The following is a 115343-nucleotide window of genomic DNA, read 5'->3' on the forward strand; positions in this document are numbered from 1 at the left end:
TGCGTCTGGCACGCACGCTCGCTGCGTTGTCGGGTTCGCCCCGATACACCCAGTATCGGGGCGACCCTCCGCCTTGCGATCGCACGCGCCAGACGCCGCGGGGCCGCCCTTCGGGCGAACGACGGGAGTTTGACGACAGGTCCTAGCGCGGGAACAGGCCGGGGGACCGGCCCCGGCAGCCGGCTTCCCGTCAGGTGTCGCAGTCCAGCAGCGTCCTGCACAGTCCGCAGCGCGCCTGGAGCCGGCCGCGGACCGGTACCCGGACGCGCTGGTGGCAGGCGGGGCAGGGGAACGACACCCGCAGCGGCGACGGGCCCTCGAAGGCGTAGCCCTCACCGGAGGCGGGCGGCCGGTCCGTGCGCCGCGGGGCCTGCGCCGCCCGGCGGTCCTTGGCGTAGCGCAGCCGGGCGGCCCACCCGGCCCCGGCCAGCGGCGGCCGGCGCAGGTCCTGGCGGGCCCGCGCGGCGCCCGCCGTGTACGCGTCGTACGCCTGCGGGCTGGTGAACCACGGCGCCGGGTCCTCCCCGAAGAACCGGGCCCGCTTGGCGAGGACATAGCCGAACTCCTCCGGCGTCAGATAGCCCAGCTTCTGCGAGAACGGGCCGTGCTCCCGGTAGGCGTCCAGCAGCAGCCAGCCCGCGCCGAGATAGGCGGCGGCCGTGTCGGTGAGGATCTCGTTGTCGCGGGTGCCGGGGAACGCCAGGTCCAGACGGTGCAGCGCGACATGCGTCACCTCGTGGGCCAGCGCGGCGCCGATGTCCTTGCGGTGCCCGCGGAAGCGGTCGTTGAGCTCGATGAAGTACTCCGGGCCCGCGGTGAGTTCGACGTTCGCGGCGTGCTCCATCTCGCGGAAGGAGATCACCGCCCGCGCGTCCGGCAGGTGCAGATGCCGGATGAGGGCGCCCGCCACCCGCTGGGCGCCCAGATGCAGGTCCTCGGTCTCGTCGAAGGCCACGTCGACCGGCGGCACGCTGGTGCCGAAGGTGCTCACCGTGTCGTACGAGAGGCGCTTGAACAGGGCGTGGACGGCCGCACGCACCGTGTCGAGGTGGGGGTAGCCGTGCTCGACGGCCCGGTCGCCGGTGGTCACCCGGCCACTGTAGGGGAGGCCGGGAAAGTCCGGTATGAGCTGTACGGGCGTGGCGCGTACGGGAGTTGGCCGGATGCGCACCCTTGTCACCCTGATCGCGCAGTCCACATAATCACAGAGCGCTGTACGGACTCATCCCCCACTGGGTCCGGACGCCTCACGGTGTGCTGTCGTTTCGCGTGCGGTCTGCGACGGTCACGTCCGGGCTCCGGTGTTGGCATGGGCTCGTCATCGACGTGCAACCCCCCACGAAAGGAAGCCCGTTGCGCAGCTACCGGAAGCACCTCAAGAGAGCCACTGCCCTCGGCGCGGTCGCCCTGGCCGCCTTCAGCCTCCAGCCCGGCTCGGCCTCGGCCGCCCCCTCCTCCGAACCATCCACCAAGGTCGTCGGCGGCACCAAGGCCGACCAGGGTGAATTCCCCTTCATGGTCCGGCTGTCGATGGGCTGCGGCGGCGCCCTCTACGCCAAGGACATCGTGCTCACCGCGGCGCACTGCGTCGACGGCAGCGGCGACAACACCTCCATCACCGCCACCGCCGGCGTGGTCGACCTGGAGGACTCCGCCGCCGTCAAGGTCAAGTCCACCAAGGTCCTGCAGGCCCCCGGCTACAACGGCAAGGGCAAGGACTGGGCGCTGGTCAAGCTCGCCAAGCCGATGGACCAGCCCACCCTGAAGATCGCCGAGGACGACAAGCTCAACAAAGGCGACTTCACCATCGCCGGCTGGGGCGCCGACAAGGAAGGCGGCGACCAGCAGCGCTACCTCCTCAAGGCGACCGTGCCGTTCATCGACGACGCCGCCTGCCAGAAGGCCTACGGCGACCAGCTGACCCCCGGTGACGAGATCTGCGCCGGCAAGCTCGACACCGGCGGCGTCGACACCTGCCAGGGCGACTCCGGTGGCCCGATGTTCCGCAAGGACGACGCCGGCCAGTGGCTCCAGGTCGGCATCGTCTCCTGGGGCGAAGGCTGCGCCCGCCCCGGCAAGCCCGGTGTCTACAGCGAGGTGAGCACCTTCGCCAAGGACATCAAGAAGGCCGCGGGCGAACTGGGCTGACCGCCCACCCGCACACCGAGGGCCCGGGGAGCGCTCCCCGGGCCCTTCGCCGCCCCGGAGGCCCGGGCCCTTGGTCCCATCGCGGCAGGGACCTCGGTCCGTCCACCCCGGGACCAAACGCCCGCTCCCGGCCGGGTCTTGTGCCGCCACCGATGACCCAACGGCCCCTGGGCGGCCCCGCACGGGCTGCCTAGCGTGAACGGCATGACCCCCGAGCCCCGCCGCCGTCCCCCGGCGCCCGACCGCGACCGCCGCACCACGATCTGCGCCGCACTGCTCCTCGCCGCCTCCGCCGCGGCCCTCGCCTATGTCCTGCTCGGCGGTCATCACGACCTCGTCGAGTCACCGGACGATGCCCCCTCGAACGCGGCCCGGGGCTGAGGCCTCCCGCATCGCCCACCGAGGGCCCGCCGGGCCGGCCCACGCGGCCCCCGCGCGCCCGTGGCGGGTCCCGCGTATGAGCACCCTGCCCCGATTCCCGGCGGACCTGCCGCGGCACCGCGTCGTGTCCGGGACGGCACTGGCGGTGCTCCTGCTGCTCCTCGCCGGGCTGGAGGCCGCGGCGATGACCCGTCAGCCCGTCCGGCCCCATGTGATCATGGCGGCCACCGCCGCCGTGGTCTGCCTGTGCGCGGTGCCCTGGGCCCGCGTCCCGCTGACCGTCCGGGCCGGCGCCGCGGCCGTGCTCTCCCTGACCGGGTCGGCGCTGCTGATCGCCGGACCGCACCCGCCGCAGGTATGGGGCCTGGGCGAGGGCCTCGCCCTGCTCCTGCTGCTCGCCGGCGTGGTCCGCGGGGCACCCGGCCGCACCGCCGCCGTCCTCAGTCCGCTGCTGGGCCTGGCCTGTGTGCTCACCCCGCTGCGGGACCTCCACGCGGGCCTCTTCACCGTCGTCCAGGCGGTGCTCACGGTGGTCGTCACCGCCTACTCGCTGACCCTGCGCCGGCAGGACGCCCAGCGGCTGCGCGACCTCGCGGCGGTCCGGGCCGCCGAACGCCTGGAACTGGCGCGGGAACTCCACGACCTGGTCGCCCACCACGTCACCGGCATCGTCGTCCAGGCCCGCGCCGCCCGCTGCACCGCCCTCGACGGACCGCCGGCCGCCGTCACCTTCGAACGGATCGAGACCGCCGGCAGCGAGGCACTGGGCGCGATGCGCCGGCTGGTGCGGGTCCTGCGCGAGGACGGCGCACCGTCCCACCCGCTCGCCGGGCTCGCCGAGGTTTGGGCGATGACCGACGCCTTCGCCCGCACCGGCCCGCCCGTCGTCCTCGCCCTCGAAAGCGCCGCGGCACAGGCGCTGCCGGCCGAGGTCGCCGCCGCCGTCCACCGCATCGTGCGCGAGGCACTCACCAACGTCCGCAAGCACGCGGCGGACGCCTCGGCGGTACGGATCGGCCTGCGGTCCGTGGCCCGCGGCGTGGAACTGCGCGTCGCCAACGACGGCGGCGCCCCCGCCCGCCTCTCCGAACAGGCCCGCGGCGGAGGCTTCGGCCTCGCCGGACTCACCGAACGGGCCGAGGCGATGGGCGGCCGGCTCACCGCGGGCCCGGCGGCCGAGGGCGGCTGGGAACTCACCGCCGTCCTGCCCCTCGACGGCGGGGCCACCGCCTGAGCCGCCCGTTCCCGCCCGCGCACATCTGTCCAACACCTGCCCCTCCTTTGTCCATGGGCGCACGGCCCGCACGGCAGCACGCTGTGCGCCGACAGGCAGTGCCGGCACCAAGGAGGACCGCGCGCGTGAACGAACAGCCAGCCGCCCCGTCCGGGCCCAGCCGCCGGAAGGTCGTCGCCGCCACCGCGCTCGCCGGGGCCGCCGGCGCCCTCCCGCTCGGCACCCGCCCCGCCGGCGCCGCACCCCGCAGGACGGAGGCGGTCCTGCGGTCCGACGCGCTGGAGGTCCGCGTCGACACCGCCTTCCCCCGCATCGTCTCCTACACCGACCGCGGCACCGGCGCCGTCCTGCACGGCCAGGACACCCCCGTCACCCGCCTCCTCATCGACGGCACCCCCCACACCCCCCGCGTCACCCACCGCGCCCGCGCCGACCGCGCCACCTACACCCTCGCCCTCGACGGCGGCACCACGATCACCGTCGAGATCGCGGTCCGGGACCACCGCACCACCTGGCGGGTCACCGACATCACCGACACCCCGGCACTGCGCGTCGGCACCCTGGAGATCCCCGGCCTCGCCCTGCTCGGCGTCCGCAGCGACCAGCCCGGCGCCACCCTGCTGGCCGCCCGCATCGACCTCGACAAGGCCGCCAGCGGCGACACCCTGGTGGAGGTCACCGACACCACCCCCGCCGAGGCCACCCCCACCGGATGCGCCTACGCCGTCGTCGCCACCGGCCACCTCGCCGCCGGCATCGAGACCAACACCTGTCACGACCACCCCGCCGGCGCCACCACCTGGGAGAACGGCCGGCTGTGGCGGCAGACCACCCGGCACGACGGCCATGTCACGGCGCGGCTGGGCTGCGGCCAGTGGACCCACCGGGCCGCCGGCCAGAGTGTGGACGCCACCGACCCGCTGCCGTACGCGACCGTCATCGTCACCCGCGACCGCAACGGCGACGGCACCGCCGACTGGCAGGACGGCGCCATCGCGCTGCGCGACATCATGGCGATGCCGCTCGGCGCCGACGAACAGCATCTGCGGGTCGTCCCGCACATCCCGTTCAACTTCGCCAGCCAGGCCACCAACCCGTTCCTCGCCACCCTCGACAACGTCAAACGCATCGCGCTGGCCACCGACGGGCTGCGGCAGTTCACCCTCCTCAAGGGCTACCAGTCCGAGGGCCACGACTCCGCCCACCCCGACTACGGCGGCAACTACAACGAACGGGCCGGCGGCCTCAGCGACCTCAACACCCTGCTGCGCGCCGGAAAGACATGGCACAGCGACTTCGCGGTGCACGTCAACGCCACCGAGTCCTACCCCGTCGCACACGCCTTCTCCGAGGAACTCGTCGACATCCACGACAAGCAGTGGGACTGGCTCGACCAGTCCTACCGCATCGACGCCCGCCGCGACCTGGTCTCCGGCGACATCGCCCGCCGCTTCGCCCGGCTGCGCGCGGAGACCGACCCCGCGCTGAACACCCTCTACCTCGACGTCTTCCGCGAATCCGGCTGGAACTCCGACCGGCTCCAGCGCCACCTCCGCGACCAGGGCTGGCAGATCACCACCGAATGGGGCCACGGCCTGGAGCGCTCCGCCCTGTGGTCGCACTGGGCGAACGAGACCGACTACGGGCCCGACACCTCCCGCGGCATCAACTCCCGGCTGATCCGCTTCCTGCGCCACCACCACAAGGATGTCTTCGCCGACAAGTGGCCCACCCTGCTCGGCAACCCCCGGATGGGCAACTTCGAGGGCTGGACCGGCAAGAACGACTGGCCCGCCTTCCACACCCTCATCTGGACCGACGCCCTGCCCGCCAAATACCTCCAGGCGTACCCGATCAGGACCTGGGGCGCCCACGAGATCACCTTCGAGGGCCCCACCCACACCTCCGTCAGCGACGCCGGCGGCACCCGCACGATCACCACCGACGGCCGCGTCGTCTACGACGACGGCACCTACCTGCTCCCCTGGGAGCCCCGCCGCGCCACCGACCCGGACAAGCTCTACCACTACAACCCCCGGGGCGGCACGACCCGTTGGGCACTGCCCCGCGGCTGGGCGGCGGACCGCGCCGTCTACGCCTACCGGCTCACCGACCAGGGCCGCACCCAGGAAACCCGGGTCCCTGTCAGCGGCGGCCGCATCACCCTCACCGCCCGGCCCGGCGTGGCCTACGCCGTCCACCGCACCAAGGCCCCCGCCCAGGGCGACCCCCACTGGGGCGAGGGCACCCCGCTGACCGACCCCGGCTTCCACTCCGGCACCCTCGACGGCCGACAGGCCACCGGCCCGGCCACCGTCCAGCTCAGCGAACGGGGCGACTACGAGCTGGTCATCGGCGCCGGCGCGGCCGCCGCCGTCGCCCAGAGACTCGCCCGGCTCGCCCCCGGCACCTACGCCGCCTCGGTACAGGTCGAGGTCGGCGCCACGGCGGGGGAGCGGCGCCGGGCCGCCCTGGAGATCCGCACCGCCGACGGCCGCACCGCCGTCAACTGGACCGACACCTCCACCGCCGGCAACTACGTCGCCGCCGACCGCAAGTCCGGCACCCGCTTCCAGCGCCTCTTCACCCCCTTCACGGTCCCCGAGGGCGGCGGCCCGGTCACCCTCACCCTGACCGCGGCGCCCGGCCGGGCCCGCGTCCGCTTCGACAACCTGCGGGTCGTCCCCGCCCGGCCCACCACCAGGAAAGGCGCCCTGGCCCACGAGGACTTCGAGCACGTTCCCCAGGGCTGGGGCGTCTTCGTCAAGGGCGACGCCGGCGGCAGCACCGACCCCCGCACCCACATCGCCCAGCGGCACGCCCCGTTCACCCGGCGCGGCTGGAACGGCAAGGCCATCGACGACGTCCTCGACGGCGGCCAGTCCCTCAAGTCGCGCGGCGAGAACACCGGCCTCGTCTACCGCACGGTCCCGCACACCGTCCGCTTCACCCCCGGCCGCCGTTACCGCGTCACCTTCCGCTACGCGAACGAGAAGGCCGCCCAGTACGCCTGGGTCACCGCCGTCGACACACCCGCACCCCGCGAACTCACCCGCACCCCCCTCCCCGTCGCGAACCGGCCCGCCACCCACACCTACGAGTTCACCGCGCCCGACGACGGCGAGGCATGGGTGGGGCTGCGGAAGGTGGGCGACGACGGGACCGCGGAGTTCGTCCTCGACACCTTCGAGGTCCGCGAGGTGTGACGGCCGCAGGGAGGCCGGCCGGTCACCGGCCGCCGTGAGGCGCCCGGAGCGCGCCACCGGCCCCGGCACCCGGCCAAGGGCCCGCCCCGCCCTCAGCGCCCCGTCGCACAGGGATACAGCCCGGGCGCCCCCGCCCCTTCCCCCACCGCGGCCGGGGCGCCCTCCCACTCCCACACCAGCAGCTCGTTGACGCCCGTACGCAGCACCGGGCCCGGCACATACAGCGTGCGCTGCGGCCCCTCGTCCCAATAGCACCCCAGACAGAACCCGTTGATCCAGGCGAAGCCGTGCCGCCACCCCGGCAGCACGAGACCGGCGTCCCCCGGCCGCCCGGACACCGTCACCGTCCCCCGGTACAGCCCCGCGCCGCCCCCGGCCGCCGTCACCGCCCGGAACGGCACCCGCGCCAGCGCCCCGGCCTCCTCCAGCGCGTCCAGCCGCAGCCCCCGCGACCGCACCCCGTGCAGATACTGCCGCTCGTGCAGCAGCCCGCCCACGATCCCCTTGGACTCGCCCAGCCGCGGCCCGTAGTTGACCCGCCCCAACGACCCCACCCACACCTCCACCGACGCCGGCCCCGCCACCTCGCCGAGCACCGCGTCCTCGGTGTCCACCACGCCCCGCGGCTCCCCGTCGACGTACACCACCCCCCGGTCCCGCAGCCCCCGCACCCGCAGCGGATACCGGCCCCGCGGCCCCGGCACCGCCACCCGGTAGCGCACCACCCCCCGGTCCACGCCCAGTTCCTCGAACGTCGCCGGACCACCCCCCACCACCTCCGCGCCCCCCAGCGCCGCCAGCACGTCCTTCGCGGGAGCCCACTCCCCGACCACCGCCCGCGCCGGAGCCGCCAGCACGGGCAGCGGCTCCGGCACCGGGGGCAGCGGCCCGTCCGCGTAACCGGCGAGCACCTCCCGGAACCGCCAGAACTTCTCCGTCGGCCGCCCCCACTCATCCACCGGCGCCCCGTAGTCGTACGAGGTGACCGTCGGCCGCAGCGCCCCGTCCTGCAGCTCACCCGCGCGGTTCGCCCCCGCCCAGCCGCCGAAACTCGTCCCGCCGTGCGCCATGTAGACATTGACCGACGCACCGCACTCCAGGATCTCCCGCAGCGCCGCCGCCGCGTCCTCCGGAGCACGCGGCGCCTCCTCCCGCCCCCAGTGCGCGAACCAGCCGCACCAGAACTCCATGCACATCAACGGCCCGTCCGGCCGGCGCCCGCGCAGCGCCGCGAACGCCTCCCGGGCGCCCGACCCGAAGTTGACGGTGGCGAGCACACCGGGCACCGACCCACCGCTCAGCATGTGCTCCTCCGGCCCGTCCGACGTACACAGCGGCACCCGCACCCCCAGCCCGCGCAGCCGCTCCACCAGGTGCGCCAGATAGCAGGCCTCGCTGCCGTACGAGCCGTACTCGTTCTCCACCTGCACCATGACCACCGGCCCGCCCTCCGGACCACCCGGCCCCGCGCCGCACTGCCGCGCCACCACCTGCGGCAACAGCCTCCCGAACCACGCGTCCACGGCCCGCAGATACGCCGCGTCCCGAGTCCGCACCCGCCGCCCCAGCGGCCCCGTCAGCCACTCCGGCAGCCCGCCGTTCTCCCACTCCGCGCAGATGTACGGCCCCGGCCGGACGATCGCCCACAGCCCCGCCGCCCCGGCCGCGTCCAGGAACCGCCCCAGCGCCTCCGGGTCCCGGAACTCACCCGGCCGCGGCTCGTGCAGATTCCACGGCACATACGTCTCCACACAGTTCAGGCCCATCGCCCGCAGCATCGCCAGCCGGTGACCCCACTGCGCCTCGTGCACCCGGAAGTAGTGCAGGGCCCCCGACAGCAGCCGCACCGGCCGCCCGTCCAGCACGAAGTCCCGCTCACCCACCTCGAACCGCGCCACGCCACCCCGCCCTTGGTCGTCGCAGCGCGCCACCGGCCGGGCGCCCACGGTCACCGGTCACCCTCGCCCTCTGGCGGTGTGACGGTCCATGGACAAAGATCGGCCGTGATTGGACGGTTCGACGAGCGGTACGCCGACGTACGGAGCGACGGGAGGCCGGGCGTGTACCACACCTGGATGCGGTACTTCACTCCGAACGCGGCCCACCACCGGCTCGGCCTGGTGTGCCTCGGCGTCGGCCTCCAGCACGGCACCCTCCCCACGGTCGGCCCCCGCACCCTCGACCACCACGTCGCCCTCGTCATCAGCGCGGGCCGCGGCTGGTTCACAGCCCCTGACGGCCGGCGCCACCCGGTCACCGCCCCCGCGCTGATGTGGCTCCTGCCGGGCGTACCGCACCACTACGGCGCCGACCCCGAGACCGGCTGGGACGAGAGCTTCGTCGACTTCACCGGGCCCGCCGCCGCGGCCTACACCGAACTCGGCTACATCGAGCCGGACCGCCCCCTCGTACCGCTCGCGGACACCGGCCCCGCGCGCACCGCCATCGGACGGATCGCGCGGGCCGCCCGCCGCGGCAACCCCCTCCTGGAGGTGGAGACCTCCGCCGCCGTCCACGAACTGTTGGTCGCGCTGCGCCGCGCCCGCGCCGACACCGACGCCGACGGCGACCCCGTCCTCCAGGCCCTCGCCCGCGACGCCTTCCTCCCCCTCTCCGTCGCCGAACACGCCGCCCGGCACGGCATGACCCCCGCCGAACTCCGCACCGCCGTCCGCCGCGGCGCCGGCTGCAGCCCGAAGGACTACCTGCTCGGCATCCGCCTGGGCCGCGCCAAGGAACTGCTCGTGGGCACCGAACTCCCGGTCGCCGCGGTGGCCCGGCGCGTCGGCTACGACGACCCCGCCTACTTCAGCCGCCTCTTCACCCGCCGCGTCGGCACCGCCCCCGTCCGCTTCCGCGACCGCCAGGTCCACAACGTCCCCGGCGGCTGGTCCACCCAGATCCCGGACCCGAACGACCCACCCCTGGTCAACGGCCGGCTGGGCTGACCCTGGGGGGCCGGTGGCTGGCACCGCTTCGCCTACGGGCTGTGGGTGGTGGGTCGGAGGGGACGCCCGGTAAGCCGTCCTCGGCGCGGGCGATGCTGGTCCCAGAGGTTCTTCGCCCCGTTGTTCGCTCCGGGTCCTGCGGGCGGCTCACCGGACATCCCCTCCGACCGCCGTTCGTACGCGGCTGTCCCGCCGTACCGATCACCGTTACGGCACGGCGTACGGCATCCCCTTGGCAGGGATCTGGTTGGCCTCGCAGCTTGGGCGGCGGGTGCGGTGGGGCTGTGAGGCGCGGTGTCACCGTCCGGCGGTCGGCAACGGGGGACGGTCGGAGGGGATGTACCGGGGCCCGCCCGCAGGACCGGAGCGAACGTCGGGGTACTCAATTGCTCGGAGCCGCGTCGCCCGCGCCGAGGACGGGTCCCGGTGCGTCCCCTCCGACCCCCGCGGCAACCACAAGCCCCGCAAAACCCCAGCCCCCGCCGGGCCCGCACACAACCCCGACACAGCGACCAGATCGCGCCCCAAAGGGGCGCGGGGAACTGCGCGCCCAGCCACAACCCACCCGCAGCCCAAGCAACGGCCCCCAAACCCCCGTGCACCGCCCGCAGCCCGTACGGCAGCATGGCACCATGCCCCAACTGCAGCGCGACGAGGCGCAGACCCGAGCCCGACAGATCGACGTGCACCGCTACGAGATCGCCCTCGACCTCACCCAGGGCGAGGAGCGCTTCGGCTCCCGTACGGTCATCCACTTCACCGCGCGTACCGGCGGCGACACCTTCGTCGAGCTCAAGCCCGCCGAGCTGCACTCCGCCACCCTCGACGGCAGCCCCCTCGACCCCGCGGCCCTCGACGACAACCGGTTCCCGCTCACCGGCCTCACCCCCGGCGCCCACGAACTGCGCCTGGACGCCACGATGCGCTACTCCCGCACCGGCGAGGGCATGCACCGCTTCACCGACCCCGCCGACGGCGAGAGCTACGTCTACACCCAGCTGTTCCTGGACGACGTCCAGCGCGTCTTCGGCGCCTTCGACCAGCCGGACCTGAAGGCCGAGTTCGCGGTCACCGTCCAGGCGCCCGAGGACTGGACGGTCCTCGCCAACGGCGTCACCGAGCACCTGGGGGAGGGCCGCTGGCAGGCCGCGCCCACGCCCCTCATCTCCACCTACCTCGTCGCCGTCGCCGCAGGCCCCTGGCACTCCGTCCGCACCGAGCACGCCGGCCTCCCCTTCGGCATCCACTGCCGCCGCTCCCTCGCGCCCCACCTGGACGCCGACGCGGACGAGATCCTCGACCTCACCCGCCGCTGCTTCGACCGCTACCACGAGATCTTCGCGGAGCCCTACCCCTTCGACTCCTACGACCAGGCCTTCGTCCCGGAGTTCAACGCCGGCGCCATGGAGAACCCCGGCCTGGTCACCTTCCGCGACGAGTTCGTCTACCGCTCCGCCGTCACCGACACCGAACGCCAGACCCGCGGCGTCGTGATCGCCCACGAGATGGCCCACATGTGGTTCGGGGACCTGGTCACCCTCCAGTGGTGGGACGACATCTGGCTGAACGAGTCCTTCGCCGAGTACATGGGCTACCAGGTCCTGGCCGAAGCCACCCGCTTCACCGACACCTGGACCGACTTCGCCGTCGCCCGCAAGGGCTGGGGCTACGACGCCGACCAGCGGCCCTCCACCCACCCCGTCGCCCCCACCCCCGAGGACGTCCCCGACACCGCCTCCGCGCTCCTCAACTTCGACGGCATCTCCTACGCCAAGGGCGCCTCCGCACTGCGCCAACTCGTCGCCTGGATGGGGGAGAAGGACTTCCTCACCGGCATCAACGAGCACTTCGCCCGGCACCGCTTCGGCAACGCCACCCTCGCCGACTTCCTCGACTCCCTCGCCCGCGCCACCGACCGCGACGTCCACGCCTGGGCCGCCAGCTGGCTGCGCACCACCGGAGTCGACACCCTCACCCCCGTCGTACGGGAGGCCGCGGACGGCAACTGGAGCGTCTCCGTCGAACAGACCGGCAGCGACGACGGCACCCGCCCCCACCGGCTCACCCTCGGGCTCTACGACCACGACCCCACCACCCCGGGCCGCCTCGTGCCCCGCGAACCGCTGTCCTGGGACGTGCCCGAAACCGGCGCCCACCAGGACACCGGCGGCCGCCCCGCCCTGCTCCTCCTCAACGACCAGGACCTGACCTACGCCAAGGTCCGCGTCGACCCCGTCTCCTGGGACACCGCCCTCGGCGCCCTCTCCGGCCTGCCCGACCCGCTGACCCGCGCCGTCGTCTGGAACGCCGCCCGCGACATGGTCCGCGACGGCGAACTCGCCCCCACCGCCTACCTGGACGCCGCCCGCGCCCACCTCCCGCACGAGACCGACCTCGCCCTCGTCCAGGGCGTCCTCGCCTTCGCCCGCACCGAGATCGCCGACCGCTACCTCCCGCCCACCGAACGCCACGCCGCCCTCACCACCCTCACCGCCCTCAGCCGCGACATACTCCGCCGCACCGAAGGCCCCGAGCACGGCGCCGAAGCCGGACTGCGGCTCACCGCCGTACGCGCCTTCATCGACAGCGCCACCAGCCCCGAAGGCCTCCAGGACTGGCTCGACGACGGCAGCGTCCCCGGCGGCCCCCGCCTCGACCCCGAACTCCGCTGGCGCATCCTCCGCCGGCTCACCACCCTCGGCGCCGGCCCCCTCGGTGAACTCCGCTCCGCCATCGACGCCGAACTCGCCCGCGACCCCAGCGCCACCGGCCGCGAGGGCGCCGCCCGCTGCCGCGCGGCCCTCCCCGACCCGGACGCCAAACAGGCCGCCTGGGACGCCCTGTTCACCACCGACGCCACGGCCGCCCTCTCCAACTACCTCTTCACCGCCACCGCCACCGGCTTCTGGGCCCCCGAACAGCACGACCTGCTCCGCCCCTACGTCGACCGGTACTTCACCGACGTCCCCGCCCTCGCCGCCGCCCGCGGCCCCGCCCTCGCCGCGGCCGCCGGCCGCTACGCCTTCCCCGCCACCGCCGTCGAGGACCACACCCGCCGCCTCGCCGAGGACTGCCTCGCCACCGGCGACCCGGTCCCCGCCCTGCGCCGCAGGCTCGTGGACCAACTCGACGACCTGCGACGGGCGTTGCGGGTACGCGCCGCGGCCGGCGGCGCCTGACCCGGAACCCGGCACACGGGTGCCGCCGGACCGGCGGCCGGCGGCACCCGAACACCAGCGGTACACCCGTCCCACTTACGGGTGGTATGACCGCGACCAGTGGAAACGCGCCCTGCGGGGAAAGTAATTTGGGGCCGCTTGAGGGCCCGGCCGCACCGGACCACGGCCCGAACTCCCCTGACAGAAGAGCACATTGATGCCTGTGCCCCCTGCCGGCACCGCCCTCGCAGGCGGCACCCACGGCCCCCGCGCACTCCGCCCCCTCCTCGACACCGTCCTCGACGCCCTCACCACCGGCGCCGAGGACCGCGCCGGCCCCCTGCCCCCCGGCGGCCCCGAAACGGTCGCCCGCACCGTACGCGACGCCTGCCACCCCCTGCTCCCCGACCACGGCACCGGCCCGCACGCCGCCCTGCGCACCCTCGTCCACACCCTCGCCGCCGGCGCCGCCGACCCCGCCGACCCGCACTGCGCCGCCCACCTGCACTGCCCGCCCCTGGCCCTCGCCACCGCCGCCGACCTCGCCGCCGCCGCCCTCAACCCCTCCATGGACTCCTGGGACCAGGCCCCCGCCGCCTCCGCCCTCGAAGCCCTCGCCGGCCGCACCCTCGCCGCACTGGTCTACCCCCAGGCCACCGACCCCGACGCCCTGGTCACCACCGGCGCCACCGAGTCCAACCAGCTCGCCCTCCTCCTCGCCCGCGAAGCCGCCGCCCCCGACGCCACCGCGACCGAACCCCACCGGCCCGCCCGCCCCCTCCAGATCGTCTGCGGCGCCAACGCCCACCACAGCATCCACCGCTCCGCCTGGCTCCTGGGCCTCCCCGAACCCCTCACCCTCCCCACCCCCGACGGCATCCTCACCCCCGACACCGTCCACAGCTGCCTGGCCGGCCTCGCCGGACGCACCGGCCCCGTCCTCCTCACCGCCACCGCGGGCACCACCGACTCCGGCGCCATCGACCCCCTCCCCGCCCTCGCCGACCTCGCCGAACGCCACGGCGCCCGCTTCCACATCGACGCCGCCTACGGCGGAGCCCTCCTCTTCAGCGACATCCACCGCGCCGCCCTCAACGGCCTCGCCCGCGCCCACACCGTCGCCCTCGACCTGCACAAACTCGGCTGGCAACCCGTCGCCGCCGGCCTCCTCGCCGTCCCCGGCCCCGCCACCCTGGCCCCCCTCGCCCACCAGGCCGACTACCTCAACGCCGACGACGACACCGAAGCCGGCCTCCCCGACCTGCTCAGCCGCTCACTGCGCACCACCCGCCGCCCCGACATCCTCAAGATCGCCGTCACCCTCAAAGCCCTCGGCCGCCACGGCCTCGGCGACCTCGTCGACCGCACCCTCGCCGCCGCCCAGACCCTCGCCGACCTCATCGAGTCCCACCCCCGCTACGAACTCCACTCCCGCCCCACCCTCAGCACCGTCCTCTTCCGCCCCACCGGCGCCGACCACACCACCCTCGCCACCATCCGCCGCACCCTCCTCACCGACGGACACGCCGTCCTCGGCCGCGCCACCACCCCCACCGGCCTCTGGCTCAAGGCCACCCTCCTCAACCCCCACACCCAGCCCGGAGACCTCACCACCCTCCTCACCCTCGTGGAAGGGCACACCCCCAGATGAGCAGCACTCCACACACCGAAGGCCCCCACACCACCGACACCACGAGCCCCGGCGAACCCCTCGACCTCGCCGGCATCGGCGTCGGCCCCTTCAACCTCTCCCTCGCCGCCCTCGCCCACCCCCTCACCGGCCTCCGCACCGCCTTCTACGACCAGCGCCCCGCCTTCCACTGGCACCCCGGACTCCTCATCGACGGCGCCACCCTCCAAGTCCCCTTCCTCGCCGACCTCGTCACCCTCGTCGACCCCGCCAGCCCCTGGACCTTCCTCAACTACCTCAAGACCCGCGAACGCCTCTTCCCCTTCTACTTCGCCGAGCGCTTCCACATCCACCGCGCCGAATACGACGCCTACTGCCGCTGGGTCAGCGAACAACTCCCCACCCTCCACTTCGGCCACCAGATCGACGCCGTCCGCTGGAACCCCGAACGCGAACTCTTCGAAATCGACTACACCCAGCTCGACCCCGAAGGCGAAGCCGAAGCCCTCGGCCGCACCCACGCCCGCAACCTCGTCCTCGGCATCGGCACCACCCCCCACATCCCCGTCCCGCTCCGCCCCCTCGCCGACGCCCCCGCCGTCCCCGTCGTCCACGCCGCCGACTACCTCGATCACCGCGAACGCCTCCTCGCCGCCGACCACCTCACCGTCATCGGCGCCGGCCAGTCCGGCGCCGAGATCTTCCTCGACCAGCTCCGCGCCCGCCCCGCCGGCCGCGAACGCCTCCACTGGCTCGCCCGCACCCCCGCCTTCGCCCCCATGGAATACAGCAAGCTCGGCCTCGAACACTTCACCCCCGACTACACCCGCTACTTCCACGCCCTCCCCGAACGCGTCCGCGACGACCTCGTCCCCGGCCAATGGCAGCTCCACAAAGGCATCGGCCACGACACCCTCGCCGCCATCCACGACGAGCTCTACCACCGCACCCTCGACGGCGGCTGGCCCGACGCCACCCTCACCCCCGGCGTCTTCGTCCGCACCGCGGGCCGCGTCGGCACCACCAAGGTCGAACTCCACCTCGACCACCTCCAGCAGGGCACCCGCTCCCGCCTCACCACCGACGCCGTCGTCCTCGCCACCGGCTACCGCGAACGCCGCATGGACACCCTGCTCGCCGCCCTCGACCCCTACGTACGCCGCGACTCCGGCGCCCGCCCCCGCGTCGACGCCCAGCACCGGCTGATCCTCGACCCCGCCGTCACCGGCTCGGTCTACGTCCAGAACGCCGAAACCCACACCCACGGCGTCGGCGCCCCCGACCTCGGCCTCGCCGCCTGGCGCAGCGCCACCATCCTCAACTCCCTCACCGGCACCACCCCCTACCCCCTCCCCACCCGCACCGCCTTCACCACCTTCGGCCTGCCCCAGCCCACCACCGGCCGCACCGGCACCGTCCCCCGCCAGAGCTCCACCCTCGTCCCCCGCCACTGACCCCCGACCGGGCAGGCTCCCCCCACCCGGCGGCCGGATGACCCACCACCGGCCACCCCGATGTGCGACCCTGCACCACCCGCACCCCAGCACACCGGGAGCCACCATGACCGACCCCCACACCCCCACCACCTCCACCGCCCTCCCCTACGGCACCCCCGACACCCCCCGCCTCGCCGTACGCGGCGAAGCCCGCCTCGAAGTCGACCCCGAAATCGCCCGCATCGCCGTCACCGTCAGCGCCCGCGGCACCGACCGCACCACCGCCCTCACCGACCTCACCCACCGCAACGAAGCCGCCCTCACCCTCATCAAGAACTACGGCGACGCCATCGAGAAACTCGAAACCGGCACCTTCAGCCTCACCCCCCAGCTCACCGAAAAAGGCCGCCACGAACGCATCCGCGCCTACCACGGACGCGTCACCCACACCGCCACCCTCAACGACTTCACCGTCCTCGGCGAACTCACCACCCGCCTCGCCGACCTCGACCTCACCGGCGTCGACGGCCCCTGGTGGGCCCTGCGCCCCGACTCACCCGCCCACCGCGACGCCCGCACCCGAGCCGTCCACGAAGCCGTCCAGCGCGCCCGCGAATACGCCGAAGCCCTCGGCGCCCGCCTCGACGCCCTCCTGGAAATCGCCGACCTCGGCGCCGAGAACAACGCCCCCGCCGCCGCCCCCGCCATGCGCTCCTTCGCCGGATACGGCGGCGCCACCCAGGAAAGCGCCCCCGCACTCGACCTCGAACCCCAGCGCCAAGCCGTCCACGCCCATGTCAACGCGCGCTTCACCATGACCCGTCCCGCACTCTGAGACCACCCCGCGCGAGGGCTATATTCCGCTCATCGGAGCGCCTTCGCGCCCATTCCAAGAGTTGTCAACACCCCTTCACCAACCGCTCGTTGAGCAGTCACCTGCCTACCGTTCCCTACCGCCCGGTACGGCATAGGCTCGACGTATGCGCCGAGCAAAAATCGTCTGCACCCTGGGGCCCGCCACCGACTCGTACGAGCAGATCAAAGCCCTCGTCGAGGCCGGAATGGACATCGCCCGCTTCAACCTCAGCCACGGCACCTACGCCGACCACGAGGCACGGTTCGACCGGGTCCGCAAAGCATCCGAAGAGACCCGCCGCAGCGTCGGCATCCTCGCCGATCTTCAAGGCCCGAAGATCCGGCTCGGCCGGTTCCGCGAAGGCCCCGTACTTCTCGAACGCGACGACGAGTTCACCATCACCGTCGAACCCTCCGTCGAAGGCGACCGCGCGATCTGCGGCACCACCTACGACGGCCTCGCCGCCGACGTCACCACCGGCGAACACATCCTCATCGACGACGGCAAGGTCACCCTCGAGGTCACCGAGGTCGACGGACCCCACGTCCGCACCCGGGTCATCGAGGGCGGCATGGTCTCCGACCACAAGGGCCTCAACCTCCCCGGCGTCGCCGTCTCCGTCCCCGCCCTCTCCGAAAAGGACCAGGACGACCTCCGCTGGGCCCTGCGCTACGGCGCCGACCTCATCGCCCTCTCCTTCGTCCGCAGCGGCCGCGACATCGAAGACGTCCACCGCATCATGCGCGAGGAAGACCGCTTCCTGCCCGTCATCGCCAAGATCGAAAAGCCCCAGGCCGTCGACAACATCGACGACATCGTGGCCGCCTTCGACGGCATCATGGTCGCCCGCGGCGACCTCGGCGTCGAAATGCCGCTGGAAACCGTCCCGATCGTCCAGAAGCGCGCCATCAAGCTCGCCAAGCGCAACGCCAAACCGGTCATCGTCGCCACCCAGATGCTCGACTCGATGATCGACAACTCCCGCCCCACCCGCGCCGAGGCCTCCGACGTCGCCAACGCCGTCATCGACGGCACCGACGCCGTCATGCTCTCCGGCGAGACCAGCGTCGGGAAGTACCCCACCGAGACCGTCAAGACCATGAGCCGCATCGTCGAGGCCGCCGAGGAAGACCTCCTCGCCAAGGGCCTCCCACCGCTCACCGAGGCCAACAAGCCCCGCACCCAGGGCGGCGCCGTCGCCCGCGCCGCCGCCGACATGGGCGACTTCCTCGGCGCCCGCTTCCTCGTCGCCTTCACCCAGTCCGGCGACACCGTCCGCCGCCTCTCCCGCTACCGCTCGCCCATCCCCCTCCTGGCCTTCACCCCCGACCCGGCCACCCGCTCCCAGCTCAACGTCAGCTGGGGCGTGGAAACCTTCCTCGGCCCCACCGTCGACTCCACCGACGAGATGGTCGCCCAGGTCGACGAGCAGCTCCTGAGGCTCGGCCGCTGCCAGAAGGGCGACGTCGTCATCATCACCGCCGGCTCCCCGCCCGGCGTCCCCGGCTCCACCAACCTCGTCCGCGTCCACCACATCGGCGAGGACGACACCCCGAAGTAGCCCCACCCGCACCGCGCTCCCGCTGGGCCGAGGTACCTGACTGCCGTCCCTGTCAGTACTTCGGCCCGATGTGTCGGTCCATGAGGGCGACGGAGCTCTTGCGGGCCACGGAGATGTTCTGGGCTTTGCGGGATTGCCGGGCGGGTTTCCACTCGACCCCGACGGCGTCGAGGGTGTCGGTGTAGAGGCGGATGATGTCGGCGGACATGTTGGTGAAGAAGTACCGCGGGTACTCGTAGCGTTTGCGCTCGCCGCCCACCACCCTGGTCGTCCAGTTGGTGATGCGGCAGCCGTCGGAATGGATGAGCCCGCGGAGGAACTCCCAGGGATGCGCGTCCACGATCTGCTGCTGCCAGGATTCGAGCACGATCGGCCGCTCGTGCTTCTTCCCGGGGCCGTGCTGGGGGAAAAGGCAGGGCCAGTGGTGGCTGTAGCTGGTCACCATGACGCAGCCTTCGCGTTGGATGATGCACACGCTGTTTGTGGGGCGGACCGCTTTTACCGCGTCGCGGCATGCGGCGATAAGGCCCGGCCAGGCATCCGCGCACGCGATACGCAGCGCGTACCCACGCCGTCCGGGTTGTCTGCTGAGGCAGCCGTCGCCGAGGTAGAGGCCGAGTAAGTACGCGTACGCCTCGGCATCCTTCGGCGGCTGTGGTACCTGCTCGCATCGCGGGCATTCCGCCTTACGCGAGATGGGCTCGACCCTGGTTTGCCAGGATCGGATTGCGTACCGGGATATGCCGGTCTGCTTGCTCACAGAGTTGAGGCTGCGCCCTTGGGCGACGAGGGAGAGGGCATGCGCACGCGTTGAGGTGTCGTACATGCATGCGATCGTGACGGGAAGTGCTTCAAGCGAGGTGAATTCGCTAGCGTCATCACTGAAAAGGGTGACGCTCATCGGTTTTCGCGTCATCTTCGAATCGAAGAGAAAGTGCCCCAGGTGGGATTCGAACCCACACTTTCGGCTGTTTGAGAGCCGCCTCTCTAACCAGTTGGAGTACTGGGGCCTTAGAAAGGGAGGATACCTGCTGCCCTGCGTGGTCCTACCCTACAGGAGCTAGGTAGGCTCATGGGGCACCACCTGACCGTAACGAGGAGTCCCGTGAGCGCCGCCGAGCCCGAGCAGCCCGTCGCCGATGACGATCAGTCGCATGTCCCGCCGCTGACCACGCGGGTCGTGATCGCGGAGGACGAGGCGCTCATCCGTCTCGACCTCAAGGAGATGCTGGAGGAGGAGGGCTACACCGTCGTCGGCGAGGCCGGGGACGGGCAGACGGCCGTGGAACTGGCCCGGGAGCACCGGCCCGACCTGGTGATCCTGGACGTGAAGATGCCGGTGCTGGACGGTATCTCGGCGGCCGAGAAGATCGCCGAGGAGAGCATCGCCCCGGTGCTGATGCTGACCGCGTTCTCGCAGCGTGAGCTGGTGGAGCGGGCGCGGGACGCGGGTGCGATGGCGTATCTGGTGAAGCCGTTCTCGAAGAGCGACGTGGTGCCGGCGATCGAGATGGCGGTGAGCCGGTTCACCGAGCTGAAGACGCTGGAGCAGGAGGTCGCGGACCTCACGCAGCGGCTGGAGACCCGGAAGCTGGTGGACCGGGCGAAGAGCATTCTGCAGACGCAGTACGGGCTGACGGAGCCGGCCGCGTTCCGGTGGATTCAGAAGACGTCGATGGACCGGCGGCTGTCGATGCAGCAGGTCGCGGAGGCGGTCATCGAGGACGCCGAGGAGAAGAAGCAGCAGAAGGACCAGTAGCGGCCCGTGCCCCGCGAGTGAGCGGCCCCGTACCGGTGTTGACCGGTGCGGGGCCGCTCGTCGTGCGGTGGGTCAGTCCTCGCCGAGGTAGGCCTTGCGGACGGACTCGTCGTGGAGGAGGGCGGCGCCGGTGCCGGAGTGGACGATGCGGCCGATCTCCATGACGTGTCCCTGGTCGGCGAGGGAGAGCGCGGCCTGGGCGTTCTGTTCGACGAGGAGGATGGTGGTGCCCTGGGAGCGGAGTTCGCGGATGGTTTCCATGATCTTCTGCATCATGATCGGGGAGAGGCCCATGGAGGGCTCGTCGAGCATGAGGAGTTTGGGGCGGGACATCAGGGCGCGGCCCATGGCGAGCATTTGCTGCTCGCCGCCGGAGAGGGTGCCGGAGGCCTGTTTGCTGCGTTCGCCGAGGATGGGGAAGAGCTCGTAGACGCGCTGGATGTCCTTCTCGATGCCGTCGGCGTCCTTGCGGAGGAAGGCGCCGAGCTTGAGGTTCTCGGCGATGGTGAGGCGGGGGAAGAGGCGGCGGCCTTCGGGGGAGTGGGCGAGGCCGCGTTCGACGATCTTGTGGGCGGGGACGCCGTTGAGTGGTTCGCCGTCGAAGGTGATCTTGCCGGCGAGGGGCTTGAGGAGGCCGGAGAGGGTGCGCAGGGTGGTGGTCTTCCCGGCGCCGTTGGTGCCGATGAGGGTGACGGCCTGGCCTGCTTCGACGGAGAACGAGATGCCTTTGACGGCTTCGATCTTGCCGTAGGCGACGCGGAGGTCCTCGACCTCGAGCAGTGCGGTCATGGGGTGTCTCCGGTCTGTCCCTGGGCCGGCCGGTCGGTGGGGGCCGTCCTGTCTGCTGCGTCGGGTGCTGCGGTCGCGTCCGGGGTGCCGGGGCCGGCCGGGTCCGGTGGGGTGGCCGGGTCCGTGGCGGGGTCCGGTGTGGCGACGTCCTCGACGGGGGTGCCGAGGTAGGCGGCGATGACGCGTTCGTCGGCCTGGACGACGTCGGCGGTGCCTTCGACGAGTTTCTGGCCCTGGACGAGGACGGCGACGCGGTCGCACATGTTGAAGATGAAGCGCATGTCGTGCTCGATGACGAGGACGGCGATGCCCTGGGCGCGGATGGCGAGGACGAGGTCCTGGGTGGCGCGGGTTTCCTGGGGGTTCATGCCGGCGGTGGGTTCGTCCAGGAGCAGCAGTCCGGGTTCGCTGGCGAGGGCGCGGGCGATTTCGAGCTTGCGCTGTTCGCCGTAGGGGAGGTTGCGGGCGAGGTGGTCGCGTTTGTGGGCGAGGCCGGTGAACTCCAGGAGTTCCATGGCGCGTTCCTCGCTGGTGCGTTCGGCCTTTTTGAAGCCGGGGCTGCGGAGGAGGGCGGACCAGAGGCCTTCTTTGGTGCGGGTGTGGCGTCCGACGAGGACGTTTTCGAGGACGGTCATGTTGGCGAAGAGGCGGATGTTCTGGAAGGTGCGGGCGACGCCGGCCTGGGTGACGAGGTGGGGTTTGCGGGAGAGGCGGGTGCCGCGGTAGCTGACGGTGCCTTCGGTGGGCACGTAGAGGCCGGTGAGGCAGTTGAAGAAGGTGGTTTTGCCGGCGCCGTTGGGGCCGATGAGGCCGACGATTTCGCCGGCGCCGACGGTGAGGTCGACGCCGCGTACGGCGGTGAGCCCGCCGAAGCGCATGGTGACGCCGTCGGCCCGGAGGACGGTGCCGGTGTCGGTGGTGGGTGCGGGGCTGGCTGCTGTGGTCATGGTCGTCACGCCTTTGCCTGGGTGGCGCCGAGGGTGGCGTCTGCGTCGGGGAGGCGCTGGTCGGGCACGTCGAGTTGGCCGGTCTCGTGGAATTCCAGCTGCTTCCTGCGGTCGGGGATGAGGCCTTCGGGGCGGAAGCGCATGAGGAGGACGAGGGCGATGCCGAAGAGGAGGAGCTGGTAGTCCTGGAGGAAGTCGAGTTTGGCGGGGATGAGGAAGAGGAGGGCGGCGCCGACGAGGGGTCCGCTGAGGGTGCCCATGCCGCCGAGGATGACGGCGGCGAGGAGGAAGGCGGAGTTGGGCGGCTGTGGCCCGGCGAACTGGAACTGTTCGGGGGTGGCGGTGGTGACGACGTGGGCGTGCACGGTGCCGGCGAGTCCGGCGAGGGCGGCGCCGAGGGCGAAGGCCAGGAGGCGGAGGCGGAAGCTGTTGATGCCCATGGCGATGGCGGCGGTCTCGTCCTCGCGGATGGCGATCCAGGCGCGGCCGATGCGGGAGGCGGCGGCGCGCCGGAAGACGAGGACGACGAAGGCCGTCACGAGGATCATCAGCAGGTAGTAGTTGCCGTAGGTGGCGATGGGGATGCCGAGGAGGGTGTGGGGTTCGCCGAAGTTGAACCCGAAGATCTCCAGGTTGGGGATGTTGGGGATGCCCATGGCGCCGTTGGTGATGTCGGGGCCGGTGGTGCCGTTGAGGTTGAGCATGGCGATGCGGAAGATCTCACCGAAGCCGAGGGTGACGATGGCGAGGTAGTCGCCGCGCAGGCGGAGGGTGGGGGCGCCGATGAGGACGCCGAAGACGAGGGAGGCGACGGCGCCGGTCAGGAGGGCCGCCCAGAAGGGGAAGTGGAGTCCGAGGGCGGATTCGGGGGAGCCGGAGACGAGGGCGGCGGCGTAGGCGCCGACGCCGAGGAAGGCGACGTAGCCGAGGTCGAGGAGGCCGGCGAGGCCGACGACGACGTTGAGGCCCAGGGCGACGGTGGCGAAGATCAGGATGTTGGCCCCGATGATCGTGTACTGGTCGGTGTCCTGGGTGAAGGGGAAGCAGGCGGCGGAGAGGAAGGCCGCGCCGAGGGCCACCCCGCGGTGGGTGTGGGTGAGTGCGGTGAGCCGTGCGATGAGTCCGGCCCGGTGGAGGGCGGGGACGGCGAGCACCATGAAGAGCAGGTAGCCGACGAAGGGGGCGCCGTCGTCGGTGTCGATGCCGTAGGTGAAGGCGAGCAGCCCGGCGGCGAAGGCGGCGGCGATGATCAGGATCTCGGCCCAGGAGGGGAGTTCGCGGGTGCGGCGCCGTACGGGGGAGGCGGCGAGGCTCGCGGTGAAGCGCTGCCAGGGGGAGCGGCGGGGTGTGTCGGAGGGCTGGTCGGGCGGCAGCGCGAGGGCGCCGGCCAGGGTGGTGAGGGAGGTGAGGGCCGCGAGGGCGCCGCCGAGTTCGAGGTTGATCAGTCCGCCGAGCTGGACGGCGATGGCGGTGAGGGTGAACCAGGTGGCGGCGAAGGTGGCGAGGGCCGCGAGGAGGGTGGGGGCGTTGCGTCCGGCGGGGGTGAGCCACCGCAGGCCGCGGATGCCGAGGGCGGCGAGGGCGAACAGCAGGGTGAGGAGGCCGCCGGCGAGGGTGACGACCTGTAGTCCGGCGGGGGAGAGGTAGTAGGTGAGGTCGCCGGGGAAGTCGCTGCTCCAGGTCCAGGCGAGGGCGGTGCTGGCGGTGGTGGCCAGGGCGCCGGCGGCGGTGGTCAGGCGCGCGGTGCGCTCGGGGAGCGGTATCAGGCCGCGGGCGGGGGTGGTGGTGTGGGTGGTCATCGGTATCACGCCCGATCCGCGACGCGTTCGCCCAGGAGGCCTTGTGGTCGCAGCAGGAGTACGAGGATGAGGAGGACGAAGGCCCAGACGTCCTTCCAGGCTCCGCCGCCGAATTGCTGCATGCCGGGGATTTCCTCGATGTAGGCGGTGGCGAGGGCTTCGGCGACGCCGAGGACGACGCCGCCGAGCATGGCGCCGTAGATGTTGCCGATGCCGCCGAGCACGGCTGCGGTGAAGGCCTTGAGGCCCATGATGAAGCCCATGCGGAACTGGACCTCGCCGGTGCGCAGTCCGTAGGCGACGGCGGCGACGCCGGCGAAGGCGGCGCCGATGGCGAAGGCGAGGACGATGATGCGGTCGGTGTTGATGCCCATGAGCTTGGCGGTGTCGGGGTCCTGCGCGGTGGCCTGCATGGCGCGGCCGCTGCGGGTCTTGGCGACGAAGAAGCCGAGGGCGATCATGCAGGCGGGGGCGGCGACGAGGACGAAGAGGTCGCCGCGCTGGACGGTGGCGCCGAGGATCTCGAAGGCGTCGCCCTTGAACTGGGGGAAGACGCGGGCCTGTTTGCCGTCGGGGTACCACTTCCAGACGGCTTGCTGGAGGGCGATGGACAGGCCGATGGCGGTGATGAGGGGGGCGAGGCGGGGGGCGCCGCGCAGGGGCCGGTAGGCGAAGCGTTCGGCGGCTATGCCGACGAGGACGGATACCGCGATGCCGCCGAGGAGCATGGCGGGCAGGGCGAGGGCGAGGGAGGTGCCGGCGGGCAGTGCGAGGAAGACGCTGAGCGCTCCGAAGCCGCCGACCATGAAGATCTCGCCATGGGCGAAGTTGATGAGCTGGACGATTCCGTAGACCATCGTGTAGCCGATCGCGATGAGTCCGTACATCGCGCCGAGGATGAGTCCGTTGGCCAGCTGTTGCGGCAGTTCGCTCACCGCAGGGCCTCCGTTGCGTGGGAGTGAGGGTTCTCCGGGCCGGTTGGAGCGAGGGATCATCCAGGCCGGGTGGGAGTGGGGAGAGTCCGGGCTGTCCCGGGGTGCCGCGGGCCGCGCCAGGGGCGTTGGTGCGTCCTGGCGCGGCCCGGGTGGTGTGGGGTGGTGCGGTGGGTCAGCTCTTGTCGAACTTCTTGAATTCGGCGCTGAATCGGGAGGCCCAGGCGCCCTTGTCGACCTGGTAGGCGGTGATCATGGTGTTGGTGGTGTCGCCGTATTTGTCGAAGGCGATGGGACCGGTGACTCCGTCGAAGGTGACCTTGTTCATCGCGTCGACGACCTTCTTGCGGGCGTCGTCGGGCAGCTTGGCGTCGTTGTCCGCGACGACCTTCTTCACGGCCTGGATGATGGCCCAGGTCGAGTCGTAGGCGGAGCCGCCATAGGCCTCGTAGGACTCCTTGAAGCCGGCTGCCTTGTAGTCGGCGATGAACTTCTTGGCGGAGGGGAGTTCCTCGACGGGCTTGCCGACGGAGGAGGCGTAGTCGCCCTGTGCCTTCTTGTTGAGCTTGATGTAGTCGCCGCTGTACATGCCGTCGCCGCCCATGAGGGGGACGGTGACGCCGCCGTCCTTGAGCTGCTGGCTGAGCGGGCCGGAGGCGGGGTATTCGCCGCCGTAGAAGACCAGGTCGGGCTTGGCGGACTTGACCTTGGAGACGACGGCCTTGAAGTCACGGTCGTCGGGGCTGACGTGTTCGGTGCCGGCGATCTTGCCGCCGAGCTTGCTGAACTGGTCCTTGAAGGAGGAGGCCAGGCCGACGCCGTAGGTCTTCTGGTCGTCGATCACGTAGGCCTTCTTGGCCTTCATCTTCTCCCACGCGTACTGGCCGTCGAAGGCGCCCTGCACCTCGTCGGTGGTGGCGGTGCGGAAGTAGGTGGAGAAGGGGCGGACGCGCTTGTTCTGCTTCCAGTCCTTGCCCTGGGTGAGGTCGGGCGTGGTGTTCGCCGGCGAGATCAGGGTGAGGTTGTTCTGCTGGGCGACCTGCTGCATGGACTGGGCGACGCCGGAGTTGAGCGGGCCGACGATGCCGAGTACGTCCTTGTCGCCGGCGAGTTTGGTGGCGTTCTGCTGGCCGGCGTTGGGGAGGGCCTTGTCGTCGAGGGCTTCGAGCTTGAAGGTGACGCCGTCGACCTCGCCGGCCTTGTTGGCGGTGTCGATGGCGAGCTGGGCGGAGTTGCGGATGCCCAGGCCCAGGGCGGAGAGCTCGCCGGTGGTGGGGGCGTCGAGGCCGATGACGACGGTTGTCTTGGAGCCGTCGCCGCTCTTGTCGTCGCCGCGGGAGCCGCACGCGGAGAGCGTGAGGGCGCCGGCGGTGACTGCGGTGGTGAGGAGAAGCAAGGAACGGTGACGCACGATCAGTCCTTTCCCTGGCGCGGCCACGGCTGTCGCATGGCCGTTCCGCGGCGGCCGGGGCTGCGCTGGGCAGCGAAGGTGCGTGCTTCGTCAGTGAGCCCGGCGGCGCGGTGACTGGCGGTGACTCTAAGCCGGTGTTCGCCGCACCGGCAGAGGCGCCGAGCATGATGTGACGCTCTTGTTATGACCTTCGATGAGCGTTATGCCGTTATGGTCCTTACACCGCAGGGCGAACACGGTGCGGAGGGCGAACTCGCACTTCCACGGGCGTATTAGGGCGCGCGGTGCAGCAGCGGCGTCCGGATAGCGGATGCGCCGGGTGCGGCGGTGCCGATGCCCGTGGGGGGTACGGCAGTTGGGCCGGGCGCCGCACCGCGCCGGGGTCACGCAGCGTTACGGACATGCGGACGGCCCCGCTCCCGTGACCGGGTGCGGGGCCGTGGCGGCTTGCGGCGGTGGGCCGTCCGGGGCGGGTCAGCCGCGGTAGGCGTCGGCGTCCACGTCGCGGAGCATGCAGGTCAGCCGGGCGGTGCAGACCCGCTTGTCCTGTTCGTCGGTGATCACGATCTCGTAGGTGGCGGTGGAGCGGCCGCGGTGGACGGGGGTGGCGACACCGGTGACCAGGCCGGAGCGCACGCCGCGGTGGTGGGTGCAGTTCAGGTCGACGCCGACGGCGAGCTTGGTGGGGCCGCCGTGGAGCATGGCGCCGACGGAGCCGAGGGTCTCGGCGAGGACGGCCGAGGCGCCGCCGTGCAGCAGTCCGTAGGGCTGGGTGTTGCCCTCGACGGGCATGGTGCCGACGACCCGGTCGGGGGCGGCGTCGGTGACCTGCACGCTCATCCGCTCGCCGAGGTGTCCGGCGGAGAAGAACGAGGGCAGGTCGAGGCCGAGGCCGGCCCACTGGTCGAGGATCTCCTGCGGAAAGTTGGTCGTGCTGCGCTCACCCATGCCTACGGCTCCGTTCGCTCGCCCGTGATCGTCGTCGATCCGTGCCTGTTCCTATCAGGCGCCTGAGCAAGCGCTCAGCGCGGGGTCGTGGTTCCCGCCGCCCGTCCCGTGGGCGGTCAGTCCTCGCGGGGGCTCTCCAGGCGGATCACCACGGACTTGGCGGCGGGGGTGTTGCTGGTGTCGGCGGTGTGGTCCAGCGGGATGAGGACGTTGGTCTCGGGGTAGTACGCGGCCGCGCAGCCGCGGGCCGTCGGGTAGTGCACGACGCGGAAGCCGGGCGCGCGCCGTTCGCTGCCGTCCGTCCACTCGCTGACCAGGTCGGTGTACGCGCCGTCGGCCAGGCCCCGTTCGCGGGCGTCGTCGGGGTGCACGAGCACCACGCGGCGGCCGTTTTTGATGCCGCGGTAGCGGTCGTCGAGGCCGTAGACGGTGGTGTTGTACTGGTCGTGGGAGCGCAGCGTCTGCAGCAGCAGCCGTCCTTCGGGGGTGGCGGGGTAACTGACGGGCGCGGCGGTGAAGTTGGCCTTCCCGGTGGCGGTGGGGAAGCTGCGGCTGTCCCGGGGGGCGTGCGGGAGGACGAAGCCCCCGGGGCGGGCGACCCGGGTGTTGAAGTCCTCGAAGCCCGGGATGACACGGGAGATGCGGTCGCGGATGGTGGCGTAGTCCCGCGCGAACTCCTCCCAGGGGGTGCGGCTCGCGGCGCCCAGGACGCGGCGGGCCAGGCGGGCGACGATTGCCGTCTCGGACAGCAGCTCGGGGCCGGCGGGCTCCAGACGGCCGCGGGAGGCGTGCACCATGCCCATGGAGTCCTCGACCGTGACGAACTGTTCGGTGCGCCGCCCGTCGGGGCCGGTCTGCACATCGCGTTCCGTACGGCCCAGGGTCGGCAGGATCAGCGCGCGGGCGCCGGTGATCACATGCGAGCGGTTGAGCTTGGTGGAGACGTGGACGGTCAGCCGGGCGCGGCGCATGGCGGCCTCGGTGACGTCGGTGTCGGGGGTGGCGGAGACGAAGTTGCCGCCCATCGCGAAGAACACCTTGGCCTGCCCGTCGCGCAGGGCGCGGATGGCGCGGACGACGTCGAGGCCGTGTTCCCGGGGCGGGGCGAAGCCGAACTCCTTCTCCAGGGCGTCGAGGAAGGCGGGCGCGGGCCGTTCGAAGATGCCCATGGTGCGGTCGCCCTGGACGTTGCTGTGGCCGCGTACGGGGCAGACGCCGGCGCCGGGGCGGCCGATGTTGCCGCGCAGCAGCAGGAAGTTGACGACTTCCTGGATGGTGGGGACGGAGTGCTTGTGCTGGGTCAGGCCCATGGCCCAGCAGACGATGGTGCGGCGTGAGGCGAGGACCATGGCGAGCGCGCGGTCGATCTCCTCGCGGGTCAGGCCGGTGGCGCGGAGCGTCTCGTCCCAGTCGTCATCGGCGCGGGCGGTGCGGGCGAACTCCTCGAAGCCGTGGGTGTGTTCGCGGATGAAGTCCTCGTCGAGGGCTCCGTCGGTGTCGAGGAGGAGGCGGTTGAGGGCGCGGAAGAGCGCCTGGTCGCCGCCGAGACGCACCTGGAGGAAGAGGTCGGTGAGCGCGGTGCCGCCGCCGGCCAGGCCGCGCGCGGTCTGCGGGTTCTTGAAGCGCTCCAGTCCGGCCTCGGGCAGCGGGTTGATCGAGATGATCTTCGCGCCGCCGGCCTTGGCCTTCTCCAGGGCGGTCAGCATCCGCGGGTGGTTGGTGCCCGGGTTCTGCCCGGCGACGATGATCAGGTCGGCCTGGTAGAGGTCCTCCAGGAGGACGCTGCCCTTGCCGATGCCGATGGTCTCCGTCAGGGCGGTGCCCGACGACTCGTGGCACATGTTGGAGCAGTCGGGGAGGTTGTTGGTGCCGAACTCGCGGGCGAACAGCTGGTAGAGGAAGGCGGCCTCGTTGCTGGTGCGGCCGGAGGTGTAGAAGACGGCCTCGTCGGGGGAGCCGAGGGCGGTCAGTTCCTCGCCGATGATGTCGAAGACCCGCTCCCAGGTCACCGGCTCGTAGTGGTCGGCGCCCTCGGCGAGGTACATCGGGTGGGTGAGGCGGCCCTGCTGGCCGAGCCAGTAGCCGCTGCGGGTCGCGAGGTCGGCGACGGAGTGCGCGGCGAAGAAGTCCGGGGTGACCCGGCGCAGGGTGGCCTCCTCGGCGACGGCCTTGGCGCCGTTCTCGCAGAACTCGGCGGTGTGCGGCTTGTCGGGCTCGGGCCAGGCGCAGCCGGGGCAGTCGAAGCCGTCCGGCTGGTTGACGCGCAGGAGGGTGAGGGCGGTGCGGCGGACGCCCATCTGCTGCTGGGACATGCGCAGGGCGTGGGTGAGCGCCGGCAGCCCGACGGCGGAGTGCTGGGGTCCGCTGACCTCGGGCGCGTCCTGGACGGGGTCCGACGCGGGCGGCTTGCCTGCCATGGCGCTCTCCCTTGAGCCGTGAGCCGGGGCGTGGTCCGCCGGGACATGGCGGATCGTTGCCGTACGCATCAGATCCTGTCACGGACGCGCCGGGGCGGTGTAGCGGCGATCGCCGGGGGCGGGGATCAGCGGTGCGGGCCGGGGGAGCGGCGGGGTGCGGGCGGGGCCGGGGCCGCCGCGGCGGGGATTGTCAGTGCGGCGTGGCAGGATCGGGGGCGTGGCAGCAAAGGCAGCGAAGAAGAGCGAAGCGACCGGGACCGAAGCGGCGGCGGGCGGCCGCCCCCGTCTGCTCCTGATGGACGGGCATTCCATGGCATACCGGGCGTTCTTCGCCCTGCCCGTGGAGAATTTCACGACCGTCACGGGACAACCGACCAATGCGATCTACGGCTTCGCGTCGATGCTCGCGAACACCCTGCGTGACGAGGCGCCCACGCATTTCGCGGTGGCGTTCGACGTCTCCCGCAAGACCTGGCGGTCCGAGGAGTTCGCCGACTACAAGGCGAACCGCTCCAAGACGCCCGACGAGTTCAAGGGCCAGGTCGAGCTGATCGGCGAGATGCTCGACGCGATGCGGGTCAAGCGCTTCGCGATCGAGGGCTTCGAGGCCGACGACGTCATCGCCACGCTCACCGAGCAGGCCACCGCGCAGGGCTTCGAGGTCTCGATCGTCACCGGCGACCGCGACTCCTTCCAGCTGGTCTCCGACGACGTCACGGTGCTCTACCCCACCAAGGGCGTCTCCGAGCTGACCCGCTTCACCCCGGAGAAGGTCTTCGAGAAGTACGGCCTGACCCCCGCCCAGTACCCGGACTTCGCCGCGCTGCGCGGCGACCCGTCCGACAACCTCCCCGGCATCCCCGGCGTCGGCGAGAAGACCGCCACGAAGTGGATCAACCAGTTCGGTTCCTTCGCCGAGTTGGTGGAGCGCGTCGACGAGGTCAAGGGCAAGGCGGGCGCCAACCTCCGCGAGCACCTGGACGCGGTGAAGCTCAACCGCCGGCTGACCGAGATGGTGCGCGACGTCGAGCTGCCGTGCGGCCCGGCGGACCTGACCCGCGCGGCGTACGACCGTGACGCGCTCACGGTGTTCCTCAACGGCCTGGAGATCCGCAACCAGGGCCTGCGGGACCGGCTGCACGCCGTCGACCCGGGCGCCGAGGAGGCCGCCGAGCAGGCCGCCCCCGCCGCCGGCGTCGAGGTGGACGGCACGGTCATCGGCACCGGGGAACTCGCTCCGTGGCTGGCCGCCCACGGCGCGGGGCCGCTGGGTGTCGCCACGGTCGACGTCTGGACGCTGGGCAGCGGCAGCGTCGCCGAGGTGGCGCTGGCCGCCGCCGACGGCCCGGCCGCCTGGTTCGACCCGGCCCAGCTCGACGAGGCCGACGAGCAGGCCTTCGCCGCCTGGAGCGCGGACGCCGACCGCCCCAAGGTGATGCACAACGCCAAGGGCCTGATGCGGGTCTTCGGCGAGCACGGCTGGCGCATCGACGGCGTCACCATGGACACCGCGCTGGCCGCCTACCTGGTCAAGCCGGGCCGCCGCTCCTTCGCCCTGGACGCGCTGTCCCTCGAATACCTGGGGCGTGACCTCGCCCCGGCGGCGGCCGGTGACGGCCAGCTGGCGTTCGGCGCGGACGAGGAGGCCGAGGCGGACGCCCTGATGGGCCAGGCCCGTACGGTCCTCGACCTGGGCACGGCGTTCGGGACGAAGCTGGCCGAGGTCGGCGCCGCCGAGCTGCTGCGCGACGTGGAGCTGCCGACGAGCCGGCTGCTGGCCCGGATGGAGCGGGCCGGTATCGCCGCGGACCGTGGCTGGCTGGAGCGGATGGAGCAGCAGTTCGCCGGCGCCGTGCAGCAGGCCGTCAAGGAGGCGCACGCCGCCGCGGGCCACGAGTTCAACCTGGGGTCGCCCAAGCAGCTCCAGGAGGTCCTCTTCGGCGAACTGGGCCTGCCCAGGACCAAGAAGACCAAGACGGGCTACACCACCGACGCCGACGCGCTGGCCTGGCTGGCATCGCAGACCGACAACGAACTCCCGGTGATCATGCTCCGGCACCGTGAGCAGGCCAAGCTGCGCACGACCGTCGAGGGCCTGATCAAGACCATCGCCGCCGACGGCCGCATCCACACCACCTTCAACCAGACCGTGGCGGCCACCGGCCGGCTCTCCTCCACGGACCCCAACCTGCAGAACATCCCGGTGCGCACGGACGAGGGCCGGGCGATCCGCCGGGGCTTCGTCGTCGGCGAGGGCTTCGAGTCGCTGCTGACCGCCGACTACAGCCAGATCGAGCTGCGGGTGATGGCCCATCTCTCCGAGGACGAGGGCCTGATCGAGGCGTTCACCTCCGGCGAGGACCTGCACACCACCGTCGCCTCGCATGTCTTCTCGGTCGACACGGCGCAGGTCGACCCGGAGATGCGCCGCAAGATCAAGGCGATGTCCTACGGCCTGGCATACGGGCTGTCGGCCTTCGGCCTCTCCCAGCAGCTGGGCATCCAGCCCGACGAGGCCCGCAAGCTGATGGACAACTTCTTCGAGCGCTTCGGCGGGGTGCGCGACTACCTCCAGCGCGTCGTGGAGGAGGCCCGCGCCACCGGCTACACGGAGACGATGCTCGGCCGCCGCCGCTACCTCCCCGACCTCAACAGCGACAACCGCCAGCGCCGCGAGATGGCCGAGCGGATGGCGCTGAACGCCCCGATCCAGGGCACCGCCGCCGATATCGTCAAGATCGCGATGCTGCGGGTCGACGCGGCACTGCGGGCCGCGGAGCTGGAGTCCCGGATGCTGCTCCAGGTCCACGACGAAATCGTGGTCGAGGTGGCCCCGGGCGAACGCAAGAAGGTCGAGGAACTGGTCCGCCGCGAAATGGCCGCGGCCGTCGAACTGAGCGCCCCGCTGGACGTCTCGGTCGGCTCCGGCAAGGACTGGGAGTCCGCGGCGCACTGAGCCGGGAAGCGGGCCGGTGGCGGCGCGGGCAAGCCGCGGCGCCACCGGCTCGTGCCGGCCACCGGCCCGTGCGGCGCTGTCACCGCCGCACCGTGCCGCACCACCACCTGCCGCCCTGCCCCAACCCCGCCCGCCCCGCGCCGAGTTGCGCCCCGTTCCGGCCCGTGCGGCAGGAGCCCGCCCCGGTCGTCGCCCGGCGCGTCATGGATCTTGTTCACGGGGAAAGCACCTGCTTTGATCACCCCGTGATACGCCGTGTGGCCCGCGCTCTGGGCACCTATGTCTCCCGCAGCCCGGTCACGGCCGGCTATGCCGGACTGCTGTTGTCGACCCATCTGTGGTGCACCGCGGTGCTGTCCACCGCCGAGGCCCAGCGGGTGATGCTCGGCATCAGCACCCATCTGGACAATCTCCAGGACCGTCCGCTCCGCGCGCTGGCGGGCAGCATGCTGTTCTTCGACGGCACGCTGACCGAGGTCACCTCGGAGGCCTTCGCCGGCACGCTGATCACGCTCGGGCTCGGCGTCATCGTCTGCCTGGCGTGGCTGGAGCGCCGGTACGGAGCGGGACGGGCCTACGGCGTCTTCGTCCTGGGACACCTCGGGGCCACGCTGCTCACCGTGCCGGTGATCCAGGTGGCCCTCGCCCACGGCTGGTACCCGGACAGCGTCCGGCACGCCGCCGACTTCGGCATCAGCTACGGGGCCGAGACGGTGCTCGCGGCGGGGGCACTCCTGCTGCGCCGGGCGCGGTGGCTCGCGGCGGCCGGTGTCGTCGCCTGGCCGGTGCTCGGCGGCGACTGGAGCGGGGTGCTGCCCGACTTCACCACCGTGGGCCATCTGCTGGCGGCCGCCATCGGCTTCGGCTGCGGCGCCTTCCTGCTGCGCGCCGCCCGCCGGGCCGTCCCGGCTCCGGTGCCGCAGCCCGACGCGGCCCTCGCCGAGTAGCCCGACGCGGTGCGGCGGCGCGGAGGCCCGGCGGGTGCGCCGGGCGCCGTCACGCGCCGCCGGGCGGCCTGTTCCGTGACCCTGCCGCGGCGCCCGACGGTGACACCTCCCGGGGCGCGGTCCGCTCCGCGGGCGCCGGCAGCCGCCCCGTGGCGCCGGCCGCCCGGGTGCGGCGGTGCAGCAGCCGTACGGCCACCGCGAAGAGCGGCAGCCCGAGGACGAGGCCGGCCCCGGCGCCGAAGAGCGCGGTCGGCAGGTAGTCGAGTGCACTCGCCGCGGGACCGTACACGGCGCGCGCCCGCAGGACCCGGTGCACGGCGCCGGCCACCACGCACAGCGCGAGCGGGGCGGTCAGCAGCAGCCGCAGCCGTACGGACAGCTCCGGCACCGCGGCCGGCGGAGCGGCGGCCGCCGCCGTAGCGCCCCGCCCCCGGAGGACCGGCCACACGAACGCGGCCATCCCGGCCAGCGCGAGCGCCGAGGTCCCGTACTGGACATACGTGTAGACCGGCAGTCCGCCCACCACCCGGTCCAGCCCGGGCACCAGCCGGGTGCCCCAGCGGCCCGGGTGGGTGAAGGCGTCCCAGACCACGTGGGTCGCCGCCCCGAGTACCGCCGAGACCAGGAACCCGCCCACCAGGACGGCGAGTTCGCGAGGCCCACGGGGCTGCCAGGGCCGGCCGCGCAGGAAGGCGTGGACCGGGCCCCGCCAGGTCCGGGGCACCAGCGCGGTCAACGGCTCGCGCACCAGCAGCCAGCCGGCCACGAGCACCACGGTGACCAGCACATCCACGGTCAGCACCCCGGTCAGCGAGTGGGTCACCTCACCGAAGGCCATCCCGCCCGGAACCAAAGTGTCCGCGTAGTACGTCATATCGGGTGCGAACGACCCCGCCACGAGCGCCGAGGCGACCAGCGGGCCCCGGGCCGCGCCGGTTCGCCGGACGGCGGGGAGCACCGCGGCGGCGTGGCTGAGCGTGAACGGCATATGCCTCTCCTCGATCGGTTGCGATCATTATTGGGTGATGTGGGTGGTAGATGCCGGGCCCGAGTTGTCGTAGTCTCGCCTGAGTTGGAGCGCTGGGGGAGCGCGATACCGCGTCAGGAGCGCGGTACGGCAATGCGGAGGGGAACCACGTATGGCAGCCACATTCCGACGGCGGCTCCACAGGGGAGCGGCCTCGACGGCCGTGGCGGCCCTGGTGCTTGCCGCGCTGACCGCCTCTCAGGCGCCGGGCGCCACCGGCGAAGCGGCCGCCGAACGGCAGCCGGCCCCGCCTCCCGCGGACGTCCCGATCGACGGCGGTGCCGGGTACTTCACCGACCTGCCGCCCCTCAACAGCCCGGTGCCGCCCCGGGGTTCGCACCACAAGGGCCAGGGCCCGGCCACCGGCAAGGGCCACGCCGAGGCCGGTCTCCCCGCCACCGTCCTGGCCGCCTACAAGAAGGCCGCGTCCACCATCGACGCCTCCGACCCGGGCTGCCGGCTGCCCTGGCAGCTGCTCGCCGGGATCGGCAAGGTCGAGTCCGGCCAGGCGCGCGGCGGAGCGGTCGACGCCGAAGGCACCACCCTCCAGCCGATACTCGGCCCCCAGCTCAACGGCCGCGGCTTCGCGCGGATCACCGACACCGACGCGGGCCGCTACGACGGCGACCTCACCCACGACCGTGCCGTGGGCCCGATGCAGTTCATCCCGTCCACCTGGTCCGACGGCGGCCCCGACGGCACCGGCTGGGGCGCCGACGGCAACGGCGACGGCAAGAAGGACCCGCACAACGTCTTCGACGCGGCGCTCGCCGCGGGCGGCTACCTCTGCGCCGGCGGCCGCGACCTGACGGCCCAGCAGGACCTGGACCGGGCGATCCTCGGCTACAACCACTCCGAGGAGTACCTCCGCACGGTGCTGTCCTGGTACGCGTTCTACCGTAACGGCACCCATGAGGTGCCGGACGGTACGGGCGTCCTGCCGGTCCACCGCGACTCCGGCCGGCACGGCGACGACCACGGCGGCCGGTCCGAAGGGCAGCGGGGGCACGGCCACGGCACCGGCGACAAGCCGGGCCAGAGCCCGCGCCCCGGCAAGTCCGAGAAGCCCGGCAAGCCCGGCAAGGGACACAAGCCCGGCAAGGGGCAGCAGCACGACCCCGGCACGCCGGGACGCCCGGACGGCACCGGCCCCACACCGGGCGGCACCGAGCCACCCGCCCCGAAGCCCACCCCCACCCCCGAGCCGCCCACCGGACCCGCGCGCCCCGCCGCCCTCGTACGGGTCGGCGAGACGGACCTGAGCGCCACCGCGGGCGCAGAGTTCGCCCACGCGCCGCAGGTCCGCGCCCAGGACTCCCAGGGCAAGCCGGTCGCCGGCGCCCCCGTCCGCTTCACCCTCCCGAAGGCCACCGACGCCCGCTTCCCCGGTGACGCCACCGCCGTCACCGTCAAGACCGACAAGAGCGGCCTGGCCACCGCACCCACCCTCCGTGCGGGCGACCGGACCGGTGCCTTCCGCGTCCTGGCCACCACCGTGCGGGGCACCGCGCCCGCCGTCGAGATCGGCGCCACCGTCAAGCCCCGGCCCGCCCCGAAGGCCGACAAGCTCGCCCGCACCTCGGACAAGGAGCTGACCGCGACCGCCGGGAAGGCCTTCGCGGAGGACGCCGTCGAGATCAAGGCGACCTACCAGGGCGAGGCCGCGGCGGGCGTCGCGGTCACCGCCACCATGGTCACCGCCGACCCGGACCACCCCGTGGAGAACGACAAGGGCCCCTACTTCAAGGACCCCGCCGCCCCCCGCGCCACCAAGGACAAGCCGGTCCGCACCCTCACCGGACTCACCACGGACGCCGACGGCCTGCTGAAACTCCCGAAGATCTACACCGACGCACACCCGGGAACCTTCCTGCTGCGGCTGACCACCGCCGACGGCGCCGTCCTCACCGTCAAGCTGAAGGTCGCCGCCCCGGCCCGCTCCTGACCCACCCAACCGGCCCGTCCACCCGGCCGGTACCGCACCCCGGGCCGCCCTCCGCGCCCGGCCGGTCTCCGCCGTCCTGCCCGCCGTCCCGGGCAGGACGGCGGTGCCATGTGTTCTCATCTCCGCCGCCCGTTGCTACGGTGCCCCCGCCCTGACGCCGTATCAGATCCCGGGAGGCCGGCCATGCGCGCCCTGACAGCAGCCGCGGTCGGACTGGCCGCGGCGCTCGCCCTCGTCCTCACCCTCACGGCGACCGGTGCGCCCAGCGGCACCACCTCCCCCAAACCGCTGCTGACCACCGTCCCCAAGCACCCCTGAGGGAGGGACGCGACCGCCATGCGCCGTACCGAGCCAACCCCCCAGGGCCCGTCCGCCAACGGCCGGCGCCGGCCGCCCCGCGGTATGCGCCGCCGGGCGAGCCTGACCCTGCTCGCCTGCGCCGTCTTCTTCACCGCCCTGTCCCCGCTGATGCGCTGGTACGCCTTCCCCCGGCTCGCCAAGATCCCGCCGAACCAGTACCAGGACATGGTCCTGGAAGCCGTCCCCGCCACCCTGCTCAACTACGGGACGATGAAGGCCGAACGCGTCCCCAGGGTCACCATCGTGCAGACCCTCAAGGGCGATGTCGCGGCCTCCGACCGGATCGAGAAGTCCGCCGGCCGGGACATCGTCGTCTGGAACGCGCTGTCCTACGTCGCCGGCCCCGACGGCAAGATGGTCTCCGCGATCCCCGAGCGCTACCTCTTCGACGCGCACACCCAGGAACCCGTGCACGCCACCGGCGAGATGGTCGACGGCGACCCGGTACGCCGCGAGGGCATCGAGTTCAAATGGCCGTTCCTCACCGAACGGCGCGACTACACCTACTTCGACGCCCAGACCCGTACCTCGGCCCCCATCCACTACAAGGGGACCCGTACCTTCCGCGGCCTGGAGGTCTACTACTTCGAGCAGACCATCCCCTGGACCAGGGTCGCCCTCCCCAAGAAGATGCCGGTCAAGGGCATCACCCCGGAGTCCGTACGGAAGATGGGCACCACCCGCTGGTACACCACCAAGCGGATGTTCTGGGTCGAACCCGTCACCGGCGCCCCGGTCAACGGCCAGGAGATCCACCAGGAGGAGCTGCGCGGCGGCGACCTGCTGCCCGGCGGCGGCAAGGTCACCGCCTTCGCCGGCCATGTGAAGATGCGCGGCGACTACGTGGACTCCACCGTCGACCTGGTGACCGCACAGCGCACCCTCGTCCTGCTGCTCACCCGCTACCTCCCCTGGGGCTTCCTGCTCCTCGGCGCCGCCCTGCTCGCCCTCAGCCTGTACCTCGAAGCCCGCGCCCGCCGCCCCGCCACCGCACCGGACGGGCCGCCCGCCACCGCGGCGCCGGCCGGCGAACCCGCGGCCGACGGCCGGTGACCCGCTCAGCCCCGCCGCAGCCGCGCCGACGTGTGCCGGGTCGGCTCCGCCGCCGAAGGGTCCTCCGGCCAGGGATGCTTCGGATAGCGGCCGCGCAACTCCGCACGCACCGACCGGTAGCCGTCCCGCCAGAACGAGGCGAGATCGGCCGTGACGGCGGCCGGCCGCCCCGCGGGCGACAGCAGATGCACCAGCACCGGCACCCGCCCGCCGGCCACCCGCGGCGACTCCTGCAGGCCGAACAGCTCCTGCAGCTTCACCGCCAGCACCGGCTGCGCACCCCCGTAGTCCACCCGCACCCGTGAACCGCTCGGCACCTCGATCCGCTCCGGCGCCAGCTCGTCGAACCGGGCCGCCTCGCCGGTCGCCCACGGCAGCAGCCGGGACAGCGCCTGCCCCGCGTCGACCCGCTCCAGATCGGCCCGCCGCCGCGCCCGCCCGAGCTCCACCCCCAGCCACTCCTCGACGCACCCCAGCAGCGCCGCATCCGACACATCCGGCCACGGCGCGCCCAACTCCCGGTGCAGGAACGCCATCCGCTGCCGCAACGCCACCCCGGCCTCCGGCCACCGCAGCAGCCCGAGCCCCTCCCGCCGCAGACCCGACACCACCGCGTCCCGCAGCAGACCCGGATCGGGCGCGGACAGCGGCCGCGCCGCCAGCTCGATCGCCCCCAGCCGGGTCACCCGCCGGGCCACCACGTCCCCGTCCGCCCAGCGCACCTCCTCACCCGACGCGTACAACGCCGGCGCCGCCGCCCGGGCCGTCCCCTCGTCGATCACCGCCGCCAGCAGCACCCGCGCCGACGCGGACGCCACCGGCCGGTCCGCCACCGCCACCGCCAGCCACTCCGCGTCCCGCAGCCCCGAACCGGCCCCCGCGCCCGGAGCGCCCGCCCGGTCCCCCCGGCCGGCCCGCGCCCCGGCCAGTTCGGCGCCGGTCCCGGACGCCATGAGGTAACTCCCGGCCCCACGCGCCCGGGCCACCCGCTCCGGAAACGCCAGCGCGGCCACCAGACCCGCCACGGCGTCCTCGGTGAGCGCCGCACCGCTCCCACGTCCCTCGCCCGCGCCCGACCCGGCCGCCGACGCCAGCCGCCGCGCCTCCTGCCGCCACCGCGCCCCGTACGCGTCACCGCCCCGCCGCGCGGTACGCCACGCGGCCGCCAGATCGTCCCCATAGGCCCGCGGCGGCTCCTCGCTCAACAGGGCGACCACCTCCGCCGCGCGCCGCACCCCGGCCTCCCGCGCCCCGTCCAGCAGGGCACGCGCCAGCCGCGGATGCAGTCCGAGCCGCGCCATACGGACGCCCCGCTCCGTCGCCCGGCCGTCCCCGTCCACCGCGCCGATCGCCGTCAGCACCTCCCGGGCCGCGGCCATGGCCCCGGCCGGCGGCGCGTCGAGCAGCGCCAGACCACCGGCCGCCGGATCGCCCCAGCAGGCCGCCTGCAGCGCGAACGCCGTCAGATCGGCGACCCTGATCTCCGGATCGGGGAAGGCCGGCAGCCGCCCGTCCTCACCCTCCGGCCAGCAGCGGTACACCGCCCCCGGTGCCTGACGCCCCGCCCGTCCGGCGCGCTGCCGGCCCGCCGCCCGGGACGCCCGCACCGTGGTGAGCGCACTGAGCCCCCGCGCATGATCCGTCCGCGGCACCCGCGCCAGCCCGCTGTCCACCACCACCCGCACACCCGGCACGGTCAGGCTGGACTCCGCCACCGACGTCGCCAGCACCACCCGCCGTACGCCGTCCCCGCCCGCCAGCACGGCGTCCTGCACCTCGGCCGGCGCCCGCCCGTGCACCTGCAGCACCTCGGCGTCCACCCCGGCCAGCTCCCCGGCGACCCGCCCGATCTCCCCGACCCCCGGCAGGAAACACAGCACATCCCCTGACCGCTCCCGCAGCGCCCGCCGCACCACTCCCGCCACATGCGTCAGCAGCGCCGGATCGACACGCGTCCCGTGCGCCGGCCGCACCGCCCGCTCCGGCGGCGCCCACACCACCTCCACGGGATGCGACACGCCCGCCGCCTCGACCACCGGCGCGGCCCCCTGCGCCCCGCCCAGCAGCCGCGCCCACCCCTCCGCGTCCGTGGTGGCGGACGCCGCCACCAGCCGCAGATCGGGGCGCAGGGTCTCCCGTACGTCCAGGAGGAACGCCGCGGCGGTGTCGGCGTCGAGATGCCGCTCATGGCACTCGTCGAGCACCACCACATCGACTCCGGCCAGCTCCGGATCGCGCTGCAGCCGCTGCAGCAGCACCCCGGTGGTCACCACCTCCACGGCGGTCCGCGGCCCGGCCCGCCGCTCTCCCCGCACCGTGAACCCCACCGGGCCCCAGCCCTGCGCGGGAGCGGCCCCCGTACCGACCTCCTCGCCCAGCAGCCAGGCCATCCGGCGCGCGGCCGCACGGGCCGCCATCCGGCGCGGTTCGGCGACCAGCACCCGCCGCTGCGGCCCCGCGCCCGTCAGGCCCGCCAGATCCAGCGGCACCAGCGTCGTCTTGCCGGTACCCGGCGGGGCGCACAGCACCGCGCTCCCGGGCCCGTCGAGAGCGGCGCGCAGCGCGGGCAGAGCGGTACGGACGGGCAGCTGGTCAAGGGCGTCACGACGGATCACGCCCCCAGTCTGCCGCCCCGCGACACGCCGCCGGGGCGGCAGCCCCTTAAGCCTCCGCCGTGCACACGAAGATCGCCGTCCCCGGAATCAGATGCCCGCGCAGCGGGGACCAGCCACCCCACTCCTGGGTGTTCCAGTCGGGCCACTCCGGTTCGACGAGATCCTCCAGCCGGAACCCGGCGGCCACCACGTCCCGCACCCGGTCGCCCAGCGTCCGGTGGTGCTCGACATATACGGCCCGCCCGGACTCGTCCTGCTCCACATAGGGGGTGCGGTCGAAATAGGAGGCCCCCACGGACAGCCCCTCGGGCCCCGGCTCGTCGGGGAAGGCCCACCGGACGGGGTGGGACACGGAGAAGACGAACCGGCCGCCCGGCCGCAGCACCCGGCGCACCTCACGCAGCACCCGTACCGGCTCGGCGACGAACGGCAGCGCCCCGTAGGCGGAGCACGCGAGATCGAAGCTGCCGTCGCGGAACGGCAGCGCCCCGGCGTCCGCCTCCACGAGCGCGGGGGAGTCGTCCGCCGTCCCGCCGGAGATTCGCAGCGCGTGCTGGAGCTGCCGGTGCGAGAGGTCCAGCGCCACGGGGAGCGCGCCCTGCGCCGCCAGCCAGCGGGAACACTGCGCCGCGCCGGCCCCGATCTCCAGGACGCGCCGCCCCTTCAGATCGGCGGCCGGCCCCAGCAGCGCGGCCTCCGCCTCGTCCAGCCCCTCGGGACCCCACACGAACCGGTCGTCCCCGAGGAACGCGCCGTGATCGCTCTGGTACTCGTCGGCGTTGCGGTCCCACCACCCACGGCTGGCCCGGCTGCTTTCGGTGTCCGAGGCGTGACGGCGGGTCGCCTCGGGCTCGTGGTCTTGGTTCATCGCGCCCGTCGTCGTAGTGTGTGCTCTGCTTGTCGCTGCAGGGACTGTGAGGCCGTTCGACCTCGCGGAACATCGCGTGTGCCGTTTATGGGGCTTTCCGCCCCGGGTGTGCGCGTTCGCGCATTGACCGGGTCCGGCTGCCCCCGTATGCTACAAGTTGCGCTGCGGGCTTGCGCGCCTCAGACGGAGCAGGCCGCGCTCGCATCTGTATGTATGTCCCCTCGGTTTGAGGCGTTTCGGATCGTTCCGGATGCATTGCATCTGCGAGCTACTCCAGGATTCGCCCTTCACACTGTCCGGCTTATGCAGAGGCGATACGGGCTCTCGGCGTAGCAGTACCTACGACTTCAATGTCCGTACCGGAGCCCTTTCCCACATGACGAGCAGCACCGAGACCACCGCCACCACCCCGCAGGTTGCGGTCAACGACATCGGTAACGAGGAAGCTTTCCTCGCCGCGATCGACGAGACGATCAAGTACTTCAACGACGGCGACATCGTCGACGGCGTCATCGTGAAGGTCGACCGGGACGAGGTCCTGCTCGACATCGGTTACAAGACCGAAGGCGTCATCCCGAGCCGCGAGCTCTCGATCAAGCACGACGTCGACCCCAACGAGGTCGTCGCCGTCGGTGACGAGATCGAGGCCCTCGTCCTCCAGAAGGAGGACAAGGAAGGCCGCCTGATCCTCTCGAAGAAGCGTGCCCAGTACGAGCGCGCCTGGGGCACCATCGAGAAGATCAAGGAAGAGGACGGGATCGTCACCGGTACCGTCATCGAGGTCGTCAAGGGTGGTCTCATCCTCGACATCGGCCTCCGTGGCTTCCTGCCGGCCTCCCTGGTCGAGATGCGCCGCGTCCGCGACCTGCAGCCCTACGTGGGCAAGGAGCTCGAGGCCAAGATCATCGAGCTGGACAAGAACCGCAACAACGTGGTCCTGTCCCGCCGTGCCTGGCTGGAGCAGACCCAGAGCGAGGTCCGCCAGACCTTCCTCACCACCCTCCAGAAGGGTCAGGTGCGCTCCGGCGTCGTCTCCTCCATCGTCAACTTCGGTGCCTTCGTGGACCTGGGCGGCGTCGACGGTCTCGTCCACGTCTCCGAGCTGTCCTGGAAGCACATCGACCACCCCTCCGAGGTCGTCGAGGTCGGCCAGGAGGTCACGGTCGAGGTCCTGGACGTCGACATGGACCGCGAGCGCGTGTCCCTGTCGCTCAAGGCGACCCAGGAAGACCCGTGGCAGCAGTTCGCCCGGACCCACCAGATCGGTCAGGTCGTCCCGGGTAAGGTCACCAAGCTCGTTCCCTTCGGTGCGTTCGTGCGCGTCGACGAGGGCATCGAGGGCCTGGTCCACATCTCCGAGCTGGCCGAGCGCCACGTGGAGATCCCGGAGCAGGTCGTCCAGGTCAACGACGAGATCTTCGTCAAGGTCATCGACATCGACCTCGAGCGCCGTCGCATCAGCCTCTCGCTGAAGCAGGCCAACGAGTCCTTCGGTGCCGACCCGTCGGCGGTCGAGTTCGACCCGACCCTGTACGGCATGGCCGCGTCCTACGACGACCAGGGCAACTACATCTACCCCGAGGGCTTCGACCCCGAGACCAACGACTGGCTCGAGGGCTACGAGACCCAGCGCGAGGCCTGGGAGAACCAGTACGCCGAGGCGCAGCAGCGCTTCGAGCAGCACCAGGCTCAGGTCATCAAGTCCCGCGAGGCCGACGAGCAGGCTGCGGCCGAGGGTGCTGCGGCACCGGCGGCGCAGGGTGGCGGCCAGACCGGCGGCGGCAACGCCGGCGGCGGCGGCTCCTACTCCTCGGAGTCGGCGGACAACTCCGGCGCCCTGGCGTCGGACGAGGCCCTCGCCGCGCTCCGCGAGAAGCTGGCCGGCGGCCAGAGCTGAGCTTGCGCCCACGGCAGCGTGCGCGCTGCTAGGCACTAGCCCATAGGCGAAGGCCCGTTCCCCTCCGGGGGAGCGGGCCTTCGTCGTGCCCGGAGACGGGTCCCGGGGCGGCCAGGAGAGCGGAAGGGGAACTTCCCGTCCGTGCGGGGGAGTTGACGCAGCGGTGCCTCCGGAGGCGGGGGAGGAGCGGTGGGGAGCCGGCTCCGGCGCGGGGAGGGCGGTGCGCGCGGTGGGGCGGGGTGTCTCCGTGGCGCCGGGTCATCCGCGGTGCCGGGAATGACTGTGCCGGGCCGTGTGTTGCCGCTCATGAGAACGAGAAGGAGCGGTCACTGTGTTGGATGCCCAGGGTTTGTACGAATGGGAGCCGAGCGGGCTCGCGGAGGTCGAGGCGCTTGCCTCCAGGGACTCCGCCGGACTGGTGCTGCTGTACCACTTCAACGGGTACATCGACGCCGGTGAGACGGGCGACCAGATCGTGGAGCGGCTGCTCGACGGCCTGCCGAACGAGGTCGTCGCCCGCTTCGACCACGACCGCCTCGTCGACTACCGCTCCCGCCGCCCCCTGCTCACCTTCGAGCGCAGCCGCTGGACCGCGTACGAGACCCCGCGCATCGAACTGAGGCTCGTACGGGACACCACCGACGCGCCGTTCCTGCTGCTGTCGGGACCCGAACCGGACGTCGAGTGGGAGCGTTTCGCGGGCGCCGTGCAGGAGATGGTGGAGCGGCTGGGCGTGCGCCTCTCGGTGAACTTCCACGGCATCCCCATGGGCGTCCCGCACACCCGCCCCGTGGGCCTCACCCCGCACGGCAACCGCACCGATCTGATGCCGGGCCACGGCGGCTTCTTCGACGAGGCGCAGGTGCCCGGCAGCGCTGAGGCGTTGATCGAGTTCCGGCTGGCGGAGGCCGGACACGATGTCCTGGGGGTGGCGGCGCATGTCCCGCACTACATCGCCCGGTCCGCGTACCCGGATGCCGCACTGACCGCTCTGGAGGCGGTGACGGCCGCGACCGGCCTGGTGCTGCCGGGCGCCGCGCATGCGCTGCGTACGGAGGCACTGCGGACGCAGGAGGAGATCGAGCGCCAGATCTCCGAGGGCGACGAGGAACTGGTCGCGCTGGTCAGTGGGCTGGAGCACCAGTACGACGCGGTGGCCGGGGCGGAGAGCCGGGGGAACCTGGTGGCCGAGCCCGCGGAACTGCCGTCGGCCGACGAGATCGGCAGGGAATTCGAGCGCTTTCTCGCGGAGCGGGAGGGGGATGGTGGGGCTGGTGGGGGCTGAGGTGGCGGGGGCTGCTTCGGGGGCGGGCTGAAGTGGTGGGGCCTGCACCGGCTGGGGCTGAAGTGGTGGGGGACTGCACCGGCCGGGGTCTGAATCGGTGGGGCCTTGAACTGGCGGGGGTTGAACCTGCCGCGGTCTCCTGCCGTTCGGGCGCAGCGTATAGCGTGGGCCCATGGTGAAGGTGGGGCTGACCGGCGGAATCGGCGCGGGCAAGAGTGAGGTTTCGCGCTTGCTGGCGTCGTACGGCGCCGTGATCGTGGACGCGGACAAGATCGCACGCGAGGTCGTCGAGCCGGGAACGCCCGGACTCGCGGCAGTGGTCGACGAGTTCGGGGACGAGATCCTCGCGTCGGACGGCACGCTGGACCGGCCGAAGCTGGGCGGGATCGTGTTCTCCGATCCCGAGAAGCTCAAGGCGCTGAACGCGATCGTGCATCCGCTGGTCGGGGCACGTTCGGCCGAACTCGAGGCCTCGGCGGGTCCGGACGCGGTGGTGGTGCACGACGTGCCGCTGCTGACGGAGAACGGGCTGGCACCGCTGTACGACCTGGTGGTGGTCGTCGACGCCGCCCCTCCGACCCAGCTGGACCGGCTGGTGCGCCTGCGCGGGATGGCGGAGGACGAGGCGAAGTCACGGATGGCTGCCCAGGCCACCCGCGAACAGCGGCTGGCGGTCGCGGATCTCGTCATCGACAACGACGGGCCGCTGGAGGCGCTGGAACCCCAGGTCCGCGCCGTGTGGGAGCGCCTGCGAGCCGCCTGAGGGCGGACGATACCCTCGCCGCCATGACTGCTGCTTCCGGCCTTGACGCCAACGCCCCTGACATAGAGCCCGCCCGCACCGCCGAGCCCGGCTCCGGTGCCGCAGCCGGCGCCGCGTCCCCCGCCGCCGGGGACCCGGCGCCCGCTTCGTTCGTGGTCAACATCCCCGGCATCGCGGACGACGATCTGGAGCCGGACCCCCTGGACCCGTCCCAGATCGTCTCCGGCGAGCCGGTGGTGACGGGCAAGGTGCTGTGGGAGGCCCCCGACGGTCGGCAGATCCGGGGCATCTGGCAGATCACTCCGGGCGTGGTGACGGACACCGAGGCCAATGAGCTGTTCGTGGTCGTCAGCGGCCGCGCCACCATCGAGGTCGAGGGCGGCCCGGTGCTGGAGGTCGGCCCCGGTGACGCCTGCGTCCTGCGCGAGGGCGACCGCACCCGGTGGACCGTCCACGAGACCCTGCGCAAGGCCTACCACATCAGCTTGTAGCGGTGCGGCGGGGCAGCCTGTAGCCGGGGCGGGGCGGGGCGGGGCGGGGCGAGGCGGGGCGGGGCGGGGCCGGCCCGGCCGTGGTGGTGGCGGGCGAAGCGGGGCGGGCGCTGGTGGGGTGGCGGAGTGGGGTGAGGCCGGGGGAGCGGTGGCCGGCCTGGCTTTGGGGCGCCTTGCTTTAGGGATGGCCTGGCTGGGGCCCCTCCCCCTCCCCTCCCCAGCCCACCCACCCACCCGCCGCCTCCTCCTCGCTACCGCCGTCTCCTCCTCGTCCTCGCGTCGGCCTCTTCGCCGGTCTAGTGTCCTCGTCGGCCCGTCGGCCCGTCGGCCCGTCGGCCCGTCGGCCCGTCGGCCCGTCGGCCCGTTCGGGCCCCTCGCTCTGTCACCAGGTCGGTGCTCTTTCTCGGCACGTGGTGAGGGCCTCATACGGGGGTGTCCGCAGCGCTGGTTGAGGCCGCGGCGACCAGGGAATGCCGGAACCGATGGGTTTGTTGTGCCGAGGCAACGCCGTACGGTCCGCAGCTGATGGATCTCCCGACGGCGACGGAGAGGAGCAGACCGTGCCCGAGAGCAGCCCCGAGACGCATGTCATCGACTTCCGCGCCGCGGAGCAACTGCTGGCGGCCCGCGACCCGCGCGGCGCTATCCAACTGTTGGACTCGGTCATCACTGCGCACCCCGAGAACACCGCGGCCCGACTGCTGCGCGCCCGTGCCTTCTTTCTCTCCGCTCAACTGCGTCCTGCGGAACTCGAGTTCCAGATCGTGCTGGAACGCGAACCCGACAACGCCTTCGCGCACTTCGCGCTCGGCCGCACCCTGGAACGCGCCGACCGGTCCGAGGAGGCACTGCGCCACTTCCGGCTGGCCGCGGCTCTGGAGCCACGCCCGGAGTTCATCGAAGCCGCACGCTTCGCACGCGGAACCGGTGACGGCGACCGCGACCCCGGTGACCCGAACCGCGATTCGCAGTAGCTGCCCAGGGGCGTTCGCGTGAACGTCCGGCCTCTTAGCGCGCGTTGTGCACGCCACCAGGGATGGGCCGTGCCCGCGCCGCCTGCCCGCTCAGCCCGGCCTTGCTCGGCTCGCCGTGCCCCTTCGTCCGGCTCCGTACTCGGTCACCGTCTGGGGGGCGCCGCCACAGGGCACCCGGAGTGCTCCGCCGCAGTTCTACGGCCTGGTTCCCCGTCTCCGGCCGGTGCCGTTGCGTATGCCGAACGCGTTGTTACGGCCTCGGTCAGGGGCGTAGGGCGGTATGTCCTTGCCGGGCTGGTAGTGCGGTCCCTGGCGGATGTGGTGGATCACCACCGCCAGGTCCGTGAGTGCCACCAGGGCCAGTGCGGCACACGCGGCGGCCCATTCCGGCCTGCCGGCGTTGCCGAGGACCACGGCTCCGGCAATCGCCCACAGCAACCCCCACAACGCCAGCCCACAGCGGATCTTCAGCGGGCTGCGTGCCTGAAGGGGCTCATTTCCCGTACGCATCGGAACCCATCTCCCACCTCCAGAATCCTCCCGTTCGACGAGCCAGTCACCAGTCCCCGGCACCTCTTTCCCTAGATTTCACCTCTTGCTGCTCGGGCTTCCTGGTCGTGGGGCGGGCGTCGCCGGCGGGGTGGCTGTTGATCCACGAGAGCCCGCCGATGTCGAGCAGTGAACGGGCGCGGGTCACGGCGACATAGGCCAGGCGTGCCTCGTCGAGGTCGATGGGGCCGGGGACCGGGGCGCCGTTCTCGTCGCGCTCGTCGAGGTCGTCGGGGCCGGTGAAATCGTCCGCGATGCGCACACGCGCCCACTCCCGGCCCTTGGCCCGATGGGCCGTGGACACCGTCACCTCGGCGGAGTCCTCGGGGGAGAGCCGGTCCAGGGCGCACAGCACAGCCTCCGTGCCGTGCTCGTCGACGAGCTCCACCAGCGGCAGCAGGTCCCGGCCCGCCGGGTCGAATTCCGCGTACTCGCGCAGCTCGCCCCAGGTCTCGAAGAGCATCAGCTCCGGGTGGGCCGTCCGGTGCCCGGACTCGAGGGTGTGTGCGGCCCGGGTGAGGGCGCTGAGTGCCGCGCCGTCACCGGCCAACGCGACCCGGCGCCCCGCGTCCAGCTGCCGTATCACCTCGACCATGGCTCCCACGTTGGTCCGGCAGAGGATCGCGTCCGGCGCGCGGGCCGTGCCCAGCTCGGTCTCCAGGCCGGGTGAACCGGTGAGCCGGATCGGTGCGCCGATGATCGCGAGCCAGCGGTTGGCCTCGGAGGCGAGCGGCGGTCCGAAGCGGAACGAGTGGGAGAGGCTGAGCTGCCTGCCGTCGAAGCCGCTCATGATGTCGCGGGCGCCGCGCCAGCCGTAGATGGCCTGGGCGGAGTCCCCGACCAGCACCAGCTGAGCGTGATCGCGCTGGGCGGTGAAGACCTGCTCGACCACGGGATTGGTGTCCTGTGCCTCGTCGAGGAGCAGGAAGTCCGCCGGGATGACGGGGTCGCGCAGTGCCCACATCTTGAGGTAGTGGTCGTGCTCGAAGCGGACCACGCCGTGGTCGGGGTGCTGCAGGTCGGCCCAGGCCTTGCGCGCGTAGGGAAGGGTGAGTTCGGCGAGCCGCGCCTGGAGCGGCTCGGCTTCGGCTCCGCGCAGGGGTGGGACGTGGTGCGGCGCGATCTCCTTGTCGGCGGACTGGCAGAAGCGGGTGACGGTGCGCAGGACCGTGAGGGAGAGCGCCCTGTGGGTGACCTTGCGGGCTCCGAGGCGTAAGGACATCTCCTCGTCGATGCCGAGGGCTGCGCCCGTGCGCCATCCCGCTTGCCGAGGGGCGTTCATCCGAGCCTGAAAGTCCCTGCCCACGGCGGTGTAGGCGAGGGCGTGGGCCGTTCCGCAGGCCACCTCTGAGGGGAAGGACCGGGCGGCCTGACGCGCGACGGCTCTGTTGAAGGCGAGATACCGGCCCCGCCGGCCCTGCCGCCGCGCGGTGCGGGCGAGCAGGGCGAGGGTTGTCGTCTTGCCGGTCCCGGCACCGGCCTGGATCACGAGATGCGCGCCGGTCGGGAAAGCCTCCTTCGCGGCGGCTTGTTCGTGCGTGGGCGTGTGCATGAGAGCTCCTCACCGACATCGGCTGGTTGATCACTGAGAGTGATGACGTCACTGACCGTAGCGGATTTCGCGATGCGGGCGAGGGAATTTTCGCGGCCTGTGGAAAACCTGGCCGGGTGCGCGGAAGGCGCAGGTCGGAGGCGTTGTCAGTGCTGTCTGCTTCTATCGGACCCGGGCTGCGGACGGGCCGGTGATCGTCGGAAGGCCGGGGCGGCGCGGCCGCCGCGGGGGGGGCGACGTCAGCGGGCGGGGCGCGCTCGGTGTGCTCTTCCCCGAGCGGGAGAGCCGGGCCGTCCGGTGATGCCCTGCACGGGGTGCTCGGAGGAGGGTGCGGATGCGGGAGAGGGGCGCAGGAGACGCAGTGGGCACGACCGTAGACTCGCAGGTCGGGGGCGTAGCAGCAGAGCGGGCGCGGCAGGTGTGGAGGGTGTCGCGGCCGGGTGGGAACGACCGAGCGGTAAGGGATGGCATGGCGAGGCGGTGGGAGACGGCAGCGGGGGAGAGCCGGCCGCCGGACGGGTCGTCCGCGGCCCTGCCCGGGGGATCTGCGGAAGGCCGCGGCATCGGCGGTGCCGCCCTGGCCGACTGCGCCGCGGTCTTCCTGCCCGCCCAGCCGCCACGCGCCGGGAAGATCGCCTTCTGGCGCCCTGACGGCGGCCCGCTCCCGGAGCTCGCTGCCGGGGGCGGCGAAGACGGGGCGTCAGGCGGGGATGCCGCCGCCGAGCCGGGGACGCTGACCGTCGCGCGTCGCCACGGAAACGGGGCCCGCAGCCGTACGGTCCCCGCCCTGCTGCTTCCGGTGGCCGAGGCCGTCCCCCTGCTGGTCCGTGCCCGGAACGACCCGGCGGCTCATCCGGCCGCCGCCTGCTGGGGCGCGGCGACCCTGCACGCGCTGCACCTCGCCGCCCGCGGCCGGATGCTGCCCGGACTGACCCTCGAGGACGTTGACGCCTGGCGGGCAGGACCGCTCGACCCCGAGGACATCGCGCACCTCCGGGCCATCGCCGCCGCCATGCCCGCCGCCGCCCACGCCGTGCCGCTCCCCGGCAGCCGGCCCCTTCAGCTGACCGACCCCGCGGCCCTGGTGCGGCGCTACGTGGACGCCGTCGTCGACGCGCTGCCCCGAACTCCCGCCGCCGGGCTGGTGGCCGGTGCCCCGTTCACCGCGAGTGCGCCCCAGCACCTCCCCGGCGCCCGGGCATGGGCCGCCGAGGTCGCCGCCGGTATCGACGCGGGCGTGCGGCTCTCCCTGCGCCTCGACCTCGCCCCGCACAAGCTCTTCGACACCGTGGGGGAGCACGGGGCGGGCGCTGCCGAAGAGCGCAGTGCGGCGGCGGCCGTCCTCCAGGTGCAGAGCCTCACCGACCTCACCCTGATCGCCGACGCCCGCGACCTGTGGGAAGGCGAAGGCCCCGAGCACTTCGGACCGCGCTCCCGTGTCGACACCCTCCTCGCCCTGCGCCGCGCCGCCCGCGTCTGGGCCCCGCTCACCCGTCTCCTGGAGCGGCCGGTCCCCGACGTACTGCCGCTCGGCGAGGACGAGTTGTACGAACTGCTGGGAGTGGCCGCGCCCCGTCTGGGCGCGGCGGGAGTGGCCGTCCACTGGCCCAAGGAGCTCGCCCGCGGTCTGACCGCCGCGGCGGTGCTGCGCCCGGCACCGGGCTCGGCCGCGGACGGCTTCAGCTTCTTCGACACGGATGAACTGCTGCAGTTCCGCTGGCAGCTGGCGATGGACGGGGTGCCGCTGACCGAGGCGGAAATGGACGCCCTGGCCGAGGCGCACCGCCCCGTCGTCCGGCTGCGCGACCAGTGGGTCCTGGTGGACCCCGCGCTGGTCCGTAAGGCCCGGAAGCGTGAACTGGGCTACCTGGAGCCCGCCGACGCGCTCGCCGCGACTCTCCACGGCACCACCGAGGTGGACGGTGAGGAGGTCGAGGTGGTGCCCCAGGGCGCCCTCGCCGCGCTGCGGGCCCGCCTCACCCGCGAGACCGCCCCTCTGCCCCAGCCGCCCGGACTGCGGGCCACCCTCCGTGACTACCAACTACGGGGCATGGCCTGGCTCGACACCATGACCTCCCTCGGCCTCGGCGGATGCCTCGCCGACGACATGGGCCTGGGCAAGACCGTCACCGTCATCGCCCTCCATCTGCACCGGCAGCCGGGCGCACCGGTCCTCGTCGTCTGCCCGGCCTCCCTGCTGGGCAACTGGCAGCGCGAGATCGAGCGCTTCGCCCCCGGCACGCCCGTACGCCGCTTCCACGGTGCCGGCCGCAGCCTCGACGGGCTCGACGGCGGCTTCGTGCTGACCACCTACGGGACGATGCGCAGCAGCGCCACCGAACTGGCCGGGCGGCCCTGGGCCTGGATCGTCGCCGACGAGGCCCAGCACGTGAAGAACCCGCACTCCTCGACGGCCAGGGCCCTGCGCGCCATCAAGGCCCCCGCCCGGATCGCCCTCACCGGCACGCCCGTGGAGAACAACCTCTCCGAGCTGTGGGCCCTCCTCGACTGGACGACTCCCGGGCTCCTCGGCCCCCTCAAGACGTTCCGCGCCCTGCACGCCCGTGAGGTCGAGGGCGGTGAGGACCCGGCGGCGGCCGAGCGGCTGGCCCGGCTGGTGGGCCCGTTCATCCTGCGCCGCAAGAAGTCCGACCCGGGCATCGCGCCCGAACTCCCGCCCAAGACGGAGACGGACCATCCGGTGGCACTGGGGCGCGAACAGGCCGCGCTCTACCAGGCCGTCGTCCGCGAGACCCTCACCCGGATCGAGACCGCCGAGGGCATCGCCCGCCGCGGCCTGGTCATGAAGCTGCTCACCGCCCTCAAGCAGATCTGCAACCACCCCGCGCAGTACCTCAAGGAGGCCGCGCCCGGCCTCGCCGCCCGCTCGGGGAAGCTCGAACTCCTCGACGAACTCCTGGACACCATCCTCGCCGAGGGCGGCGCCACCCTGGTCTTCACCCAGTACGTGGGCATGGCACGGCTCCTCGAACGGCACCTGGCCGCCCGGGGCATCCCGGCACAGCTCCTGCACGGCGGCACCCCCGTCGCCGAACGGGAGCGCATGGTCGACCGCTTCCAGTCGGGGGACGCCCCGGTCTTCCTGCTGTCCCTCAAGGCGGCGGGCACCGGCCTGAACCTGACCCGTGCCGGACATGTGATCCACTACGACCGCTGGTGGAACCCGGCCGTGGAGGAGCAGGCCACCGACCGCGCCTACCGCATCGGCCAGACGCAGCCCGTACAGGTCCACCGGCTCATCGCCGAGGGCACGGTCGAGGACAACATCGCCCAACTCCTCAGCGCCAAGAGAGCGCTCGCCGACGCCGTGCTCTCCGGCGGCGAGACCGCGCTCACCGAGCTGTCCGATGCCGCACTGGCCGATCTCGTCTCCCTCAGGAGGCCCGGATGAACCCCCACCGAACCTCCGGGCGCGCCGCCGCCGCGGACCGGATGGCCCGCGCGGACCGCTCGCGTACCTTCCCGCCCCTGCCGGCCCGGCCCGGCGCCCGGGGCCTGTTCGCCGAATCCTGGTGGGGCAGCGCCTGGCTGGACGCCCTGGAGACCACCGCCCTCGACAGCGCCCGGCTCGCCCGCGGCCGCACCTACGCCCGCGACGGCCATGTCGACACCATCAACATCACCCCGGGCCGCGTCATCGCCACCGTACGCGGCAGCAGACCCCGCCCCTACAGCGCCGACATCCGCCTCCGGACCCTCAACGACCAGCAGTGGGACGGCCTCCTGGACGCCATCGCCGCGGAGCCCGACCAGCTGACCGCCCTGCTGGCCAAGAAACTGCCCCGGGCGCTGGCCGACCGCGAGCCGCGCCTCCTCCCCGGGCCGGGGGATCTCGTTCCCCGCTGCTCGTGCCCCGACCACGGCAGACCCTGCAAACACGCCGCCGCGCTCTGTTTCCAGGTCGCCCGTCTGCTGGACGCGGACCCGTTCGTCCTGCTGCTGATGCGCGGCCGCGGCGAACGTGAACTCCTCGACGACCTCTCCCGCCGCAACGCCGCCCGCAGTGCCCACGAAGCCCGCGCCCACACCTCCGCCGCCACCCCGCCGGCCCCGCACGGACCGGGACCCGAGACCGGCGGAGCGACGCCGACTGCCGCCACGGGAACGGCTGCTGAGGCGGCCCCCGGTGCCGCCCCCGGCGAGGGTGCGGCACCGGGGACGTCCCCGCCGCGGGGCGTCCTGGCCAAGGCGGCCCTCGCCGACCGCCCCCGCCCGCCGCTCCCGCCCCCGCTCGCGGCGCCCCCGCAGCCCGGCGTGCCGCCCACCCTGCCGGACGGCGACGGCCTGCCCTTCGACCCCGCAGCCCTCGCGTTCGTGGCGGCCGACGCCGCCGCCCGCGCCCACGCCTGCGTGTCCGCCGCAAGCCTCCCGAGCCCCTCGGGAGGGCGCCCGGCAGTCCACAGCCCATTCCCGTCGCTGCCCCCATGGGAGGACGCCATCCGACTGCTCGCCACCACGGCCCACCCCACCGCCGGCCTGACCTCCGCCACCCGGGCCCTCTACCGTGACCTCGCCGCGGCGGCCGGACGTACGATCACGGACGTGGCCCGCTCCGTCGCCGCCTGGCGACAGGGCGGCCCCGAAGGCCTCGCCCTGCTCGACACCGCCTGGGACCCCCCGGCCGGCGACTTCGACCGGGCCCGCAGCGCCCTCCTCGCCGCGGACCTCCCGTCCCTGCGCCCGCGCCACAACCACCTCACCGACCCGGACCGCGGCATCCAGCTCCGCTTCGGCCACGACCACCGCTGGTATCCGTACGAGTCCGAGCCCGGCGGCGACGACTGGTGGCCTACCGGCCCGGCCGGCCCCGACCCCGTGGCCGCCGTCACCGCCCTGCTCGCCCGATGACTAACCTCGACGCCGTGGAAGGTCTCGACGCACTCACCCGGTCCCTCGCCCAGCGCACCCCCGAACAGCTCGCCGCACTCCTCACCCGCCATGCCGAGCCGCTCGCCCGTCGGCCCGCCCCCACCGAACTGCGCGGCCTGGCAAGCGCCTTGTGGTCCTACGAGACCCTCCACCACCTGGTGCTCCACCTGGACCACCCCCGGCTCCAGGTGCTCACCGCCACCGCCCGCATCAGCCAGGAGCGCGCCCGGCGCGCCGCCCCCGGCCCCGCCGCACCCGCCCCGGGCGCCGACTACCAGTCCCTGATGGCGCACCGGCTGTCCTTCGCCCACCTGGCCACCGAACCCGTCCCGCCCGAGGACGTCCTCGCCGCCCTCGGCGCCACCGCGCCCGGCCGCCCCCGCACCGCCGCCGAGAGCGCCCTGCAGGCCCTCTACGACGACGGACTCGCCGCGCCGGCCGACGACGGTGCGATCGTCGTCCCGCCCCGCGCCCCGCAACTCCTGGCCGCCCACGACCCCGGCCCGCTCCTCGCCGACGCCCCGCCGACCACAGCGGACGACGCCGACGGCACCGCGGCGCCCGCCGCGGCCGTCCCGCCGACCACCCCGCACGACGAGTCCCGGGCCGCCGCGGCGACCCTCGCCGCCACCCTGGACCGCCTGCTGGCCTCTCTGGCGACGCAGCCCGCCGCCCTGCGCAAGTCGGGCGGGCTGGCCGTACGGGAGATCAAACGGCTGGCCAAGACGGCCGGCGCCACCGAAGAGCACACCCGCCTCCTCCTCGACCTGGCGCTCGCCGCCGACCTGATCGCACTGACCCGCACCCCGTCCGGCATCACCGCGCTCCCCACCGCCGCCTACGACGACTGGCTCGGCCGGCCGCCCGGCGCACGCCTGGCCCCCGTCCTGGCCGCCTGGTCGGGGCTCTGGGACATTCCCACCCACACCCCGTTCGGCGAGACCCCGACCGCACTCGTCCGCGGTCACGACCGGCACGCACCCGCCCTCCGGCACGCCCTCCTCGCCGCCCTCGCCACCGTCCCCCGCGGGGCGGGAATCCCCCTCCCGCCGCTGCCGTTCACCGCACCACCGGAAGAGGACACCGGCGGCCCCACCCCCTGGAATGACCTCCTCCGGGCGGCGGACTGGCACCGCCCCCTGGCGGTCACCCAGCAGCCGATGGCCGGGGAACGCGCCGCCCACACCCTCCACGAAGCCGCCTACCTGGGCCTGACCGCCCACGGCACCCTCACCCCGCTCGGCCGCGCCCTGCTCACCGACCCGCAGGCGCTGGACGAGCCGCTCGCCGACCTGCTGCCACCGCTCCTCGAACAGGCACACTTCCAGGCCGACCTGACCGCCGTCGTGCCCGGCCGCCCCGCCGCTGCGCTCGCCGCACTGCTCGGCGCCGCGGCCGACCGCGAGTCCGAAGGCCACGCCGTGACCTGGCGGTTCACCCCCGCCTCCGTACGCCGCGCACTCGACACCGGCCACACCGCCGACACTCTGTTGGAGGACCTCACCCGCGCCTCGTCGGCCGGCACCCTGCCGCAGCCGCTCGACTACCTCGTCCGCGACGCCGCCCGCGTCCACGGCCGGATGCGGGTGCTGCCTGCCGCCTGCTGCATCCGCTCCGACGACGAAGCCCTCATCGGGGAACTCGCCGCCCACCGCGCCCTCCAGGACCTCGGGCTGCGCGCCATCGCCCCGACCGTCCTGGTCAGCGCCCGGCCACCGGCCGCCACCCTGGACGCGCTGCGCGCCGCCGGCTACGCACCGGCCCTGGAATCCGACACCGGCACCACGACCGTCGAACGCCTCCCCACCCACCGCGCCACGGCACCCGCCCCCACCCGAGACCACCGGGCGCCGCTCACCCTCGCCCACCGCCTCCTGGGAGTCCCGGTACCGGCCGGCGAGGCGGCAAAGCCCGGCGGGGCATGACCCGTTGACCGGACGCCACGCCTCCGTGCACCGGGAGGGCGGCGTCTCCGGTGGACCTTCGCGTCGGTCGGTGTGCGTCAGAGACCGACGTACGCCAGGGACTGCCGTACGCCAGGGACCGGCGCGCGGACGAGAGGCCCGCGCCGCCCGGCAACGCGGGCCGTCCTCGCGACGGCCCGCGGTCACGTCCTCAGTCGTCGGCCGGTTTCCGCCGGGTCGCTCCGCTGATCCGGCGCAGCGCCGTCGGCCCGAAGCCGAGCGGGCGGGGGAGGCGCCAGGGGGTGGGTGCGGCGCCAGGAGGGCGGGGCGGGACCGGAGGCTGTGCCGGGGCGGGCGGTGCGGCCGAGTACGCGGCCGGCCGCGCTGAAAGGGCCGGGGCGGCCGGGCTGTGCGGACCGGCGGCGGACGGGCCTCCAGGAGCTGCCGGCAGCGGCGCCGGGGCCGGCCCGCGCGAGGCCGGCCGGCCCGGAGCACCGCCGGCCGCGGGACGCAACCGTGCCGTCCCCCGGAACAGGCCGAGTGCGGCAGCGGGACGCAGGAACGGGGCCGCGGGGGCGGCGGGCGCGAGGACATCGGCATAGGCGCGCCGGACGGCCCGGCCGGCCGCGGGGGAGGGCAGCGGCTCGCCGGTGGCCGCGGACCAGGGCTCCTGGACGAGGCGCCCGACGGTCCGCTGCACCTTCCGGGCGAGCGACGGCTCGTCCATCCCGTGCCGTCGCAGGGCCCCGCGCAGCGCGGCCGCACCATGCGCGGCGAGCGACAGGCCCTGACCGCAGTCATGGCCGAGCGAGACCACGGCGCCGCCCAGGACGACGAACCCCGTTGGCCAGGCCGCCAGTTGCTCATAGCGCCGCCGCCGGTCCGTGGTGTCGCGGGTCAGCCGCACCTCGCTGAGCGGCTCGGCACCGGCGATGAGGTCACCGATCACGGAGTGGCCCGTGCGGCGGGCGAACGGCACGAACCGGCCCGCGTGTTCGGAGGGCCGCTCGTCCCCGGTGCCGGTGAGGGTGACCAGCCAGCGTCCGCCCTCGATCGGTACCAGCGTCGCCGTCCTGCCGGGCACCGGGCGGTGCGGTGCACCGGGGGCGGGCGGCGGGCCGCTGAGCGCCGAACGGGCGGTGAGCACCGGCATGTGCTCCGCGCCCTCGACGGCGCGGAAGATCCGGGTCGCCGAGACGATCCCGGAGTCCACCACGTCCTCGTGCGCGGAGGACAGTCCCAGCGCGGTCAGCCGCTCCCGGGTGGTGGAGTGCCGGCCCGTGGCGTCGACGACGAGATCGGCGTCCAGGAGGTGGGTGGCGCCGCTGGTGGTGTCCCGGACCCGCACCCCGGTGATGTGTTCCGCGGTGCCGGTCAGCTCGGTCGCCTCGGTTCCGTCGAGGACGGTCACCCCCGGGAGGGCCGCCACCTGCCGGCGGACGACCCGGTCGAGCAGATCGCGGGAACAGCCGAGCAGATACCGCGAACGCGCCCGGCGGCCCGGCCGGCCCTTCGCGGTGCGGCCGGTGAACTCCGCCGGTAACGGCAGCCGGCGGGCGCCCTCGGCCGACCAGCGCGCGGTGCTGCCCGGCAGCACGGCCTCGATCAGCCGGGCGCCGTCCGCCGTCAGCAATTGCGCGTGCCGGGCCTGCGGGAGGTCCGTGGGGAGGGTGGGCGTCCGCGGCAGCCGGTCCCGTTCCACGACGATGACATCGGCGTGTCCGGACAGTGCCGCGGCGGCGAGCATGCCCGTGAAGCCGCCGCCGAGCACCACGGCGAGGTAAGGGTGGGTGAACTCGAGCCCGTTGCTGCTCAACGCGTTCATGGGCAGTCCCTTTCTCGGCGGCGGCGCGCCCTTCCCCGGCGGAAGCGCGGCACGTCCAGAGAGGGCGGTGCCGCATACGGTCGGGGACGTCGGCGAGCGGCGGCGATGACGGCATCGGTGGCGGCCGTGAAGGAGGCCGTGAAGGTGGCCGCCAACGAGGACGGCAGGGACGCGGAAGCGGTCCGCAGGAAGCGCAGCGGTGCCAGCGGCAGCGGCTGTGCGCGTTGTGGGTCCCGGCAGGCCGGCGCGAACGCCGGCCTGCCGCCCCCCGATTTCCCCATCATGATTCCCCCTCGGGCCGTGCCCGTCCCGCCCCGCGCAACGCCACGTCCTCCTCCGCCACCCGTCCGTTTCACCGGACGCGAGGGGCGGGCGCAACTGCCTCGCGGAGCGTGCTCCGCCCCGGGGGACGCGGCCGTCACCTCTGGGCAACGGCGGACACATTCCGGATCGTAGGCGGCGTCGATCACTTCCGACAGCCGGGTTTGAGCGAGAGACACGAGGCAGCCACCCCGGGGATACCGCTGGGTAGATGCGCAGCAAAACGGCACAATGGGCGGAAACCACCGTGGCGCTTTCTCGCGACACGAGAAAGCCGGCGGGAAGAGCCCGCGGGAAGAGGGGCGCCACCGCCCGGAGCAGCACATGGTTGGCGCGAAATGATCGGGCTCTCTCGGCCAGTTGGCCGCCGTGCCTACCCTGTGCGGGCACCGCACTGGAGAACCCGAGGGAGAGTCGTGCGCGCGATTGTGATGCGAGAATTCGGCGGCCCGGACGTGCTGCGGCTCGAGGACGTGCCCGAGCCCGCACCGCGCGGCGGCCACGCGCTGGTCGACGTCACCCTGGCCGGCGTCAACTACGCGGATGTGCACGTCCGGGGGGACTCCTACCTGGCGCCCGTCGAACTGCCCTACGTGCCCGGCAACGAGGTCGTGGGGACCGTGGACGGCGGACGCCGTGTCGTCGGACTCTGCCGTGGCGGCGGATACGCGGAACGGACGCCGCTGCACCGCCGTGTCACCTGGGACGTCCCCGACGCCATCAGCGACGAACAAGCCGTCGCCCTGGCGCTGCAGGGCAACAGCGCCTGGCATCTGCTGTTCACCTCGCTGCGCCTCACCAAGGGCGAGACCGTGGTCGTGCCGGCCGCGGCGGGGGGCGTCGGCTCGCTGGCAGTCCAGCTCGCCGCACACGCCGGCGCCAGGGTCATCGGTCTCGCGGGCACCCCGGAGAAGCGCAGACTGGCCGGGGAATGGGGCGCCCACGCGGTGGTCGACTCCACCGCCGAGGACCTGACCGAGCGCATCCTGGACGCGGCCGGCGGGCCGGTGGACGCGGCGCTGGAGATGACCGGCGGCGCCACCTTCGCCCGGACCCTCGCCGCCGTGGCGCCGCGCGGCCGGCTCGCCGTCTACGGGTACGCCGGGGGCGAGCTGGCGAGCGTGCCGACCCGGGAGCTGATGGAACGGAGCATCACCGTCTCGGGTTTCTGGCTGCCGCAGCTCTACGCGGACCGTACGGCGCTGCCGACGTCCATGCGGGCCCTGTTCGACGCGGTCGCCGCGGGCACCCTCACGCCGCGGACCGGCGGCGTCTACGGGCTCGGAGAGGCGGCCCGGGCACACCACGAGCTGGCCGCACGCACCCCGACCGGGAAACTCGCGCTCGACGTCACCCGGTAACACGGGTGGCCCGGGGCACCGGAGGGGAACAGGGGCCGGCGGAGCGCACCCCGGGGCCGTCCCGCGCGAACAGCGGGCAACGGGGGCGGCCCGTACCGCACATGCCGTGCGCCTTCGGGCGCGGATCACTGCCAGGGGAGAGAGCACACCATGGGTCACAGCACCACAGCCACGGGATCGCCGGCCTCGGCCGCCGTGCCCGCCACCGGCGTGGCGCCGCGTACCGCGGGCCACTCCGGGAAGACGCCCAGGGGCGCGTCGCCCGAGGGCACCCGGACGTCGGGTTCCGGCCATGCCGAGCGGGTCTTCCTCGTGCAGACGGCCTTCGCCGAGCTGGGCGGGTCCGCCCACGGGCCCGGTGAGATCGCCGAGTTCACCGGACTGGACGACTCCGTCGTCTACCGCATCCTGCAGTCCGGCATCTACCAGCGCATCTTCGAGCGGGTGGACCGCGGCCTCTACCGGCTGCGGACCTCGGCCGCGCAGCTCGCCTTCACCGCACTCGACCACCGGCTCGACGGCGGCATCTCCCAGACGGTGCTCAGCGGACTGCGCACCGCCACCGACGGCGGGCTGGCGTTCCTCTACATGGTGGCCCCGTTCTCCGGCGCCCAACGACAGTGCGTCGACATGGCCGTTGGCGACTCCGACCTCGCGGAGTTGGGCATGACGCCGCGCGACGTGCTGTCCGTGACGCGCTCCCTGCGCACCGGCGCCTCCGGGCGGACGATCCTCGCCTACCTGCCGGAGGTGCTCCAGCAGCGGGTACTGGCCGAGCCCGTACCCGACCAGGCGGGACCCGGCGTCTACCGCGACAACGACGCGCTGCTGGAGTCCCTCGCGGAGGTGCGCGACCTCGGGCACGCGCTCGGGTACGAGGAGTGCATGGCCGGCTGGAACTCCTGCGCGGCGCCGATCATGTGGGACGGCTCGATCATGGGGGCGGTCCTGCTCCTCAAGCAGAAGTCCGTGATGCCGGTGGCTCCCGACGAGGTCGTCGAGGCGGCGAAGGAGGCGGCGGCCGAACTCAGCCGCCACGGAGCGGCCCGCCCGGACGCGGACCAGGCCTGACACACGGCTCACGGCCGCCCGCGCCCGGCCGTGCAGAATGGCGGGGTGCGGCTCGAAGCGATCACCTGGGAACGGCTCACCGACGCGCTCACCGAGCGGCTCGTCGCTACGCCGGCGAAGGACGGGAGCCCCTGGCTGCGGGTGGCCGTCGACGGGGCTCCCGCGGCCTCGCCCGGTGATCTGGCCGACCGGCTCGCCGAGGCGCTGCGGCTGCGCGGGCGGGCGGTGCACAAGGCCGGCACCTTCGGTTTTCTGCGCCCCGCCTCGCTGCGGCTCGAATACGGCCGGGAGGACCCCGACGCCTACCACGACGAGTGGTTCGACCGGCAGGCGCTGTGGCGGGAGGTCTTCCAGCCGCTGGAGCCGGGCGGCACCGGGCGGGTGCTCCCGGACCTGTGGGACCCGGTGGCGGACCGGGCGACCCGCAGCGCGTACGTGGCGCTGCCGCCCGGCGGCGTCCTGCTGCTGCACGGTCCGCTGCTGCTCGGTCACTGGTTTCCCTTCGATCTCTCCGTCCATCTGAAGCTGTCACCGGCCGCGCTCTCCCGCCGCACCCCGGAGGAGGAGCGCTGGACGCTGCCCGCGTTCGCGCGCTACGAGGCCGAGACCCGGCCCGGGGAGGCGGCGGACGTCGTCGTACGGGCCGACGACCCCCGCCGTCCCGCCTGGAGCGGACCGCGGTGAGCGCCGCTCCCGGCAGACCGGCCCGCCCTGGCGCCCGTCCCCACCTGGTCGCCCGGTCTCAGACGAGCTGCCGTATCTCGCCCCGGACGCGGTAGAAGCCGCCCGGGGAGGCCGCCAGGTCATCGACGACATACCGTGCCCCGGGCCGGCGTATGTGGCGCGGGAACTGCACGTTCCAGGACGGTTCATAGCCGTCGGAGACGGCGTGGACCCGCAGCCGGCCGCCTTCCTGGACGCACTCCACCACGATCTCCGAGGCGGCGGCGGACGCCACCGTCCGCACCGTGGCCGACGGGGTGTAGGTGGGCAGCGCGGCGGCCGACTTCACGTCCCGGGCCACCGGGACCGTGCCGGACCGGGCGGCGGCGACGGCCGCGTCACTCGCGTCCACACACACCAGGGACCCGTCGGTGGTGACCATGTACAGCCTCTCGTCCAGATACTGCATCGAGAGCGCCGATCCGCCGCCGGTGCCCAGCTTCCACAGGCGGGTGCCGTCGGCGGCGAAGCAGTACACCGAGGAGGCCGCGTCACCGGCGAAGACATAGCGGCCGCCCGGGGCCGTGGCACAGGAGTACACGGCCGTGTCGCAGTGGTAGGTGGCCTCCGGCGCTCCGCTGTCCTTCGCCAGCCGCTGGACCACGTGCCGGTTCGTGCCGGCGTACACCGCGTCGTCCTCCTGCCAGCCGAACAGCACCGCGCCCCGGACCGGGGTGTGCCACAACTCCCCGCTGCCGTCGGGACGATAGGCGGTCACCCCGCGCTGATGGCCGTGGTAGACGGCGCGTTCGTCCCGCCGCACCATCCAGGCGTGCTCGCCGCTGCTGCGCCGCGACCACTGGTACTCGTCCTCGGGGTCGATCACCGTCAGCCCGCCGTCGCGGTCGGCCACATCGAGGATGCCCTCGCGGATGTCCAGCCAGAAGATGTCGACATCGGGGGCGATGGCGTAGGCGGCGAACGGGAGCTTCGAGGAGAGGTCGTAGACCGTGCCGTCGTCGCAGCCCGCGTAGATCCAGAAGTCGTCCGCGACCAGGCACTTGACGCCGTCGGGGAGCTGATAGCGCGCCAGCACCTCGCCGTCGTGCCCGAGGGTGTGGACATCGCCGTCCTGGTTTCCGACCCAGCAGCGGTCCTCGGCGATGTGAATCCCGAAGGCCGGAGCGCCCGTACGGAAGCGCCACAGCACCGGGGCGACCGCGCGCGCCGTCGACGGTGCGGAGGAGACCTGGCGGCGCGTCACCGGCCGGGCGGCGCGCTGCCCCCGGACCGCCGGCGCGTAGCCCTTGCGGACCTTCTCGCCGACCTTCCTGGCGGCCGCGTCCTGTGCCTTCTGCCGGGTCGGGAAAGTCGAGGTCTGCTGCCGGCCGTCCGCGCCGATGCGGCCGTAGCGCACCGAGACGACCGTGTCCCGCACCGTCACCTCGTAGAACTTGTGGGCGCCGCCGCCCTCGTGCGACAGCTCCAGATACGTCGTGGTTCCGGACACAGCGCTCCCCTCCCCGGGCGGCCCCGACGGCCGTCCCCCGCTGTGAAAAACCGTACGGCCGACCACTGACAACCGGCCGGGAGCGGCCGGCCGCGGACCGCTGACAGCCGCGTGCCGGACGGCGGTTAGCGTGGCCCCGTGACGACTTCATTCCCTGCATCCGACGAGCCCGGCGCGCTGCCCGGCAGCCACGGCCCCACCGCCACCGTGGAGGCCAGGCCGCGCTCCGTCGGCACCGTGACGATGACCTACGCACCGGACCCGGACGGCGACCCGGACCCTGGCGAGATCGTGTGGACCTGGGTTCCCTACGAGGAGAACGACGGCCGCGGCAAGGACCGGCCGGTGCTGGTCGTGGCCCGGGAGACCGGCGGCACGCTGCTGGCGGTGCAGCTGTCCAGCAAGCGCCACAACCACGACCGGGAGTGGGTCCCGATAGGGGCCGGCCCATGGGACCGCGCGGGGCGCGACTCATGGGTGGCCGTGGACCGGGTGCTGCGGGTGCACCCGGCAGGTATGCGGCGCGAGGCCTGCGCCCTGGACCGGGGCCGCTTCAACCTGGTCACCAACCGGCTGCGCGAGCGCCACGGCTGGCGCTGACGGCGCCGGGCCCTCAGGCGGTCGCCAGGGCCAGCAGCTTGGTGACGGTGTTCCAGTTGCGTGCCGTGGCGGTGACCCCCAGTGGGGCCCGGCTCACCGCGTCGGCCAGCTTGGAGCGGCCGATGCCGCCGGGGCAGCACAGGTACAGTTCGCGCCCGATCAGCCGGAACCGGTCGGGCGCGAACCCGGCCGGGTCGAGCGCGTCCAGCCGGGAGGTGTCGGCCGGCACCGCCGACAGGAACGTGACGTGCAGACTCTTGGGCTCCGGCACGGCCTCGGGAAACGGATTCGCGGCTACGGTGGCGGCCAGCTCGTCAGCGGTCCGGACGAGGACCGGCACCGTCAGGCCCAGCTCGGCGGCGATCCCGTCGTGGATCACCCGGGCCGTTGCCTCCGGCGGGGTACCGGGGTCGGCGAAGACGATGTTGCCGGTCTGCAGCAGGACCGAGACGTCCTCGAAGCCCAGTGACGCGGCCAGCTCCAGCTGTTTCGCCTTGGGGAAGGGGTTGTGGCCGCCGACGTTGATGCCGCGGAGCAGAGCGATCTGACGGGACATGACGCGGTCCTTCGTGGGAGCCGGCCCCGGTGAGGCCGGACGGCGGTCGGGGTCAGAAGAGCGGAGCCGGCAGCACACCTTCCAGGGCCAGCAGCAGGCGTTTGGTCTCCAGGCCGCCCCCGAAGCCGCCGATGCCGCCGTCACTGGCCACGACACGGTGGCAGGGGACGACGACCGGCAGCGGGTTGGAGCCCATCGCCGCACCCACCGCACGCGCGGCGCCCGGTTCCCCGACCCGGTCGGCGAGGTCCTGATAGCCGACGACGCTGCCGTAGGGGACGCCGGTGGCCAGGGCGTGCAGGACCCGGGCGGGGAAGCCGGAGGACAGGGACCAGTCCAGGGGGACGGTGAAGGACCGCAGCTCCCCGGCGAAGTAGGCGGTCAGCTCGTCGGCGGCCGTCGTCAGGTGAGGTGTCCCGTCGAGGGGCGGACCGCCGAAGAGCTGCTCCAGACGGGCCAGGGCACTGCGGGTCGTCCGCTCGTCGGCGTGGAAGACGACCTGGACCAGGCCCTCCCGCGTCGCGGCGAGCAGCAGCGGCCCGATGGGGGTGGTCAACCGCCTCCAGGCCCAGTCGCGCCGCGCCGCCGCATCCGGCGCCGCGTCCGGCGGTGTCGCCGGCCCGGAATCCCGCTCTGCATACGTCACCTGTTCAGGGTAGGACGCACCACTGACAACGCGAGGGGGACGGAAGGCGTCCGCGCCTCCCGCCCGTCGCCACCAGGCGCTCAGTCGTTGCTGCGGCCCTCCAGGGCGTCGCGCACGACGTCGGGCTTGTTGGTGATGATGCCGTCGACGCCCAGACCGGCGACCTTCACCGCGACCGCCGGGTCGTCGACGGTCCAGGTGTACAGGTCCAGCTGCCGGCGGTGCGGTCCCCGCAGGCCGTGCACGGCGGCGACGTACTCCTTGGTGACCGCCGTGTGGACGGGGTTGATCTGGTCGCAGTACTTCGCGAACTTCGGGAGGTCGGCGACGGACGGGTTGCCGAGGAAGCCCGTCTTGACGTCCGACCGGAGGGCGTGGACCTTCTTGATGGCGTCGGCGTTGAAGCTCTGCACGATCAGACGGTCCTTCACATGCGCCTTGTCCAGCCAGCCCGCGCGGCGCAGCTCCGTGAGGGTCTGCAGCTCGATGCCGGGATAGAGCTCCGGCGACTTGAGCTCCATCAGGAGACTCTGGTCGTTGTGCTCGACCTCGTCCATGTAGTCATCGAGGGTCGGCACCCGCTCCCCGCGGAACTTCGGCCCGAACCAGCTGCCCGCGTCCAGCTTCTCGATCTCGTCGAGCGTGAAGTCCGAGACGTTCCACGGGGAGCGCCCGGGGAAGACCTGCTCGACGTTGGTCGTCCGGGCGAGCGAGTTGTCATGGAGGATGACCAGCTCGCCGTCCTTGGTGCGCTGTACGTCGTTCTCGACCCACTCGAATCCGAGCCGGTCGGCCGCGTCGATCGCGGCGAGGGTGTTCTCGGGCGCGTACGACGAGGCGCCGCGGTGGGCGACCGTCAGCGGGGTGTGTCCGGCCGGCGCGGCCTGGGCGGCGGTCGGGGAGAGGACGAGCGTGGACAGTCCCATGAGCGCACCGGCGGCAACGGTGGCGACGGGGCGAATACGCATACGGACTCCTCGTGACGTCGTGGACGTGAGCTGACGTGAAGGGACGTGAACCGGTTCGGACGGACAGAGGCTCGCAGCCGGGCCGTAGCGGGAGGCGGTCGTGTGGTGTCCGGGACCTGAACGAGACGTGGCCGGTCTTCCGTGGAGCGTCGCGCAGTTGCAGGATGCCCGGTTCAGCCGTGCCACAGACGTACGCTCCGACGCCGTCCAACTTGCCGGAGCCGCGGCATCCGCGCATCTTGGCCGATGACGCGTCACCCCTCGTGCTTCTGACCGGTTTTGGTCGAACACCTCGCAGGGTGGCCCGGCGCGCCGGGTTCCGGGTACGGGCGGGGCACGCTCACTGACGGGCCGCCAGGCGGGGTGGGGGTGCTTCCCGCCGCGCGCGGGTCGCCGCGCCCCGCCCGGCGTCTCATGGCGGCCCCGGCGTCGCGGCCATCCGCTCCCGCCGGGCACGCCGTCCCGCCCACACCGCCGACCGCCGACCGCCGAAGCGTGGTCCGCGCCCGCCGCGCCCCGCCATCGGTCCTCCGACGCAGGACGCCGCCCACCGCAGGACCCCGCCCGCCCCGCCGCGGGGCCCCGACCACCACCGCCCTTCGGTAGAACCGCAGGTCGGAGCATGAGCACCGCCGGTTGTCAGTGCCGGGTCGTACGGTGGAACCCATGCGGCCCGAATCAAAGATCGAACGCACGGTGGCGCCCTTCGAGGTCGTCAGCCCCTACCAGCCCAATGGTGACCAGCCGGCGGCCATCGCCGAGCTGGAGCGGCGCATCCGCGGGGGTGAGAAGGATGTCGTCCTGCTCGGCGCGACCGGCACCGGCAAGTCGGCGACCACCGCGTGGATGATCGAGAAGCTGCAGCGCCCGACGCTCGTGATGGCGCCCAACAAGACCCTCGCGGCCCAGCTCGCCAACGAATTCCGCGAGCTGCTGCCGAACAACGCCGTCGAGTACTTCGTCTCCTACTACGACTACTACCAGCCCGAGGCGTACGTCCCGCAGTCCGATACGTACATCGAGAAGGACTCCTCCATCAACGAGGAGGTCGAACGGCTGCGCCACTCCGCGACGAATTCCCTGCTCACCCGGCGTGACGTCGTCGTGGTCGCCTCGGTGTCCTGCATCTACGGCCTGGGTACCCCGCAGGAGTACGTCGACCGCATGGTGCCGCTCAAGGTCGGTGACGAGTTCGACCGCGACCAGCTGCTGCGCCGCTTCGTCGACATCCAGTACACCCGCAACGACGTGGCCTTCACCCGCGGCACCTTCCGGGTGCGCGGCGACACCATCGAGATCTTCCCGGTCTACGAAGAGCTGGCCGTGCGCATCGAGATGTTCGGCGACGAGATCGAGGCGCTGTCCACCCTGCACCCGCTCACCGGCGAGGTGATCAGCGACGACCGGGAGCTGTACATCTTCCCGGCCAGCCACTACATCGCGGGCCCCGAGCGCATGGAGAAGGCCATCGCCGGCATCGAGGCCGAGCTGGCGGACAGCCTCGCCACGATGGAGAAGCAGGGCAAGCACCTGGAGGCCCAGCGGCTGCGGATGCGCACCACCTACGACATCGAGATGATGCGGCAGATCGGCTCCTGCTCGGGCATCGAGAACTACTCGATGCACATGGACGGCCGCGAGCCCGGCTCCGCGCCCAACACCCTCATCGACTACTTCCCGGACGACTTCCTGCTGGTCCTCGACGAGTCGCATGTCACCGTCCCGCAGATCGGCGCCATGTACGAGGGCGACGCCTCCCGCAAGCGGACCCTGGTCGAGCACGGCTTCCGGCTGCCGTCCGCCCTCGACAACCGGCCGTTGAAGTGGGAGGAGTTCCTGGAGCGCATCGGCCAGACCGTCTACCTGTCCGCGACCCCGGGCTCCTACGAGCTCTCCCGGGGCGACGGCTTCGTGGAGCAGATCATCCGCCCGACCGGCCTGGTCGACCCGGAGGTGGTGGTCAAGCCCACCGACGGGCAGATCGACGACCTGGTGCACGAGATCCGTACGCGCACGGACAAGGACGAGCGCGTCCTGGTCACCACCCTCACCAAGAAGATGGCGGAGGACCTCACGGACTACTTCCTGGAGCTCGGCATCCAGGTCCGCTATCTGCACAGCGACGTGGACACGCTGCGCCGGGTGGAGCTGCTGCGGGAGCTGCGATCGGGTGAGTACGACGTCCTGGTGGGCATCAACCTGCTGCGTGAGGGCCTCGACCTCCCCGAGGTCTCCCTGGTGGCCATTCTGGACGCCGACAAGGAGGGGTTCCTGCGGTCCGGTTCGGCGCTCATCCAGACCATCGGACGTGCGGCGCGCAACGTCTCCGGGCAGGTGCACATGTACGCCGACAAGGTCACCGCGGCGATGGCGAAGGCCATCGACGAGACCAACCGCCGCCGGGAGAAGCAGCTGGCGTACAACAAGGCGAACGGCATCGACCCGCAGCCGCTCCGCAAGAAGATCGGCGACATCGTCGCCACCCTCGCCCGCGAGGAGATCGACACCCAGGAGCTGCTGGGCACGGGCTACCGCAAGGGCTCCGAGACCAAGGAAGCCAAGGGCAAGGCGCCGGTCCCGGCGCTCGGCGCCAAGGGGGCGAAGGGCAAGGGCGGCAAGGCGGGAGCCGAGCTGACGGACCGTCCCGCCGCCGAACTGGCCGCGCTGATCGAGGAGATGACGGAGCGGATGCGCGCCGCCGCGGCGGAGCTGCAGTTCGAGGTCGCCGCCCGGCTGCGGGACGAGGTGGGTGAACTGAAGAAGGAGCTGCGGCAAATGAGGGAGGCCGGGGTGAAGTAGGCGGGGGGCGGCGCGTCGCCCAGGGGGAGCGCGCGGAGGGTAGGCGGCCGGTCCGTACGGGCGCGCCGCAGGGCATCGCCGCACGTGAGCGCGGTGTGTTCAGCGGACCGGTGTGTTGCAGAAGCGCCACAAAACGCGGGCCTTGTGCATGCCCGGCCCGCCGCCGTGCGTAGGGTCGAAGGGCCGCCGGAAAGCTGGGCGGGGACAGTGACGAGAGAGGGGACGGCGCGTGTCGGTCAATTTGTCCAAGGGGCAGGGCATCAGCCTGCAGAAGTCCGACGGAGGCACCCTGACCGCGGTGCGGATGGGGCTGGGGTGGCGCTCGGCGCCGCGCCGTGGTCTGTTCGGCAGGCGGACCAGCGAGATCGACCTCGATGCCTCGGCCGTGCTGTTCGCCGACAAGAAGCCGATAGACGTCGTCTTCTTCCAGCACCTGGTCAGCGATGACGGCGCGGTGCGGCACACCGGCGACAACCTGGTCGGCGGCGCGGGCCAGGGCGGCGACGACGAGGCGATCCTGGTCGACCTGGCGCGGGTGCCGGTGCACATCGACCAGATCGTGTTCACCGTCAACTCCTTCACCGGCCAGACCTTCGCCGAGGTGCAGGACGCCTTCTGCCGTCTGGTGGACGAGACCACCGGCCAGGAGCTGGCCCGCTACACCCTCACGGGCGGCGGCAACTACACCGCACAGGTCATGTCCAAGGTCCACCGGGTGGGCACCGGCTGGCAGATGACCGCCATCGGCGAGCCCTCCGTCGGCCGCACCTTCCAGGACCTGGTGCCGGCGATCGTGCCGCACCTGTAACCACCACCCTCGCGGCAGCGCGCACCGGGCCGCGCCGCCGCAGTCCCGGGCCCGCCCGGCGTCCGGCCCGGGGAACGCCACCACCTCCAGGGGGAACAACGATGACGGCCGAGCTGGTCCGGGGGCAGAACCATCCACTGGACCGGACCCGGGTGGAGATCCGGGTGGCGGCGGGCGCCCCCGTCGTGGCCGGTGTCACCCTCGGCGACGCGCAGGGCAGGCTCTCCGGCGCCGAGGCGGTGGCCCACCCGGGGCAGCCCCGCCGCACCGGAATCGAGGTTCCCCGCCAGGCGGCCGCCGAGCACCGCATCGCGGTGGATCTCGACGCGCTGGACACGGCCGTCCACCGGGTGAGTGTGCTGCTCGCGCTGCCCGGCGGGACCGGCGGGCCGGCCGCCTTCGGTGCCGCCGCCGCGCCCTCCGTCACGGTCACCGGACTCGACGGCGCCGCCCTCGTCCGCTACACGATCACCGGTCTGGGCTCCGAGTCCGCCGTCGTCGCCGTGGAGCTCTACCGCCGGCAGGACGCCTGGAAGGTGCGCGCCGTGGGCCAGGGCTACGCGGACGGCCTGTCGGCGATGCTGCGTGACCAGGGGCTGCCGCAGGCGGCGGAGCTGGCCGCGGAGATCGAGGAAGCGATCGGGCGGGGGCAGGCCCGCGCGGTCCCCGCCCCCCTGGTGGCCGGCCGGTCCGAACGGCCCGGCACCGGCCCGTCCCCCGGGCCCGCCACTGCGGCTGACGGACCGCCACGTCCCGGAGCCGGAGCCGGGGCCGCGGCCGGGCCCGGGCCCGGAGCGGGGGCGAAGGCCGCCGCCGGCGCCAAGGCCGGAGACCTGCCGCCCGCCCCGGCGGACGGCGGCCCCATCGACTACCGGCACCCCCGCCGACGCGGCACGCCCGCCCCCGCCGCCCCCGCCCCGTCCACCGCGCCACCGGCCGGCCCGCCCCCCTCGGCCGCGGGCCCCTCAGCGCCCGACGGCCCCTCGCTCCCGGTGGCCGGTGACGCCGCCGGCTGGAGCATGGACGAGCGGCTCTACAACCAGGTCTGGGGCATGTTCGAGGACCTGGCACGTTCGGTCGCCGCCTACCGCAGCGCAGCCGACTTCGCCGAGACCCGCCTGGAGCAGGAGCTCGACCGCGCCCTCGCCGACCCGCGCAGCCGCCTCGGCACGGAGGGCGAGGCCGCGCGCGCCGCCGCCCGCGACAGGCACGCCACCCTCGTCACCCAGGCCCGCGCCGCCCTCGACCGTGACCTCGCGCAGCTCACGGCCGAGTCGGAGGTCGTGGAGCCCGCGCTGCCGCCCGCGTTCGCCCGCTGGGACAACCCCGTATGGCAGGGCTACCACGTCCCGCTGGAGCGTCCGATGGCGCTGCGCCTGGGCGATCTGCACCTCCCCGAGGTCCTGGACCTGCGCGTCCCCATGCTGGTCCGGCTCCCGCTGGAGCGCGGGCTGTGGATCGACAGCGGCCCCGACTCCTACACCGGCGGCAGGCCCGGCCCCGAGCGCGACATCGGCCGCCGGGAGCTGCCCGGCGCGCTCACGGACGGGCCGCCCGACGCGGCCGAGCTGCGCCGTCTGGCCATGGAGTCGGCGGTCGCGATCGCCGCCCGGCTGCTCGCCATCCACCCCGCCGGAGAGTTCGCGGTCCAGGTCATCGACCCGGACGGCGCCGCCGGGCCCGCGCTGGCCCCGCTGGTGGAGAGCGGTGCGCTGCCCGCCTTCCCGCTGCCGGGCGCCAAGGGGGTGACCGCGGTCCTGGAGGAGCTGACCCGGCGGGTGGAGCTCGTCCAGATGGCCGTCCGCCATCGCGCCGCGGACCATCTGCCGGCGGATCTCGACACCGCCGAGCAGCTGCTGATCGTGCACGACTTCCCGCACGGCTTCGACGACCGTGCCCTGACCCGGCTCCGCTATCTGGCCGACGAGGGGCCGGCGGTCGGGGTGCATCTGATGCTGGTCGCCGACCGCGCCCAGAGCCGGGAGTACGGCCCGGTCCTGGACCCCCTGTGGCGCTCCCTGCTGCGGATCACCCCGGTGCCCGACGCGCACCTCGCCGACCCCTGGGTGGGCCACGCCTGGACGTACGAGCCGCCGCTCGCCCCGAAGGGCAGTCAGGTGGTACGTCAGGTGCTGGGCCGGCTCGCGGCTGCCCGAAAAGCGCCCTGACCAGCGACTTTACCTTTCTCTTTACTATTCATTGGGCTTCCTTTACGCTTCTTGGTGCGGAGGGGAGTATTCCCACTACGACGTGCCCGTCATCACGGATTGCGAGTGTGACGAGATCCCGGGGCGTCGGCCCCGTCCCCCTAGGGCGGACGGGGCGGAAGAGACCTCCGGCAGCGACGACGCTGTGAGTGCCGTACGACTCTGCCGGAGGAGAGCAGTGGACGTTTCCCTGAACCTGTGGGTGCTGACCATCCTTGGTCTGTGCGCCCTGATAGCCGCCGACTTCTTCATCGGCGGCCGCAAACCGCACGAGGTCTCCCTCAAGGAGGCCGGAATCTGGACCGGTGTCTGGATCGCGCTGGCCGCGCTGTTCGGCCTCGGGCTGCTGCTGTTCGGCGGCACCGCTCCGGCCGGTGAGTTCTTCGCCGGATTCATCACCGAGAAGTCCCTGAGCGTCGACAACCTCTTCGTCTTCGTGCTGATCATGGCGAAGTTCGCGGTCCCGGCGGTCTACCAGCAGCGGGTGCTGATGGTGGGCGTGCTGATCGCGCTGGTGCTACGGGCCGGCTTCATCGGCGCGGGCGCCGCGATCATCGCCAACTTCTCCTGGATCTTCTACCTCTTCGGCGCCTTCCTCATCTGGACCGCGTGGAAGCTCATCAAGGAGGCGCGTGCCGAGGAGGAGGACGAGGAGTTCGAGGAGAACCGCTTCCTCAAGATGGTCGAGAAGCGCTTCCCGTCGACCGACACGTACCACGGCACCAAGCTGTTCATCGTCGAGAACGGCAAGCGGCTGATGACGCCGATGCTGATCGTCATGCTGGCGATCGGCACCACCGACGTCCTCTTCGCCCTGGACTCCATCCCGGCGATCTTCGGCCTCACCCAGGACCCGTACATCGTCTTCACCGCCAACGCCTTCGCCCTGATGGGTCTGCGGCAGCTGTACTTCCTCATCGGCGGACTGCTCAAGAAGCTGGTCCACCTCTCGTACGGCCTGTCGGTGATCCTCGGCTTCATCGGCGTGAAGCTGGTGCTGCACGCCCTCCACGAGTCCGGGGTGCCCGTCCCGGAGATCTCCATTCCGGTCTCGCTGGGCGTCATCTGCGCCGTCCTGGTCGTCACGACCCTCACCAGCCTGCGGGCCTCCAAGAAGCAGGCCGCGGCCGAGGAGGCCACGGCCAAGGAGCGCATCGACGCCTGAGGCCGGCTCACGGCCCCGGAACGGCGTCCGCGGCGCCCGGTTCCCGCTCCCCTCCGGAGCGGGGCCGGGCGCCGCCGCCGTGTACGGGCGCGCACCCGTCAATACGTCACCGTGATCCGCCGCGCCACCCCGTCGACCCGCACCGCGCCGCCGTAGGGGATCACCAGCTGCGGATCGGTGTGCCCGAGGTCGACGTCGAAGACCGCGACGGTCTCCGGGGCGTACGTGTCCAGCGCACGGAGCACCGCCGCACGCTGCTCGCGCCGGTAGGCCTCCTTCGCCGGGCCGGGGAGCGGCTGGGACAGCGACCACGCCTTGGGACGGCCCATCAGCAGCGCCGGGAACTTCCGCAGCAGACCGCGCTCACCCATGCTGCGCAGCACGAAGTACACGTCGTCGGCCTTCGGCAGCTCCTCGCAGGTCTCCAGGAACAGCACACAGCCGTCGTACGCGGCAGCCTCCTGGATCTCACGGTCCGCCATCAGCATCCAGGACAGCACCTCGATGCCGCCGCCCCAGCTGGGGCCCTCCACCACCCGTTCCGGCCCGTACCACCACCAGCCCTCGCCCGGCCACGCGGCGGGCTCGGCGGCGAAGGTCTCCGGGTCGTCCCAGTCGCCGTTCTCGTCGCCGTAGTGCTCAGCGGGCCGCAGTTCGTACGGGCCCTCGGTGAACAGCGCGGCGCGCAGCGAATCCGCGGTGAGCGGGTGCATCGCCCCGGGGCGGCCCAGTTCGCACATCACCGTGGCGCCGTGGAAGCCGACGATGCCGGTGTTCCAGAGGTAGGCCAGCAGGTTGGTGTTGTCGCTGTAGCCGAAGAACGGCTTGGGGTGGGCGCGGAACACCTCGCGGTCCAGATGGGGCAGCACGGTGAGCTGGTCGTCACCGCCGATACTGGCGAAGACGGCGGCGATGTCCGGGTCCGTGAACGCCGCATGGAGATCGGCGGCCCGCTCCTGGGGGCCGGCGCCCCACTTGCGGGTGGTCGGGTACTCGACCGGGATCAGCCCGAAGTCCTTCTCCAGCCGGGCCAGACCGAGTTCGTACGGCCTCGGGAACAGGTGCGGAAGCCCCGAGGAGGGCGAGAGCACGGCCACCCGGTCGCCCGGGCGTGGCTTGGGCGGGTGACGGAGGGCGGAGGCGGGCGGTGTCGGTATCGGCATGATGTGAGATTAGGGGCCGCCGGGCGGACCGGCAGCCCCATTTCCCGTTGCCGGACGCGGCGTACGGTCCGCCGCGTCCCCCGTCCGGTGTGTTACCAGCCGCGCTCGCGCCACTGGGCGAGCTGCGGGCGCTCCGCGCCGAGCGTGGTGTCGTTGCCGTGCCCCGGATAGACCCAGGTCTCGTCGGGCAGTTCACCGAAGAGCTTGTGTTCCACGTCGTCGATGAGACGGGCGAAGTTCTCGGCGCTGCCGAAGGTGTTGCCGACGCCCCCGGGGAACAGGCAGTCCCCGGTGAACAGGTGCGGGGCGCCGTGCGGGTCGTCGTAGACCAGCGCGATGCTGCCCGGGGTGTGCCCGACCAGATGACGCGCGGTCAGTTCGACCCGGCCGACGGTGAGGGTGTCACCGTCCTCGAGCAGCACGTCCGTCGGGACGGGGACGCCCTCGGCGTCGTACCGCCCCGCACAGGTCCGCGCGCCGGTCGCGTCGACGATCTCGCGCAGCGCGCCCCAGTGGTCACCGTGCCGGTGGGTGGTGACCACGGAGCCGATACCGCTGTCGCCGATCAGTGCGAGAAGGGTGCGCGGCTCGGCGGCCGCGTCGATCAGCAGTTGCTCATCGGTCGCCCGGCACCGCAGCACATAGGCGTTGTTGTTCATCGGACCGACCGCGACCTTGGAAATCATCAGGTCGGTCAGCTCGTGCACGTCGGCCGGTCCGCCGACCTTCACTGCTCCGCTGTAGCCCATGGGACCACTCTAAAGCGGCGGTACGGCGGGCAGCTCGCAGCCGTGGCTGTCCAGTTTGCCGCCGTCGCCGCGGCCGGTGAGCCAGCCGACCAGGGCGGCCGCGGAGCCCGTCACCACCAGCGGTGCGGCGCCGGCCTCCGGCCCGGTGTCCGGGCGGCCGGTGCGCCACCGGCGGCCGTCGTCGGCCCGCAGCTCCAGCGGGGGCAGCTCCGGGTGCCCGGCGAACTTCACCGAGCAGAGGAAGTACAGCTCCCGGTCGACGAAAGCGGGCGACAGCTGGTCGACGGTGTGGCCGACGCCGAGGTCGACATGGTGCAGTTCGAGTTCGGTCAGCCGGCGCAGCGGCAGCCGGTCGGCCCGCTCGACCACGCCGTTGCGCATCTCCACCTCGAAGGCCCACCGCCCCTCCGGCAGTGCCTCCATCGCCGCGTCGAACCGCGCGGCGGTCTCCCGGAGATCCTCCAGCTGCGCCGCGAGCGGACGGCCGGCGCCCCGCTCGATGTCGCGCTCTCGCACCTCGGCACTCGCGTACATCGGGGTCCGCACGTCGGTTCGCGCCCAGGTGAGGAGATTGCCCAGCGCGTCCGCGTTGCGCGCCAGATGGGCGAGGACATGGCCGCGGGTCCATCCGGGGAGCAGCGACGGCTCGCCGATCGCCGCGTCGTCGAGCTTGCTCACCGAGACCAGGAGCCGGTCGGTGGCCTCGCGGACGGCGGCCACATCGTGCGGGAAGTCAGACGGGGTGAGGGTCATGGTCCGACGCTAGCGCCGTCGCGGCGGCTTCGGGAGTCGGCCGGCGCCGGGTGGGGCGTACGCGGGTGGGGCGGGCGGCGCGTTCCAGCCGTCCCGGACGGCCGGTCCGCGCCACCCGCCGTGCTGGTCAGGCCGCCGCACCGTCCGGGGCACCGAACCAGGTCCGGAGCGCCGCGGTCAGCTCGTCCGGGGAGCCGGGGCCGTCGGAGTCCGCCGCCCAGGCGGTGCAGCCGTCCGGCCGCACCAGCAGACCGGTCAGGCCGGGCCGCCCGGGGCAGCCGGCGGTGACCACCCGCACCCGGCCGTCGTAGCCCGCGGCGGCCGCGCGCACCCCGGGGTCACCGGCCAGGTCGAGCAACAGCCCGTGCCCGTCGTGCAGATGGTCGGCGAGCCGGGTGCCATCGGAGAGTTCCAGGTCAGGGGCGCTGCGGCCGGTCAGCGGATGCTCGCCGGGAAGGTCGTGGCGCTGCCCGACACCGGAGATCTTCTTGGCGAAGAAGGTGGTGGCGGTGACCGTCCCGGCCAGCTCCGCGATCACCCCGCGCAGCGCCCGGGCGTGTGACTCCGGCCGCATCAGGGCGACTTGGGCCCGGGTCCACTCCAGCACCCACGCGCCCAGGGGGTGCCGCTCGGCGGTGTACGTGTCGAGCAGCCCCGCGGGCGCGTGGCCGCGGACCGTGGCGGCCAGCTTCCAGCCGAGGTTCATCGCGTCACCGAGGCCGAGGTTCAGCCCCTGGCCGCCGAACGGCGAGTGCACATGGGCCGCGTCACCGGCCAGCAGGACCCGTCCGGAGCGGTAGTCGGGCACCTGGCGCGCGTTGTCCGTGAACCGGGTCGCCGAGAGCACCTTGTGGACCCTCACGTCCGGCACCCCGGATACCCTGCGCAGCGACTCCTCCAACTCCTCGGCGGTGACCGGGGCTTCACGGTCCGTGGGCGGCCCGTCGAACTCCACGGTGAGAATCCGGCCGGGCAGCGGTCCGTGCGCGTACGTCCCGGCATCCGTCCAGTTCCAGCCCGCCCCCAGCTCCTCGGCGCCGGTCATCTCCACCAGGGCCTGACGTCCGGTGATCCCGGGGGCCGTGCCGGGGAACGGGAAGCCGGCGAGCCGGCGGACGGTGCTGCGGCCGCCGTCGCAGCCGACCAGCCAGCCGGTGCGCAGCGTGCCGTCCGAGGCGTGTACGTGTACGCCGTCCTCCCCGGCGTCGAAGCCGGTCAGGGTCACCCCGCGGCGCAGGTCGACGCCCAGTTCGGCGGCGCGGGCGCCGAGCAGCCGCTCCAGGGCCTCCTGCGGTACGAGGCCGACGTCGGCGGCGGGTCCGTGGCCGTCGAAGTCCGGGTCGGCCTCGTCCAGCAGATCACCGCGCAGCATGATGCCCGCGAAATGCCCGGCGAACTTCGGTGGCTGCCGCACCGTGGAGGCCCCGGCGGCCTGCCGCTGCTTCAGGAACGCGCTGAACCTCTCGAAGGTCTCGCGCTGTGCCTCCGCCAGTGCGGGCAGCATCCCGCGCCGGTAGAAGGCCTCCGAACTGGGGGAGTTGATCGCCCCTGCCTTGATCGTCGTGTCCACTTCGGTCAGCCGCTCCAGGACGATCACCGGGACATCGGCCAGGGCGAGTTCGCAGGCGAGCAGCAGCCCCACCGGGCCGCCCCCCGCCACCACTACGTCTGCGTCATGCGTCATGGACAGAAGTGTAGTGACTAAAAAATTTGGTCGACTCAAAGCTGGCTAAAATCCAGCCATGGTGGATGAGGGACGGCGCGGCGGTGAGCGGGCCGCGGACGGTGGGCGGAAAGCGGGCGGCGAGGGGCTGCGGGGGCGGCGGCCGGAGACCGGCTTCGCGGTGGAGGAGGAGCGGCTGACGCTCCGTGAGCGCAAGAAGCTGCGCACCCGGCAGCGGATCTCCGGCGAGGCCACCCTGCTGTTCATCCAGCGCGGCTTCGACAACGTCACCGTCGCCGAGGTGGCCCGCGCCGCCGAGGTGTCGACCATGACGGTCTTCAACTACTTCCCGCGCAAGGAGGACCTCTTCCTCGACCGGATTCCCGAGGCGCAGGAGCTGATCGCCCGTGCCGTCCGGGAGCGCGGCGCCGACGAGTCGCCGCTCGCCGCGCTGCGCCGGCTGGTGCTCGGCCTGCTGGCGGAGCGGCATCCGCTGGGCGGGGTGGGGGAGGGGTTCGAGCACTTCTGGCGCACCGTGCTGGACTCACCGGCGCTGCGGGCGCGGGGGCGGGAGGCGGTCGAGGGGACGGAGGGCGTCCTCGCCGGGCTGCTCGCCGAGGCCGCGGGCGGCGCGGCGGACCGCCCCGGTCAGGACGCCCGGCTGGGCGCGGCGCTGATCGTCGCGGCGATCCGGGTGGCGTACGTCGGCGCCGCGGACCGGCAGCTCGGGGGTGACCTGGCGGACGAGGTGGCCGTTGAGCAGGCGGAGGTGCTGCGGCGGACGTTCGATGCGCTGGAGCGGGCGCTGCCCGGCTTCGCTTGACGACGGCGTTTCCGCAGCGTACGGGCGTGCGGTGGGGCGGGAAGATTGTGGGGCCGCCACACGTTCGGGTGAACAGGGCTTGCGAGTCCGGCAAATCGAATGTGCGTGCTATAAGCTCGTGAGTGGCATCCCGAAGACAGTGCCGCGGCGGGCCCCATACCCTGGGCGGGGCTCCGCTCCGCTTCGCCGCCTCTGCTCACCCACCGAGCGGCGGGCGCGGAGTCGCGGCTCCCGCCCCCTCCAAGAAAGGTGCCGACCGGCGTGGCCGACCGTCTCATCGTCCGTGGCGCTCGCGAGCACAACCTCAAGAACGTCTCGCTCGACCTCCCCCGTGACTCCCTCATCGTCTTCACGGGGCTCTCCGGGTCGGGCAAGTCCTCGCTCGCCTTCGACACGATCTTCGCCGAGGGGCAGCGGCGCTATGTCGAGTCGCTCTCCTCCTACGCCCGGCAGTTCCTCGGGCAGATGGACAAGCCCGATGTGGACTTCATCGAGGGCCTGTCCCCCGCGGTGTCGATCGACCAGAAGTCGACGTCCCGCAACCCGCGCTCGACGGTCGGCACGATCACCGAGGTCTACGACTACCTCCGGCTGCTCTTCGCCCGGATCGGCAAGCCGCACTGTCCCGAGTGCGGACGGCCGATCGCCCGGCAGTCGCCGCAGGCCATCGTCGACAAGGTGCTCGAACTCCCCGAGGGCAGCCGCTTCCAGGTGCTCTCCCCGCTGGTGCGCGAGCGCAAGGGCGAGTTCGTCGATCTCTTCTCCGACCTCCAGACCAAGGGCTACAGCCGGGCCCGGGTCGACGGGGAGACCATCCAGCTCTCCGAGCCGCCGAAGCTGAAGAAGCAGGAGAAGCACACCATCGAGGTGGTCGTCGACCGCCTCACCGTCAAGGACAGCGCCAAGCGGCGGCTGACCGACTCCGTCGAGACCGCCCTCGGACTCTCCGGCGGCATGGTCATCCTCGACTTCGTCGACCTGGACGCCGACGACCCGCAGCGCGAGCGGATGTACTCGGAGCATCTGTACTGCGCCTACGACGACCTCTCCTTCGAGGAGCTGGAGCCCCGCTCCTTCTCCTTCAACTCGCCCTTCGGCGCCTGCCCGGACTGCACCGGCATCGGCACGCGGATGGAGGTCGACCCCGAGCTGATCATCCCCGACGAGGACCGCTCCCTCGACGAGGGCGCCATCCACCCCTGGTCGCACGGCCACACCAAGGAGTACTTCGGCCGCCTGGTCGGCGCGCTGGCGGACGCCCTCGGATTCCGTACGGACATCCCCTGGGCCGGGCTGCCGGCCCGCGCCAAGAAAGCCCTGCTGAACGGCCACAAGACCCAGATCGAGGTGCGCTACCGCAACCGGTACGGCCGCCAGCGGGCCTACACGACCCCCTTCGAGGGCGCCGTCCCGTTCGTCAAGCGGCGGCACTCCGAGGCGGAGAGCGACAGCAGCCGGGAGCGCTTCGAGGGCTATATGCGCGAGGTGCCCTGCCCGACCTGTGAGGGCACCCGCCTCAAGCCGATCGTGCTCGCCGTCACGGTTCAGGAGCGGTCGATCGCCGAGGTCGCGGCCATGTCGATCAGCGACTGCGCCGACTTCCTGCGGGAGATGAAGCTCACCGCGCGCGAGAAGAAGATCGCCGAACGGGTCCTCAAGGAGGTCAACGAGCGGCTGAAGTTCCTGGTCGACGTCGGCCTGGACTACCTCTCGCTGAACCGCGCGGCCGGCACCCTCTCCGGCGGTGAGGCCCAGCGCATCCGCCTCGCCACCCAGATCGGCTCCGGCCTGGTGGGCGTGCTCTACGTCCTGGACGAGCCGTCGATCGGCCTGCACCAGCGCGACAACCACCGGCTCATCGAGACCTTGGTGCGGCTGCGCGACATGGGCAACACCCTGATCGTCGTCGAGCACGACGAGGACACCATCAAGGTCGCCGACTGGGTCGTGGACATCGGCCCGGGCGCCGGTGAGCACGGCGGCAAGGTCGTGCACAGCGGCCCCATGAAGCAGCTGATGGCCAACAAGGAGTCGATCACCGGCCAGTACCTGTCCGGCAAGAAGGCCATCGCGACACCGGACATCCGGCGGCCCGCCGACCCGGCGCGGCAGCTGACGGTGCACGGCGCGAAGGAGAACAACCTCCGCGACATCGACGTCTCCTTCCCGCTCGGGGTGTTCTCCGCCGTCACGGGCGTCTCCGGCTCCGGCAAGTCGACGCTGGTCAACGACATCCTCTACACCCACCTCGCGCGCGAGCTGAACGGCGCCAAGTCGGTGCCCGGCCGGCACACCCGGGTCGCCGGCGACGACCTGGTGGACAAGGTCGTGCATGTCGACCAGTCGCCGATCGGCCGCACCCCCCGCTCCAACCCGGCCACCTACACCGGCGTCTTCGACCATGTCCGCAAGCTGTTCGCGGAGACGATGGAGGCCAAGGTCCGCGGCTACCTGCCGGGACGCTTCTCCTTCAACGTCAAGGGCGGCCGCTGCGAGAACTGCTCCGGCGACGGCACCATCAAGATCGAGATGAACTTCCTGCCGGACGTGTACGTGCCGTGCGAGGTCTGCCACGGCGCGCGCTACAACCGGGAGACCCTGGAGGTCCACTACAAGGGCAAGTCCATCGCCGAGGTGCTGGACATGCCCATCGAGGAGGCCCTGAGCTTCTTCGAGGCGGTGCCGACCATCTCCCGGCATCTCAAGACGCTCAACGAGGTCGGCCTCGGCTATGTCCGGCTCGGGCAGTCCGCGCCGACGCTCTCCGGCGGTGAGGCGCAGCGCGTCAAGCTGGCCAGCGAGCTCCAGAAGCGCTCCACGGGCAGCACGGTCTACGTCCTCGACGAGCCGACCACCGGTCTGCACTTCGACGACATCAGCAAGCTGATCAATGTGCTGTCCGGCCTGGTCGACAAGGGCAACACGGTGATCGTCATCGAGCACAACCTCGATGTGATCAAGACGGCCGACTGGGTCATCGACATGGGCCCCGAGGGCGGCAACGGCGGCGGTCTGGTCGTCGCCGAAGGCACCCCGGAGGACATCGCGTCCATCCCGGCCAGCCACACCGGCAAGTTCCTGCGGGAGATCCTCGGCGACCGCGTCAGCGATGCCGCGCCGGTGAAGGCCTCCGCCAGGAAGCCGGCGGCCAAGAAGACCGCAGCGAAGAAGACCGCAGCCAAGAAGACCACGGCCCGGACCCGCCGGTCCTCCTGACACCAACGGGCCGCTACTGCCGGGCCGTCACCGCTCTCCGTACGACGGGGGCGGTGACGGCCCGTCGTGGTGAGGGGCGGCGCGGCGCGCCCTCCGCCTACGCCACCAGCTCCGCCGCGAACGGCGGCTCCGCGCCCGCCCGTGAGCAGGTGACGGCGGCCGCGCGGGCGGCGAAGCGCAGGATGTCGTGCCAGTCCCCGGCGCCGAGGGCGGCGAGGGCGGTGCGCGAGAGGGCGTCGTGGGTGTCCAGACGGTGCAGCAGCGCGGCGTTGACCGTGTCGCCGGCACCGATCGTGTCGACCACGGTGATCCGTTCCCCGGGCACCGTCAGCTCCCCGCCGCCCGCTGTCAGCACCGTCAGACCGTCCCCGCCATGGGTGAGGACGATCGCCGCGGGCCCCGCCGCCAGCCACTCCTTCGCCGCCGCGAGGACCGCGTCCCGGCCCCCGCCCACGGCACCGCCCGGCCCCTCCCCGGCCCCGGACAGCCACAGCGCGTCCTCCTCGGAGAGCTTCAGCAGCGCGACATCGGGGAGCCAGGAGCGGAAGCGAGCCCGGTAGGCGTCCGCGTCGGGGATCAGACCGGGCCGGATGTTGGGGTCGAGCGCCGTGAAGACGCCACGCCGGGCCTCACGGCGCAGCAGCGACTCATACGCGCTCGCCCCCGGCTCCAGGACGAGCGAACAGGTGCCCAGGGAGAGCGCGCGGGCCGCGGCGGGCAGCGCGGGCGGCAGGGCGAAGAGCCGGTCGGCGGTGCCGTCGGCGTAGAAGCCGTAGCCCGCCGACCCGTCCGGGCTGATGTCCGCCACGGCAAGGGTGGTCGGCTCACCGCCGCGCTGCACCAGCGCGGTGTCCACACCGCTGCCGCGCAGTCCGTCCAGCAGCGCCTCGCCGAAGGCGTCGGTCGAGATCCGGGAGCAGAACGCGGCGGGGGAGCCCAGCCGCCCCAGCGCGACCGCGGTGTTGTACGGGCCGCCGCCGCGCCGCGGCAGCAACGCAGGCAACGAGCCGTCCGGGGCGGGCACGCCCTCCCGGTCGGAGGCGGGCGGGAGAGGGCTCTGCGGGCTGGGGACGAGGTCGATCAGCGCCTCGCCGGCGACGACGATCACGGGGTGCGGTTCCTTTCCTGGGCGGCCTGGGGTGCGGCCGGGCGCATGGCCGGGGCGGGTTCGGCGCAGCCGCACGACGTGCGGTGCACAAAGGTGCAGGGGAGACGGAGGGTGCGCGGGGGCCGCCCCGGGTCCTCCAGGCGCTCCAGCAGCAGCCGGACCGCCGCCGCCCCGAGGTCCTTGCTGGGCTGGGCGATAGCGGTCAGCCGGGGCGTGAACAGGTCCGCCCACGAGAAGTCGTCGAAGCAGGCCAGCGCGGTGTCGCGGGGCACCTCCCGGCCCAGCTCGCGCAGCGCCCGCAGTGCGCCGATGGTCATCGCGTTGTTCGCGGTGACGATCGCGGTGGGCGGTTCGGCCGCGGCGAGCAGCTGCCGGGTGGCGTCCTGGGCGCCCGCCGCCTCGGAGCTGCCGCCGGTGAGGAGTCCGGGCACGTACGGCAGACCGCGGGCGCGCAGCCCCGCGCGGTAGCCCTCGACCCGCTCGGTCGTGGTGCTCAGCCCGGGCAGCCCCGCCACCAGGCCGATCCGGGTGTGCCCCAAGTCGGCCAGATGCTCGACGAGTTGACGTACCGGCCCGGTGTTCTCGGCACACACCTGGTCGTGCTCGTCGCCGACCAGCCGGTCCAGGAAGACGGCCGGCACCTCGCGCCGGGTCAGGTACTCCACCATCTCCCCGGGCTCCGCGGACGGCGCGACGATCACCCCGTCCACCCGCCGCTCGTGCAGCAGCTGGACGACCGTGCGCTCATGCCGCGGGTCGTCGTGCGGATCGGCGATCAGCAGGCTGTAGCCGGCCGCCAGGGCACCGGCCTCGACGCCCTGGAGGATCTCGGTGAAGTACGGGTTGCTGATCGCGGAGACCGCCAGGCCGATCGAGCGGGTACGGGAGGTGACCAGCGAGCGGGCCAGGGTGTTGTGGGTGTAGCCGAGTTCGTCGATGGCGCCGAGCACCGCGGCGCGGGTGCCGGGGCGCACCGGCCGGGTCCCGTTCAGCACATGCGAGACCGTGGCGACCGAGACCCCCGCCCGCCGCGCCACATCCACCATCGTCGTCATCAGGCTCTTCCTCCCGCGTGTGCGGCACCACGGTGGTGCCCCGCCCTCCAGGGCCGTCCCGCGAACGCGACCACACTACGAGCCTCCGGCCGTATACGTAAACGCTTACGCAAGCGTTTACGCGCTGCCTCCCTCTCCTCACGGAGCGCGTAAAGCGTTCGCCCGGCCGGCGTCCCCGGTGGCAGGGTGCGGCCATGGAACATCCAGGTGCCATGGATCAGGCGGAGGTCCTGCTCATCGGGGGACGCGCCGGGGTCGGCAAGACGACGGTGGGCTGGGAGATCTCCGCGCTGCTGCGCGCCGCGACGGTTCCGCACTGCGTCATCGAAGGCGACTTCATGGGGCAGGCCCACCCCGCGCCGGAGGGCGACCCCCACCGCAAGAAGATCGCCGAGCGCAACCTCACGGCGCTCTGGTCGAACTACGCCGAACTCGGCTACCGCCGTCTGATCTACACGAACACCGTCAGCGTGCTGACGGACAACGAGGGGATGTTCCGGCGCGCCATGGGGCGGGACGTCAGGCTCGTCCGGGTGCTGCTCACCGCGTCCGACACCACCACCCGCGAGCGGCTCACCGGCCGGGAACTCGGCTCGGAGCTGGCGCACGAGCTGCGGAGCAGCGCCCGTAAGGCGCGGATGCTGGACGAGCGGGCCCCTGCGGACGCGGTGCGGGTGGCGACGGACGGGCGTTTCGTCGGCGACATCGCGCGCGAGGTGGAGGCGGCGGCCGGCTGGCTGACGGGGGCCGGAAGCCGGTGACCCGTCGGCTCGGCGGCCTCCGTCGCGGCCGTGCCTCAGGAGCCGGCTGACGGGAGGGGAGCCGGGCGTCCGGCCCGGGCGGAAGCGGAACGATCTGTGCCGGTATCGTCGGGAGCCGTCCGCCGCCGACGCCCTCGCCCCCTGACCCCTGGAGCAGCCATGAGCCAGTCCCCCGACCGCCGAACCGTGCTGCGGGGGGCCGCGCTCGCCGGGGCCGCCGGCTTCGGACTGGCGGCCTGCTCACCGGGGGACTCGGGCGCGAACGCCTCGGCGGCGCCCGACGAGCCGGTCGACCTCGGGGCCGCCGCCGAGGTACCGGTCGGCGGCGCCAGGCTCTACCGGGAGGACCGGCTCGTGGTGTCGCAGCCCGCCAAGGGCACCTACAAGTGCTTCAGCGCCAAGTGCACCCACGCCGGCTGCATCCTGTCCGACGTCGAGAAGAAGGAGGGCAGCTGCCCCTGCCACGGCAGCCGCTTCGACGTCACCACCGGCGAGGTCATCCAGGGCCCGGCGACCGAACCGCTGCCCGAGGTCCCGGTCAAGGCCAGGAACGGCAAGCTGATCGCGGGCTGAGGCGCCGGGCCGTCCGCACCGGCGGACTCACCCCCAGTCCCAGGCGATGCCCAGTATTCCGGGTCGTACCCCCTGCTCCACGAGGTGCACGGCGCGGTGCGGCCCGCCGAGCGTCAGCTCCCGCTGACCGCTGCGCGGTGCGCCCGCGGAGGTCTGGGCGAAGCGGCGGCAGCGCACCGGCAACGCCGCCTCGTCGAAGCGCACCTGAAGGACGTACTGCCCGCCGGAGAAGCTGAAACCGCGCAGGTACTCGGTGCTCGGACCACCGCTGCCGTCCTCGAAGACATAGCCGAAGACATGGGTGTCACCGGCCCGCAGCCGGGCGTCGAAGAGCAGCTCGGCGACCACCACCCCGGTCTCGGCGTGCCCGCGGACCCGGCCCAGCCGGCAGTTCTCCGCGGCCCGCACCCGCACCCGGGACGTCTCACAGCCCGACTCGCCCCGGTGGATGGCGACATAGCGGTCCACGCCGTCCCGGTGGGCCCGGACCACCTGGAGCGATTCACGGGCGAGGAGCTGACGTCCCGCCCCGATGGCGACCCGTTCGTGATGGCCCACGGTGTGCAGCCCGCCGTCCACGGGCGTCTCCAGCTCGGCGAACAGCTGCTGCAGCGCGGCGGAGGGCGCCACCAGGGAGCGGTACGAGCGGGCTGGCGGCCGCTCGGTCTCCGGGCGGGCGGTGCCCTCGGGCACGAGCAGCCGGTGCAGCGAGCGCGCGGGCAGGTCCAGGACCTCCTCCAGGGCCCGCACCGCGCGCAGCGACTCGGGGCGCTGCGGCCGCCGGGCCCCCTGCTGCCAGTAGCTCAGGCTGGTCACGCCGATGGTGATGCCGCGCTCGGCGAGCTTGTGCTGGACGCGGGTGAGGGCGAGCCCGCGCACGGTGAGCGCGGAGCGCAGCGCGAGATGGAACGGGCCGGTCTGCAGCAGCTGGGCCAGCTCGGCCGACTGCGGAGAGTTCTGTGCCATTGCCTCATTCCTCCGCGCGCGGGTGAACGTTCACAACCGGATCGCGCGCTGCACACGCTGCCTGTCTGTTCACTGCAGTACGCCGGGCACCGGCCGTTCACATCCGGGCCCGTCCGTCCACACCCCCATGTGCTTCCGCATTGAAGCGTGTTGACCTGCCTGCGACAACACTTGATGCTCCTCAACAGCATCCGGATGCGCTCCTCTCACCCCTCACCCCCCATGTCAGGGAGGAACGCCATGACCCGTGCACCCCACGCACGCCGTTCCCGCCGCAGAGGACTGCCGGCCGCGGCGCTCGCCGCCGCCGCACTCACCCTGCTCACCGGCGCGACCGTCGCCTCGGCCGCGCCCCGCACGCCCCCGGCGCACACCGCTGTCGCGGCCGCCGCGCCCCGCCTCGCCGCCAACCGCCTCAACCTCTCCATGCAGGCCCAGGAGAACACCAACTGGTGCTGGGCCGCCTCCGGCAACACCATCGCGACCTGGTACGGCAGGAACTACAGCCAGAACCAGTTCTGCAACGCCGCCTTCAACCGTCAGCAGGGCACCACCTGTCCCAACGACCAGGCCACCCTCGGCAATGTGCAGACCGCCCTCAACTGGATGGGCATCAACTCCGGCTCCTATGTGTCCGGCCGGCTCCGCAACGACACCGTACGGAGCGAGATCGACGCCGGCCGGCCCGTCGAGACCCGTATCCAGTGGTCCTCCGGCGGCGGCCATATGCACGTGGTTTATGGCTATGACACAGATCGAAACTGGATTTACTGGGGTGATCCCTGGGCGACCAACTCCCGCTACAACTGGGGCGATTTCGACTACTACGCGAACGGAAGCACCTTCTCCTGGACGCACTCCCTGTACCGGATAGGAGCCTGAGGCCATGACGAAGCGCACCGCCGTCCGCACCACCCTTCGCGCCGTCGCCGCAGGAGCGTTCGCGACCACCCTCACCGGCCTGGCCCCGCATGCCGCACTGGCCGCACCCGTCCCCGCGCCACCGGCCCCGGCCCGCGCGAGCGTCGCCGCCGCCCGCGAGGCGGCCACCGCCCCCGCGACGCGGGACACCCTCGCCCGCTTCTTCGCCGCCGACCGCAGGCGCGCCGGTACACAGGCCATGACCCCCGGCGCCGCGCACCGGGCCCCGCGCATCGAGGGCGGCACCGTCCCCGTCTACGTCCTGTCACCGGACTTCGTGCGCGGCAGAAGCACGGCTCCCGTGGCCCGCCTGGAGTTCCTCGCCAGCAAGGCCGTCGCCGCCGACGGCCGCACGGCCTCCGTGTGGACCGTGCGGCGGGGCACCGCCTGGAAGGTCGTCAACATCGCCGACGGCGACGACGAGACCCGCTACACCGCGGCCGGGGCCGCGCGGGGCGGCACGGTCTTCCGGGAGCCGCAGACCGACGCCTGGTACGTCCAGCGCGGCGACCGGATCGAGCCGCTGGACCCCGACGCCCGCAAGGCCGTCGGGGTGCACGGCACCACCGTCGCCGCCTACCGGAAGCGGGTGGCGAAGGCCTACGGGGACAAGCTGCTGGGCTCCGCGTACGACCGGCGCGGCGAGGCCGGCGGCTACGGGCCGGAGGCCGCCGGGGAGCCGCAGGCCGAGCCGGTCCGGACCCAGCAGCCCGTCACGGCAGGCGCGTTCACGGACGACAGCCTGCCGGTGACCGCGGCCACCACCGTGGCGGGCGCCGCCGCCCTGCTGGCCCTGGGCCTGTCCACCGCGGCGGCCTTGCGCCGACGACGCATCGGCTGACGGGGGCGGGCGCCTGCCCGTCGGCTGCTCTTCGCGGGGGCTTGTGCGGCGGCGTCCGCGCGATGGCGGCTGTGTGACGGCGCCGGTGTGATGGCACCTGTGCGGCGGCGCCCGTGCGGGTGTCCCCGTGCTGCCGTCCGTGCGGGCGCTCGGGTGGGCATACGGGGCAGCCTCGCCCGGTGGCCTCGCCCTCGGTATCGGCACCGGCATCGGCAGCGCGGGTCTGCCGCCCGTTCTGCCGCAGCCCGTGCGGGCACACGGGCGGCGAGCAGGGCTTCCCCCGCCCCCTCCCCCTCTCCCCCTTCGGGGGAGGGGGCGGGGGGTGGGTTCGGGGGTGGGGGGGGAGCAGAGCCGCCCCGCGAACCACCCCTCCCCACCAGCCCGCCCCACCCCCTTGCCCCCGCCCTCGCTCCGCCATCACCCCGCCCTCGCTCCGCCCGCCACCCGCCCCCTCCCGCCCGGTGACGAGCACAGTCCGGCGACCGTGATTGTCAGTGGCGGTCAGTAGGGTGGTGTGCATGGCAGACCCCAGCAGCTATCGACCCAAGCCGGGACAGATCCCCGACTCGCCGGGGGTCTATAAGTTCCGCGACGAACACGGCCGGGTCATCTACGTCGGCAAGGCCAAGAGCCTGCGCCAGCGCCTGGCCAACTACTTCCAGGACCTGGCCGGACTCCATCCGCGTACCCGCACGATGGTCACCACCGCCGCCTCCGTGGAGTGGACCGTCGTCACCACCGAGGTCGAGGCGCTCCAGCTCGAATACACCTGGATCAAGGAGTTCGACCCCCGGTTCAACGTCAAGTACCGCGACGACAAGAGCTATCCGTATCTCGCGGTGACCCTCAACGAGGAGTTCCCGCGCGTCCAGGTCATGCGCGGCGCCAAGAAGAAGGGCGTGCGCTACTTCGGTCCGTACGGCCACGCCTGGGCGATCCGCGAGACCGTCGACCTGATGCTCCGTGTCTTCCCCGTACGGACGTGCTCCGCCGGGGTCTTCAAGCGCTCCGCCCAGATCGGCCGCCCCTGTCTGCTCGGCTACATCGGCAAGTGCTCGGCCCCCTGCGTCGGCCGGATCTCCGCCGGGGAACACCGTGAACTCGCCGAGGAGTTCTGTGACTTCATGGCCGGCCGCACCGGCGCCTACATCCGCCGCCTGGAGAGCCGGATGCAGGAAGCGGCGGAGGAGATGGAGTACGAGCGCGCCGCCCGGCTGCGGGACGACATAGGGGCGCTCAAGCGGGCCATGGAGAAGAGCGCCGTCGTCCTCGCCGACGCCACCGACGCCGATCTGATCGCCGTCGCCGAGGACGAGCTGGAAGCCGCCGTCCAGATCTTCCACGTCCGCGGCGGCCGGGTGCGCGGACAGCGAGGCTGGGTCACCGACAAGGTCGAGGCCGTCACCACCGGCGACCTCGTCGAGCACGCCCTCCAGCAGCTGTACGGGGAGGAGCGGGGCGACGCCGTCCCCAAGGAGGTGCTGGTCCCGGCGCTCCCCGAGCCCGTCGAGCCGATCGCCCAGTGGCTGTCAGGGCGCCGCGGCTCCCAGGTCTCGCTGCGCATCCCGCAGCGCGGCGACAAGAAGGACCTGATGGCCACGGTCGCCCGCAACGCCCAGCAGGCCCTGGGGCTGCACAAGACCAAGCGCGCCTCCGACCTGACCACCCGCTCCCGCGCCCTGGAGGAGATCGCCGAGGCGCTCGGCCTGGACGCGGTGCCGCTGCGCATCGAGTGCTTCGACATCTCCCACCTGCAGGGCGAGGACGTCGTCGCCTCGATGGTGGTCTTCGAGGACGGTCTCGCCCGGAAGAGCGAATACCGCCGCTTCCAGATCAAGAGCTTCGAGGGCCAGGACGATGTCCGGTCCATGCACGAGGTCATCGGCCGCCGCTTCAAGCGCTACCTCCAGGAGAAGCAGAAGGCCGGCGAGTGGACCGAGGAGCCGGCCGGGGACGCCCGCGTCGACGACAACGGCGCCACGGCCGCCGCCACCGGCCCGGCGCTCGCGGACGACCTGGAGCCGGACCCCATGGCCGGCCGTCCGACCGACGAGGACGGCCGCCCCAAGCGCTTCGCCTACCCGCCCCAGCTCGTGGTCGTCGACGGCGGCGCCCCGCAGGTCGCGGCCGCCCGCCGGGCCCTGGACGAGCTGGGCATCGACGATGTCGCGGTCTGCGGCCTGGCCAAGCGCCTCGAAGAGGTCTGGCTGCCCGAGGACGACGACCCGGTGGTGCTGCCCCGCAGCAGCGAGGGGCTCTACCTCCTCCAGCGCGTCCGGGACGAGGCACACCGCTTCGCGATCACCTACCAGCGCAGCAAGCGCGGCAAGCGGCTGAAGTCCTCGCCGCTGGACGCCGTCGCCGGGCTGGGCGACACCCGCCGCCAGGCACTGCTCAAGCACTTCGGCTCGCTGAAGAAGCTGCGGGCCGCGACGATCGAGGAGATCTGCGAGGTCCCGGGCGTCGGCCGCAAGACCGCGGAGACGGTCGCCGCGGCGCTGGCGGGAGCGGCGGCGCCCGCCCCCGCGGTGAACACCGCCACAGGAGAGATCATTGAGGATGACGGGGTCCCACCGGCCGCGTTGTCAGCAGAACGGGGGCAGGACCGATGAGCACACCGCACGAAGCGCAGGAAACCGAGAGAGACGGTGCACAGGTGAGTACGGGCACGACCGACCAGGGCGAGAGCGCCGCGATCCCCGAGTTGGTGATCATCTCCGGGATGTCCGGCGCCGGCCGCAGCACGGCCGCGAAGTGCCTGGAGGACCTCGGCTGGTTCGTGGTCGACAACATCCCGCCCGAGCTGATCGCGCCGATGGTCGAGCTGGGCGCCCGCTCGCAGGGCAACGTCGCCCGGATCGCGGTCGTCGTCGACGTCCGCGGCCGCCGCTTCTTCGCCAACCTCAAGGAGTCGCTGGCCACCCTCGACGCGCAGAACGTCAAGCGCCGCATCGTCTTCCTGGAGTCCTCCGACGAGGCCCTGGTGCGCCGCTTCGAATCGGTGCGCCGCCCGCACCCCCTCCAGGGCGACGGCCGGATCGTCGACGGCATCGCCGCCGAACGTGACCTGCTGCGCGAACTCCGCGGCGACGCCGACCTGGTCATCGACACCTCCAGCCTCAACGTCCACGAGCTGCGCGCCAAGATGGACGCCCAGTTCGCCGGCGAGGAGGTCCCCGAGCTGCGCGCCACGGTCATGTCCTTCGGCTTCAAGTACGGCCTCCCGGTCGACGCCGACATGGTCATCGACTGCCGCTTCATCCCCAACCCGCACTGGGTCCCCGAGCTGCGCCCCTTCACCGGGCTCAACGACGAGGTCTCCGGCTACGTCTTCAGCCAGCCCGGCTCCAAGGAGTTCCTGGACGGCTACGCCGAGCTGCTGCGGATCGTCGCCGAGGGCTACCGCCGTGAGGGCAAGCGCTATGTGACCATCGCCGTGGGCTGTACGGGCGGCAAGCACCGCAGCGTCGCGATGTCCGAGAAGCTCGCCCGCCGCCTGGTGGACGAAGGGGTGGAAACGGTCGTCGTCCACCGGGACATGGGGCGCGAGTGACCGGGCGTACACCACGGCTGCGCCGGGTCCGCCGGTTCGTTCCCAGCGGCCGTATGACGAAGGGCGCCACGCCCAAGGTGGTGGCACTGGGCGGCGGCATGGGCCTGTCCGCCTCGCTGACCGCGCTGCGCCGTATCACCGGTGATCTGACCGCCGTCGTCACGGTCGCCGACGACGGCGGCTCCAGCGGCCGCCTCCGCGACGAGCTGGGCGTACTGCCGCCCGGTGACCTGCGCAAGGCGCTGGCCGCGCTGTGCGGCGACGACGACTGGGGCCAGACCTGGTCCCGGGTGATCCAGCACCGCTTCCAGAGCGAGGGCGAGCTGCACGACCACGCGGTCGGCAATCTGCTGATCGTCGCCCTGTGGGAGCAGCTCGGCGACCATGTCCAGGCGCTCGACCTGGTCGGCAAGCTGCTGGGCGCGCACGGCCGCGTGCTGCCCATGTCGGCGGTGCCACTGGAGCTCCAGGCACAGGTCAGGGGCCATGATCCGGCGCGCCCGGCCGAGGTCTCCACGGTCCGCGGCCAGGCCACCGTCGCGCTCACCCGCGGCGAGGTCCAGTCCGTCCATGTGGTCCCCGAGGACCCGCCGGCCGTCCCCGAGGCGGTCGCCGCCGTACGGGACGCCGACTGGGTGGTTCTCGGCCCCGGCTCCTGGTTCTCCTCCGTGATCCCGCATCTGCTGGTGCCGGAGCTGCGCGAGGCGCTGGAGGAGACCAAGGCCCGGAAGGTCCTTTCGCTCAACCTTGCGCCCCAACCGGGCGAAACCGATGGCTTCTCCCCGCAGCGTCATTTGGAGGTTTTGGCCCGACACGCCCCTAAACTCGCCTTCGACGTGGTGCTGGCCGACAAGGCCGCCGTGCCCGACATCGATGGTCTGACGGTTGCCGCCAAGCAGCTGGTCGGCAGCGAGGTCGAGCTGGCGGCGGTCGCCGCACAAGGAGACGACGCCCGGCCGTGCGCCGGGGGAGCCCCCGACCGGCACGACCCGGAGCTGCTGGCAGCCGCGTACGACCGTATTTTTCGGATGCATGGAAGGATCGGCCCATGGCGATGACGGCAGCGGTGAAGGATGAAATCTCCCGGCTCCCCGTCACCCGGACCTGCTGCCGGAAGTCGGAGGTCTCGTCGATCCTGCGGTTCGCGGGCGGTCTGCACCTGGTCAGCGGGCGCATCGTGATCGAGGCGGAGCTGGACACGGGCATCGCCGCCCGCCGGCTGCGCAAGGACATCCTGGAGATCTTCGGGCACAGCTCCGACCTGGTGGTGATGGCCCCCGGCGGCCTGCGGCGCGGCAGCCGCTACGTCGTCCGTGTCGTGGCCGGCGGCGATCAGCTGGCGCGCCAGACCGGCCTGGTGGACGGCCGCGGCCGCCCCATCCGCGGGCTCCCTCCACAGGTGGTCTCCGGCGCGACCTGCGACGCCGAGGCGGCCTGGCGCGGCGCCTTCCTGGCGCACGGCTCGCTGACCGAGCCGGGCCGCTCCTCGTCCCTGGAGGTCACCTGCCCGGGGCCCGAGGCGGCGCTCGCACTGGTCGGCGCCGCCCGCCGGCTCGGCATCGGCGCCAAGGCCCGTGAGGTGCGCGGCGTGGACCGCGTGGTCGTCCGGGACGGTGACGCGATCGGTGCGCTGCTGACCCGGCTCGGCGCCCATGAGTCGGTACTCGCGTGGGAGGAGCGGCGGATGCGCCGCGAGGTCCGCGCCACCGCCAACCGCCTGGCCAACTTCGACGACGCCAACCTCCGCCGCTCGGCGCGCGCCGCGGTCGCCGCGGGCGCCCGGGTCCAGCGGGCCCTGGAGATCCTGGGCGAGGAGGTCCCCGAGCACCTCGCGGCGGCCGGCCGGCTGCGCATGGAGCACAAGCAGGCCTCGCTGGAGGAGCTGGGCGCTCTCGCCGACCCGCCGCTGACCAAGGACGCGGTGGCCGGCCGGATTCGCCGTCTGCTGGCGATGGCCGACAAGCGTGCCCAGGACCTCGGCATCCCCGGCACCGAGTCCAACCTCACCGAGGAACTCGCCGAGGGCATGGTCGGCTGACGACCGGTGCCTCGCACCCCGCCGGGCATCCCCTCGCGCCCCCGGCGTCACTCCCGAAACGGTGCCGTCGGGGGAGGCGCGGGCGGGCGCGCACGAGGGCTGTTCACACCGCTCGTTTGAGGGGCCGGAAGCGCTTCTGGGCTCGCTCGTTTGAGGGCCCGAGAGCCCTTCTGTAAGTGCTCGTTTGAGGGGTCGAAGGCCCGTTTGTCAATGTCACGTACGTCTCTTATTGGGGGTAGGGTCGGAGGCGGTCGGGGACAGCCCATACAGCTCGCCGGTACCCCATCGGCGCACCTAACGAGGAGATCGGTTCGTGACGATCCGCGTAGGCATCAACGGATTCGGCCGCATTGGTCGCAACTACTTCCGCGCGCTCCTGGAGCAGGGTGCGGACATCGAGATCGTCGGTGTCAACGACCTGACCGACAACGCCACCCTGGTTCACCTGCTGAAGTACGACACCATCCTGGGTCGCCTGAAGCAGGACGTCAGCCACACCGACGACACCATCACGGTCGGCAACCAGACCTTCAAGACGATGGCCGAGCGCGACCCCGCGAACCTCCCCTGGGGCGAGCTGGGCGCCGACATCGTCATCGAGTCGACCGGCATCTTCACGAAGAAGGCCGACGCGGAGAAGCACATCGCCGCCGGCGCCAAGAAGGTCCTGATCTCCGCGCCCGCCAAGGACGAGGACATCACGATCGTGATGGGCGTCAACAACGACAAGTACGACGCCGCCAAGCACCACGTCATCTCCAACGCCTCCTGCACCACCAACTGTGTGGCGCCGATGGCGAAGGTTCTCGACGAGAACTTCGGCATCGTCAAGGGCCTGATGACCACGGTCCACGCGTACACCAACGACCAGCGCATCCTGGACTTCCCGCACAGCGACCTGCGCCGCGCCCGCGCCGCCGCGGAGAACATCATCCCGACCTCGACCGGTGCCGCCAAGGCCACCGCCCTGGTCCTCCCGCAGCTCAAGGGCAAGCTGGACGGCATCGCCATGCGTGTCCCGGTCCCCACCGGCTCGGTCACCGACCTGGTCCTGGAGCTCGACCGCGAGGTCAGCAAGGACGAGATCAACGCCGCCTTCCAGAAGGCCGCCGAGGGCCAGCTCAAGGGCGTCCTGGAGTACACCGAGGACCCGATCGTCTCCTCGGACATCGTGAACTTCCCGGCCTCGTGTACCTTCGACTCCTCCCTGACCATGTCCCAGGGCAAGCAGGTCAAGGTCGTCGGCTGGTACGACAACGAGTGGGGCTACTCCAACCGTCTGGTGGACCTGACCACCTTCGTCGGCGGACAGCTCTGATCGCTGGTTGACACCGAGGCACCGAGATGTGAGGACGGGGCTCGTAGGACGCGAAGAAGCGTCGTACGGGCCCCGTTCCATGGCCGAGCTACGCAAACACGGAGTCACTCCTCATGAAGACGATCGACGACCTTCAGGTCGCCGGGCAGCGCGTCTTTGTCCGCGCAGACCTGAACGTGCCGCTGGACGGCACCACCATCACCGACGACGGCCGTATCCGTGCCGTCGCCCCGACGATCGCCAAGCTCGTCGAGCGCGGCGCCAAGGTGATCGTCGCCTCGCACCTGGGCCGCCCCAAGGGCGCCCCCGACCCGGCCTTCTCGCTGGCCCCGGCGGCCACGCGGCTGGGTGAAATCCTCGGGCAGGACGTGGCGTTCGCGACGGACACGGTCGGCGAGTCCGCCCGGTCCGTGGTCGCGGGCCTGGCCGACGGCCGGGTGGCCGTGCTGGAGAACCTCCGCTTCAACGCGGGCGAGACCAGCAAGGACGACGCCGAGCGCGGCGCCTTCGCCGAGCAGCTCGCCGGCCTCGCGGACCTGTACGTGGGTGACGGCTTCGGCGCCGTGCACCGCAAGCACGCCTCCGTGTACGACCTCCCCAAGCGCCTTCCGCACGCCGCCGGCGACCTGATCGCCACCGAGGTCGGCGTCCTGAAGAAGCTCACCGAGGACGTCAGGCGCCCCTACGTGGTCGCGCTGGGCGGCGCCAAGGTCTCCGACAAGCTGGCCGTCATCGACCAGCTGATCGAGAAGGCCGACCGCATCCTGGTCGGCGGCGGGATGGCGTACACCTTCCTCAAGGCCAAGGGCCACGAGGTCGGCATCTCACTGCTCCAGGAGGACCAGGTCCCGGCCTGCCTGGAGTACCTGGCGCGGGCCGAGAAGCGCGGTGTGGAGTTCGTGCTCCCCGTCGACGTGCTGGTGTCGGCCGAGTTCCCGGACCTCAAGACGAAGGCCCCCGCGAACCCCGCGGTGGTCTCCTCGGACGCCATCCCCGCCGACGAGGAGGGCCTGGACATCGGCCCGAAGACCCGCGAGCTCTACGCCGCGAAGCTCGCCGACGCGGGCACCGTCTTCTGGAACGGTCCGATGGGCGTCTTCGAGCACCCCGACTACGCCGGCGGCACCCGGGCCGTCGCCCAGGGGCTGCTGGACTCGCCCGCCTTCACCGTCGTGGGGGGCGGTGACTCGGCAGCCGCCGTGCGTCTGCTGGGATTCGACGAGAACGCATTCGGCCACATCTCGACCGGCGGTGGCGCCAGCCTCGAATACCTCGAAGGCAAGACGCTCCCCGGCCTCGCCGCTCTGGAGGACTGAACAACGTGACTGACCGCACCCCGCTGATGGCGGGCAACTGGAAGATGAACCTCAACCACCTCGAGGCCATCGCCCACGTCCAGAAGCTCGCCTTCGCCCTCGCCGACAAGGACTTCGACGCCGTAGAGGTCGCGGTCCTGACGCCCTTCACCGATCTGCGGTCGGTGCAGACGCTGGTCGACGGCGACAAGCTCAAGATCAAGTACGGCGCCCAGGACATCTCCGCGCACGACTCCGGCGCCTACACCGGTGAGATCTCCGGCCCGATGCTCGCCAAGCTGAAGTGCGCGTACGTGGCCGTCGGCCACAGCGAGCGCCGCCAGTACCACGGCGAGAACGAGGAGATCTGCAACGCCAAGGTCAAGGCCGCCTTCAAGAACGGCATCACCCCGATCCTGTGCGTCGGCGAGGGCCTGGACGTCCGCAAGGCCGGCAACCAGGTCGCGCACACCCTCGCCCAGGTCGACGGCGGTCTGGCGGACGTCCCGGCCGAGCAGGCCGAGACCGTGGTGATCGCCTACGAGCCGGTGTGGGCCATCGGCACCGGCGAGGTCGCCACCCCCGAGGACGCGCAGGAGGTCTGCGGTGCGATCCGCGGCCGCCTCGCCGAGCTGTACAGCCAGGAGCTGGCCGACAAGGTCCGCATCCAGTACGGCGGCTCGGTCAAGTCCGGCAACGTCGCCGCGATCATGGCGCAGCCCGACGTCGACGGCGCGCTGATCGGCGGCGCGGCCCTCGACGCGGAAGAGTTTGTGAAGATCGTCCGCTTCCGCGACCAGTAGCCGCTATGACGAGGGGGAGCCCTCGTCGTACCCTGTCGGGGCCGGGACCGGTGCAGCGGCACCGCCCCCGGCCCCGCAGCGTTTGTTGCGGATATCGTGATCCATACGTCCGTCCGTCAGTCCTAGAGAGTTGGTCCAGCCGTGGTCATCGGGTTCTCGATCGCCCTCATCGTCTTCAGCCTGCTGCTGATGATGCTGGTGCTCATGCACAAGGGGAAGGGCGGCGGTCTGTCCGACATGTTCGGCGGCGGTATGCAGTCCTCGGTCGGTGGCTCCTCGGTCGCCGAGCGCAACCTCGACCGCATCACCATCGTGGTGGCTCTGCTGTGGTTCGCCTGCATCGTCGTGCTCGGCATCCTGATGAAGCTCAGCAACTGACGCTGCGTCGGAGGTGCGGCCTATCATGAGGGAGGCGTCCTCGGACGGGTAACTCCAGCCACTGGACGCGCGTTGGGCCTTACGTAGACTGGGGCGTTCCGCAGCGCAGCTGCTGCGAGAGGCTGTGCAGCACCATTACGCAGGGAGTTACGACCGTGGCAAGTGGCAACGCGATCCGAGGAAGTCGGGTCGGGGCGGGGCCGATGGGGGAGGCCGAGCGCGGCGAGTCCGCGCCGCGCACCCGCATCTCCTTCTGGTGCTCCAACGGGCACGAGACGCAGCCCAGCTTCGCCGGCGATGCGCAGGTTCCGGACACCTGGGACTGCCCGCGCTGTGGTTTCCCGGCCGGCAAGGACCGGGACAGCCCGCCGGACCCGCCGCGCACCGAGCCGTACAAGACCCACCTCGCCTATGTCCGCGAGCGTCGCAGTGACGCGGACGGTGAGGCGATTCTCGCGGAGGCGCTCGCCAAGCTCCGCGGTGAGATCTGACGGACCCGCACTTTTTCTCGGCCGGCCCGGCCGGAGGGGACACCCCCTCCGGCCGGGCCGGCCGCGTGTGTGCCCCCCTCGGCCGTACGCGCTCCGTCCTCCGGCCGGGGCCGCATCTGAGGTAGCGGATGGGGACGTTGCCCGAGGGCCACTGTCAGTGGTCGCCCGTACCGTTTTCCGTACGCGAACGACGCGGACGGGGGCGGCATGGCGGACAGCGGAACGGGGACGAAGGCGGGCTCGGCGGCCGGCACGGGCGGGTCCCACCGGGGCGGCTTCGGCCGGCTGTGGGGTGCCGCCGCCGTCTCCCGCTTCGGTGACGCCCTGCGCGGCACGGCGCTCCCGCTGCTCGCCTACGCCCTGACGGATGACCCCCTGCTGATCTCGCTCGTCACGGCCTGCGGCTTCGTCCCCTGGCTGCTCTTCGGGCTGCTGGGCGGTGCGGTGGCCGACCGCGTGGACCCGCGGCGGGCGATGTGGGCCGTCGACGTGCTGCGCGGCCTGCTGATGGCCGGGTTCGCGCTGGCCGTGGCGTTCGACCGGGCGGGCATCGCGCTGCTGCTCGCGCTGTCCTTCGCGCTCACCACCCTCCAGACGCTGTTCGACAACGCCGCCACGGCCCTGTTGCCCGCCGTGGTGCCCAAGGAGGCGCTGGCCGCCGCCAACGCCCGGCTGATGACCGGTCAGGAGCTGGCCGGCCGGTTCCTCGGCGGACCGCTGGCACCGGTGCTCCTCGCGCTCGGCGCCGCCCTCCCGTTCCTGGCCGACGCGGTGACGTACCTCGTCGCTGCCGTCCTCGTCGCCTCCCTGCGCACCGCCCCGCCGCCACGAGGGCCGGCCACCGCCGGGCGCACCGTCCGGCGCGAAATCGGCGCGGGCATACGGCAGTTGTGGCGTGACCGGGTGCTGCGCGCCTTCTGTGTGTCGGTGGCGCTGGGCAATGTGGGCATCGGTGCGCTGATCGCGACCCTGGTGGTGGTCGTCAAGGGCGGGCTGGGGGCCGGGGACTTCGGGTATGCCGTGGTGACCACCGGCTACGGCATCGGGATGGTTCTGGGCGGGCTTCTCGCGGACCGGACGATCGCCGTGGCCGGGGGCAGGGGCCGCACCCTGCTGCTCGCCGGTGCGGTCCAGACCGTGGCGCTGGCGGGCTTCGGGACGCTGCGTACGGTCTGGCTCGCGGCCCTGCTCCTGGGCCTGTTCGGCTTCGCCGGGATGGTGTGGAACGTCCTGGAGACCACCGCCGTACAGCAGCGCAGCCCGGCCGGGATGCTCGGCCGGATCAGCTCCGCCTTCCGTACGGTCTCCGTCGCCGGGACACCGCTCGGCGCGCTGTGCGGCGGCGCGGCCGCCACGGCGTACGGTCCCCACGCCCCCGCGCTGCTGGCCGCCGCGCTACTGGCCCTGGGCACCGCCGCGCTGGCACCTGTTCTTCAGACCACCGACGGCGCCCCGTCCGACAGCGGACAGATACCTCCCACCGCGCCCTGATCAATTAGGTTGGGAGACGGCGGGGCCGGTACGAGATGAAGAAGGCTGATGTCCGAGATGAACGCAGAAGGCCGCAGCAGGCTCGATCAGCTGCCTGAGTGGACCGCGCTGGGCAAGCACCGTGAGCAGCTGGCGGAGGTGCATCTGCGCGAGCTGTTCGAGCGGGACCCGGGGCGCGCCGAGCGCTACACCCTCCAGGTCGGCGATCTGCACCTGGACTACTCCAAGCACCTGGTCACCGACGAGACGCTGGGGCTGCTGCGCGAGCTGGCCGCGGCGGCCGATGTGGCCGGGCTGCGGGACGCGATGTTCCGCGGCGAGAAGATCAACATCACCGAACGGCGCTCCGTGCTGCACACCGCGCTGCGCGCGCCCGGCTCGGCGGTCGTCACGAGCGACGGCGAGAACGTCGTCCCCGGTGTGCAGCACGTCCTGACCAGGATGGGCACCTTCGCCGACCGGGTCCGCTCCGGCGACTGGAAGGGCCACACCGGCAAGCGCATCAAGACCGTCGTCAACATCGGTATCGGCGGCTCGGACCTGGGTCCGGCGATGGCGTACGAGGCGCTGCGCGCCTTCACCCACCGGGACATGCAGTTCCGCTTCGTCTCCAATGTGGACGGCGCCGACCTGCACGAGGCGGTCCGTGATCTGGACCCGGCCGAGACGCTGTTCATCATCGCCTCGAAGACCTTCACCACCATCGAGACGATCACCAACGCCACCTCGGCCCGCGACTGGCTGCTGACCGGTCTGAGGGCCGGGGGAGAGGCCGTCGCCAAGCACTTCGTGGCGCTGTCGACCAACGCCGGGAAGGTGGCGGAGTTCGGCATCGACACGGACAACATGTTCGAGTTCTGGGACTGGGTCGGCGGCCGGTACTCCTTCGACTCCGCGATCGGCCTGTCGCTGATGATCGCGATCGGCCCGGAGCGCTTCCGCGAGATGCTGGCCGGCTTCCACCTCGTCGACGAGCACTTCTGCTCCGCCCCGCCGGAGGAGAACGCCCCGCTGCTGCTGGGCCTGCTCGGCATCTGGTACGGCAACTTCTGGGACGCGCAGGCGCACGCCGTGCTGCCCTACAGCCACTACCTCTCCCGGTTCACCGCCTATCTCCAGCAGCTGGACATGGAGTCCAACGGCAAGTCCGTGGACCGCCAGGGCAACCGGGTCAACTGGCAGACGGGGCCCGTCGTCTGGGGCACGCCCGGGACGAACGGCCAGCACGCCTACTACCAGCTCCTGCACCAGGGCACGAAGATGATCCCGGCCGACCTCATCGGCTTCGCCGAGCCGGTCGCCGACCTCCAGCCGGGCCTGGTCGCCCAGCACGACCTGCTGATGGCCAACCTCTTCGCCCAGGGCCAGGCGCTGGCCTTCGGCAAGACGCCGGACGAGGTACGCGCCGAGGGCGTGGCCGAGGAACTGGTGCCGCACAAGACCTTCCCGGGCAACCGCCCCACCACGACCGTCCTGGCCGGTGAGCTCAGCCCGTCCGTGCTGGGCCAGTTGATCGCGCTCTACGAGCACAAGGTGTTCGTCCAGGGCGCGGTGTGGAACATCGACTCCTTCGACCAGTGGGGCGTGGAGCTGGGCAAGGTCCTCGCCAAGCGCGTCGAACCGGCACTGACCGAGGGCGCCGAGGTGCCGGGCCTCGACGCCTCCACGGCCGGTCTGGTCGCCAAGTACCGCCAGCTGCGCGGGCGTTGATCGACCGGTCGCCGCCGGAGCGTCGCGGTGACGCCGTGGGCCCCGCACCCGGGAAGGGTGCGGGGCCCACGGCCTTGCTGCGGTGTTCCTCAGGCCGACGCCGGCGGGTAGAGGTCGCGCGGCAGCTGGGACGCCGCCGCCTCGTCCAGCAGCCACAGGGTCCGGCTGCGGCCCCGTGCGCCGGCCGCCGGGGCCTGGACCTCACCGGCGCCGGAGAGGGCGATGGCCGCGGCGTTGGCCTTGTCCTCGCCGGCCGCCAGCAGCCAGACCTCCCGCGCCGCGCGGATCGCCGGCAGGGTCAGCGAGACCCGGGTGGGCGGCGGCTTCGGCGCGCCGTGCACCCCGACCACCGTCCGGTCCGTCTCGTAGACCGCGGGCAGCTCCGGGAAGAGCGAGGCGACATGGGTGTCCGGGCCGACGCCCAGCAGCAGGACGTCGAAGGACGGCACCGGGCCGTGGTCCTCGGGGCCCGCGGCGGCGGCGAGTTCGGCCGCGTACGCCTCGGCGGCGGCGTCGGCGTCCTTGCCGTACGGACCGTCCGACGGGGGCATGGGGTGCACCCGGGACGGGGCCAGCGGAACGCTGTCCAGCAGCACCTCGCGGGCCTGGGTGTGGTTGCGCTCCGGATCGCCGTCCGGTGCGAACCGCTCGTCGCCCCACCACAGGTCGAGCCGGGACCAGTCCACCGCGTCCCGGGCGGGCGCCTCGGCGAGGGCCGCGAGCAGCCCGTTGCCGTTGCGCCCGCCGGTCAGGACCACGGAGGCGGAGCCGCGGGCGGCCTGGGCGTCCACGATCTTCGTGATCAGCCGGGCCGCCGCGGCCTTGGCCATCAGCTCCTTGTCGCGGTGGACGACCACCTGCGGAGCACTCACTTGGCGGCCGCCTTCTTCGCGGGCTTCTTCGCCGCGGGCTTGGCGGGGCCGCTCTCGGCCGTGTTCTCCTCGGCGGCCGGCGGCGCGCCGTTTCCGTGACCGAGCCGGTCCACACCGAACTTCAGCGCGGCGGCGTAGATCTCGTCCGGGTCGAGCCGGCGCAGCTCCTCGGCGAGCAGCTCGGAGGTTTCCCGCCGCTTGAGCGCCACCGCGCGGTCGGGCTGGCCGTGCATGGAGAGCGTGGCCAGCGAGCCGTCCGGGCGGTCCAGCACGATCGCGCCGATGCTGGACTCCATCCGGACCGCCGTCAGGCCGGGGCCGCCGGACACCTTGCGGGTGACCGGGATGTTCAGCCGGTCGGCCAGCCACATGGCGAGCAGCTCACAGCTGGGGTTGAACTCCTCGCCGGTCACCTCGGCCGAGGTGACCGTGCACGGCGCCTGGTCGAGCGCCGCCGCCAGCATCGAGCGCCACGGCGTGATCCGGGTCCAGGACAGGTCCGTGTCACCGGGCGTGTAGGTGTCGGCGCGGGCGGACAGCTCGTGAATGGGCTGCTCGTCGGCGTAGGCGTCGGTGACCCGGCGCTGGGCCAGCGCACCGAGCGGGTCCTGGGCGGGTGCCGCCGGGGCGTTCACCGCCCACCAGACCACGACCGGGGCGTCCGGCAGCAGCAGCGGCAGCACCACGGACTGGGCGTGGTCGATGACCTCGCCGTACAGCCGCAGCAGCACCGTCTCGCCGGTGCCGGCCTCCGTGCCGACCCGTACCTCGGCGTCCAGCCGGGCCTTGGCGCGGTCGCGCGGCGACCGGCTGACCCGCTTGATGACGACGAGGGTGCGCGAGGGGTGCTCGCGGGAGGCCTCGTTGGCCGCCTTCAGGGAGTCGTAGGCGTTCTCCTCGTCGGTGACGATGACGAGGGTGAGCACCATGCCGCTGGTCGGGGTGCCCACCGCGCGGCGGCCCTCCACCAGCGCCTTGTTGATCTTGCTGGAGGTGGTTTCCGTCAGATCGATCTTCATGGCCGACGCCAGCTCCGTCCGTCTCGTGCGAGCATTTCGTCCGCCTCGGCCGGGCCCCAGGTACCCGCCGGGTACTGCGCGGGCTTGCCGTGCCGGTCCCAGTACTCCTCGATCGGGTCGAGGATGCGCCAGGACCGCTCCACCTCCTCCACTCGCGGGAAGAGGTTGGCGTCGCCGAGGAGGACATCGAGGATCAGGCGCTCGTACGCCTCCGGGCTGGACTCGGTGAAGGACTCGCCGTACGCGAAGTCCATCGACACGTCCCGTACCTCCATCGAGGTGCCCGGCACCTTCGAGCCGAACCGCACGGTGACGCCCTCGTCCGGCTGCACCCGGATGACCAGGGCGTTCTGCCCCAGCTCCTCGGTGGCGGTGTGGTCGAAGGGGGAGTGCGGAGCGCGCTGGAAGACCACCGCGATCTCGGTGACCCGGCGGCCCAGGCGCTTGCCGGTGCGCAGGTAGAAGGGGACGCCCGCCCAGCGGCGGTTGTCGATCGACAGCTTGATCGCGGCGTAGGTGTCGGTCTTCGACCTGGGGTCGATGCCGTCTTCCTGGAGGTAGCCGACGGCCTTCTCGCCGCCCTGCCAGCCCGCCGCGTACTGCGCGCGGACGGTCTCCTTGCCGAGGTCCTTGGGCAGCCGGACCGCGCCCAGCACCTTGGTCTTCTCCGCGACCAGCGCGTCCGCCTCGAAGGAGGCGGGCTCCTCCATCGCGGTCAGCGCGAGCAGCTGGAGCAGGTGGTTCTGGATGACGTCACGGGCCGCGCCGATGCCGTCGTAGTAGCCGGCCCGGCCGCCGATGCCGATGTCCTCGGCCATCGTGATCTGGACGTGGTCGACGTAGCTGCGGTTCCACAGCGGCTCGAACATCGTGTTGGCGAAGCGCAGCGCCAGGATGTTCTGGACCGTCTCCTTGCCCAGGTAGTGGTCGATCCGGAAGACCTCGTGCGGCGGGAAGACCTCGTGCACGATCCGGTTGAGCTCCTTGGCGCTCTCCAGGTTGTGTCCGAACGGCTTCTCGATGACCGCGCGGCGCCAGGAGTCCTCCTTCTGCTCGGCCAGCCCGTGCTTCTTCAGCTGCTGGACGACCTTGGGGAAGAACTTCGGCGGCACGGACAGGTAGAAGGCGAAGTTGCCGCCGGTGCCCTGCGCCTTGTCGAGCTCGTTTATCGTCTCCTTGAGCGTCTCGAAGGCCTCGTCGTCGTCGAAGTTGCCCTGGACGAAGCGGCAGCCCTGCACCAGCTGCTGCCAGACCTCCTCGCGGAACGGCGTACGGGAGTGCTCCTTGACCGCCGTGTACACCTCCTGCGCGAAGTCCTCGTGCTCCCACTCGCGGCGGGCGAACCCGACGAGCGAGAAGCCCGGCGGCAGCAGCCCCCGGTTGGCGAGGTCATACACGGCAGGCATCAGCTTTTTCCGGGACAAATCGCCCGTGACGCCGAAGATCACCAGGCCCGACGGCCCCGCGATACGCGGGAGCCGTCGGTCCAGGGCGTCACGGAGCGGGTTGGCTCCGTGGGAATCAGTCAAGGGAGATCAGCCCTCCGAGGGAGCGAGGCGCTTGAGCTCCGCCTCCGTGGACTTGAGCAGGTCGTTCCAGGACGCCTCGAACTTCTCCACGCCCTCGTCCTCCAGCAGCTGGACGACCTCGTCGTACGAGATCCCGAGCCGGGCGATGGCCTCCAGGTCGGCGCGCGCCGCCCCGTAGCCGCCGCGCACGGTGTCACCGGTGATCCGACCGTGGTCGCCGGTGGCCTCCAGGGTGGCCTCCGGCATGGTGTTGACCGTGCCCGGGGCGACCAGTTCGTCGACGTACAGGGTGTCCTTGTACGCGGGGTCCTTGACGCCGGTCGAGGCCCACAGCGGGCGCTGCTTGTTGGCGCCGGTCTTGTCGAGCGCGGCCCAGCGCTCCGAGGAGAAGACCTCCTCGTACGCCTCGTAGGCCAGCCGGGCGTTGGCCAGCGCGGCCTTGCCCTTGAGGGCCTTGGCCTCGTCCGTGCCGAGCTTCTCCAGGCGCTTGTCGATCTCGCTGTCCACACGGGACACGAAGAACGACGCCACCGAGCGGATCAGGGACAGGTCCAGGCCCGCCTCCTTGGCCTTCTCCAGGCCCGCCAGGTAGGCGTCCATGACCTCGCGGTAGCGCTCCAGCGAGAAGATCAGCGTGACGTTGACGCTGATGCCGAGGCCGATGACCTCGGTGATCGCCGGCAGACCCGCCTTGGTGGCCGGGATCTTGATCAGCGTGTTCGGACGGTCCACCAGCCACGCCAGCTGCTTGGCCTCGGCGATGGTGGGCGTGGTGCGGTGCGCCAGGCGCGGGTCGACCTCGATGGAGACCCGGCCGTCCTGGCCGCCGGTGGCGTCGAAGACCGGCCGCAGGATGTCGGCGGCGTCCCGGACGTCCGCCGTCGTGATCATGCGGATGGCTTCCTCGACGGTGACCTTGCGGGCGGCGAGGTCGGCGACCTGCTGGTCGTAGCCGTGGCCGTCCGAGATGGCCTTCTGGAAGATCGACGGGTTGGTCGTGACGCCGACGACGTGCTGCTGGTCGATCAGCTCGGCGAGGTTGCCGGACGTGATGCGCTGGCGCGACAGGTCGTCCAGCCAGATCGCCACGCCCTCGTCGGAGAGGCGCTTGAGTGCGTCTGTCATGGGTTCTGCATCTCCTACTTGTCGTGTACGGGCGTCAGCGCGCGGCGGCTTCGAGCGATTCCCGGGCGGCGGCGGCCACCGCGTCGGCGGTGAAGCCGAACTCGCGGAAGAGCACCTTGCCGTCGGCCGAGGCACCGAAGTGCTCCAGGGAGACGATGCGCCCGGCGTCACCGACGAAGCGGTGCCAGGTCAGACCGATGCCGGCCTCGACGGCGACCCGGGCCCGGACGGACGGGGGCAGCACACTGTCGCGGTAGGCCTGGTCCTGCTGGTCGAACCACTCGACCGACGGCATCGACACCACGCGGGTGGGAACGCCCTCGGCCTGCAGCTGCTCGCGCGCCTCGACGGCGAGCTGCACCTCGGAACCGGTACCGATCAGCACGACCTGCGGCGCGGTGTCCTGCCCGTCGGCGCCGGCGGCCTCGAAGAGGACGTAACCGCCCTTGGCGGCGGCCTCGTTGGCCGGGTATGTCGGCACGCCCTGGCGGGTCAGCGCGAGGCCGTGCGGGGCGCCCACGCCGTACTCCTTGGTGTAGCGCCGGAGGATCTCGCGCCAGGCGATCGCGGTCTCGTTGGCGTCGGCCGGGCGCACGACGTTGAGGCCCGGGATGGCGCGCAGCGAGGCGAGGTGCTCGATGGGCTGGTGGGTCGGACCGTCCTCGCCCAGACCGATGGAGTCGTGCGTCCACACGTACGTCACCGGCAGGTGCATCAGCGCGGACAGCCGGACGGCGTTGCGCATGTAGTCGGAGAACACCAGGAAGGTGCCGCCGTAGATGCGGGTGTTGCCGTGCAGCGCGATGCCGTTCATCTCCGCGGCCATGGAGTGCTCGCGGATACCGAAGTGGATCGTGCGGCCGTACGGGTCGGCACCCGGCAGCGGGTTGCCCTCGGGCAGGAACGACGAGGTCTTGTCGATCGTGGTGTTGTTCGAGCCCGCCAGGTCGGCGGAGCCGCCCCACAGCTCGGGGATGACCGTGCCGAGCGCCTGGAGCACCTTGCCGGACGCGGCGCGGGTGGCCACCGCCTTACCGGTCTCGAAGGCGGGGAGGTGCTCCTCCCAGCCCGCGGGCAGCTCGCCCGCGGCGATCCGGTCGAACTCCGCGGCACGCTCCGGGTTGGCGGCGCGCCAGTCGGCGAAGGACTTCTCCCACTCCTTCTTGGCGTCGCGGCCGCGGTCGAGGGCGGCGCGGGTGTGCGCGAGCACCTCGTCGGTGACGTCGAAGGACTTCTCCGGGTCGAAGCCCAGCACGCGCTTGGTGGCCGCGACCTCCTCGTCACCCAGCGCCGAGCCGTGCGCGGCCTCGGTGTTCTGGGCGTTCGGGGCGGGCCAGGCGATGATCGAGCGCATCGCGATGAACGACGGGCGCTCGGTCTCGGCCTTGGCGGCGTCCAGGGCACGGGCGAGAGCGGCCGGGTCCAGGTCGCCGTTGGGCAGCTGCTCGACGCGCTGGACGTGCCAGCCGTAGGCCTCGTAGCGCTTGAGGGTGTCCTCGGAGACCGCGGTCTCGGTGTCACCCTCGATGGAGATGTGGTTGTCGTCCCACAGCAGGATGAGGTTGCCGAGCTTCTGGTGGCCCGCCAGGGAGGACGCCTCGGCGGAGATGCCCTCCTGGAGGCAGCCGTCACCGGCGATGCAGTAGATGGTGTGGTCGAAGGGCGAGGTGCCCTGCGCCGCGCCGGGGTCGAACAGCCCGCGCTCGTAGCGCGATGCCATCGCCATGCCGACCGCGTTGGCGACACCCTGGCCCAGCGGGCCGGTGGTGGTCTCCACGCCGGTGGTGTGGCCGTACTCGGGGTGGCCCGGGGTCTTCGAGCCCCAGGTGCGGAACGCCTCCAGGTCGGCCAGCTCCAGGCCGTAACCGGCGAGGTAGAGCTGGATGTAGAGGGTCAGGCTGGAGTGGCCCGCGGAGAGGACGAACCGGTCGCGGCCGGTCCAGTTCGCGTCCGCCGGGTCGTGCCGCATCAGCTTCTGGAAGAGAAGGTAGGCGGCCGGCGCCAGGCTCATGGCCGTACCGGGATGGCCGTTACCGACCTTCTGCACGGAATCCATGGCCAGGACACGGACGGTGTCCACTGCCCGCTGATCCAGTTCGGTCCACTCGAGATCTGTGGTGGTCGGCTTGGTGCTCACCCTGAGTCAGGGCTCCTCTCCACATGTCGAATGCCGCGGACGGTATGTCCGCCAGGCGGTGTCGAGCCTACCCCCGCGAGTGCGTGCGTCTTTTCGACGCTCAGTCGGTGTTTTCGGCGCTCAGTCGGTGCGGTGCGGCCCCGGCCGCAGCCCGCTTCGGGCGGCGAAATCAGGACATCTGGCCTTCCCGTCTTCGATGCGAGGGTCTCCGGGCCCGGTCCGAACGACGGGTCCTAGCACCAGACTGCCGGGAGGTGGTCGGGTTCGCCTCCCGAACGCCGGGCGGACACCGGGGGAAAGGTGCCGCCGCGGCACCCCCGCCCGGCGCCCAACACGACCCCACCCCCGCGAAGATCGCTGTATGGCCAACGTCTAAAGTGGCGTGGTACGCGCAAGCCCTCTACCGCGTCTTCACCGCCGGAAGGGTTTGCATGCCTTATCTCTTCCGCGGCAGAGGCCGCTGATGTTACTTCCAGGGGTGTGCGTGACGGCCGTCGAATCCCGTCCAGCGGGTGGGGGCACCGCCCACGTCGTCCAGCCGGTGGGGGAGCTCTCCCAGGTCCCGGGGGGTCCCGGTGAGCGGCCGTTCGGGGCCCGCGTCAAGGCGTTCGTGGCACTGACCAAGCCGAGGGTCATCGAGCTGCTGCTGATGACCACCGTGCCGGTGATGTTCCTGGCGGCCCAGGGCGTCCCCGATCTGTGGCTCGTCCTGGCGACCTGTATCGGCGGCTACCTCTCGGCCGGCGGCGCCGCGGCCTACAACATGTACCTGGACCGCGACATCGACGCCCTGATGGACCGCACGTCCCAGCGGCCGCTGATCACCGGCATGGTGAGCCCCCGTGAGTGCCTGGTGTTCGCCACCGCCCTCGCGGTCGGCTCCACCGCCTGGTTCTGGTACCTCGTCAACCCGCTGTCGGCGATGCTGTCGCTCGGTGCGCTGCTTTTCTACGTCGTCGTTTACACGATGATCCTCAAGCGCCGCACCTCCCAGAACATCGTCTGGGGCGGCATCGCGGGCTGTATGCCGGTCTTCATCGGCTGGTCGTCGGTGACGAACACCGTCTCCTGGGCCTCGTTCGTCCTCTTCCTGGTCATCTTCTTCTGGACGCCGCCGCACTACTGGCCGCTGTCGATGAAGGTCAAGGACGACTACGAGCGGGTCGGGGTGCCGATGCTGCCGGCCGTCGCGGGCAACAAGGTGGTCGCCCGGCAGATCGTCGCCTACAGCTGGGTGATGGTCGCGGTCTCGCTGCTGCTCCAGCCGCTGGGCTACACCGGCTGGTTCTACACCGCGGTCGCCCTCGTCTGCGGAGGCTTCTGGCTCAAGGAGGCGCACGGTCTCCAGGCCCGCGCGAAGGCCGGGATCACGGGCGCCAAGCTCAAGGAGATGCGGCTGTTCCACTGGTCCATCACCTATGTGTCGCTGCTGTTCGTCGCCGTCGCCGTGGACCCATTCCTCCGCTGAGAAGAGGTGTGGGGGATCACCCTCACAAACGGCCGTACCCGCGGGTAGCATGCTGTTCATGGCAGACACCCAGCAGGCGGAAGAGCAGGTGGAGGCGGCGGCCGGCACGGCGGCCGACAAGCGGACCGGCCGGCGCACGGCCAGGCTCGCCAAGCAGATCCGCGCCTTCGCCGACAGCCACGGCGGCAGTGCCGAGGGCCAGCTCGCGCACCTCGGCCGCGGCCGCACACGGATCGCCCTCGTCGGCGCCAACGGCGAGTGGGGCAACCTCGTCGCGGACTCCTTCGACTCCGCCAAGGACGCCGCCACGGCGGCCGGAATCACCCTCCAGGACGACTTCGACGGCGACCTCGCCGCCAAGGTCCGCACCGGCCCCTACGAGTGGTCCCGGATGGCCGGCATCCAGGTCGGCGGCCCGTCCAACGGCTGACGGGCGGTAACCGGGCGCCGTGCGCCGGAGCGTACGCCGGAAGCGGAGCCCGATACCTCACCACCACCTCGTCCGTTAAGCCCACCAGGCGCGGCGCTCCGGCCACGCCCGGCGGGCTCTCGGCGAGGGAGAAGCGGATGGACGGACTTCCACCGCTCATCGACCAGTACAGCGTCGGCGCGGTGCACGACGAGCTCGGCCTCGGCTCCTTCGAGACCCACCTCGCCGCCGCGGCCGGCGCCCACGGCCCGGCCCCCGTCGGCGCCAGCTACTTCGACAGCTTCACCGGGCTCGCGATACGCCGCTGGTGCCCGCCGCTGCTCGGCCTGGAACCGCACTGTCCGCCCGCCCGCTATCTGGCGCGCCGACGCGAGGTCGGCGCCTACCGGGCCGGACGCCTGCTGCTGCGCGGCTCCGGCATCGGCACGTTCCTGCTGGAGGCCGGGACCCCGGGCAACCTGACCTCGGCCACCGAACTCGGCACCGCCGCCGCGGCCCACGCCCACGAGGTCGTCCGGCTCGAACCGCTCGCCGAGCAGGTCGCCGACACCTCCGGCAGCGTCGACTCCTTCATCGGCTACACCGCCGAGGCCCTCTACGCCGCGGCCCAGCACGCCGCCGCCTTCGCGTCCGGCGCCACCCACTGCGAGGGGCACGCCCCGGAGGCCGGAGAGGTGCGGCGGGCGGCGGACCGCTGGCTGCGCGGCCGTCGGCCGGGGGAGCGGCTCACCGAGCCCGCGCTCGTCCGGCATCTGCTGTGGAGCGCGGTGGCGACCGGGCTGCCGGTGCAGCTGCACTGCCCCGACCCGCAGCCGCTGACGGCCTTTCTGCGCGCCACCACCGGCATCGGCTCGGACCTCGTCCTGCTGCCGGAGACACCGCACCACCGGCGGGCGGCGCAGCTCGCCGCGGTGCACGCCCATGTGTACGCGGACGCCGGGCCCCGGCCCGAGGAGACCCTGGGCCAGGCGCCGTTCGGCAAGCTGCTGTTCTCCTCGCGGGCCCGCGGACTGCCCGAGCTCTATGTGACCGGCGCCCGGTGCTTCGTCCGGGCCATGGCACGCCTCGTACGGGAGTGGACCGAGGAGGGGCTGTGCGGGTCCGAGGACGGGCGGCGGATCACCGAGACGGTCGGGTTCGGGACCGCGCGCCGGGTCTACCGGCTGAGCGCGGAGGCCGCCTGAGGCTCCGGTGCCTCGTGTTCGCCGGAGGGGGCGGGCTCGCCGGGCTCCTTCTCCAGGAGCGGACCGCGGTCGCGCAAGGAAAGACAGACCCGCAGCACCCAGATCCACACCAGGGACGAGCCCAGCATGTGGAGCCCGATGACGATCTCGGGCAGGCCCGTGAAGTACTGGACGTAGCCGATGACGCCCTGCGCGGCGATACAGGCGAACAGCTCCAGGAGCATCCGGCGCGGCGCGGCGGGCGCCTTGACGGCGCGCAGGGTGAACCACAGGGCGACGGACAGGCCGACGACGATGTACACGAAGTCGACGTGCAGCTGGGTGATCTCCTGCCAGTCCAGCGGGATGCGGTGGACCTTCTTGGCGTCGCCCGCGTGCGGTCCCGTCCCGGTGACGACCGTGCCGATGACGGTGAGCGCGCCGGTCGCGGCCACCAGCAGCCAGGCCAGCTGCCGCGCCGGACGGGCGACCAGGTCGCGCGCCTCCTCGTCGCCCTCGGCCGCCCGCTTCCAGCTCAGCACGGCGACCGTGAGCAGCGCCGTGGCCGCGAGGAAGTGCGAGCTGACGATGTACGGGTTCAGGCCGGTCAGGACCGTGACACCGCCGATGACGGCATTGCTCATGACCAGCCAGAACTGCGCCCAGCCGAGCCGGGTGAGCGAGCGGCGCCGGGGGTGACGGGCACGGGCGGCGATGATGAACAGCCCGACGACCGCGCACAGCACATACGTCAGCATGCGGTTGCCGAACTCGATGAGGCCGTTGACGCCCATCGCGGCGGTCGGAGTCAGGCTGTCCGGGGTGCACTTGGGCCAGGTCGAGCAGCCCAGCCCGGACTGGGAGAGCCGGACCGCGCCGCCCGTGACGACGATGATCACGGCCATCACGACGGTGGCCAGGGCGGCCCGCCGCACGAAGGCCGCGGACGGCTGCCAGCGGCGGGCGATCAGCTCAAGAGGATTCAGCGTGTTCGGCACGGGAGCCATCGTAGGCGGCCCCTTGTGCAAACTTTCACGAGGGGTGCGCTCGCGACGGAAGCACCCGTCCGGGCCGTGCCTCGGCCGCTCACTCCCAGCGGAAGAGCCGCGCCGCGGCGCCCAGTCCGAGCACCGCCCACACGCCCAGGACCCCGAGGTCCGTCCAGGGGATGCCGGCGCCGTGCTGGAGGACGTCGCGCAGCCCGTCGGACAGCGCCGTGATCGGCAGCAGCCCGAGCACGCTCTGGGCCGCGGCCGGGAACTTGTCCAGCGGGACGATCACGCCGCCGCCGACCAGCAGCAGCAGGAAGACCAGGTTGGCCGCGGCCAGGGTGGCCTCCGCCTTGAGGGTGCCGGCCATCAGGAGGCCCAGGCCCGAGAAGGCGGCGGTGCCCAGGAGGAGCAGCAGCACCACGGCGAGCGGGTTGCCGTGCGGGGACCAGCCCAGCGCGAAGGCGACCACCGTCAGCAGCGTGACCTGCAGAATCTCGGTGACCAGCACCGCACAGGTCTTGGCGGTCATCAGCCCCCAGCGCGGCAGCGGCGAGACGGCGAGCCGCTTGAGCACGCCGTAGCGCCGCTCGAATCCGGTCGCGATGGCCTGGCCGGTGAAGGCGGTCGACAGCACGGCGAGCGCCAGGATGCCGGGCGCCAGGAAGTCGACGGACCGGCCCGCGCCGTCGGCCGTGTCCGTGGGCACCGCGATGATGTCGACGGCGGAGAACAGCACCAGCAGCAGCGTCGGGATGATCACGGTCAGCAGCAGCTGCTCGCCGTTGCGCAGCAGCATCCTGGTCTCCAGGGCCGCCTGCGCGCGGATCATCCGGGGCAGCGGGGCGGCGCCGGGCCGCGGGCTGAAGGTTCCGGTGACGCCACCGGCCTCGGTGGTGGTCATGCGCGCAGCTCCTTGCCGGTCAGCTCCAGGCTGTGCCTTCCCGGGGGACGACGCCCGGACCCCCGGCCGAAGGCGGTGTGGCCGTGATTCATGCGCGCAGCTCCTTGCCGGTCAGCTCCAGGAAGACGTCCTCCAGGGTGTGGCGCTCGACGGCTATCGCGTCGGGCATCACGCCGTTCTGGGCGCACCAGGAGGCGACGGTGGCCAGCAGCTGCGGGTTGACCTTGCCGTGCACGCGGTAGACGCCGGAGGCGGGCTCCGCCGCGGCGCTGTCGGCGGGCAGGGCCTTGAGCAGCGAGGCGAGGTCGAGTCCGGGGCGGCCGGTGAAGCGCAGGCTGTTCTCCGCGCCGCCGCGGCACAGCTCGTCGGGCGTGCCCTGGGCGATCACCCGGCCGCCGTCGATGATCGCGACATCGTCGGAGAGCTGCTCGGCCTCGTCCATGAAGTGCGTGGTCAGTACGGTGCTGACGCCGTCGGCGCGCAGTTCCCGTACGAGGTCCCAGGTGGCGTGCCGGGCCTGGGGGTCGAGGCCGGCCGTCGGCTCGTCCAGGAAGACCAGCTCGGGGCGGCCGACCACGGCCATCGCCAGCGCCAGCCGTTGTTGCTGGCCGCCGGACAGCCGCCGGTAGGGGGTCCGTCCGCAGCTGCCCAGGCCGAGCCGTTCGATGAGGGTGCCGACGTCGAGGGGGTGGGCGTGCAGGGTGGCGGTGTGCCGCAGCATCTCCTCGGCCCTGGCGCCCGCGTAGACGCCGCCGGACTGCAGCATCACGCCGATCCGCGGCCGCAGCGCCGCCGCGTCGGCGACCGGGTCCAGGCCCAGGACCCGCACCCGGCCGGCGTCCGGGCGGAGGTAGCCCTCGCAGGTCTCGACGGTGGTCGTCTTGCCGGCACCGTTCGGTCCGAGTACGGCGGTCACCGCGCCGCGGGCGACGGTCAGGTCGAGGCCGTCCACGGCGGTCTTGGTGCCGTAGCGCTTGACCAGGCCGGTGATCTCGACGGCGGGCTCGCGGCCGACGGGCCGGGGGGCGCCCCCCGGGGAGGTGCTGGGCATGCCGGGCAGTCTACGGAGAGTGGCAGGCATGCCTCCAATGGGGGCGTGGGCCCGGACCGGTGTCCGATTCCCCGGTCCGGCGGTGTGTGGCGAAACGGATTTCCGGCGGCCCGCGGGTCCGGTGCGGCCCCGCCGGTCCGGGGACAGCCGTGCAGGTCGGCACCGTGATCGATGTGCCGCGGGTACTTGAAATTAGGTAACCCTAAGTGATAGAGGCCACCCGTCCATGGCGCGGACGAGGCTTGAATCACTTTGACGAATTACGCAACAATGGCGTTGTGAAATACGCGAGCGAGGAAAAGGAAGGGCCCGAGGTCGAGCAGACCGACGGGCCGGCCGCCTCCGCGCCCGAGCAGACCGAGCGGCGGGGCCCCGCCCCGCAGGCTCCGGCGCCGCACGACGAACAGCAGGGCACCCGCAACAGGGTCGCCCGCTCCATCCTCGACCACGGGCCGTCCACCGCGGCCGAGCTGGCCCTCCGCCTGGAGCTGACCCAGGCCGCCGTCCGCCGGCACCTGGACGCGCTCGCCGCCGAGGGGGTCGTCGAGCCCCGCGAGAAGCGGGTGTACGGGACCCGCGGCCGCGGCCGCCCGGCCCGTGCCTTCGCCCTCACCGACTGCGGTCGGGACGCCTTCGACCAGGCCTACGACCAGCTCGCCTCCGACGCGCTGCGCTGGATCGCGCAGAGCGCGGGCGGCGGCGAGCAGGGCGAGGCGGCCGTCGCCGCGTTCGCCCGCGCCCGGCTCGCCGCGCAGGCCGAGGGCTACCGCGAGGCGGTCGATGCCGCCGAGCCGGCGGCCCGTACCGAGGCCCTTGCGAAGGCGTTGACCGCGGACGGGTACGCTGCTACGGCGCGCAGCGCGCCCAATCCCCAGCTCGGTGAGCAGCTCTGCCAGCACCACTGCCCGGTCGCCCATGTCGCCGAGCGGTACCCGCAGCTGTGCGAGGCGGAGACCGAGGTCTTCTCCCGATTGCTCGGGACCCATGTACAGCGCCTTGCCACCATCGCCCACGGCGACGGGGTGTGCACGACCTTCGTTCCGAAGGCCGGGGCCGGCAAGGCCGCTCACAGCACCGCACGCACCACCAAGACCACCACAGCATCTGCAAGCACGGCCGGGAGGAACCCCGCATGACGCTCCCCACGGAGACTGCTCACCCTGAGCTCGAGGGTCTGGGCAACTACGAATACGGCTGGGCCGACTCCGACGTGGCCGGCGCCTCGGCGAAGCGCGGTCTCTCCGAGGCCGTCGTCCGCGACATCTCGTCGAAGAAGAACGAGCCGGAGTGGATGCTCAAGCTCCGCCTCAAGGGCCTGAAGCTGTTCGACAAGAAGCCCATGCCGCAGTGGGGCTCGGACCTGTCGGGCATCGACTTCGACAACATCAAGTACTTCGTCCGCTCCACCGAGCAGCAGGCCGCCTCCTGGGAGGACCTGCCCGAGGACATCAAGAACACCTACGACAAGCTCGGCATCCCCGAGGCGGAGAAGCAGCGCCTGGTCGCCGGTGTCGCCGCGCAGTACGAGTCCGAGGTCGTCTACCACCAGATCCGTGAGGACCTGGAGGAGCAGGGCGTCATCTTCCTGGACACCGACACCGCGCTCAAGGAGCACCCGGAGCTCTTCCAGGAGTACTTCGGCACGGTCATCCCGGTCGGCGACAACAAGTTCGCGTCGCTGAACAGCGCGGTGTGGTCCGGCGGCTCGTTCATCTACGTGCCCAAGGGTGTCCACGTCGACATCCCGCTGCAGGCCTACTTCCGGATCAACACCGAGAACATGGGCCAGTTCGAGCGGACGCTGATCATCGTCGACGAGGACGCCTACGTCCACTACGTCGAGGGCTGCACGGCGCCGATCTACAAGTCGGACTCGCTGCACTCCGCGGTGGTCGAGATCATCGTGAAGAAGGGCGGCCGCTGCCGCTACACGACCATCCAGAACTGGTCGAACAACGTCTACAACCTGGTCACCAAGCGCGCCGTCGCCTACGAGGGCGCGACCATGGAGTGGGTCGACGGCAACCTCGGCTCCAAGGTGACCATGAAGTACCCGGCGGTCTACCTCATGGGTGAGCACGCCAAGGGCGAGACCCTGTCCATCGCCTTCGCGGGCGAGGGCCAGCACCAGGACGCCGGCTCCAAGATGGTCCACATGGCGCCGAACACCTCCTCCAACATCGTCTCCAAGTCGGTGGCGCGAGGCGGCGGCCGGACCTCCTACCGCGGTCTGGTCGAGATCGGCGAGGGCGCCGCGGGCTCCAAGTCCAACGTGCTGTGTGACGCCCTGCTGGTGGACACCATCTCCCGTTCGGACACCTACCCCTACGTCGACGTCCGCGAGGACGACGTGTCGATGGGCCACGAGGCGACCGTCTCCAAGGTCAGCGAGGACCAGCTCTTCTACCTCATGGCGCGCGGCCTGTCCGAGGACGAGGCCATGGCGATGATCGTGCGCGGCTTCGTCGAGCCGATCGCCCGTGAGCTGCCGATGGAGTACGCGCTGGAGCTCAACCGCCTGATCGAGCTGCAGATGGAAGGCGCGGTCGGCTGACGGCCCCGGCACACTCAACGACCGACGCGGCGGCCGTCCTGCGGGCAGGCCGAGGATCGCAACCAGAAAGTGAGCACTACGACAGCCATGGCTGAGGCTCAGAACATCCCGGCCGGTTCCACGACCACCGGCTCCCTTGCGGTGGCTGCGGAGTCCACCGTCGCCACCCGGATGAGCGCCCCGCCGTCCTACGACGTGGCGGACTTCCCGGTGCCGCACGGCCGCGAGGAGGAGTGGCGCTTCACGCCCCTCGCGCGCCTCAAGGGCCTGCACGACGGCAGCGCCGAGGCCGGCGGC

Annotated in this window: 90 protein-coding genes and 1 tRNA gene (1 of these 91 running past the window's edge); 55 read left to right on the top strand and 36 right to left on the bottom strand. The window is 72.4% G+C overall.

Annotation, left to right across the window (positions count from 1 at the left end; genetic code table 11):
- Positions 1-190: 190 nt before the first annotated feature.
- Positions 191-1090, bottom strand: coding sequence for a hypothetical protein (locus ACWC9R_RS12925; protein ID WP_450731118.1), 900 nt, complete (start codon positions 1088-1090; stop codon positions 191-193).
- Positions 1091-1353: 263 nt separating this feature from the next.
- Between ACWC9R_RS12925 and ACWC9R_RS12930 the strand changes: the two genes are divergently transcribed.
- The 4 genes from ACWC9R_RS12930 (at position 1354) to ACWC9R_RS12945 (ending at position 6969) form a co-directional block, all read left to right on the top strand.
- Complete coding sequence (locus ACWC9R_RS12930) at positions 1354-2148, top strand: S1 family peptidase (RefSeq protein ID WP_450731120.1); 795 nt, start codon at positions 1354-1356, stop codon at positions 2146-2148.
- Positions 2149-2352: 204 nt separating this feature from the next.
- The gene (locus tag ACWC9R_RS12935) at positions 2353-2529 is read left to right on the top strand and encodes a hypothetical protein (protein WP_362610325.1); all 177 of its coding nucleotides are present in this window, start codon (positions 2353-2355) and stop codon (positions 2527-2529) included.
- A gap of 76 nt (positions 2530-2605) precedes the next feature.
- Positions 2606-3763 (top strand): sensor histidine kinase, encoded by a 1158-nt coding sequence (locus tag ACWC9R_RS12940; protein ID WP_450731122.1) that lies wholly within the window; start codon positions 2606-2608, stop codon positions 3761-3763.
- 125 nt (positions 3764-3888) lie between these two features.
- A complete protein-coding gene (locus ACWC9R_RS12945; protein WP_450731124.1) occupies positions 3889-6969 on the top strand; it encodes an endo-alpha-N-acetylgalactosaminidase family protein in 3081 nt (1026 codons plus the stop codon).
- Positions 6970-7061: 92 nt separating this feature from the next.
- Here ACWC9R_RS12945 and ACWC9R_RS12950 read toward each other — a convergent pair whose 3' ends face one another.
- Positions 7062-8867, bottom strand: a complete 1806-nt coding sequence (locus ACWC9R_RS12950; protein ID WP_450731126.1) for a beta-galactosidase — start codon at positions 8865-8867, stop codon at positions 7062-7064.
- Between the two features lie 162 nt (positions 8868-9029).
- On the opposite strand from ACWC9R_RS12950, the gene ACWC9R_RS12955 reads away from it, so the two are divergent.
- From ACWC9R_RS12955 to pyk, 6 genes are all read left to right on the top strand, one after another.
- Complete coding sequence (locus ACWC9R_RS12955; RefSeq protein ID WP_450731279.1) at positions 9030-9917, top strand: helix-turn-helix domain-containing protein; 888 nt, start codon at positions 9030-9032, stop codon at positions 9915-9917.
- A gap of 632 nt (positions 9918-10549) precedes the next feature.
- Entirely contained in the window at positions 10550-13096 is a 2547-nt protein-coding gene (pepN, locus tag ACWC9R_RS12960) for an aminopeptidase N (RefSeq protein WP_450731128.1), read from the top strand.
- Between the two features lie 196 nt (positions 13097-13292).
- Positions 13293-14726, top strand: a complete 1434-nt coding sequence (locus ACWC9R_RS12965) for a pyridoxal phosphate-dependent decarboxylase family protein (protein ID WP_450731130.1) — start codon at positions 13293-13295, stop codon at positions 14724-14726.
- Positions 14723-16159, top strand: coding sequence for a lysine N(6)-hydroxylase/L-ornithine N(5)-oxygenase family protein (locus ACWC9R_RS12970; RefSeq protein WP_450731132.1), 1437 nt, complete (start codon positions 14723-14725; stop codon positions 16157-16159). The genes ACWC9R_RS12965 and ACWC9R_RS12970 overlap by 4 nt, the downstream gene beginning before the upstream one ends.
- Before the next feature lie 106 nt (positions 16160-16265).
- Positions 16266-16976 carry an SIMPL domain-containing protein gene (locus ACWC9R_RS12975; RefSeq protein WP_450731133.1) on the top strand — a complete coding sequence of 237 codons (711 nt, stop codon included), beginning with the start codon at positions 16266-16268 and terminating at the stop codon, positions 16974-16976.
- Positions 16977-17121: 145 nt separating this feature from the next.
- A complete protein-coding gene (pyk, locus tag ACWC9R_RS12980) occupies positions 17122-18558 on the top strand; it encodes a pyruvate kinase (protein WP_450731135.1) in 1437 nt (478 codons plus the stop codon).
- A 52-nt stretch (positions 18559-18610) separates the two neighbouring features.
- Here pyk and ACWC9R_RS12985 read toward each other — a convergent pair whose 3' ends face one another.
- Both ACWC9R_RS12985 and ACWC9R_RS12990 read right to left on the bottom strand, forming a co-directional pair.
- Entirely contained in the window at positions 18611-19384 is a 774-nt protein-coding gene (locus ACWC9R_RS12985; protein ID WP_450731280.1) for a transcriptional regulator, read from the bottom strand.
- Positions 19385-19493: 109 nt separating this feature from the next.
- Positions 19494-19568 (bottom strand) — tRNA-Leu (locus tag ACWC9R_RS12990).
- 62 nt (positions 19569-19630) lie between these two features.
- On the opposite strand from ACWC9R_RS12990, the gene ACWC9R_RS12995 reads away from it, so the two are divergent.
- The gene (locus ACWC9R_RS12995) at positions 19631-20317 is read left to right on the top strand and encodes an ANTAR domain-containing response regulator (RefSeq protein ID WP_450731137.1); all 687 of its coding nucleotides are present in this window, start codon (positions 19631-19633) and stop codon (positions 20315-20317) included.
- A 72-nt stretch (positions 20318-20389) separates the two neighbouring features.
- On the opposite strand, the gene ACWC9R_RS13000 is transcribed toward ACWC9R_RS12995, so the two are convergent.
- From ACWC9R_RS13000 to ACWC9R_RS13030, 7 genes are all read right to left on the bottom strand, one after another.
- On the bottom strand, positions 20390-21106 hold the full coding sequence (locus tag ACWC9R_RS13000) for an ABC transporter ATP-binding protein (protein WP_362608147.1): 717 nt from the start codon (positions 21104-21106) through the stop codon (positions 20390-20392).
- Complete coding sequence (locus ACWC9R_RS13005; protein WP_450731139.1) at positions 21103-22053, bottom strand: ABC transporter ATP-binding protein; 951 nt, start codon at positions 22051-22053, stop codon at positions 21103-21105. The genes ACWC9R_RS13000 and ACWC9R_RS13005 overlap by 4 nt, the downstream gene beginning before the upstream one ends.
- Before the next feature lie 5 nt (positions 22054-22058).
- Complete coding sequence (locus ACWC9R_RS13010; RefSeq protein WP_450731141.1) at positions 22059-23852, bottom strand: branched-chain amino acid ABC transporter permease; 1794 nt, start codon at positions 23850-23852, stop codon at positions 22059-22061.
- Positions 23853-23857: 5 nt separating this feature from the next.
- Positions 23858-24787 carry a branched-chain amino acid ABC transporter permease gene (locus ACWC9R_RS13015; RefSeq protein WP_362608142.1) on the bottom strand — a complete coding sequence of 310 codons (930 nt, stop codon included), beginning with the start codon at positions 24785-24787 and terminating at the stop codon, positions 23858-23860.
- Positions 24788-24959: 172 nt separating this feature from the next.
- On the bottom strand, positions 24960-26180 hold the full coding sequence (locus ACWC9R_RS13020) for a branched-chain amino acid ABC transporter substrate-binding protein (protein ID WP_450731282.1): 1221 nt from the start codon (positions 26178-26180) through the stop codon (positions 24960-24962).
- Between the two features lie 489 nt (positions 26181-26669).
- On the bottom strand, positions 26670-27143 hold the full coding sequence (locus ACWC9R_RS13025; RefSeq protein ID WP_362608141.1) for a PaaI family thioesterase: 474 nt from the start codon (positions 27141-27143) through the stop codon (positions 26670-26672).
- Between the two features lie 116 nt (positions 27144-27259).
- Positions 27260-29560 carry an FdhF/YdeP family oxidoreductase gene (locus ACWC9R_RS13030; RefSeq protein WP_450731143.1) on the bottom strand — a complete coding sequence of 767 codons (2301 nt, stop codon included), beginning with the start codon at positions 29558-29560 and terminating at the stop codon, positions 27260-27262.
- 217 nt (positions 29561-29777) lie between these two features.
- Between ACWC9R_RS13030 and polA the strand changes: the two genes are divergently transcribed.
- Together polA and ACWC9R_RS13040 are read left to right on the top strand one after the other, a co-directional pair.
- Positions 29778-32516 carry a DNA polymerase I gene (polA, locus tag ACWC9R_RS13035; RefSeq protein ID WP_450731145.1) on the top strand — a complete coding sequence of 913 codons (2739 nt, stop codon included), beginning with the start codon at positions 29778-29780 and terminating at the stop codon, positions 32514-32516.
- A gap of 245 nt (positions 32517-32761) precedes the next feature.
- Positions 32762-33463: a rhomboid-like protein gene (locus ACWC9R_RS13040; RefSeq protein ID WP_450731147.1), complete on the top strand. Its 702-nt coding sequence runs from the start codon at positions 32762-32764 to the stop codon at positions 33461-33463.
- 49 nt (positions 33464-33512) lie between these two features.
- Here the strand turns inward: ACWC9R_RS13040 and ACWC9R_RS13045 are convergent, their stop codons facing one another.
- The gene (locus ACWC9R_RS13045; RefSeq protein WP_450731149.1) at positions 33513-34451 is read right to left on the bottom strand and encodes a DUF4184 family protein; all 939 of its coding nucleotides are present in this window, start codon (positions 34449-34451) and stop codon (positions 33513-33515) included.
- Positions 34452-34602: 151 nt separating this feature from the next.
- On the opposite strand from ACWC9R_RS13045, the gene ACWC9R_RS13050 reads away from it, so the two are divergent.
- From ACWC9R_RS13050 to ACWC9R_RS13060, 3 genes are all read left to right on the top strand, one after another.
- Positions 34603-36435, top strand: a complete 1833-nt coding sequence (locus ACWC9R_RS13050; RefSeq protein WP_450731151.1) for a lytic transglycosylase domain-containing protein — start codon at positions 34603-34605, stop codon at positions 36433-36435.
- Positions 36436-36618: 183 nt separating this feature from the next.
- A complete protein-coding gene (locus ACWC9R_RS13055; protein WP_362608132.1) occupies positions 36619-36753 on the top strand; it encodes an SPW_0924 family protein in 135 nt (44 codons plus the stop codon).
- Positions 36754-36837: 84 nt separating this feature from the next.
- A complete protein-coding gene (locus ACWC9R_RS13060; RefSeq protein WP_450731284.1) occupies positions 36838-37848 on the top strand; it encodes a DUF3068 domain-containing protein in 1011 nt (336 codons plus the stop codon).
- Between the two features lie 5 nt (positions 37849-37853).
- On the opposite strand, the gene hrpB is transcribed toward ACWC9R_RS13060, so the two are convergent.
- Positions 37854-40463, bottom strand: a complete 2610-nt coding sequence (hrpB, locus tag ACWC9R_RS13065; protein ID WP_450731153.1) for an ATP-dependent helicase HrpB — start codon at positions 40461-40463, stop codon at positions 37854-37856.
- A gap of 46 nt (positions 40464-40509) precedes the next feature.
- Complete coding sequence (locus ACWC9R_RS13070; RefSeq protein WP_450731155.1) at positions 40510-41331, bottom strand: class I SAM-dependent methyltransferase; 822 nt, start codon at positions 41329-41331, stop codon at positions 40510-40512.
- A 376-nt stretch (positions 41332-41707) separates the two neighbouring features.
- Here ACWC9R_RS13070 and rpsA point away from each other — a divergent pair, with 376 nt between their 5' ends.
- From rpsA to ACWC9R_RS13095, 5 genes are all read left to right on the top strand, one after another.
- On the top strand, positions 41708-43228 hold the full coding sequence (gene rpsA, locus ACWC9R_RS13075; protein WP_129296945.1) for a 30S ribosomal protein S1: 1521 nt from the start codon (positions 41708-41710) through the stop codon (positions 43226-43228).
- Positions 43229-43559: 331 nt separating this feature from the next.
- Entirely contained in the window at positions 43560-44513 is a 954-nt protein-coding gene (locus ACWC9R_RS13080; protein WP_450731157.1) for a PAC2 family protein, read from the top strand.
- Positions 44514-44685: 172 nt separating this feature from the next.
- Positions 44686-45276 (top strand): dephospho-CoA kinase, encoded by a 591-nt coding sequence (gene coaE / locus ACWC9R_RS13085; RefSeq protein WP_450731159.1) that lies wholly within the window; start codon positions 44686-44688, stop codon positions 45274-45276.
- Positions 45277-45446: 170 nt separating this feature from the next.
- A complete protein-coding gene (locus tag ACWC9R_RS13090) occupies positions 45447-45767 on the top strand; it encodes a cupin domain-containing protein (protein WP_450731285.1) in 321 nt (106 codons plus the stop codon).
- 560 nt (positions 45768-46327) lie between these two features.
- Positions 46328-46741, top strand: coding sequence for a tetratricopeptide repeat protein (locus ACWC9R_RS13095; RefSeq protein ID WP_450731161.1), 414 nt, complete (start codon positions 46328-46330; stop codon positions 46739-46741).
- Between the two features lie 195 nt (positions 46742-46936).
- On the opposite strand, the gene ACWC9R_RS13100 is transcribed toward ACWC9R_RS13095, so the two are convergent.
- Entirely contained in the window at positions 46937-47251 is a 315-nt protein-coding gene (locus ACWC9R_RS13100) for a DUF6343 family protein (protein ID WP_450731163.1), read from the bottom strand.
- Between the two features lie 46 nt (positions 47252-47297).
- Entirely contained in the window at positions 47298-48842 is a 1545-nt protein-coding gene (locus ACWC9R_RS13105; protein ID WP_450731165.1) for a UvrD-helicase domain-containing protein, read from the bottom strand.
- Positions 48843-49311: 469 nt separating this feature from the next.
- Here ACWC9R_RS13105 and ACWC9R_RS13110 point away from each other — a divergent pair, with 469 nt between their 5' ends.
- Genes ACWC9R_RS13110 through ACWC9R_RS13120 form a run of 3 tightly spaced genes read left to right on the top strand, consistent with a single transcriptional unit; the run spans position 49312 to position 55657 of the window.
- Entirely contained in the window at positions 49312-52254 is a 2943-nt protein-coding gene (locus ACWC9R_RS13110) for a DEAD/DEAH box helicase (RefSeq protein ID WP_450731167.1), read from the top strand.
- Entirely contained in the window at positions 52251-53711 is a 1461-nt protein-coding gene (locus ACWC9R_RS13115) for an SWIM zinc finger family protein (protein WP_450731169.1), read from the top strand. Before ACWC9R_RS13110 ends, ACWC9R_RS13115 begins: the two co-directional genes overlap by 4 nt.
- On the top strand, positions 53708-55657 hold the full coding sequence (locus tag ACWC9R_RS13120; RefSeq protein WP_450731171.1) for a helicase-associated domain-containing protein: 1950 nt from the start codon (positions 53708-53710) through the stop codon (positions 55655-55657). The genes ACWC9R_RS13115 and ACWC9R_RS13120 overlap by 4 nt, the downstream gene beginning before the upstream one ends.
- Positions 55658-55847: 190 nt before the next feature.
- Here the strand turns inward: ACWC9R_RS13120 and ACWC9R_RS13125 are convergent, their stop codons facing one another.
- Positions 55848-57461, bottom strand: a complete 1614-nt coding sequence (locus tag ACWC9R_RS13125) for an FAD-dependent oxidoreductase (protein ID WP_450731173.1) — start codon at positions 57459-57461, stop codon at positions 55848-55850.
- Positions 57462-58198: 737 nt separating this feature from the next.
- Between ACWC9R_RS13125 and ACWC9R_RS13130 the strand changes: the two genes are divergently transcribed.
- The 3 genes from ACWC9R_RS13130 (at position 58199) to ACWC9R_RS13140 (ending at position 60898) form a co-directional block, all read left to right on the top strand.
- A complete protein-coding gene (locus ACWC9R_RS13130) occupies positions 58199-59143 on the top strand; it encodes a quinone oxidoreductase family protein (RefSeq protein ID WP_450731175.1) in 945 nt (314 codons plus the stop codon).
- Between the two features lie 150 nt (positions 59144-59293).
- Entirely contained in the window at positions 59294-60214 is a 921-nt protein-coding gene (locus ACWC9R_RS13135) for an IclR family transcriptional regulator domain-containing protein (RefSeq protein ID WP_450731177.1), read from the top strand.
- Between the two features lie 45 nt (positions 60215-60259).
- On the top strand, positions 60260-60898 hold the full coding sequence (locus tag ACWC9R_RS13140) for a uridine kinase (protein WP_450731179.1): 639 nt from the start codon (positions 60260-60262) through the stop codon (positions 60896-60898).
- A gap of 58 nt (positions 60899-60956) precedes the next feature.
- Here the strand turns inward: ACWC9R_RS13140 and ACWC9R_RS13145 are convergent, their stop codons facing one another.
- Positions 60957-62387 (bottom strand): WGR domain-containing protein, encoded by a 1431-nt coding sequence (locus tag ACWC9R_RS13145; protein WP_450731181.1) that lies wholly within the window; start codon positions 62385-62387, stop codon positions 60957-60959.
- Positions 62388-62525: 138 nt separating this feature from the next.
- Between ACWC9R_RS13145 and ACWC9R_RS13150 the strand changes: the two genes are divergently transcribed.
- The gene (locus tag ACWC9R_RS13150) at positions 62526-62987 is read left to right on the top strand and encodes a type II toxin-antitoxin system PemK/MazF family toxin (protein WP_362608107.1); all 462 of its coding nucleotides are present in this window, start codon (positions 62526-62528) and stop codon (positions 62985-62987) included.
- A gap of 13 nt (positions 62988-63000) precedes the next feature.
- Here the strand turns inward: ACWC9R_RS13150 and ACWC9R_RS13155 are convergent, their stop codons facing one another.
- The 3 genes from ACWC9R_RS13155 to ACWC9R_RS13165 all read right to left on the bottom strand — a co-directional run bounded on the left by ACWC9R_RS13155 (position 63001) and on the right by ACWC9R_RS13165 (position 65157).
- Positions 63001-63543 carry a DUF1697 domain-containing protein gene (locus tag ACWC9R_RS13155; protein WP_450731184.1) on the bottom strand — a complete coding sequence of 181 codons (543 nt, stop codon included), beginning with the start codon at positions 63541-63543 and terminating at the stop codon, positions 63001-63003.
- 52 nt (positions 63544-63595) lie between these two features.
- Complete coding sequence (locus tag ACWC9R_RS13160) at positions 63596-64189, bottom strand: methylated-DNA--[protein]-cysteine S-methyltransferase (RefSeq protein WP_450731186.1); 594 nt, start codon at positions 64187-64189, stop codon at positions 63596-63598.
- Between the two features lie 80 nt (positions 64190-64269).
- Positions 64270-65157, bottom strand: a complete 888-nt coding sequence (locus ACWC9R_RS13165) for a glycerophosphodiester phosphodiesterase (RefSeq protein WP_450731188.1) — start codon at positions 65155-65157, stop codon at positions 64270-64272.
- Between the two features lie 666 nt (positions 65158-65823).
- On the opposite strand from ACWC9R_RS13165, the gene uvrB reads away from it, so the two are divergent.
- The 4 genes from uvrB (at position 65824) to ACWC9R_RS13185 (ending at position 72136) form a co-directional block, all read left to right on the top strand.
- On the top strand, positions 65824-67956 hold the full coding sequence (gene uvrB / locus ACWC9R_RS13170) for an excinuclease ABC subunit UvrB (RefSeq protein WP_450731190.1): 2133 nt from the start codon (positions 65824-65826) through the stop codon (positions 67954-67956).
- Between the two features lie 229 nt (positions 67957-68185).
- On the top strand, positions 68186-68764 hold the full coding sequence (locus ACWC9R_RS13175) for a TerD family protein (protein WP_450731192.1): 579 nt from the start codon (positions 68186-68188) through the stop codon (positions 68762-68764).
- A 101-nt stretch (positions 68765-68865) separates the two neighbouring features.
- Positions 68866-70932: a TerD family protein gene (locus ACWC9R_RS13180; RefSeq protein ID WP_450731194.1), complete on the top strand. Its 2067-nt coding sequence runs from the start codon at positions 68866-68868 to the stop codon at positions 70930-70932.
- A 217-nt stretch (positions 70933-71149) separates the two neighbouring features.
- On the top strand, positions 71150-72136 hold the full coding sequence (locus ACWC9R_RS13185; protein ID WP_450731196.1) for a TerC family protein: 987 nt from the start codon (positions 71150-71152) through the stop codon (positions 72134-72136).
- A 98-nt stretch (positions 72137-72234) separates the two neighbouring features.
- On the opposite strand, the gene ACWC9R_RS13190 is transcribed toward ACWC9R_RS13185, so the two are convergent.
- The 4 genes from ACWC9R_RS13190 to ACWC9R_RS13205 all read right to left on the bottom strand — a co-directional run bounded on the left by ACWC9R_RS13190 (position 72235) and on the right by ACWC9R_RS13205 (position 76485).
- Positions 72235-73299 carry a S66 family peptidase gene (locus tag ACWC9R_RS13190; RefSeq protein WP_450731198.1) on the bottom strand — a complete coding sequence of 355 codons (1065 nt, stop codon included), beginning with the start codon at positions 73297-73299 and terminating at the stop codon, positions 72235-72237.
- 92 nt (positions 73300-73391) lie between these two features.
- The gene (locus tag ACWC9R_RS13195) at positions 73392-74048 is read right to left on the bottom strand and encodes an MBL fold metallo-hydrolase (RefSeq protein WP_450731200.1); all 657 of its coding nucleotides are present in this window, start codon (positions 74046-74048) and stop codon (positions 73392-73394) included.
- Between the two features lie 9 nt (positions 74049-74057).
- Complete coding sequence (locus ACWC9R_RS13200) at positions 74058-74801, bottom strand: maleylpyruvate isomerase family mycothiol-dependent enzyme (protein WP_450731202.1); 744 nt, start codon at positions 74799-74801, stop codon at positions 74058-74060.
- Positions 74802-74928: 127 nt separating this feature from the next.
- On the bottom strand, positions 74929-76485 hold the full coding sequence (locus ACWC9R_RS13205) for an FAD-dependent monooxygenase (RefSeq protein ID WP_450731203.1): 1557 nt from the start codon (positions 76483-76485) through the stop codon (positions 74929-74931).
- 58 nt (positions 76486-76543) lie between these two features.
- Between ACWC9R_RS13205 and ACWC9R_RS13210 the strand changes: the two genes are divergently transcribed.
- Together ACWC9R_RS13210 and uvrA are read left to right on the top strand one after the other, a co-directional pair.
- Positions 76544-77287 (top strand): TetR/AcrR family transcriptional regulator, encoded by a 744-nt coding sequence (locus ACWC9R_RS13210; protein ID WP_450731205.1) that lies wholly within the window; start codon positions 76544-76546, stop codon positions 77285-77287.
- A gap of 261 nt (positions 77288-77548) precedes the next feature.
- On the top strand, positions 77549-80503 hold the full coding sequence (gene uvrA, locus ACWC9R_RS13215) for an excinuclease ABC subunit UvrA (RefSeq protein WP_450731206.1): 2955 nt from the start codon (positions 77549-77551) through the stop codon (positions 80501-80503).
- Between the two features lie 97 nt (positions 80504-80600).
- Here uvrA and ACWC9R_RS13220 read toward each other — a convergent pair whose 3' ends face one another.
- Complete coding sequence (locus ACWC9R_RS13220; protein ID WP_450731208.1) at positions 80601-81611, bottom strand: carbohydrate kinase family protein; 1011 nt, start codon at positions 81609-81611, stop codon at positions 80601-80603.
- On the bottom strand, positions 81608-82666 hold the full coding sequence (locus ACWC9R_RS13225) for a LacI family DNA-binding transcriptional regulator (RefSeq protein WP_450731210.1): 1059 nt from the start codon (positions 82664-82666) through the stop codon (positions 81608-81610). The genes ACWC9R_RS13220 and ACWC9R_RS13225 overlap by 4 nt, the downstream gene beginning before the upstream one ends.
- Positions 82667-82878: 212 nt before the next feature.
- Here ACWC9R_RS13225 and ACWC9R_RS13230 point away from each other — a divergent pair, with 212 nt between their 5' ends.
- The gene (locus ACWC9R_RS13230) at positions 82879-83427 is read left to right on the top strand and encodes a hypothetical protein (RefSeq protein ID WP_450731287.1); all 549 of its coding nucleotides are present in this window, start codon (positions 82879-82881) and stop codon (positions 83425-83427) included.
- Between the two features lie 159 nt (positions 83428-83586).
- Positions 83587-84000, top strand: a complete 414-nt coding sequence (locus ACWC9R_RS13235) for a Rieske (2Fe-2S) protein (protein WP_450731212.1) — start codon at positions 83587-83589, stop codon at positions 83998-84000.
- Positions 84001-84027: 27 nt separating this feature from the next.
- Here the strand turns inward: ACWC9R_RS13235 and ACWC9R_RS13240 are convergent, their stop codons facing one another.
- Complete coding sequence (locus tag ACWC9R_RS13240; protein ID WP_450731214.1) at positions 84028-84966, bottom strand: hypothetical protein; 939 nt, start codon at positions 84964-84966, stop codon at positions 84028-84030.
- A gap of 240 nt (positions 84967-85206) precedes the next feature.
- Here ACWC9R_RS13240 and ACWC9R_RS13245 point away from each other — a divergent pair, with 240 nt between their 5' ends.
- From ACWC9R_RS13245 to pgi, 13 genes are all read left to right on the top strand, one after another.
- A complete protein-coding gene (locus ACWC9R_RS13245) occupies positions 85207-85848 on the top strand; it encodes a papain-like cysteine protease family protein (RefSeq protein ID WP_450731216.1) in 642 nt (213 codons plus the stop codon).
- A gap of 4 nt (positions 85849-85852) precedes the next feature.
- Entirely contained in the window at positions 85853-86728 is an 876-nt protein-coding gene (locus ACWC9R_RS13250; RefSeq protein ID WP_450731218.1) for a hypothetical protein, read from the top strand.
- 518 nt (positions 86729-87246) lie between these two features.
- The gene (gene uvrC / locus ACWC9R_RS13255) at positions 87247-89340 is read left to right on the top strand and encodes an excinuclease ABC subunit UvrC (RefSeq protein WP_450731219.1); all 2094 of its coding nucleotides are present in this window, start codon (positions 87247-87249) and stop codon (positions 89338-89340) included.
- The gene (gene rapZ / locus ACWC9R_RS13260) at positions 89337-90281 is read left to right on the top strand and encodes an RNase adapter RapZ (protein WP_450731221.1); all 945 of its coding nucleotides are present in this window, start codon (positions 89337-89339) and stop codon (positions 90279-90281) included. Before uvrC ends, rapZ begins: the two co-directional genes overlap by 4 nt.
- On the top strand, positions 90278-91339 hold the full coding sequence (locus tag ACWC9R_RS13265) for a gluconeogenesis factor YvcK family protein (RefSeq protein WP_450731223.1): 1062 nt from the start codon (positions 90278-90280) through the stop codon (positions 91337-91339). Before rapZ ends, ACWC9R_RS13265 begins: the two co-directional genes overlap by 4 nt.
- Entirely contained in the window at positions 91330-92319 is a 990-nt protein-coding gene (gene whiA, locus ACWC9R_RS13270) for a DNA-binding protein WhiA (protein ID WP_018091880.1), read from the top strand. The genes ACWC9R_RS13265 and whiA overlap by 10 nt, the downstream gene beginning before the upstream one ends.
- 313 nt (positions 92320-92632) lie before the next feature.
- A complete protein-coding gene (gene gap / locus ACWC9R_RS13275) occupies positions 92633-93637 on the top strand; it encodes a type I glyceraldehyde-3-phosphate dehydrogenase (RefSeq protein WP_450731224.1) in 1005 nt (334 codons plus the stop codon).
- Positions 93638-93750: 113 nt separating this feature from the next.
- A complete protein-coding gene (locus ACWC9R_RS13280) occupies positions 93751-94953 on the top strand; it encodes a phosphoglycerate kinase (protein WP_450731226.1) in 1203 nt (400 codons plus the stop codon).
- 5 nt (positions 94954-94958) lie between these two features.
- Entirely contained in the window at positions 94959-95735 is a 777-nt protein-coding gene (gene tpiA, locus ACWC9R_RS13285) for a triose-phosphate isomerase (RefSeq protein ID WP_450731227.1), read from the top strand.
- Positions 95736-95876: 141 nt separating this feature from the next.
- Positions 95877-96113, top strand: a complete 237-nt coding sequence (gene secG / locus ACWC9R_RS13290; RefSeq protein ID WP_362614367.1) for a preprotein translocase subunit SecG — start codon at positions 95877-95879, stop codon at positions 96111-96113.
- A 155-nt stretch (positions 96114-96268) separates the two neighbouring features.
- On the top strand, positions 96269-96604 hold the full coding sequence (locus ACWC9R_RS13295; protein WP_006606296.1) for an RNA polymerase-binding protein RbpA: 336 nt from the start codon (positions 96269-96271) through the stop codon (positions 96602-96604).
- Between the two features lie 207 nt (positions 96605-96811).
- On the top strand, positions 96812-98095 hold the full coding sequence (locus ACWC9R_RS13300) for an MFS transporter (protein ID WP_450731229.1): 1284 nt from the start codon (positions 96812-96814) through the stop codon (positions 98093-98095).
- Between the two features lie 57 nt (positions 98096-98152).
- Positions 98153-99805 (top strand): glucose-6-phosphate isomerase, encoded by a 1653-nt coding sequence (pgi, locus tag ACWC9R_RS13305; RefSeq protein ID WP_450731288.1) that lies wholly within the window; start codon positions 98153-98155, stop codon positions 99803-99805.
- 89 nt (positions 99806-99894) lie between these two features.
- Here pgi and pgl read toward each other — a convergent pair whose 3' ends face one another.
- From pgl to tkt, 5 genes are read right to left on the bottom strand one after another with little or no spacing between them, the layout of a single operon-like run.
- On the bottom strand, positions 99895-100677 hold the full coding sequence (gene pgl, locus ACWC9R_RS13310; RefSeq protein WP_450731231.1) for a 6-phosphogluconolactonase: 783 nt from the start codon (positions 100675-100677) through the stop codon (positions 99895-99897).
- Entirely contained in the window at positions 100674-101696 is a 1023-nt protein-coding gene (gene opcA / locus ACWC9R_RS13315) for a glucose-6-phosphate dehydrogenase assembly protein OpcA (protein ID WP_450731233.1), read from the bottom strand. The genes pgl and opcA overlap by 4 nt, the downstream gene beginning before the upstream one ends.
- On the bottom strand, positions 101693-103225 hold the full coding sequence (gene zwf, locus ACWC9R_RS13320) for a glucose-6-phosphate dehydrogenase (RefSeq protein WP_450731235.1): 1533 nt from the start codon (positions 103223-103225) through the stop codon (positions 101693-101695). Before zwf ends, opcA begins: the two co-directional genes overlap by 4 nt.
- A 6-nt stretch (positions 103226-103231) precedes the next feature.
- Positions 103232-104350 (bottom strand): transaldolase, encoded by a 1119-nt coding sequence (gene tal, locus ACWC9R_RS13325; protein WP_450731236.1) that lies wholly within the window; start codon positions 104348-104350, stop codon positions 103232-103234.
- 34 nt (positions 104351-104384) lie between these two features.
- Positions 104385-106487 carry a transketolase gene (tkt, locus tag ACWC9R_RS13330; RefSeq protein WP_450731238.1) on the bottom strand — a complete coding sequence of 701 codons (2103 nt, stop codon included), beginning with the start codon at positions 106485-106487 and terminating at the stop codon, positions 104385-104387.
- 484 nt (positions 106488-106971) lie between these two features.
- On the opposite strand from tkt, the gene ACWC9R_RS13335 reads away from it, so the two are divergent.
- The 3 genes from ACWC9R_RS13335 (at position 106972) to ACWC9R_RS13345 (ending at position 109569) form a co-directional block, all read left to right on the top strand.
- Positions 106972-107955 carry a heme o synthase gene (locus tag ACWC9R_RS13335; RefSeq protein ID WP_450731240.1) on the top strand — a complete coding sequence of 328 codons (984 nt, stop codon included), beginning with the start codon at positions 106972-106974 and terminating at the stop codon, positions 107953-107955.
- 49 nt (positions 107956-108004) lie between these two features.
- The gene (locus ACWC9R_RS13340) at positions 108005-108385 is read left to right on the top strand and encodes a type 1 periplasmic-binding domain-containing protein (protein ID WP_362612303.1); all 381 of its coding nucleotides are present in this window, start codon (positions 108005-108007) and stop codon (positions 108383-108385) included.
- Between the two features lie 137 nt (positions 108386-108522).
- Positions 108523-109569 carry an amidohydrolase gene (locus ACWC9R_RS13345; protein ID WP_450731242.1) on the top strand — a complete coding sequence of 349 codons (1047 nt, stop codon included), beginning with the start codon at positions 108523-108525 and terminating at the stop codon, positions 109567-109569.
- Here ACWC9R_RS13345 and ACWC9R_RS13350 read toward each other — a convergent pair.
- The 3 genes from ACWC9R_RS13350 to ACWC9R_RS13360 all read right to left on the bottom strand — a co-directional run bounded on the left by ACWC9R_RS13350 (position 109542) and on the right by ACWC9R_RS13360 (position 112492).
- Positions 109542-110546: a COX15/CtaA family protein gene (locus ACWC9R_RS13350; protein ID WP_450731243.1), complete on the bottom strand. Its 1005-nt coding sequence runs from the start codon at positions 110544-110546 to the stop codon at positions 109542-109544. The genes ACWC9R_RS13345 and ACWC9R_RS13350 overlap by 28 nt on opposite strands.
- Before the next feature lie 88 nt (positions 110547-110634).
- The gene (locus ACWC9R_RS13355) at positions 110635-111441 is read right to left on the bottom strand and encodes an ABC transporter permease (RefSeq protein WP_450731245.1); all 807 of its coding nucleotides are present in this window, start codon (positions 111439-111441) and stop codon (positions 110635-110637) included.
- An 88-nt stretch (positions 111442-111529) separates the two neighbouring features.
- Positions 111530-112492 carry an ABC transporter ATP-binding protein gene (locus tag ACWC9R_RS13360; protein ID WP_450731246.1) on the bottom strand — a complete coding sequence of 321 codons (963 nt, stop codon included), beginning with the start codon at positions 112490-112492 and terminating at the stop codon, positions 111530-111532.
- A gap of 278 nt (positions 112493-112770) precedes the next feature.
- Here ACWC9R_RS13360 and ACWC9R_RS13365 point away from each other — a divergent pair, with 278 nt between their 5' ends.
- The 3 genes from ACWC9R_RS13365 to sufD form a co-directional block, all read left to right on the top strand.
- A complete protein-coding gene (locus tag ACWC9R_RS13365; protein WP_450731248.1) occupies positions 112771-113628 on the top strand; it encodes a helix-turn-helix transcriptional regulator in 858 nt (285 codons plus the stop codon).
- A complete protein-coding gene (gene sufB / locus ACWC9R_RS13370) occupies positions 113625-115046 on the top strand; it encodes a Fe-S cluster assembly protein SufB (protein ID WP_362612291.1) in 1422 nt (473 codons plus the stop codon). The genes ACWC9R_RS13365 and sufB overlap by 4 nt, the downstream gene beginning before the upstream one ends.
- 87 nt (positions 115047-115133) lie before the next feature.
- On the top strand, positions 115134-115343 hold the start of the coding sequence (sufD, locus tag ACWC9R_RS13375) for a Fe-S cluster assembly protein SufD (RefSeq protein WP_393365902.1). The gene runs 975 nt beyond the window's last position; 210 of the gene's 1185 nt are visible here — the first part of the coding sequence; its start codon is at positions 115134-115136; the stop codon falls past the right edge of the window.

This window comes from Streptomyces sp. NPDC001219, from assembly GCF_053597915.1.

Bases quoted from the DNA above. Each gene is read 5' to 3' on its own strand.
- ACWC9R_RS13210 (WP_450731205.1), top strand. From the start codon at position 76,544: ATGGTGGATGAGGGACGGCGCGGCGGTGAGCGGGCCGCGGACGGTGGG.
- rapZ (WP_450731221.1), top strand. From the start codon at position 89,337: ATGAGCACACCGCACGAAGCGCAGGAAACCGAGAGAGACGGTGCACAG.
- ACWC9R_RS13100 (WP_450731163.1), bottom strand. From the start codon at position 47,251: ATGCGTACGGGAAATGAGCCCCTTCAGGCACGCAGCCCGCTGAAGATC.
- ACWC9R_RS13340 (WP_362612303.1), top strand. From the start codon at position 108,005: ATGCTGTTCATGGCAGACACCCAGCAGGCGGAAGAGCAGGTGGAGGCG.
- ACWC9R_RS13200 (WP_450731202.1), bottom strand. From the start codon at position 74,801: ATGACCCTCACCCCGTCTGACTTCCCGCACGATGTGGCCGCCGTCCGC.
- ACWC9R_RS13005 (WP_450731139.1), bottom strand. From the start codon at position 22,053: ATGACCACAGCAGCCAGCCCCGCACCCACCACCGACACCGGCACCGTC.
- ACWC9R_RS13110 (WP_450731167.1), top strand. From the start codon at position 49,312: ATGGCGAGGCGGTGGGAGACGGCAGCGGGGGAGAGCCGGCCGCCGGAC.
- ACWC9R_RS12970 (WP_450731132.1), top strand. From the start codon at position 14,723: ATGAGCAGCACTCCACACACCGAAGGCCCCCACACCACCGACACCACG.
- ACWC9R_RS13240 (WP_450731214.1), bottom strand. From the start codon at position 84,966: ATGGCACAGAACTCTCCGCAGTCGGCCGAGCTGGCCCAGCTGCTGCAG.
- rpsA (WP_129296945.1), top strand. From the start codon at position 41,708: ATGACGAGCAGCACCGAGACCACCGCCACCACCCCGCAGGTTGCGGTC.
- ACWC9R_RS13245 (WP_450731216.1), top strand. From the start codon at position 85,207: ATGACCCGTGCACCCCACGCACGCCGTTCCCGCCGCAGAGGACTGCCG.
- tal (WP_450731236.1), bottom strand. From the start codon at position 104,350: ATGACAGACGCACTCAAGCGCCTCTCCGACGAGGGCGTGGCGATCTGG.
- ACWC9R_RS13125 (WP_450731173.1), bottom strand. From the start codon at position 57,461: ATGAACGCGTTGAGCAGCAACGGGCTCGAGTTCACCCACCCTTACCTC.
- ACWC9R_RS13120 (WP_450731171.1), top strand. From the start codon at position 53,708: ATGACTAACCTCGACGCCGTGGAAGGTCTCGACGCACTCACCCGGTCC.
- ACWC9R_RS13070 (WP_450731155.1), bottom strand. From the start codon at position 41,331: ATGAACCAAGACCACGAGCCCGAGGCGACCCGCCGTCACGCCTCGGAC.
- ACWC9R_RS13155 (WP_450731184.1), bottom strand. From the start codon at position 63,543: ATGTCCCGTCAGATCGCTCTGCTCCGCGGCATCAACGTCGGCGGCCAC.
- pgi (WP_450731288.1), top strand. From the start codon at position 98,153: ATGAACGCAGAAGGCCGCAGCAGGCTCGATCAGCTGCCTGAGTGGACC.
- ACWC9R_RS13230 (WP_450731287.1), top strand. From the start codon at position 82,879: ATGGATCAGGCGGAGGTCCTGCTCATCGGGGGACGCGCCGGGGTCGGC.
- ACWC9R_RS12935 (WP_362610325.1), top strand. From the start codon at position 2,353: ATGACCCCCGAGCCCCGCCGCCGTCCCCCGGCGCCCGACCGCGACCGC.
- ACWC9R_RS12985 (WP_450731280.1), bottom strand. From the start codon at position 19,384: ATGTACGACACCTCAACGCGTGCGCATGCCCTCTCCCTCGTCGCCCAA.
- ACWC9R_RS13010 (WP_450731141.1), bottom strand. From the start codon at position 23,852: ATGACCACCCACACCACCACCCCCGCCCGCGGCCTGATACCGCTCCCC.
- ACWC9R_RS13045 (WP_450731149.1), bottom strand. From the start codon at position 34,451: ATGCCGTTCACGCTCAGCCACGCCGCCGCGGTGCTCCCCGCCGTCCGG.
- opcA (WP_450731233.1), bottom strand. From the start codon at position 101,696: ATGAAGATCGATCTGACGGAAACCACCTCCAGCAAGATCAACAAGGCG.
- sufB (WP_362612291.1), top strand. From the start codon at position 113,625: ATGACGCTCCCCACGGAGACTGCTCACCCTGAGCTCGAGGGTCTGGGC.
- ACWC9R_RS13135 (WP_450731177.1), top strand. From the start codon at position 59,294: ATGGGTCACAGCACCACAGCCACGGGATCGCCGGCCTCGGCCGCCGTG.
- ACWC9R_RS13280 (WP_450731226.1), top strand. From the start codon at position 93,751: ATGAAGACGATCGACGACCTTCAGGTCGCCGGGCAGCGCGTCTTTGTC.
- ACWC9R_RS13115 (WP_450731169.1), top strand. From the start codon at position 52,251: ATGAACCCCCACCGAACCTCCGGGCGCGCCGCCGCCGCGGACCGGATG.
- whiA (WP_018091880.1), top strand. From the start codon at position 91,330: ATGGCGATGACGGCAGCGGTGAAGGATGAAATCTCCCGGCTCCCCGTC.
- ACWC9R_RS13195 (WP_450731200.1), bottom strand. From the start codon at position 74,048: ATGGGCTACAGCGGAGCAGTGAAGGTCGGCGGACCGGCCGACGTGCAC.
- ACWC9R_RS13225 (WP_450731210.1), bottom strand. From the start codon at position 82,666: ATGACGACGATGGTGGATGTGGCGCGGCGGGCGGGGGTCTCGGTCGCC.
- ACWC9R_RS13360 (WP_450731246.1), bottom strand. From the start codon at position 112,492: ATGCCCAGCACCTCCCCGGGGGGCGCCCCCCGGCCCGTCGGCCGCGAG.
- ACWC9R_RS13235 (WP_450731212.1), top strand. From the start codon at position 83,587: ATGAGCCAGTCCCCCGACCGCCGAACCGTGCTGCGGGGGGCCGCGCTC.
- uvrC (WP_450731219.1), top strand. From the start codon at position 87,247: ATGGCAGACCCCAGCAGCTATCGACCCAAGCCGGGACAGATCCCCGAC.
- ACWC9R_RS12940 (WP_450731122.1), top strand. From the start codon at position 2,606: ATGAGCACCCTGCCCCGATTCCCGGCGGACCTGCCGCGGCACCGCGTC.
- ACWC9R_RS13165 (WP_450731188.1), bottom strand. From the start codon at position 65,157: ATGCGTATTCGCCCCGTCGCCACCGTTGCCGCCGGTGCGCTCATGGGA.
- ACWC9R_RS13060 (WP_450731284.1), top strand. From the start codon at position 36,838: ATGCGCCGCCGGGCGAGCCTGACCCTGCTCGCCTGCGCCGTCTTCTTC.
- coaE (WP_450731159.1), top strand. From the start codon at position 44,686: ATGGTGAAGGTGGGGCTGACCGGCGGAATCGGCGCGGGCAAGAGTGAG.
- ACWC9R_RS13205 (WP_450731203.1), bottom strand. From the start codon at position 76,485: ATGACGCATGACGCAGACGTAGTGGTGGCGGGGGGCGGCCCGGTGGGG.
- ACWC9R_RS13355 (WP_450731245.1), bottom strand. From the start codon at position 111,441: ATGACCACCACCGAGGCCGGTGGCGTCACCGGAACCTTCAGCCCGCGG.
- ACWC9R_RS13180 (WP_450731194.1), top strand. From the start codon at position 68,866: ATGACGGCCGAGCTGGTCCGGGGGCAGAACCATCCACTGGACCGGACC.
- pepN (WP_450731128.1), top strand. From the start codon at position 10,550: ATGCCCCAACTGCAGCGCGACGAGGCGCAGACCCGAGCCCGACAGATC.
- ACWC9R_RS13000 (WP_362608147.1), bottom strand. From the start codon at position 21,106: ATGACCGCACTGCTCGAGGTCGAGGACCTCCGCGTCGCCTACGGCAAG.
- ACWC9R_RS13250 (WP_450731218.1), top strand. From the start codon at position 85,853: ATGACGAAGCGCACCGCCGTCCGCACCACCCTTCGCGCCGTCGCCGCA.
- ACWC9R_RS13345 (WP_450731242.1), top strand. From the start codon at position 108,523: ATGGACGGACTTCCACCGCTCATCGACCAGTACAGCGTCGGCGCGGTG.
- ACWC9R_RS13300 (WP_450731229.1), top strand. From the start codon at position 96,812: ATGGCGGACAGCGGAACGGGGACGAAGGCGGGCTCGGCGGCCGGCACG.
- ACWC9R_RS13105 (WP_450731165.1), bottom strand. From the start codon at position 48,842: ATGCACACGCCCACGCACGAACAAGCCGCCGCGAAGGAGGCTTTCCCG.
- ACWC9R_RS13055 (WP_362608132.1), top strand. From the start codon at position 36,619: ATGCGCGCCCTGACAGCAGCCGCGGTCGGACTGGCCGCGGCGCTCGCC.
- pyk (WP_450731135.1), top strand. From the start codon at position 17,122: ATGCGCCGAGCAAAAATCGTCTGCACCCTGGGGCCCGCCACCGACTCG.
- ACWC9R_RS13030 (WP_450731143.1), bottom strand. From the start codon at position 29,560: ATGGCAGGCAAGCCGCCCGCGTCGGACCCCGTCCAGGACGCGCCCGAG.
- ACWC9R_RS13050 (WP_450731151.1), top strand. From the start codon at position 34,603: ATGGCAGCCACATTCCGACGGCGGCTCCACAGGGGAGCGGCCTCGACG.
- ACWC9R_RS13025 (WP_362608141.1), bottom strand. From the start codon at position 27,143: ATGGGTGAGCGCAGCACGACCAACTTTCCGCAGGAGATCCTCGACCAG.
- uvrB (WP_450731190.1), top strand. From the start codon at position 65,824: ATGCGGCCCGAATCAAAGATCGAACGCACGGTGGCGCCCTTCGAGGTC.
- ACWC9R_RS12995 (WP_450731137.1), top strand. From the start codon at position 19,631: ATGGGGCACCACCTGACCGTAACGAGGAGTCCCGTGAGCGCCGCCGAG.
- ACWC9R_RS13190 (WP_450731198.1), bottom strand. From the start codon at position 73,299: ATGCCGATACCGACACCGCCCGCCTCCGCCCTCCGTCACCCGCCCAAG.
- ACWC9R_RS12965 (WP_450731130.1), top strand. From the start codon at position 13,293: ATGCCTGTGCCCCCTGCCGGCACCGCCCTCGCAGGCGGCACCCACGGC.
- ACWC9R_RS12975 (WP_450731133.1), top strand. From the start codon at position 16,266: ATGACCGACCCCCACACCCCCACCACCTCCACCGCCCTCCCCTACGGC.